Origin of the sequence: Acinetobacter halobius (assembly GCF_044130335.1) — a bacterium.
Classification (GTDB): Bacteria; Pseudomonadota; Gammaproteobacteria; order Pseudomonadales; family Moraxellaceae; genus Acinetobacter.
Window position 1 is genome coordinate 1 of sequence record NZ_JBIQOD010000006.1, and the last position, 115,343, is coordinate 115,343.

The 115,343-nt window shown below is 41.3% G+C and carries 106 protein-coding genes and 1 pseudogene (1 of these 107 running past the window's edge); 72 read left to right on the forward strand and 35 right to left on the reverse strand.

Annotated features, from left to right (window positions below):
• Nucleotides 1-670 precede the first annotated feature (670 nt).
• The 3 genes from ACE01U_RS07090 to ACE01U_RS07100 all read right to left on the reverse strand — a co-directional run bounded on the left by ACE01U_RS07090 (nucleotide 671) and on the right by ACE01U_RS07100 (nucleotide 4,607).
• Nucleotides 671-2,134 carry an amino acid permease gene (locus ACE01U_RS07090; protein WP_110973885.1) on the reverse strand — a complete coding sequence of 488 codons (1,464 nt, stop codon included), beginning with the start codon at nucleotides 2,132-2,134 and terminating at the stop codon, nucleotides 671-673.
• A gap of 9 nt (nucleotides 2,135-2,143) precedes the next feature.
• Entirely contained in the window at nucleotides 2,144-3,169 is a 1,026-nt protein-coding gene (locus ACE01U_RS07095) for a methyltransferase (RefSeq protein ID WP_395579051.1), read from the reverse strand.
• A gap of 67 nt (nucleotides 3,170-3,236) precedes the next feature.
• The gene (locus ACE01U_RS07100; protein WP_110973883.1) at nucleotides 3,237-4,607 is read right to left on the reverse strand and encodes a uracil-xanthine permease family protein; all 1,371 of its coding nucleotides are present in this window, start codon (nucleotides 4,605-4,607) and stop codon (nucleotides 3,237-3,239) included.
• A gap of 171 nt (nucleotides 4,608-4,778) precedes the next feature.
• On the opposite strand from ACE01U_RS07100, the gene typA reads away from it, so the two are divergent.
• From typA to ACE01U_RS07115, 3 genes are all read left to right on the forward strand, one after another.
• Nucleotides 4,779-6,617, forward strand: a complete 1,839-nt coding sequence (gene typA, locus ACE01U_RS07105) for a translational GTPase TypA (RefSeq protein ID WP_004695169.1) — start codon at nucleotides 4,779-4,781, stop codon at nucleotides 6,615-6,617.
• Nucleotides 6,618-6,819: 202 nt separating this feature from the next.
• Entirely contained in the window at nucleotides 6,820-7,254 is a 435-nt protein-coding gene (mscL, locus tag ACE01U_RS07110) for a large conductance mechanosensitive channel protein MscL (protein WP_086208827.1), read from the forward strand.
• Nucleotides 7,255-7,388: 134 nt separating this feature from the next.
• Nucleotides 7,389-7,718, forward strand: a complete 330-nt coding sequence (locus ACE01U_RS07115) for a gamma-glutamylcyclotransferase family protein (protein ID WP_086208826.1) — start codon at nucleotides 7,389-7,391, stop codon at nucleotides 7,716-7,718.
• Nucleotides 7,719-7,773: 55 nt separating this feature from the next.
• Here ACE01U_RS07115 and ACE01U_RS07120 read toward each other — a convergent pair whose 3' ends face one another.
• Together ACE01U_RS07120 and mutM are read right to left on the reverse strand one after the other, a co-directional pair.
• Nucleotides 7,774-8,058, reverse strand: coding sequence for a peptidylprolyl isomerase (locus ACE01U_RS07120; RefSeq protein ID WP_086208825.1), 285 nt, complete (start codon nucleotides 8,056-8,058; stop codon nucleotides 7,774-7,776).
• Nucleotides 8,055-8,915, reverse strand: a complete 861-nt coding sequence (gene mutM, locus ACE01U_RS07125) for a bifunctional DNA-formamidopyrimidine glycosylase/DNA-(apurinic or apyrimidinic site) lyase (RefSeq protein WP_086208824.1) — start codon at nucleotides 8,913-8,915, stop codon at nucleotides 8,055-8,057. The genes ACE01U_RS07120 and mutM overlap by 4 nt, the downstream gene beginning before the upstream one ends.
• A gap of 371 nt (nucleotides 8,916-9,286) precedes the next feature.
• On the opposite strand from mutM, the pseudogene ACE01U_RS07130 reads away from it, so the two are divergent.
• From ACE01U_RS07130 to ACE01U_RS07140, 3 genes and pseudogenes are all read left to right on the forward strand, one after another.
• Nucleotides 9,287-9,559: pseudogene (locus ACE01U_RS07130) on the forward strand (carbohydrate porin); the annotation flags it as partial.
• A gap of 145 nt (nucleotides 9,560-9,704) precedes the next feature.
• Nucleotides 9,705-10,820: an NADH:flavin oxidoreductase/NADH oxidase gene (locus ACE01U_RS07135; RefSeq protein ID WP_395579052.1), complete on the forward strand. Its 1,116-nt coding sequence runs from the start codon at nucleotides 9,705-9,707 to the stop codon at nucleotides 10,818-10,820.
• Between the two features lie 90 nt (nucleotides 10,821-10,910).
• Entirely contained in the window at nucleotides 10,911-11,834 is a 924-nt protein-coding gene (locus tag ACE01U_RS07140) for an AEC family transporter (RefSeq protein ID WP_110973877.1), read from the forward strand.
• A 39-nt stretch (nucleotides 11,835-11,873) separates the two neighbouring features.
• Here ACE01U_RS07140 and ACE01U_RS07145 read toward each other — a convergent pair whose 3' ends face one another.
• Nucleotides 11,874-12,680 carry a tetratricopeptide repeat protein gene (locus tag ACE01U_RS07145; RefSeq protein ID WP_291374861.1) on the reverse strand — a complete coding sequence of 269 codons (807 nt, stop codon included), beginning with the start codon at nucleotides 12,678-12,680 and terminating at the stop codon, nucleotides 11,874-11,876.
• A gap of 293 nt (nucleotides 12,681-12,973) precedes the next feature.
• Here ACE01U_RS07145 and ACE01U_RS07150 point away from each other — a divergent pair, with 293 nt between their 5' ends.
• Complete coding sequence (locus ACE01U_RS07150; RefSeq protein WP_004695190.1) at nucleotides 12,974-13,219, forward strand: hypothetical protein; 246 nt, start codon at nucleotides 12,974-12,976, stop codon at nucleotides 13,217-13,219.
• Nucleotides 13,220-13,549: 330 nt separating this feature from the next.
• Entirely contained in the window at nucleotides 13,550-14,728 is a 1,179-nt protein-coding gene (locus ACE01U_RS07155) for a PQQ-dependent sugar dehydrogenase (RefSeq protein WP_395579053.1), read from the forward strand.
• Between the two features lie 44 nt (nucleotides 14,729-14,772).
• Here the strand turns inward: ACE01U_RS07155 and ACE01U_RS07160 are convergent, their stop codons facing one another.
• Both ACE01U_RS07160 and ygfZ read right to left on the reverse strand, forming a co-directional pair.
• On the reverse strand, nucleotides 14,773-16,743 hold the full coding sequence (locus tag ACE01U_RS07160; protein WP_395579054.1) for an AAA family ATPase: 1,971 nt from the start codon (nucleotides 16,741-16,743) through the stop codon (nucleotides 14,773-14,775).
• Nucleotides 16,744-16,812: 69 nt separating this feature from the next.
• Nucleotides 16,813-17,535, reverse strand: coding sequence for a CAF17-like 4Fe-4S cluster assembly/insertion protein YgfZ (gene ygfZ / locus ACE01U_RS07165; RefSeq protein WP_395579055.1), 723 nt, complete (start codon nucleotides 17,533-17,535; stop codon nucleotides 16,813-16,815).
• A 261-nt stretch (nucleotides 17,536-17,796) separates the two neighbouring features.
• Here ygfZ and acnD point away from each other — a divergent pair, with 261 nt between their 5' ends.
• The 19 genes from acnD to ACE01U_RS07260 all read left to right on the forward strand — a co-directional run bounded on the left by acnD (nucleotide 17,797) and on the right by ACE01U_RS07260 (nucleotide 33,822).
• The gene (gene acnD, locus ACE01U_RS07170; protein WP_395579056.1) at nucleotides 17,797-20,403 is read left to right on the forward strand and encodes a Fe/S-dependent 2-methylisocitrate dehydratase AcnD; all 2,607 of its coding nucleotides are present in this window, start codon (nucleotides 17,797-17,799) and stop codon (nucleotides 20,401-20,403) included.
• Nucleotides 20,404-20,487: 84 nt separating this feature from the next.
• The gene (locus ACE01U_RS07175) at nucleotides 20,488-22,284 is read left to right on the forward strand and encodes a hypothetical protein (RefSeq protein ID WP_395579057.1); all 1,797 of its coding nucleotides are present in this window, start codon (nucleotides 20,488-20,490) and stop codon (nucleotides 22,282-22,284) included.
• A gap of 193 nt (nucleotides 22,285-22,477) precedes the next feature.
• Nucleotides 22,478-22,621: a zinc ribbon-containing protein gene (locus ACE01U_RS07180; protein WP_004695201.1), complete on the forward strand. Its 144-nt coding sequence runs from the start codon at nucleotides 22,478-22,480 to the stop codon at nucleotides 22,619-22,621.
• A gap of 119 nt (nucleotides 22,622-22,740) precedes the next feature.
• Nucleotides 22,741-23,316, forward strand: a complete 576-nt coding sequence (locus tag ACE01U_RS07185) for a DUF4126 domain-containing protein (RefSeq protein WP_395579058.1) — start codon at nucleotides 22,741-22,743, stop codon at nucleotides 23,314-23,316.
• Between the two features lie 233 nt (nucleotides 23,317-23,549).
• On the forward strand, nucleotides 23,550-23,756 hold the full coding sequence (locus ACE01U_RS07190; RefSeq protein ID WP_086208767.1) for a hypothetical protein: 207 nt from the start codon (nucleotides 23,550-23,552) through the stop codon (nucleotides 23,754-23,756).
• Between the two features lie 284 nt (nucleotides 23,757-24,040).
• Nucleotides 24,041-24,697 (forward strand): hypothetical protein, encoded by a 657-nt coding sequence (locus ACE01U_RS07195; RefSeq protein ID WP_395579120.1) that lies wholly within the window; start codon nucleotides 24,041-24,043, stop codon nucleotides 24,695-24,697.
• An 85-nt stretch (nucleotides 24,698-24,782) separates the two neighbouring features.
• On the forward strand, nucleotides 24,783-25,055 hold the full coding sequence (locus tag ACE01U_RS07200) for a hypothetical protein (RefSeq protein WP_395579059.1): 273 nt from the start codon (nucleotides 24,783-24,785) through the stop codon (nucleotides 25,053-25,055).
• 556 nt (nucleotides 25,056-25,611) lie between these two features.
• Nucleotides 25,612-26,010 (forward strand): VOC family protein, encoded by a 399-nt coding sequence (locus ACE01U_RS07205; protein ID WP_395579060.1) that lies wholly within the window; start codon nucleotides 25,612-25,614, stop codon nucleotides 26,008-26,010.
• Nucleotides 26,011-26,638: 628 nt separating this feature from the next.
• On the forward strand, nucleotides 26,639-27,304 hold the full coding sequence (locus ACE01U_RS07210; RefSeq protein WP_395579061.1) for a pseudouridine synthase: 666 nt from the start codon (nucleotides 26,639-26,641) through the stop codon (nucleotides 27,302-27,304).
• A gap of 285 nt (nucleotides 27,305-27,589) precedes the next feature.
• The gene (locus ACE01U_RS07215; RefSeq protein ID WP_119063721.1) at nucleotides 27,590-28,546 is read left to right on the forward strand and encodes an SNIPE associated domain-containing protein; all 957 of its coding nucleotides are present in this window, start codon (nucleotides 27,590-27,592) and stop codon (nucleotides 28,544-28,546) included.
• 150 nt (nucleotides 28,547-28,696) lie between these two features.
• Entirely contained in the window at nucleotides 28,697-29,089 is a 393-nt protein-coding gene (locus ACE01U_RS07220; RefSeq protein WP_086208762.1) for a ribonuclease E inhibitor RraB, read from the forward strand.
• A gap of 131 nt (nucleotides 29,090-29,220) precedes the next feature.
• Nucleotides 29,221-29,670, forward strand: a complete 450-nt coding sequence (locus tag ACE01U_RS07225) for an SRPBCC family protein (protein ID WP_171264420.1) — start codon at nucleotides 29,221-29,223, stop codon at nucleotides 29,668-29,670.
• 59 nt (nucleotides 29,671-29,729) lie between these two features.
• A complete protein-coding gene (locus ACE01U_RS07230; protein WP_110973865.1) occupies nucleotides 29,730-30,080 on the forward strand; it encodes a DUF488 domain-containing protein in 351 nt (116 codons plus the stop codon).
• Between the two features lie 176 nt (nucleotides 30,081-30,256).
• A complete protein-coding gene (locus tag ACE01U_RS07235; protein WP_086208760.1) occupies nucleotides 30,257-30,595 on the forward strand; it encodes a zinc ribbon domain-containing protein YjdM in 339 nt (112 codons plus the stop codon).
• Nucleotides 30,596-30,734: 139 nt separating this feature from the next.
• Nucleotides 30,735-31,100, forward strand: coding sequence for a 5-carboxymethyl-2-hydroxymuconate Delta-isomerase (locus ACE01U_RS07240; protein WP_395579062.1), 366 nt, complete (start codon nucleotides 30,735-30,737; stop codon nucleotides 31,098-31,100).
• A gap of 234 nt (nucleotides 31,101-31,334) precedes the next feature.
• Nucleotides 31,335-31,670 (forward strand): YegP family protein, encoded by a 336-nt coding sequence (locus tag ACE01U_RS07245; protein WP_110973862.1) that lies wholly within the window; start codon nucleotides 31,335-31,337, stop codon nucleotides 31,668-31,670.
• A gap of 77 nt (nucleotides 31,671-31,747) precedes the next feature.
• Nucleotides 31,748-32,227, forward strand: coding sequence for a YybH family protein (locus tag ACE01U_RS07250; protein WP_395579063.1), 480 nt, complete (start codon nucleotides 31,748-31,750; stop codon nucleotides 32,225-32,227).
• 95 nt (nucleotides 32,228-32,322) lie between these two features.
• Nucleotides 32,323-32,727 (forward strand): NUDIX hydrolase, encoded by a 405-nt coding sequence (locus ACE01U_RS07255; RefSeq protein WP_395579064.1) that lies wholly within the window; start codon nucleotides 32,323-32,325, stop codon nucleotides 32,725-32,727.
• A gap of 39 nt (nucleotides 32,728-32,766) precedes the next feature.
• Nucleotides 32,767-33,822, forward strand: coding sequence for a DUF1176 domain-containing protein (locus ACE01U_RS07260; RefSeq protein ID WP_395579065.1), 1,056 nt, complete (start codon nucleotides 32,767-32,769; stop codon nucleotides 33,820-33,822).
• On the opposite strand, the gene ACE01U_RS07265 is transcribed toward ACE01U_RS07260, so the two are convergent.
• Nucleotides 33,819-34,754, reverse strand: a complete 936-nt coding sequence (locus ACE01U_RS07265; RefSeq protein WP_086208755.1) for a tRNA dihydrouridine synthase — start codon at nucleotides 34,752-34,754, stop codon at nucleotides 33,819-33,821. The two genes, ACE01U_RS07260 and ACE01U_RS07265, sit on opposite strands and share 4 nt — an antisense overlap.
• A 62-nt stretch (nucleotides 34,755-34,816) precedes the next feature.
• Nucleotides 34,817-36,403 (reverse strand): ATP-binding cassette domain-containing protein, encoded by a 1,587-nt coding sequence (locus ACE01U_RS07270; protein WP_395579066.1) that lies wholly within the window; start codon nucleotides 36,401-36,403, stop codon nucleotides 34,817-34,819.
• Nucleotides 36,404-36,882: 479 nt separating this feature from the next.
• Here ACE01U_RS07270 and ACE01U_RS07275 point away from each other — a divergent pair, with 479 nt between their 5' ends.
• Entirely contained in the window at nucleotides 36,883-37,272 is a 390-nt protein-coding gene (locus tag ACE01U_RS07275; RefSeq protein ID WP_395579067.1) for a hypothetical protein, read from the forward strand.
• 230 nt (nucleotides 37,273-37,502) lie between these two features.
• On the opposite strand, the gene ACE01U_RS07280 is transcribed toward ACE01U_RS07275, so the two are convergent.
• A complete protein-coding gene (locus ACE01U_RS07280) occupies nucleotides 37,503-38,312 on the reverse strand; it encodes a cytochrome C assembly family protein (protein ID WP_086208752.1) in 810 nt (269 codons plus the stop codon).
• A 138-nt stretch (nucleotides 38,313-38,450) separates the two neighbouring features.
• On the opposite strand from ACE01U_RS07280, the gene ffh reads away from it, so the two are divergent.
• The gene (gene ffh / locus ACE01U_RS07285; RefSeq protein WP_395579068.1) at nucleotides 38,451-39,857 is read left to right on the forward strand and encodes a signal recognition particle protein; all 1,407 of its coding nucleotides are present in this window, start codon (nucleotides 38,451-38,453) and stop codon (nucleotides 39,855-39,857) included.
• 186 nt (nucleotides 39,858-40,043) lie between these two features.
• Nucleotides 40,044-40,649, forward strand: a complete 606-nt coding sequence (locus ACE01U_RS07290) for an RBBP9/YdeN family alpha/beta hydrolase (RefSeq protein ID WP_110973857.1) — start codon at nucleotides 40,044-40,046, stop codon at nucleotides 40,647-40,649.
• Here ACE01U_RS07290 and ACE01U_RS07295 read toward each other — a convergent pair.
• On the reverse strand, nucleotides 40,640-41,371 hold the full coding sequence (locus tag ACE01U_RS07295; protein ID WP_110973856.1) for a type III pantothenate kinase: 732 nt from the start codon (nucleotides 41,369-41,371) through the stop codon (nucleotides 40,640-40,642). The genes ACE01U_RS07290 and ACE01U_RS07295 overlap by 10 nt on opposite strands.
• Nucleotides 41,372-41,388: 17 nt before the next feature.
• Complete coding sequence (locus tag ACE01U_RS07300; protein ID WP_110973855.1) at nucleotides 41,389-42,144, reverse strand: biotin--[acetyl-CoA-carboxylase] ligase; 756 nt, start codon at nucleotides 42,142-42,144, stop codon at nucleotides 41,389-41,391.
• 27 nt (nucleotides 42,145-42,171) lie between these two features.
• On the opposite strand from ACE01U_RS07300, the gene ACE01U_RS07305 reads away from it, so the two are divergent.
• From ACE01U_RS07305 to ligA, 5 genes are all read left to right on the forward strand, one after another.
• Nucleotides 42,172-42,975 (forward strand): sulfite exporter TauE/SafE family protein, encoded by an 804-nt coding sequence (locus ACE01U_RS07305; RefSeq protein ID WP_291375248.1) that lies wholly within the window; start codon nucleotides 42,172-42,174, stop codon nucleotides 42,973-42,975.
• A 160-nt stretch (nucleotides 42,976-43,135) separates the two neighbouring features.
• A complete protein-coding gene (locus ACE01U_RS07310; RefSeq protein ID WP_086208747.1) occupies nucleotides 43,136-43,831 on the forward strand; it encodes a GntR family transcriptional regulator in 696 nt (231 codons plus the stop codon).
• A 10-nt stretch (nucleotides 43,832-43,841) separates the two neighbouring features.
• Nucleotides 43,842-47,294 carry a chromosome segregation protein SMC gene (gene smc, locus ACE01U_RS07315; protein ID WP_395579069.1) on the forward strand — a complete coding sequence of 1,151 codons (3,453 nt, stop codon included), beginning with the start codon at nucleotides 43,842-43,844 and terminating at the stop codon, nucleotides 47,292-47,294.
• 4 nt (nucleotides 47,295-47,298) lie between these two features.
• Complete coding sequence (locus tag ACE01U_RS07320; RefSeq protein ID WP_395579070.1) at nucleotides 47,299-48,285, forward strand: cell division protein ZipA C-terminal FtsZ-binding domain-containing protein; 987 nt, start codon at nucleotides 47,299-47,301, stop codon at nucleotides 48,283-48,285.
• A gap of 94 nt (nucleotides 48,286-48,379) precedes the next feature.
• The gene (ligA, locus tag ACE01U_RS07325) at nucleotides 48,380-50,419 is read left to right on the forward strand and encodes an NAD-dependent DNA ligase LigA (RefSeq protein WP_087528138.1); all 2,040 of its coding nucleotides are present in this window, start codon (nucleotides 48,380-48,382) and stop codon (nucleotides 50,417-50,419) included.
• Between the two features lie 355 nt (nucleotides 50,420-50,774).
• Here ligA and ACE01U_RS07330 read toward each other — a convergent pair whose 3' ends face one another.
• Nucleotides 50,775-51,842 carry an SDR family oxidoreductase gene (locus tag ACE01U_RS07330; RefSeq protein ID WP_110973850.1) on the reverse strand — a complete coding sequence of 356 codons (1,068 nt, stop codon included), beginning with the start codon at nucleotides 51,840-51,842 and terminating at the stop codon, nucleotides 50,775-50,777.
• A gap of 265 nt (nucleotides 51,843-52,107) precedes the next feature.
• Between ACE01U_RS07330 and ACE01U_RS07335 the strand changes: the two genes are divergently transcribed.
• From ACE01U_RS07335 to ftn, 5 genes are all read left to right on the forward strand, one after another.
• The gene (locus ACE01U_RS07335) at nucleotides 52,108-54,249 is read left to right on the forward strand and encodes a TonB-dependent receptor (protein ID WP_395579071.1); all 2,142 of its coding nucleotides are present in this window, start codon (nucleotides 52,108-52,110) and stop codon (nucleotides 54,247-54,249) included.
• 73 nt (nucleotides 54,250-54,322) lie between these two features.
• Entirely contained in the window at nucleotides 54,323-54,613 is a 291-nt protein-coding gene (locus ACE01U_RS07340) for a hypothetical protein (protein ID WP_162622312.1), read from the forward strand.
• Entirely contained in the window at nucleotides 54,579-54,872 is a 294-nt protein-coding gene (locus tag ACE01U_RS07345) for a hypothetical protein (protein WP_086208741.1), read from the forward strand. The genes ACE01U_RS07340 and ACE01U_RS07345 overlap by 35 nt, the downstream gene beginning before the upstream one ends.
• A 3-nt stretch (nucleotides 54,873-54,875) precedes the next feature.
• Nucleotides 54,876-56,507 carry a PepSY-associated TM helix domain-containing protein gene (locus tag ACE01U_RS07350; protein ID WP_395579072.1) on the forward strand — a complete coding sequence of 544 codons (1,632 nt, stop codon included), beginning with the start codon at nucleotides 54,876-54,878 and terminating at the stop codon, nucleotides 56,505-56,507.
• Nucleotides 56,508-56,777: 270 nt separating this feature from the next.
• Entirely contained in the window at nucleotides 56,778-57,242 is a 465-nt protein-coding gene (gene ftn / locus ACE01U_RS07355) for a heteropolymeric bacterioferritin subunit Ftn (RefSeq protein ID WP_004695301.1), read from the forward strand.
• Between the two features lie 97 nt (nucleotides 57,243-57,339).
• On the opposite strand, the gene ACE01U_RS07360 is transcribed toward ftn, so the two are convergent.
• Entirely contained in the window at nucleotides 57,340-57,909 is a 570-nt protein-coding gene (locus ACE01U_RS07360) for a peroxiredoxin (RefSeq protein ID WP_395579073.1), read from the reverse strand.
• A 155-nt stretch (nucleotides 57,910-58,064) separates the two neighbouring features.
• On the opposite strand from ACE01U_RS07360, the gene ACE01U_RS07365 reads away from it, so the two are divergent.
• The 5 genes from ACE01U_RS07365 to bioD all read left to right on the forward strand — a co-directional run bounded on the left by ACE01U_RS07365 (nucleotide 58,065) and on the right by bioD (nucleotide 62,827).
• Complete coding sequence (locus tag ACE01U_RS07365) at nucleotides 58,065-58,811, forward strand: YqiA/YcfP family alpha/beta fold hydrolase (protein ID WP_395579074.1); 747 nt, start codon at nucleotides 58,065-58,067, stop codon at nucleotides 58,809-58,811.
• Between the two features lie 105 nt (nucleotides 58,812-58,916).
• Nucleotides 58,917-60,236: an adenosylmethionine--8-amino-7-oxononanoate transaminase gene (bioA, locus tag ACE01U_RS07370; RefSeq protein ID WP_395579075.1), complete on the forward strand. Its 1,320-nt coding sequence runs from the start codon at nucleotides 58,917-58,919 to the stop codon at nucleotides 60,234-60,236.
• Nucleotides 60,233-61,390: an 8-amino-7-oxononanoate synthase gene (locus tag ACE01U_RS07375; RefSeq protein ID WP_395579076.1), complete on the forward strand. Its 1,158-nt coding sequence runs from the start codon at nucleotides 60,233-60,235 to the stop codon at nucleotides 61,388-61,390. The genes bioA and ACE01U_RS07375 overlap by 4 nt, the downstream gene beginning before the upstream one ends.
• Nucleotides 61,391-61,397: 7 nt before the next feature.
• Nucleotides 61,398-62,177, forward strand: coding sequence for a malonyl-ACP O-methyltransferase BioC (bioC, locus tag ACE01U_RS07380; protein WP_395579077.1), 780 nt, complete (start codon nucleotides 61,398-61,400; stop codon nucleotides 62,175-62,177).
• The gene (bioD, locus tag ACE01U_RS07385; protein ID WP_086208735.1) at nucleotides 62,174-62,827 is read left to right on the forward strand and encodes a dethiobiotin synthase; all 654 of its coding nucleotides are present in this window, start codon (nucleotides 62,174-62,176) and stop codon (nucleotides 62,825-62,827) included. The genes bioC and bioD overlap by 4 nt, the downstream gene beginning before the upstream one ends.
• A 62-nt stretch (nucleotides 62,828-62,889) precedes the next feature.
• Here bioD and ACE01U_RS07390 read toward each other — a convergent pair whose 3' ends face one another.
• From ACE01U_RS07390 to ACE01U_RS07410, 5 genes are all read right to left on the reverse strand, one after another.
• Nucleotides 62,890-63,306, reverse strand: coding sequence for an ExbD/TolR family protein (locus ACE01U_RS07390; protein ID WP_119063738.1), 417 nt, complete (start codon nucleotides 63,304-63,306; stop codon nucleotides 62,890-62,892).
• An 18-nt stretch (nucleotides 63,307-63,324) separates the two neighbouring features.
• A complete protein-coding gene (locus tag ACE01U_RS07395; protein ID WP_151707548.1) occupies nucleotides 63,325-63,750 on the reverse strand; it encodes an ExbD/TolR family protein in 426 nt (141 codons plus the stop codon).
• Between the two features lie 17 nt (nucleotides 63,751-63,767).
• Nucleotides 63,768-64,649 (reverse strand): MotA/TolQ/ExbB proton channel family protein, encoded by an 882-nt coding sequence (locus ACE01U_RS07400; protein WP_086208732.1) that lies wholly within the window; start codon nucleotides 64,647-64,649, stop codon nucleotides 63,768-63,770.
• A 36-nt stretch (nucleotides 64,650-64,685) separates the two neighbouring features.
• Complete coding sequence (locus ACE01U_RS07405; RefSeq protein WP_395579078.1) at nucleotides 64,686-65,384, reverse strand: energy transducer TonB; 699 nt, start codon at nucleotides 65,382-65,384, stop codon at nucleotides 64,686-64,688.
• 140 nt (nucleotides 65,385-65,524) lie between these two features.
• Complete coding sequence (locus tag ACE01U_RS07410) at nucleotides 65,525-68,209, reverse strand: TonB-dependent receptor (protein WP_086208730.1); 2,685 nt, start codon at nucleotides 68,207-68,209, stop codon at nucleotides 65,525-65,527.
• Between the two features lie 748 nt (nucleotides 68,210-68,957).
• Here ACE01U_RS07410 and ACE01U_RS07415 point away from each other — a divergent pair.
• The 6 genes from ACE01U_RS07415 to ACE01U_RS07440 are packed head-to-tail and all read left to right on the forward strand — an operon-like array spanning nucleotide 68,958 to nucleotide 78,460.
• A complete protein-coding gene (locus ACE01U_RS07415) occupies nucleotides 68,958-70,757 on the forward strand; it encodes an ABC transporter substrate-binding protein (protein ID WP_395579079.1) in 1,800 nt (599 codons plus the stop codon).
• A 13-nt stretch (nucleotides 70,758-70,770) separates the two neighbouring features.
• Nucleotides 70,771-72,579: an ABC transporter substrate-binding protein gene (locus ACE01U_RS07420; RefSeq protein ID WP_395579080.1), complete on the forward strand. Its 1,809-nt coding sequence runs from the start codon at nucleotides 70,771-70,773 to the stop codon at nucleotides 72,577-72,579.
• Between the two features lie 24 nt (nucleotides 72,580-72,603).
• Nucleotides 72,604-74,619 carry a M3 family metallopeptidase gene (locus ACE01U_RS07425; RefSeq protein WP_395579081.1) on the forward strand — a complete coding sequence of 672 codons (2,016 nt, stop codon included), beginning with the start codon at nucleotides 72,604-72,606 and terminating at the stop codon, nucleotides 74,617-74,619.
• Between the two features lie 11 nt (nucleotides 74,620-74,630).
• Nucleotides 74,631-75,569: an ABC transporter permease gene (locus tag ACE01U_RS07430; protein WP_086208726.1), complete on the forward strand. Its 939-nt coding sequence runs from the start codon at nucleotides 74,631-74,633 to the stop codon at nucleotides 75,567-75,569.
• Between the two features lie 7 nt (nucleotides 75,570-75,576).
• Nucleotides 75,577-76,722 carry an ABC transporter permease gene (locus ACE01U_RS07435; RefSeq protein ID WP_395579082.1) on the forward strand — a complete coding sequence of 382 codons (1,146 nt, stop codon included), beginning with the start codon at nucleotides 75,577-75,579 and terminating at the stop codon, nucleotides 76,720-76,722.
• 10 nt (nucleotides 76,723-76,732) lie between these two features.
• Nucleotides 76,733-78,460 (forward strand): ABC transporter ATP-binding protein, encoded by a 1,728-nt coding sequence (locus ACE01U_RS07440; RefSeq protein WP_395579083.1) that lies wholly within the window; start codon nucleotides 76,733-76,735, stop codon nucleotides 78,458-78,460.
• A gap of 156 nt (nucleotides 78,461-78,616) precedes the next feature.
• On the opposite strand, the gene rluB is transcribed toward ACE01U_RS07440, so the two are convergent.
• From rluB to ACE01U_RS07470, 6 genes are all read right to left on the reverse strand, one after another.
• Nucleotides 78,617-79,723: a 23S rRNA pseudouridine(2605) synthase RluB gene (gene rluB / locus ACE01U_RS07445; RefSeq protein WP_086208723.1), complete on the reverse strand. Its 1,107-nt coding sequence runs from the start codon at nucleotides 79,721-79,723 to the stop codon at nucleotides 78,617-78,619.
• Between the two features lie 41 nt (nucleotides 79,724-79,764).
• Nucleotides 79,765-80,352 carry an SMC-Scp complex subunit ScpB gene (scpB, locus tag ACE01U_RS07450; RefSeq protein ID WP_086208722.1) on the reverse strand — a complete coding sequence of 196 codons (588 nt, stop codon included), beginning with the start codon at nucleotides 80,350-80,352 and terminating at the stop codon, nucleotides 79,765-79,767.
• Nucleotides 80,352-81,146 (reverse strand): segregation and condensation protein A, encoded by a 795-nt coding sequence (locus ACE01U_RS07455; RefSeq protein WP_086208721.1) that lies wholly within the window; start codon nucleotides 81,144-81,146, stop codon nucleotides 80,352-80,354. Before ACE01U_RS07455 ends, scpB begins: the two co-directional genes overlap by 1 nt.
• A 276-nt stretch (nucleotides 81,147-81,422) precedes the next feature.
• A complete protein-coding gene (locus ACE01U_RS07460; protein WP_395579084.1) occupies nucleotides 81,423-81,725 on the reverse strand; it encodes a hypothetical protein in 303 nt (100 codons plus the stop codon).
• A 49-nt stretch (nucleotides 81,726-81,774) separates the two neighbouring features.
• Nucleotides 81,775-82,392 carry an L-threonylcarbamoyladenylate synthase gene (locus ACE01U_RS07465; RefSeq protein ID WP_119063746.1) on the reverse strand — a complete coding sequence of 206 codons (618 nt, stop codon included), beginning with the start codon at nucleotides 82,390-82,392 and terminating at the stop codon, nucleotides 81,775-81,777.
• A gap of 84 nt (nucleotides 82,393-82,476) precedes the next feature.
• Nucleotides 82,477-83,139 carry an elongation factor P hydroxylase gene (locus ACE01U_RS07470; protein ID WP_119063747.1) on the reverse strand — a complete coding sequence of 221 codons (663 nt, stop codon included), beginning with the start codon at nucleotides 83,137-83,139 and terminating at the stop codon, nucleotides 82,477-82,479.
• 97 nt (nucleotides 83,140-83,236) lie between these two features.
• On the opposite strand from ACE01U_RS07470, the gene ACE01U_RS07475 reads away from it, so the two are divergent.
• The 6 genes from ACE01U_RS07475 to lysM all read left to right on the forward strand — a co-directional run bounded on the left by ACE01U_RS07475 (nucleotide 83,237) and on the right by lysM (nucleotide 86,983).
• Nucleotides 83,237-83,794, forward strand: a complete 558-nt coding sequence (locus ACE01U_RS07475) for a YceD family protein (protein ID WP_086208717.1) — start codon at nucleotides 83,237-83,239, stop codon at nucleotides 83,792-83,794.
• Between the two features lie 76 nt (nucleotides 83,795-83,870).
• The gene (gene rpmF / locus ACE01U_RS07480) at nucleotides 83,871-84,053 is read left to right on the forward strand and encodes a 50S ribosomal protein L32 (protein ID WP_004279227.1); all 183 of its coding nucleotides are present in this window, start codon (nucleotides 83,871-83,873) and stop codon (nucleotides 84,051-84,053) included.
• Between the two features lie 176 nt (nucleotides 84,054-84,229).
• On the forward strand, nucleotides 84,230-85,216 hold the full coding sequence (gene fabD / locus ACE01U_RS07485; protein ID WP_086208716.1) for an ACP S-malonyltransferase: 987 nt from the start codon (nucleotides 84,230-84,232) through the stop codon (nucleotides 85,214-85,216).
• Nucleotides 85,213-85,947 (forward strand): 3-oxoacyl-ACP reductase FabG, encoded by a 735-nt coding sequence (gene fabG / locus ACE01U_RS07490; protein ID WP_151706466.1) that lies wholly within the window; start codon nucleotides 85,213-85,215, stop codon nucleotides 85,945-85,947. The genes fabD and fabG overlap by 4 nt, the downstream gene beginning before the upstream one ends.
• 86 nt (nucleotides 85,948-86,033) lie before the next feature.
• Nucleotides 86,034-86,270, forward strand: coding sequence for an acyl carrier protein (gene acpP, locus ACE01U_RS07495; RefSeq protein WP_004695351.1), 237 nt, complete (start codon nucleotides 86,034-86,036; stop codon nucleotides 86,268-86,270).
• Nucleotides 86,271-86,509: 239 nt separating this feature from the next.
• Nucleotides 86,510-86,983 carry a peptidoglycan-binding protein LysM gene (lysM, locus tag ACE01U_RS07500; protein WP_086208714.1) on the forward strand — a complete coding sequence of 158 codons (474 nt, stop codon included), beginning with the start codon at nucleotides 86,510-86,512 and terminating at the stop codon, nucleotides 86,981-86,983.
• Nucleotides 86,984-87,054: 71 nt separating this feature from the next.
• On the opposite strand, the gene ACE01U_RS07505 is transcribed toward lysM, so the two are convergent.
• The 7 genes from ACE01U_RS07505 to ACE01U_RS07535 form a co-directional block, all read right to left on the reverse strand.
• The gene (locus tag ACE01U_RS07505; protein ID WP_086208713.1) at nucleotides 87,055-87,759 is read right to left on the reverse strand and encodes a GntR family transcriptional regulator; all 705 of its coding nucleotides are present in this window, start codon (nucleotides 87,757-87,759) and stop codon (nucleotides 87,055-87,057) included.
• Nucleotides 87,760-87,762: 3 nt separating this feature from the next.
• Nucleotides 87,763-91,365 carry an urea carboxylase gene (gene uca, locus ACE01U_RS07510; RefSeq protein ID WP_395579085.1) on the reverse strand — a complete coding sequence of 1,201 codons (3,603 nt, stop codon included), beginning with the start codon at nucleotides 91,363-91,365 and terminating at the stop codon, nucleotides 87,763-87,765.
• Nucleotides 91,366-91,385: 20 nt separating this feature from the next.
• A complete protein-coding gene (gene atzF, locus ACE01U_RS07515; RefSeq protein WP_395579086.1) occupies nucleotides 91,386-93,215 on the reverse strand; it encodes an allophanate hydrolase in 1,830 nt (609 codons plus the stop codon).
• Nucleotides 93,216-93,847: 632 nt separating this feature from the next.
• Entirely contained in the window at nucleotides 93,848-95,515 is a 1,668-nt protein-coding gene (locus tag ACE01U_RS07520) for a long-chain-fatty-acid--CoA ligase (RefSeq protein ID WP_395579087.1), read from the reverse strand.
• A 72-nt stretch (nucleotides 95,516-95,587) separates the two neighbouring features.
• Complete coding sequence (locus ACE01U_RS07525; protein ID WP_110973822.1) at nucleotides 95,588-96,754, reverse strand: FAD-binding oxidoreductase; 1,167 nt, start codon at nucleotides 96,752-96,754, stop codon at nucleotides 95,588-95,590.
• Complete coding sequence (locus ACE01U_RS07530) at nucleotides 96,747-98,273, reverse strand: phytoene desaturase family protein (protein ID WP_151706471.1); 1,527 nt, start codon at nucleotides 98,271-98,273, stop codon at nucleotides 96,747-96,749. The genes ACE01U_RS07525 and ACE01U_RS07530 overlap by 8 nt, the downstream gene beginning before the upstream one ends.
• A gap of 72 nt (nucleotides 98,274-98,345) precedes the next feature.
• The gene (locus tag ACE01U_RS07535; protein ID WP_119063754.1) at nucleotides 98,346-99,188 is read right to left on the reverse strand and encodes an enoyl-CoA hydratase-related protein; all 843 of its coding nucleotides are present in this window, start codon (nucleotides 99,186-99,188) and stop codon (nucleotides 98,346-98,348) included.
• Nucleotides 99,189-99,320: 132 nt separating this feature from the next.
• Between ACE01U_RS07535 and ACE01U_RS07540 the strand changes: the two genes are divergently transcribed.
• The gene (locus ACE01U_RS07540) at nucleotides 99,321-99,941 is read left to right on the forward strand and encodes a TetR/AcrR family transcriptional regulator (RefSeq protein WP_086208707.1); all 621 of its coding nucleotides are present in this window, start codon (nucleotides 99,321-99,323) and stop codon (nucleotides 99,939-99,941) included.
• Between the two features lie 161 nt (nucleotides 99,942-100,102).
• On the opposite strand, the gene ACE01U_RS07545 is transcribed toward ACE01U_RS07540, so the two are convergent.
• The gene (locus ACE01U_RS07545; protein ID WP_395579088.1) at nucleotides 100,103-100,828 is read right to left on the reverse strand and encodes an alpha/beta fold hydrolase; all 726 of its coding nucleotides are present in this window, start codon (nucleotides 100,826-100,828) and stop codon (nucleotides 100,103-100,105) included.
• 122 nt (nucleotides 100,829-100,950) lie between these two features.
• On the opposite strand from ACE01U_RS07545, the gene ACE01U_RS07550 reads away from it, so the two are divergent.
• Both ACE01U_RS07550 and ACE01U_RS07555 read left to right on the forward strand, forming a co-directional pair.
• The gene (locus ACE01U_RS07550; RefSeq protein WP_395579089.1) at nucleotides 100,951-101,817 is read left to right on the forward strand and encodes a LysR family transcriptional regulator; all 867 of its coding nucleotides are present in this window, start codon (nucleotides 100,951-100,953) and stop codon (nucleotides 101,815-101,817) included.
• A gap of 396 nt (nucleotides 101,818-102,213) precedes the next feature.
• The gene (locus tag ACE01U_RS07555) at nucleotides 102,214-104,049 is read left to right on the forward strand and encodes a monovalent cation:proton antiporter-2 (CPA2) family protein (protein WP_395579090.1); all 1,836 of its coding nucleotides are present in this window, start codon (nucleotides 102,214-102,216) and stop codon (nucleotides 104,047-104,049) included.
• Nucleotides 104,050-104,150: 101 nt separating this feature from the next.
• Here ACE01U_RS07555 and ACE01U_RS07560 read toward each other — a convergent pair whose 3' ends face one another.
• Complete coding sequence (locus ACE01U_RS07560; protein WP_086208703.1) at nucleotides 104,151-104,819, reverse strand: GntR family transcriptional regulator; 669 nt, start codon at nucleotides 104,817-104,819, stop codon at nucleotides 104,151-104,153.
• Nucleotides 104,820-104,955: 136 nt separating this feature from the next.
• Here ACE01U_RS07560 and madL point away from each other — a divergent pair, with 136 nt between their 5' ends.
• From madL to ACE01U_RS07620, 12 genes are all read left to right on the forward strand, one after another.
• Nucleotides 104,956-105,357, forward strand: coding sequence for a malonate transporter subunit MadL (madL, locus tag ACE01U_RS07565; protein WP_110973816.1), 402 nt, complete (start codon nucleotides 104,956-104,958; stop codon nucleotides 105,355-105,357).
• Nucleotides 105,358-105,420: 63 nt separating this feature from the next.
• Entirely contained in the window at nucleotides 105,421-106,182 is a 762-nt protein-coding gene (gene madM / locus ACE01U_RS07570) for a malonate transporter subunit MadM (RefSeq protein ID WP_086208701.1), read from the forward strand.
• Between the two features lie 21 nt (nucleotides 106,183-106,203).
• The gene (mdcA, locus tag ACE01U_RS07575) at nucleotides 106,204-107,859 is read left to right on the forward strand and encodes a malonate decarboxylase subunit alpha (RefSeq protein WP_395579091.1); all 1,656 of its coding nucleotides are present in this window, start codon (nucleotides 106,204-106,206) and stop codon (nucleotides 107,857-107,859) included.
• Nucleotides 107,860-107,864: 5 nt separating this feature from the next.
• A complete protein-coding gene (mdcC, locus tag ACE01U_RS07580; RefSeq protein ID WP_016166424.1) occupies nucleotides 107,865-108,173 on the forward strand; it encodes a malonate decarboxylase acyl carrier protein in 309 nt (102 codons plus the stop codon).
• 3 nt (nucleotides 108,174-108,176) lie between these two features.
• Entirely contained in the window at nucleotides 108,177-109,064 is an 888-nt protein-coding gene (locus ACE01U_RS07585; protein WP_395579092.1) for a biotin-independent malonate decarboxylase subunit beta, read from the forward strand.
• Nucleotides 109,065-109,068: 4 nt separating this feature from the next.
• Nucleotides 109,069-109,785, forward strand: a complete 717-nt coding sequence (gene mdcE, locus ACE01U_RS07590; protein ID WP_395579093.1) for a biotin-independent malonate decarboxylase subunit gamma — start codon at nucleotides 109,069-109,071, stop codon at nucleotides 109,783-109,785.
• A 10-nt stretch (nucleotides 109,786-109,795) separates the two neighbouring features.
• On the forward strand, nucleotides 109,796-110,476 hold the full coding sequence (gene mdcG, locus ACE01U_RS07595) for a malonate decarboxylase holo-[acyl-carrier-protein] synthase (RefSeq protein WP_395579094.1): 681 nt from the start codon (nucleotides 109,796-109,798) through the stop codon (nucleotides 110,474-110,476).
• Entirely contained in the window at nucleotides 110,454-111,332 is an 879-nt protein-coding gene (gene mdcB / locus ACE01U_RS07600) for a triphosphoribosyl-dephospho-CoA synthase MdcB (protein WP_395579095.1), read from the forward strand. Before mdcG ends, mdcB begins: the two co-directional genes overlap by 23 nt.
• Nucleotides 111,310-112,233 carry an acyltransferase domain-containing protein gene (locus tag ACE01U_RS07605; protein WP_395579096.1) on the forward strand — a complete coding sequence of 308 codons (924 nt, stop codon included), beginning with the start codon at nucleotides 111,310-111,312 and terminating at the stop codon, nucleotides 112,231-112,233. The genes mdcB and ACE01U_RS07605 overlap by 23 nt, the downstream gene beginning before the upstream one ends.
• Nucleotides 112,234-112,813: 580 nt before the next feature.
• A complete protein-coding gene (locus ACE01U_RS07610) occupies nucleotides 112,814-113,290 on the forward strand; it encodes a Csu type fimbrial protein (RefSeq protein ID WP_110973807.1) in 477 nt (158 codons plus the stop codon).
• A 43-nt stretch (nucleotides 113,291-113,333) separates the two neighbouring features.
• A complete protein-coding gene (locus tag ACE01U_RS07615) occupies nucleotides 113,334-114,083 on the forward strand; it encodes a fimbrial biogenesis chaperone (protein WP_395579097.1) in 750 nt (249 codons plus the stop codon).
• Between the two features lie 6 nt (nucleotides 114,084-114,089).
• Nucleotides 114,090-115,343: the 5' portion of a fimbria/pilus outer membrane usher protein gene (locus ACE01U_RS07620; RefSeq protein WP_395579098.1), read on the forward strand. The gene runs 1,116 nt beyond the window's last position; 1,254 of the gene's 2,370 nt are visible here — the first part of the coding sequence; it begins with the start codon at nucleotides 114,090-114,092; the stop codon falls past the right edge of the window.

The following is a 115,343-nucleotide window of genomic DNA, read 5'->3' on the forward strand; positions in this document are numbered from 1 at the left end:
AAAAAAAAACACGACTCTTCGGAGTCGTTTTTTTATGCCTGAAAATAATGCAATTTATGTTAAGTCATGTTGATAACAATAAACCCATTACTTAATGCAAGAGCCGTTAAGACTTAGGGTCGTCATGGTTAGTTTCGTTATAGGATGATACTGTTAGAAGTTTCGAATTATAGGGATGAGTCTAAGAGGAATGATAAGGGTATTTACATTTATTCCTGCTTCATGACATTGATAATAGCTTTACCTTTAGAGTAAATGGATAATTCTAGTTATTTAGCTTTACAAGGATGTGTTTGCCAACGAAATAATATTTCCAACTTGGAGCCACTTGAAACTACTTTATTTTCTGTCTAAAAAATAGATAGAGATTTGTGCTCAACAAGCTGTCTTCTTGAGTTATGGTAGTGTGAATTTGGAGCTAAACCAAGTACGTTCTTTTTACTGCGTAAGTATGTCAATTGTTCATCTCACAAGTGAGTGGATACTAATTGCAGAATATTAACTAATTTTAGGCTAGATTCGAATTATAGCTATCGGTTTTATGTGACTTTAATAATTGAACTATCTTATTGAAAACTGAATTATTAATTGATGTGTTATGGTTTGAGTTAAACAATAAATGATGATAATAAAAAACAGCCCGAAGACTGTCTTTTATTATGAAAGGATTTTAATCACGATCGGGGTTCATTGGACTGACATCCATCTCTTGATAAGAAACCAGTTTGGTTTTGTATTTCCACTTATAGCCTAACCAAATGATCAAGAACAAGAAAATACCAATATAGGTCGATAAAACAGAGAGCCATTCACCATCAAGTACCGCTTGGTAGTTTTGACCTAAAACAACAATGGTACACAGAATAAAGGCAAACCATGGAGCAAAAGGGAAGAATTTGGCACGATAAGCCAGATCTTCAATTTTATGTCCTTGCGCAACATAACCTTTACGGAAACGATAGTGTGAAACAGCAATCCCTAACCAGACGATAAAACCACACATACCTGACATATTGAGCAGCCAGTTAAATACCTGCTTTTCACCAATAAAGGTAGTTAAGAAGCAAAGTGCGGCAATTGCTGTGGTCGCATAAAGGGCATTCATAGGTACGCCACGACGATCCAATTTTGAAAATGCTTTTGGTGCGCTACCATTTTGGGCCATGTCGAACAACATACGTGTTGACGAATACATTCCTGAGTTACCGGCTGAAAGAATGGCTGTTAAAATTACAGCATTCATTACACTGGCTGCAAAGGCAAAACCTGCTTTTTCATAGAGTAGAGTAAAGGGAGAGAGTGTAATATTCTCAGATGAAGCGGCTTGAAGGAGCAAGGGATCATCATAAGAAATCAGGGTGCCAATAATGAAAATACACACGACATAAAACAGAAGAATACGCCAAAAAATCTGTTTGATGGCGATTGGAATGGTTTTCTGCGGATCTTTTGATTCACCTGCAGCAACGCCAACCATCTCGGTACCTTGAAACGAGAACCCCGCAATCATCGCCACACCAATTAGTGCAGATAAACCACCAACAAATGGGGCTTCACCTTTGGTCCAGTTTGCAAATGTAGATACACCTGGTGTCATCATAATTTTAACAATCATGAAAATACCAATAATGATGAACACGATAATGGCAAGGACTTTGACTAAAGAAAAGAAAAATTCACTTTCACCAAAGCCTTTGACGGTGAGTGCGTTGATCCCAAAGACAACAGCTAGAAATAAGGCACTCCAGTAAAAACCGGGTAGGTCGGGGAACCAGAATTTCATAATGAATTGGACGGCAACCAATTCAAATGCCACCGTAATAGCCCAGTTATACCAATAGTTCCAGCCGAGGGCGAAACCAAAACCACCTTCAACATACTTGGTACCATAGGTGAAAAATGCACCCGATGTTGGGTTGTGTGTTGCCAACTCACCAAGACTGGTCATGAGAAAGTAAATCATCACACCAATTAAGCAGTAGGCCAATAACGCCCCGCCTGGACCAGCATTTGCAATGGTTGCACCTGAGGCAAGGAATAAACCTGTGCCAATTGAACCACCAATGGCGATCATATTCAGATGGCGAGCTCCAAGCTTTCGCTTGAGTTGAGCTGGTTGAGTCGTTTCGCTCATCATTGTTCCTTAAGATTTCTTTTGTGTGCTGGCAAACAGCACTTTAAAGCCTTGTTGATCGGCTTTGGTTGTACATTGGCCAAAACTTTGCTCAATGAGTAATGGATAATTCAGAAAGCGATTGGCAACAATCCACAACTCACCATCTGATTTGAGATGGCGGCGGGATGTTTTGCATAAATTTTCGCTGGCATTGTAATCTGTATGAATGCCCTGATGGAATGGGGGATTACTGACGATTGCGTGTAAAAATAGTGGAGCATCCTCAATCCCGCGAACTGCTTTGATCTCAAGTTGTTCTGGCAAAAGATTATTTTTTTCAAAAGTCATTTTTGTTGAAGCCAGTGCAAAGGCATCGACATCCAGTGCAAAGATACGATTTTTCGGATTTAACTTGGCTAAATAAGCACTAATCACACCAGCACCACAGCCAAAGTCTGCAATTTTGCCAGAGGTGACGTGGGAAAGGTGAGGCAATAACACGGCTGTTCCTACGTCTAGACGGCTTTGACTAAACACCCCCGGCAATGCGCAAATCTGTAATTCACCTTTTGGGGTAGGCACTGTGTAGTGCTGTGCCCAATCGACCAAAGGTTTTGCGGTTACGGTTTTTTCGGTGATCAATTGCCACATTTGGCAATGTCGGGCACTGTCTAATTTGAGTGTTTTACCAAATGGTTGTAGCTGTTTTGAAGCACGTTCTACACCGCCTTTCTTTTCACCGACTAAAAAGATTGATGCGCCTACGGCCAAACGACTGACCAGTTGGTGCAAGACGTAATTGAGAAGCTCTTTTGATTTTGGAACAAATACAATGGCTTGATCAAAAGCGACATCAGGTAAATCTGTACCAAAATGCACATCACTTTGTTGGTTTTGGAAATATTGTAATTCGTTAAAATTCCATGTCCAAAAATGTGGCTCTACAACCCCAGTTAGTTGCATATTTAATTCGTCACACGGTGCATTGACCAGTAAGACTGAACCAGAGAGAAATTCCTGCTGGCGAAGAACAACTTCACTTCGTGGATCCATTTTATATACTCCATAGTAAAAACGATGCCCAGACAGTGCTGGGCTACGTGCATACTGAAATGAAAACTTATTTCTTCGGCTCAGGAAGAATAATGTTTAATAACAATGCTGCAATACCGCCTGTCGCAACACCTGAACTAAAGATGTTACGGAATAATTCTGGCAAATGTTCCAAAATTTGTGGAACTTGTGCAACACCTAAACCGAGCGCCAGCGAAATGGCAATGATCAGTAGTGCTCGGCGGTCAAGGTGAACACCCGAAAGAATATTAATCCCTGATGCAGCAACAGCACCGAACATCACCATCACAGCACCACCTAGAACAGCTTGAGGCACTGCCTGAATCACACCTGCAACCGCAGGCAGTAAACCTAGAATCACCAATAGCGCAGCAATCCAGATGCCGACATAACGACTCGCCACCCCAGTAAGTTGAATCACGCCATTGTTTTGTGCAAAGACCGAGCTAGGGAATGTATTGAAAATACCTGCAAGCAAAGAATTTGCACCATTCACCAAGACACCACCTTTAATACGCTCCATCCATGTTGAACCATCGACAGGTTGGTTGGAGAGTTTAGAGGTCGCTGTAATATCGCCAATCGCCTCTAAAGAGGTCACAAGGTAAATAAACGCCATTGGAATAAACAAGCTCCAAGAGAAGTCTAAACCAAAGTGCATGGGGGTTGGAATTTGAATTAGGGGGGCGTCCTGAACACCCGAAAAGTCAAGATGACCCATAAAGCCAGCCAATATATAACCGACAATCAGTGCGATTAAAATAGCCGAGCTTTTCACCCAAGTAATACGAATACGGTTCAAGATGATGATCAATGCCAGCACTGTACACGACATGATGAGATTGTCTGCATTGGCAAAAGTGTTGTTTGACATGGCTTGATAGCCACCACCCATGCTGATGAGACCTTCTTTGATGAGGGTCAAACCTATCAATAACACCACAATGCCTGTTACCAATGGGGTAATGAGCATTTTCACCCAAGGTAGGATGCGTGACACGCCCATTTCAATAAATGAACCTGCGATTACTACACCAAAAATGGCAGCCATGACGGATTCTACAGGAGTACCAGCAGCAACCATGGCAGAGCCAATTCCAATAATTGGACCGATAAAGTTAAAACTGGTCCCTTGAACAATTAGTAAGCCTGCGCCCAAAGGTCCAACTTTTTTACATTGTAAGAAGGTTGCAACACCTGAGATGACCAATGACATGGATAAAATCATGTTGGTATCTTCTTTCGATACACCAAGCGCTAAACAAATCAGCAAACCTGGCGTAACGATTGGGACGATAATGGCAAGGAGGTGCTGAAAAGCAGCAAGAAAAGCAATAAGTGGACGAGGGCGGTCATTTAAACCATAGACCAAATCAAGCTGATCTGGCTGATTAGGGGGGAGATTCTGATCAGACATAAGTCAAAAGATATTAGCAATGTGGCGCCATTCTAATCGCTTTACACGGCTTTACAAAATTAATTGCACACCACTTATCAAAAAAAACGAGTCTGTCAATAAACTGTCACTACTAAATTCTATTATTTTTCTGTATAATTTGCCCTCAAACTTTAGGCGTATCGAATTTACATGTCAGATATTAAAACTCTCCGCAACATTGCCATCATTGCGCACGTTGACCACGGTAAAACCACTCTAGTAGACAAACTTTTACAGCAATCAGGTGCACTTGGCGATCGTGCAGGTGAGATTGAGCGTGTCATGGATTCAGGCGCGATTGAAAGTGAACGTGGTATTACCATTCTTGCAAAAAACACTGCAATCAAATGGTTAGATGCACGTACCAATACAGAATACCGTATTAACATCGTTGACACCCCAGGACACGCGGACTTCGGTGGTGAAGTTGAACGCGTAATGTCTATGGTTGACTGTGTACTTCTTCTTGTTGACTCTCAAGAAGGTCCAATGCCACAAACTCGTTTCGTAACGCAAAAAGCGTTCGCACGTGGTTTGAAGCCAATCGTAATTATCAACAAAGTCGACAAGCCAAGCGCGCGTCCTGATTGGGTAATTGACCAAGTATTTGATTTGTTTGATAACCTTGGTGGTTCTGACGAACAGTTAGACTTCCCAGTTGTTTACGCTTCAGGTCTTCGTGGTGTTGCTGGTCCATCTCCAGAAGAACTTGCTGAAGATATGACTCCATTGTTCCAAACCATCGTAGACATTGTTGAACCACCAGCAGTTGATGTTGATGGTCCATTCCAAATGCAGATTTCTTCACTTGACTATAACAGCTTCGTAGGTGTTATCGGTGTTGGTCGTATTCAACGTGGTTCAGTTGGTCTGAACACTCAAGTTACTGTAATTGATAAAGAAGGTAAGACTCGTAACGGTCGTATCTTAAAAATCATGGGTTACCACGGTTTAGAACGTGTTGATGTTGATTCTGCTCAAGCAGGCGATATCGTATGTATCACAGGTATTGATGAACTTCATATCTCTGACACTATTTGTGATCCGAAAAATGTTGAAGCTTTACCGCCATTGTCTGTAGATGAGCCTACAGTAACGATGACTTTCCAAGTAAACAACTCACCGTTTGCTGGTAAAGAAGGTAAATTCGTAACCTCACGTAACATCCGTGAGCGCTTAGACCGCGAATTAATTCATAACGTAGCGTTACGTGTTGAAGACACTGACAGTCCAGACCGTTTCAAAGTTTCTGGTCGTGGTGAACTTCACCTTTCAGTTCTTATTGAAAACATGCGTCGTGAAGGCTTCGAGATGGGCGTATCACGTCCACAAGTAATCTTGAAAGAAGTTGATGGCGAAAAGCAAGAGCCATACGAAAACGTAACATTTGACGTTGAAGAACAGCACCAAGGTTCTGTAATGGAACAAATGGGTCACCGTAAAGGCGAAATGACGAATATGGAAGTTGACGGTAAAGGCCGTATCCGTATTGAGGCAACTGTTCCTTCACGTGGCTTGATCGGTTTCCGTTCAGAATTCTTGACCATGACTTCTGGTACAGGAATCATGACTTCAAGCTTCTCGCACTACGGTCCAATGAAACAAGGTACTGTTGCGAAACGTCAAAACGGTGTGTTGATTTCTATGGTTCAAGGTACTTGCCTTGGCTATGCATTGTTCACATTGCAAGACCGTGGTCGTCTATTTGCTAAACCTCAGTTAGAAGTTTACGAAGGTATGATCATTGGTATTAACTCTCGTTCAGATGACATGACAGTTAACCCAACTAAAGCAAAACAGTTAACAAACGTACGTGCTTCTGGTACTGATGATGCGTTGACTCTTGTTCCAGCTGTTGAATATACGCTTGAACAAGCGCTTGAATTCATTGAAGATGATGAATTAGTTGAAGTAACTCCTAAGTCTATTCGTATCCGTAAGCGTTACTTGACTGAAAACGAACGTAAACGTAACCGTTCTGGTAAATAAGTTTTAAAAATGAGGTTGCCTCATGCGGGGCAGCGCCATTTAAAAATGTCATCAATCACTTGATGGCATTTTTTTTGTTTAAAATTAGCAAACCTATGTATAAAAACAGATGATTTCCGAGTAAATTACGTGGAAATGAAGCTATAAAATTAATGTATACTTCGTCACATAAATTAAAGTCAAAAAAAAACTGGAGATTTAAATGAGTATTATGCAAGAGTTCCGCGAATTTGCGGTAAAAGGTAATATGATCGACTTGGCTGTCGGTGTGATTATTGGTGGGGCATTTGGTAAGATTGTTGATTCATTAGTGAAAGATATCATTATGCCATTGATTACTGTGATCACCGGTGGCGGTGTGGATTTCACACAAAAGTTCTTTGTTTTAGGCGATAACCCAAACAATTTACAGTCTTTAGATGAGTTAACCAAAGCAGGTGTAAATGTCCTGACCTATGGTAACTTCCTTACGATTTTAATTAATTTCATCATTTTGGCATGGGTAGTGTTCTTAATGGTGAAAATGATCAATCGTATGCGCCGTAAACAAGAAGAAGCTGCGCCAGAACCAGCGGCAACACCAGAAGATATCGAATTGCTACGTGAGATTCGTGATGAGTTAAAAAAACGTCAATAATGAAAAGACGAAGATAACAAAAATAAAACGGCACATCACGTGCCGTTTTTCTCTTTATGCTTGATGAAAAGACTGGTTTTTGTACAGATTTAATTTTATGATGCGCGCAGTTTGAACCCGTATTGTGATGCTGCATGAATCAATTATTTGTCTATGGGACCTTACGTCCAAATCATGAAAATGCTCACCTTTTAGAGCGCATTGGTGGTATATGGCAAAAAGGCTATGTGCATGGCGTGGTCCATATTTTGGATTGGGGACCTGATAAAGGTTTATTTGCGATTGTGCTTGATTCTAAGGCACCTGCTGTTGAGGGCTATTTTTTCTGTAGCGAAAAGTTGGCTGAACATTGGGATGCGTTGGATGAGTTTGAAGGGATACAGTATCAACGGGTAAAGGTGCAGGGGGTGTTAGCGTCTGGTGAACCTGTTGATGCGTGGACTTATGAGATGAAGGAAGCTTAATCAAGACCATGCTTATGGTGTGTTTGGACTTAAACACACCATATCTCGCTATATTTTAAAAATCCATACGGAATTTAATTTCTAATAAATGAAAACCAAATTGGCTTTTCACTGGGCCATGAAGTACTTTTTCTGCTGCAGTAAAGACCAATTTATCAATCACTGGAACCAACTGACCTTTTTTCACTTCGCCGAGCTCACCACCACGCTTAGCCGAGTTACAGGTGGAATATTGTTTGGCAATTTTAGCGAAATCGGCGCCATCGTGGATTTTCTTTTTCAGTTGTTCAGCGAGGTCTTTGTCTTTGACCAAAATATGACGAACAATGGCAGTTTTCATTTGGTTTTTCCTCGAACTATAGCCGTTGCTTTGGGCTTGGATTGCACTTTTTTCAGCGGTTGGCATTCTGGGCAAAACACCGAAGCGCGTTGTCCGAGTTTGATGTTTTCCAGCGTGGTTTCGCAGTTAACACACATTTCACCTGCTCGGCCATAAGCCAACAAGGTTTGTTGGAAATAGCCATTTTCTCCCATGGCGTTTGAATAGTCTCTTAAGGTCGAGCCTCCCAAGTTAATGGCCTGCTGCAAAATGCGTTTGATTTCGATCACCAATTGTTCAATTTGGCTATGCGTTAAACTCGATGCCACTTGCGCAGGGTGTATGCCCAAATTAAACAAACTTTCTGTGGCATAGATATTTCCAACACCAACCACTACATGATTATCCATGATTGCAACTTTTATGCCGACCTGCTTATTTTTCAGCTTTTGACTCAAATATTCAGTATTAAAATCTGTGTTCAGTGGTTCAGGCCCAAGCGTATCAATTAACTTGGCTTGTGAGTTTTCATCTAACCATAAGATACATCCAAAACGGCGCGGGTCATGGTAGCGTAGCTCGACATCTTCAAAACGAATAATTAAATGATCATGTTTTCTTAGAGGTTCACCAATTTCACAAATCCGAAAACTACCCGACATGCCCAAATGCCAAAGCATGGTGTCCTGTTCAAAGCTTGCCAAAATGTATTTGGATCGCCGACTTAATTGAACTAAGCGCTGTCCGACCAGTTTGTTGAGATCTGCGGGAATTGGCCAACGTAGACTGGATTGACGAACTTCAACGCTGAGTACTTGCTGATCTAATAACGGTAATAAACTGGCTTTGGTGGTTTCAACTTCAGGTAATTCAGGCATGGCAACGTAAGATGATAAAACGTGAGCTTAATATTGCGGTGTACACGCAATATTGCAAGTAGTTTTGGCATCTGTCTTATTTTTCTAAGCATTTAAAACAAAATGAAAAGCAGAATGAGTACTTAGGTAGGAGTAGAGAGCAATTTTTATAGGGACAATCTTTGCACCATTTAAATCAAATCTTATATTTATAATTGTTGACTGCATTGATAACTTTTATGAATTAATAATAAAAAAATGCTGAGATCTTTCTTTGAAAATTATGTAATTTTCATTAAATTTTTTATCTAAATGAAGTGGATCTATATTCATTTTAAATCAGAGCTTAGGATTTCATACAACAGTTCACGCTTTCTTTATGTGCAACGGCAATGTCTGTTTTAGCAACAATGAGTCATGCTGAACAAGTTTTGGATGCTCATGGCCAGTACTTATTCGGTGACTGGCAGGGAAAACGAACTGAATTGGCGCAAAAAGGGATCAAGTTTGAAGCGAATGCGTTAACAGATACCAATTATTTAGCGGATGGTGGACGTAACACTGGTAGAAGTCTGACAACGGCTTCTCAGTTTTGGCTAGACACACAATTTGATTTAGAAAAGTTGGCAGGCTGGGAGGGATTCATCGTTCGCTTTGTTGCGACGTGGTGGATAATGCCTTGGAAGCTGCATTATTTTCTAAATGGATAGCCATAAAAGTGCAAAGGTTTGACAGCAGATTTGCACTTTTAGCGTTGAATGCAAGGCACTTTATTTGTTATAGATCATAGTGAGTACAGGGAGAGCTGTGATGTCATTATTATTTCAACCCATTCAATTTGGGGATTTAAAATTAACAAATAAAATTGTGATTGCGCCCATGTGCCAATACTCTGCCAATGATGCTGGTGAACTCAGCTATTGGCATGAGCAACAATGGGCCAATTATGCGTTGTCTGGTGCAGGCTTATGCATTGTCGAAGCGACAGCCGTACAAGCGATAGGCCGGATTAGTTTTGCAGACTTAGGACTGTGGAATGATTTGCAACGTGCGCAAATGAAGGCCTTACTTCAAAAAGTCAAAACACTCTCCCCAATGCCTTTTGCTATTCAACTGGCACATGCAGGGCGTAAAGCATCGACCGACCGTCCTTGGTCGGGAAAGGGGCAGATCAAACCGAATCAGACGTATGGTTGGCAAACGGTGTCTGCTAGTGATGTGCCTTTTAAGCCCGAAGAGCATGCTCCACATGCTTTGAGTGTGACAGAAATGCAAGACATCATAGATGACTTTGCCAGTGCCGCTGTGCGTGCAGTAGATGCAGGTTTTGAGCTGATCGAACTACATGCAGCCCATGGCTATTTGCTACATCAATTTATGTCGCCCCTGTCGAACCGACGTACTGATGAATATGGTGGAAGCTTTGAAAACCGCATTCGATTTACCTTAGAAGTGTTCCAAGCCATTAAACAAGCCGTTCCTGAAAACTATCCCGTGGGCGTGCGTTTATCTGCAACTGACTGGATGGAGTCGACCGCAACAGAAAGTTGGGACATTGATTCAACGGTAGGTCTATCCAAGGCATTGGAGCAACTCGGTGCAGCTTATATTCATGTCTCAAGTGGTGGCTTGCATGTGGAACAAAACATTCAGATCAAGGCCAAATATCAAGTACCTTTTGCTCATGCGGTGAAGCAAGCAGTGCAAATTCCTGTGATTGCGGTAGGACTGATTACAGAAGCCAAGCAGGCTGAACATATTTTGGAAGCGCAAGAAGCTGATGCAATTGGTCTGGCGCGGGCTATGCTGTATGACCCACGATGGCCGTGGCATGCCGCCGCAGAACTAGGTGGAAAAGTCTCTATCGCACCACAGTATTTACGGTGTCAGCCACATGGAATCAAAGATTTATTTTCTGCGTTCTAAGCCCATAAGTCTTTTTAAATATTTCAACTGAGTAAAGATGTGTTCTAGGATAGGTCTTTACTTACATCATCTGGAAAAGGAATAACTTGAATGATTTTCTCGGTAATTTTTCCAGTCTTTTTTTTGCTCTTTCTTGGCTTTATTTCGGTCAAAATTCAATTGCTTGTTAAAGAACAAATTATAGCAATCAGTGCCTTTGTTATTAAAATTGCATTACCTGCTTTATTGCTGCACGCCTTGGCATCAAAGGACCTGCATGAAATTTGGTATCCGTCCTATTTCTTTGTTTATGCCGTTGTGACTTTCGGTTTATTCATTTCGGCTTTTATTCTCGGTCAAAAGCTTTTTAATAATCACTTTACCCACGCTTCAGTCTTCTCACTGGGTGCATCTATGTCCAATACAGGCTTATTGGGAGCCGCTATTTTGACGTTGCTGATGGGGAGTGAAGCGATGATTTATATTTCATTGGTGGTGATCATTGAAAGTGTATTTTTGGTTCCATTGATGCTCACTTTGGCTGAAATAGGCCGACAAAGGCAAGCCAATGTTGCTTCCATTTTAAAGACTACATTTCTTACGTTATTTAAAAACCCATTGTTCTTGTCGGTGATGATTGGCATGAGCTGTGCGATGTTTGAAATTAAAATTCCGCATTTAATCGACCAAGTGTTTGCAATGTTAGGTCAGACTGCCTCGCCTTTAGCCTTGTTTATTATTGGTGGTGGAATGGTCGGTCTCACTATTCAGTCTTTTAACCTGCAAACGGTTTATCTGGTGGTGTCTAAAAATATTTGTATGCCAATATTGGTTTATTTAGGACTGACCTATTTGACTGCATTGGACCAAAAGATGATTTATGCAGGGACCTTGATTGCAGCCTTACCGATGCCATCTCTATTTGGTATTTTTGGGCAAGTGTATGGTTTGAATGAAAAAGCACTCACCCCATTGATGATCAGCACGTTATTGAGTTTTGTGGTGGTCAGTGTCTTGATTGGTCTTTGGTGGTAAAAAAATACTCTCCTTGGAGAGTATTTTTGAAGAAAATATTTATTTTTTAACCGCTGCTGTTGCAGGGGACTTGGCTTGATTCGCCATCATGGTTTCAACCTGCGCTAATGACTCTTTCGCTTGTGGCACATTTTCTTTGGCTAGAGCAGTAAAAATTTTCTTCGCCTCTGGTAAGTTCTGCGGAATGATATTGCCATTGGCAAACATATTGCCCACGGCCATTAGGGCAGGAATGTAACCTTTTTTGGCTAAGTCTTGAATGCTGTTGAGACCTTTTTGAATCGGCGCTTCTTGTTTGTTTTTAAAGCCTGTGCTGATGTCGTACAAGGCTTGTGCATGAATGGCTTGATAGTTGCCTTTTTTCACCAAAGGATCAAGTTTCTTCAGGGCTAACTTTTCAGACTCTGGTTTATTTTCAGAAAATAACAGCACGGCATATTCAACAGTTGCATCATCAAAGCCTAGTTTAGAGGCAGCTTCAAAGTGTTGTTTGGCTTTGTTGAGGTCTTGTGGCAAGCCTAAAGTGCCAGTGACATAGTTTTTCGCAAGCACATAATGCGCAACAGGGTAGCCTTTGTTTGCAGCATCTTGATAGAGCTGAATGGCTTTTTTCTCATTCTTCGCTGTGCCTTGACCTGTTTGCGTCAAATAAGCCAAGTTGTACATGGCTTGTGGGTTGCCAGACTTTGCCAGTTTTTCTAAAGACTGATATGCCCCCGTCATATTGTTGGCTTTGACCATTTCCTCAATCTTGGCAAATTCAGGGTTGATGGTATCTTGAGTGGTGGCTGCAAGTGCAAGCTGGCTAGTGAGTGCAATTAAGCTTGCAAGTACGAGTTTCTTCATGTTTTATAAACCTTTTTCTTACACATAAGTCCATCTATGTGTGTATTTGTTTTGAGTCATTTCACATCATAAGTTGAATTGTGTGAATGTAAATATCTGAATTGTGTCTTGGTCTTACAAATTTCCGTTGATTGTGTTGATCGGTATATATTTTTCCAATACAAACCTCGTGATGTACGGTGGAAAGGACCGAAACGTGTTATTGGTAGTTGTAGCTGATGAGCTTCGTGTTTTATTAGGATTCTGGCTTAGATTCTGTTTAAATAGCGCTGAAAATGAGAAGCGAGTTCAGCATGTTTATTAAGTCAATTAAGCGAAATTATTTAAAAGTTTTGGCCGATGAGTCGATTCCAGATGGCGAAAAAATTGATGCCTTATTGATGAAATTGGGTGGTGAGTTTTTAGTGAGCAAAGATGACCGCGTGTATATCTTTGAAAAAGACGGTGTGACCGCAAAATTTGATGCTAAACATGCACGAGACTTTTCATTTAAAGACTATCTCTGCAAAGACATGAATAAATTGTTTCATGATTTTTGATATTTAATGTTCATTGAAAATAAGTGAATTGTTAAATAAGGCTCTAAAAATGGTTTAAGTTCTTGGAGGAGCTTTTTATCCAAGTACCGATGCTTGTTATAGATTTCTAAAGCAATACTTTTGTATAGCCATATAACGACAATGAAGGCCTTAATCCACTGTAAAGACGTTTGCAGTGGTTGGGCTAAAAGATAATATAAAATAATAGTTTGTATATGAATAGCCTATACGATTTTCTAGCAAAAGCATTTGACGCTATGCTCATCATTCAAGTTATATCATATAAAAAAGAAGCTTACTTTTCATAAGATGAATCGAGACCGATCTAAAATGATAAAAATATTCTCAATCTTATTTCTATGTTTATGTTGCTCAATGGCAGTTTTAGCAGGGCAGCCCAATCTTGTTCCTCATCAAATCAATTTGAAAAATGGGAAGCGTTTTTCTCTAAATCTCCCCGCAAATTACGAAATCATTCCTGCGGCTGAAGGTTTAAAACGCGTTCGTTTTTTTAGCAAAGCACCTGACGGGAGAATGTTTGTAACGGATATGCACGATTTGACCGACAATAAAAAAGGCACCGTTTATATTTTGGATGAATGGAATACTGAAACAGGAAAATTCGGCAGAATTATTCCTTATATGACGGGGTTAAAAAATCCAAATTCAGTCCAGTTTTATACCGATTCTCAAGGACAGGATTGGTTATATTTGGCTGAAACGCATCAGCTCACCCGACGAAAATTTATCCAAGGCGAAATTAAACCCACGGCTAAAGCTGAAATCTTAGCGACGTTTCCTGATTATGGCTTAAGTTATAAATATGGGGGCTGGCATCTAACGCGAACCATTGCCGTAGGTGGGAACGGCAAAATTTATGTCTCGATCGGCTCAAGTTGCAATGTTTGTGTCGAAAAAGAAAAAGTTAGAGCGACCGTTTTAGAAATGAACTCCGATGGTTCGGAACAAAAGATTTATGCCACAGGCTTGCGTAATGCCGTCGGTTTGAAATGGGTGGGTAAATTTTTATTTGCCACCAATCAAGGTGCAGACCATTTGGGTAAAAATAAACCTGATGAAACTTTTTATGCACTCAAGCGTGATGCAGATTATGGTTGGGCTTCATGCTATTCGTCGAATGGTAAAATTATTGCAGATCCTAAATTCAAACGTCCGACAGGATGTAAAAATGTACCATCTCCTTACGCCTATTTCCCTGCGCACTCGTCGGCACTTGGTTTTGACTATTTTGATCATCCAAATACCGATGACACCATTAAAAATTCTTTTTTAGTGGCGTTGCATGGTTCTACGGATGCCACAATTGGTCATGGCTATAAAATTGTGATTATGCGCAAAGGGAAAAAACTACAGACTTTTATGGATGGTTTTTTAGTGGGTAAAACGGTAAATGGGCGACCCGCAGATATTTACCGTATAGATGCAAATTCATTTTATTTTTCAGATGATAAGGGTGGTGTGGTTTATTATGTGAGACGGAAAGAGTAGTTATAAAAAAGCCAAAGTATTTTTAAACTTTGGCTATGAGAGGATTACTGTTTTAAGTTATTACTTTCGTCAATATGCTGAAAAATACGTTCACAAAGTTTTTTTGCTTTAGGCGTTAATTGCCAATCAGGATTTTCGTCAAAATCTTTGATGATTTCACGGCAAAAGTCTAATTTTTTCTTAATCGTTCCTACTCCAGCGCCGTCAGCAAATGGATTTTTATAAGGATTTTGATCAGCTATCTTAATTGCTTCATCTAATAAACGTCCAATACCGTATTTCGTGTGATCAAAGTAATTTTGACTATTAATATTTGATATTAAATCAAAATTATAACCTTCTTTAGTGTCGTTATTCATTCGTTCAAAACGCTCTTGTGCAACACGAATGATTACTTCAAAAGGGAGGGTATTTTCTGTTTCTTTGCACGGTAGAAGGTAAAATTGTTCACCTAATGATTCAGTCAATTGTTCAACACGATTACCTTTTTCTTGAATATCGCCATCAGCAATAAGAAGCACACTACTTGTTGTGAGTAAAGCATTCATACCTTGATCATTTAAGTGATCAGTAAATTCATTACTAAAGTCCCAATGGACTAAATTACTTCCAGCATATTCAACAAATGTGTAGTGATAATTCGGCATAAAACGTCGATATTTCTTATATTGCTCGGCATCAGTTGTCTCTAATTCAGCTAAATATTTTTCCATATACTTGGTGATATACAGACGGTCAGTAATGCCTTCGACCCAAATGGTACAATTAGCTAAATAAACCGAAGATGGTTTTACACCAAGAGAGGCTAGTAGGTCACGATCTCGGTCACAGCGATAAATTTTAAAATCAAAGCCATCTTTAGGATTTTCTTTTTGTTGTTTTACAAACTTTTGGATGATGACTTGATCTGATTCATCTGCCATATCTAAAAGATGGTTTGAGTGAGTGGTAAAGAAATAATAATGATTGGTTTCATTCAAATAAAAGTTCATTAACTGACGAACCATACCTGCATGCATGTGAAGTTCTGGTTCTTCAATAAAGAAGGCATGAATATTTTTTTTATTTACAAATGCTTCATAAGTCAAGATAATGACTTGTTGTAAACCATCGCCAAGTTGCGAAATAGGAAATTGTGGTTCATTGCCAATTTTGATGTGTGGAATATTGTCATCGTGAATTGGAATAATGACAACTCGTTCATTATTAAAAAAATAACTTGATAAAGCATTTTGATAATCTTCTATGATTTGCCATTGATGTTCTTGCCCATTTCTAAATTTAGTCAAATTTTCATAAAAATTTTCACCAGTTATTAATCGCTCTTTGAATAGCTTTTCTTTTTGTTGTGAATCCATTCCTACCTTTATCACATTGTCAAAATAGTCGATGAATGTTCTGGTGACAAAAGGTGTAGGTATTGGTTGATTATTATGAGAAAGAAGTCTTAAGCCTCTTAATGTAGGTATATACCTGTTTTGAATTCCAGAAAATTTTGTTGATGACCTAAAATTATTAAAACTTTGTATTAATTTGTTGAGAAGATTGTTAAAAGTTTGATTTTCATCAAGTTCATAATTTGTAAGAAAATTTAATTTTTCAGCATGTTTTTTAAAATGTTCAGCTTCTAAATAATTATTTTTTTGAAAAAATGTTATAATTTCAATTAATTTTGAAAATTCATCATCTGGAATTGGTTTTGAATCCAGAATATATTTTCTAATGGAGTTATAGATATCACCTGTATATTTTTTTCTTTTCAATTGGCTCTTGCATTCTTTATCGATAAATGGAATTATTTCTTGAAACTCACTTAAATCCATTAAGTTTATATTATAAGTATAGAAAGTTTTCTTTGATAAAAATAAATTCCTCAAAAACCTACTTTTCCCTGCATTATTTTTACCAATAAAAAAGTTGAGTCGTTTTATTTCTATAATTTGATCATAATCTTTTTCATTATCAGAACGATAACCTTCTAAATTTTCAGCCCAATAGTATAATTTTTCAGTCATTAAAAAGCCCCAAAAACCAAGAATAAGTTTTAGAGGCTAATTTATCATAACATTCTAAAAAATATAAACTTACTGCGGTCTTGCCACATCACCATTTAAGTGTTCTGGTAAGTCTAAAACCGTCACATCCAGTTCGCTCAAAGACTCAGGACGTGCCACCACCAATGCGACATAACCGCCATCAATTGCAGCGCTGTTCACCACTTGAATACCTTTATTCAACTGTTCCGCTTGCGCAGGCGTACTGCTTGTACCCTGGATTAAATGCAACCACGCTTTTGGTTTGGCTTTAAACCATAAACGCGCAATGACTTCCTGACCCAAGTAACAGCCTTTGTCATAGTGCACGCCTTCACGTTGGTGTAAACGAAGCTCTTGAGGTTGAAACACATGCTCAATAGCTTGGTCGATAAACGCTTCACCATGAGTAATGGCTTGCACTTGCCATGCTGCAATATCGGTAGGCTCAGCAGAAAAGGTGGTACGGTCTTGTGTGAAGGTTGGAAAAACTGAACCCATAGGTTCAAGTTTCATTTTAGAGAAAGCACCAAACTTTTTAATGTGTTTGGCAAACTCTTCCGACTGGTCTTGCGTGGTCACAATTTCAAAGTGCTCAGGATTACGTTTTGTCAGCCACAAACCAAAGTGGATACGACCTTTCAAGTCACAAATGGCGGTGTATTGCGTTGTATTTTCAGCTAAAGCTTCAACGTTGACCGTTACTTGCCCTTGTAAAAATTTGAGTGCATCTACACCAATTAAAGTGAAAGAGGAGAAAGCTAGATCGCTCATGAATTGCTCGCCTACCTTAAAATCTAATACTAAAGAATTAGGGCTATTTTCCGCTATTTTTCAGAAAAAATCATATTTAGAGTAAATATTTAAAAGTTAATGTAACTAAATATTTCAAACCCCCCTATTTTTATACCTAAGCTTATGAAATATAAACGATTTGGGAAATGGGTTTTCGACAGTGTAGTATGCCTAGCAGACAAAGAAGAATTGTCTAGTAAAGACAGTGAAGAAAAATGAAACACCAAAGGCAGGAACGCTATGAACAATAATCACCGCAAACCACTGCAAGGCACCCAGCTAGAATACTTTGATGTGCGAGAAGCCGTTGAACAGATTCAGCCAGGCGCTTATGCAAAACTTCCATACACCTCAAAAGTATTGGCTGAACAGTTAGTGCGTCGTTGTGATCCTGCCATTTTGGAGCAGTCACTAAAAGAACTGATTTTCTCAAAACAAGATCACGATTTCCCTTGGTATCCTGCGCGTGTGGTGTGCCATGACATTCTTGGACAAACAGCACTTGTAGACCTTGCAGGTTTACGTGATGCCATTGCTGACCAAGGTGGTGACCCATCGAAAGTGAATCCTGTGGTACCAACTCAGCTCATTGTCGATCACTCTTTAGCTGTGGAATACGGTGGTTTTGACCCAGATGCCTTTGAGAAAAACCGCACCATTGAAGACCGTCGTAACGAAGACCGTTTCCATTTTATTGAGTGGACTAAGACCGCTTTTGAAAATGTCGATGTGATCCCAGCAGGGAACGGTATCATGCACCAAATCAACTTGGAGAAAATGTCTCCAGTGGTGCAAAACCGTGAAGGCGTGGCATTCCCAGATACTTGTGTTGGTACAGACTCACATACGCCACATACCGATGCACTTGGTGTGATTTCGATTGGTGTAGGTGGTTTAGAAGCTGAAAATGTAATGCTCGGTCGTGCTTCTTGGATGCGTCTTCCAGACATTATCGGGGTTGAATTTGTTGGACAACGTCAAGCGGGGATCACTGCAACCGATATCGTTTTAGCATTGACTGAATTCTTACGTAAAGAGCGTGTAGTCGGTGCGTACCTTGAGTTCTTTGGTGAAGGTGCAGATAGCATGTCAGTGGGGGATCGTGCCACGATTTCCAATATGACGCCTGAATATGGCGCAACTGCGGCAATGTTCTACATCGATCAAAACACGATTGATTATTTAACCCTGACAGGTCGAGAAGCTGAGCAAGTTGCGCTGGTTGAAACCTATGCCAAAGAAATTGGTCTTTGGGCATCGGATATGAAACAAGCAGAATATCCACGTGTACTTCGCTTCGATCTTTCAACGGTAACACGTAATATTGCAGGCCCATCAAACCCACATGCTCGTGTTTCTACGGCTGATTTAAAAGAAAAAGGTATTGCAGGTGTAGTTGAGCAACGTACCGATGGCTTAATGCCTGATGGTGCTGTGATTATTGCTGCAATTACGTCATGTACCAATACATCAAACCCACGTAATACGGTTGCTGCGGGTCTATTGGCACGTAAAGCCAATGAATTGGGCTTAACACGTAAACCGTGGGTGAAATCATCATTTGCACCAGGATCTAAAGCTGCTGCTTTATACCTTGAAGAAGCAGGTGTGTTGGACGACTTAGAAAAACTCGGTTTTGGGATCGTGGCTTATGCATGTACCACCTGTAATGGAATGTCGGGTGCTTTAGACCCTAAACTACAACAAGAAATCATTGACCGTGACTTGTATGCAACAGCGGTACTTTCGGGTAACCGTAACTTTGATGGTCGTATCCATCCTTATGCAAAACAAGCATTCTTGGCTTCTCCGCCTTTGGTTGTGGCTTATGCGATTGCAGGAACCATTCGTTTTGACATTGAAAAAGATGCACTAGGAAACGACAAAGACGGTCGTCCAATTTACCTGAAAGACATTTGGCCATCAGATGAAGAAATTGATGCGTTGGTCAAAGAAGCGGTGAAACCTGAACAGTTCCGTAAAGTGTACATTCCAATGTTTGACTTGGGTGTTACTGAAAAAGCAGAAAGTCCATTATATGATTGGCGTCCACAAAGTACTTATATCCGCCGTCCGCCGTACTGGGAAGGGGCTTTGGCTGCACCACGTACATTGGCAAATATGCGTCCGCTTGCCATCTTGCCTGACAACATCACCACAGATCACTTGTCACCATCGAATGCAATTATGATGGATTCGGCAGCGGGTGAATATCTACATAAAATGGGTGTGCCTGAGGAAGACTTTAACTCCTATGCAACGCATCGTGGTGACCATTTGACGGCACAACGTGCAACCTTTGCGAATCCAAAATTGTTTAATGAAATGGTGGTTCGTGCGGACGGTACGATCAAGCAAGGTTCGAAAGCACGTGTTGAGCCTGAAGGCGAAGTGATGCGTATGTGGGAAGCGATTGAAACTTATATGAATCGTAAGCAACCTCTTATCATCATCGCAGGGAAAGATTATGGTCAGGGTTCTAGCCGTGACTGGGCTGCTAAAGGCGTGCGTCTTGCAGGTGTTGAAGCAATTGTAGCGGAAGGTTTTGAGCGTATTCACCGCACTAACTTAGTGGGTATGGGCGTGTTACCACTTGAGTTTAAAGCGGGTGTTGACCGCAAAACGTTGAAGCTAGATGGTACGGAGCTGTATAGCGTGATTGGTAATATCGCGCCACGTTCGACTTTAACTTTAGTCATTGAGCGTGCCACGGATGAAGGTAAGAGTGAAATTGTTGAAGTGCCTGTAACCTGTCGCCTAGATACCGAAGAAGAAGTGTCTGTATATGAAGCGGGTGGGGTATTACAACGCTTTGCGCAGGATTTCTTGGAAGGGAATGTGGCTTGATATTTAGTCTATAATTGATTGAAATTTACTCTAAAAGGCCCTATCTTGGTGATAGGGTTTTTTATTATAAAAATAGGGGGGGATATGCCAGAAAGATTGGAACTAACAAAGAATGTGCAGTTTTATAAGACGAATAATTGCCTAGATGAAAATGTTCTTTCTGATGTTTTGAATGAAGCTACTTCAAACCAAGAGCAAGATTCAGATTTTATACTTAAGACCTTTCGAGATATAAGAACTACAACTGGAAATATTGAATATAAGCTAACAGCTAAGGTTTTTCCAACAACCAAACCAGTCTATTTTCTTAGTGATGATAATATTGAAGATAGAATATTTGCTTTTATCATTTTAGTTGAAATAGATGATTATTTAGTTGTGTTAAGTAAAAGTTGTGCAAACTTCTCACAAATACTAAAAGATAAGTTTGAATTAATTCAAACCCAAGATTTAAGTAAGTTGTTTGGGAGCAATGTTGAATTCCAGAGAATGTCTCTCAGAAATATGACGATATCGGATAAAGCTGTACGTAGCCGTTCATATGAAGCATCAAATCTTAGAGGAACCTTATCAACACACGCAGCAGGACGTTCAATTCCATCGCATATAAAAGTAAGAGATGGAAGCAGAGTAAAATCTATTTCAGGTACAGGACGTGTAGTTGAATCATCTGCTAGACAATCTATTGATGATATTGTTGATTGGGCTAATCTTCAAATACAATTGCTTACAACAGCTAATCAAAATGATTTTTTAAGTTTATTTGCTAAAAAAATTCAATTAAAAGAAGTGCTTGAAAACTCAAAACCTTCTGCATTACTAATTGATATATATCAAATTGTTGATAATATTTTAGATGGTACTTTAAAACTTAAGTACGAGTTAAAAAAAATGGAGGTGATAGGGAGTAAGAAAAAGCGATCAAAAAAATATATAAAAGTATCAGATAGATTTCAGGCTAATTTATTTAGTAACCTTGAAAAGGTTTATGAGATTAATTCTGATTTAGAAGTTGTTGATTTTGAAAATAATTCAGAACTAAGAATTAATAAAAATACATTATCTATTTTAAGTAAAAGTTTATTAAAAAATATTAAAATTGAGGAGAATGGTAAATTAGAAAATTTTCTGACCTATATTAATCGAAAAGGACTATTTAGTGTGACGTTTGAAGATCCTAAATATATGTATTTTATGGATAATTGTTTTGAGGATAGATCTGGTATTTCAGAAGTAGATAGTATTCTTGAAATGCTTCAACCACAGAAAGATATTGAAAAAGTTGTATCAGAAAAAGGAACATTTACGGATACTCACAAAGTTTTTGATGCTAACTCTATGTTTGGTTTTGTAGAAAATATTTGTGTTGATGAGGACTATATTTTTTGCGATGACTTAGGTGATGAATGGGCAGACCACATAACATTAAATTTAACTGACTTAAGTATCAGCTTTATTCACTCTAAACATGGAGATGAATCAACATCCGCAAGCAACTTACATGATGTAGTAGGTCAAGGTATAAAAAATTTAGGAAACATGTTCTTTTCAAAAGATCAAATTGATCAAAAAGTTACAACGTCTTTGCTTAAACAATACAAGAGCGGGAAAGGTACTCAAACTCAAATAGATAGAATTAGAAAAACTACACCGAATTTTAGTACGGATATTGATTCTTTGTTAAAAAATCATAGGTTATATAGGAAATGTATTTTAAGTTGTAGCTTTATCTCAAAACAAGCAATACAGGTAGAGTTTAATAAATTAAAAAACAAACAGCCTGTCCGAGGACACATTGTTCAATTATTATGGATTTTATCGTCTTTTTCACATGCGACGAAAGAAGCTAATGTTATTCCTATAATTTATTGTGCAGCGTAAATGCTAATCAATTTATATAGCCTACGGCTAGCAAGTTAAAATGGAGTACCTGACATCTTGTAAGACGTTTAGATTTTCCATGGAAATCATTTCTTGCCCAAATGCCATCATCATTTGTCGAAATGATCAATAGACATTCATCATAAAAGGCATATACTAGTAAGACCATTTTCTAAACATATGGAGAACAAAAATGGTTACTGCTGGCGAAAAACCTGGAACAGGCTTCTATTTTTGTGTTCAATGCGGACACCGCGTCTACTTAGAAATTGGTACAGATCGTTTACCCCCGTGTACCAAATGCCAAGGCAATCAATTTAACAATAAGAATGCCTAAGCCAAAGATTTAACAGTTACCCACTGTTTTAAAGAAAAGCCCTATCACCCGATAGGGCTTTTTGCTAAGTTATAAAAAAAGATAAAAACATCCCAACTTAGGCCACACAGGAAAAGCACATGGAAACCATATTAGGACTTTGTATCGGCATTGGCTTAAGTGCTGCCTGTGGCTTTCGTGTCTTTGTCCCACTCTTGGTTATGAGCCTTGCTTCAATCATAGGGTGGTTTGAACCCATGCAAGGTTTTGAATGGTTAAACATGCCATCGGTATGCATCGCCTTAGCCATTGCAACCGTCTGTGAAATCGCAGCCTATTACATACCATGGGTCGACAATGCTTTAGACACCATTGCAACGCCAGCCGCGATGGTCGCAGGAACACTCACCACGATGGCAGTCAGCAGTGGGGAAATGTCACAGTTTGCCAGTTGGGCAGCGGCAATCATTGTCGGTGGCGGTACAGCAGGCGCCGTGCAAATGAGTACGGTTGCCGTTCGAGGGGTTTCAACCGCGACGACAGGCGGGGTTGCCAATCCACTGGTGTCTACCGTGGAATGGGTAGGTGCCGTTTTACTGTCCGTGCTGTCACTACTGGTTCCTGTCTTGGTGGTGATTGTGGGTATTATTTTGGCGATCTGGGCCGTACGTTGGTTTAAACGCAAAAAACAACAAAGTATCAGCACACCCTTATAGTCTCGGGCATTTTCTTATAGCGTTGCTGGGTCTCTAAATTTTAAAAATAGAGTGGCTAATTTTTCGGTTATGTGGACGTTAGTCCTTTTAGCTTGATATGACTTAGGGCTCAGTTTCATCTTTAAAATAATGATTGATTTTCATACGCTATCCGTTTAATTTTATAAATACATACTTTTTGTATGGTTTTGTTTGTAGTTGAACTTTATAAAAATTATTTGGGGGAGCTGTAAATGATAAAATTTATTGTAAATGAACAGCCTAGTGAAAAAGGTATCCATCATATTCATAATGCATCCTTAGGCTGCGAAGACTTACCTAGCTCGGAGGATCAAATTCTGATTGGTTATTTTGCCAATTATGAGCTGGCTTATAAACGGGCAAGAATGAATTGGCCCAGAGAAAAAGTCGAAGGTTGTGACAAGTGCTGTTTCGGGTGAGAACCATCACAAAGCTTTGCAAGTTGCAAAGCTTTTTTTGTTTTAGGCGGGATTTGAAATTCAGATAAACCTTATATCCCAGCTTTAGCTTTAAGCCGAAAATTAATGAAAATACATCTCTGAAATGGTTTGTTCATGCTGATCATAGAATATCAACAGTCTGCACGTTCTATTCAAGCTTATAATGCTGATGGATAAAAAGTAAGGTCTGATGTTTGCTCATAATTTTAAGGATATTTATGCCTAAGTCTTTCAAGATGGTTTTGCTTGGTGTGATTGCATTGATGATTTCATCTTCATTGGTTTATGCAGATACCACTTTGAGTACAGCAGAAAAACAGCTAAAAAAAGACAGCCTTCGTTATAAGGCCTATATTCCTGCGAGCTATATTTTATTTGACGCTATTCAAGGAGACTTAAACAAGGATGGCTTGAAAGATGTGGTTTTAATCGTTAAAGCTACGGATCCGAAACAGTGGGTCACCGATGAATATCGTGGAAAACTAGATCGTAACCGCCGTGGTGTGGTTGTGCTGTTGAATGTGAAAGGGCGCTACCAAAAAGTCGTTCAGAACTTGACTCTATTTTCTTCAGAAAATGAAGATGGCGGTGTGTACTTTGCCCCTGAGTTGGTGCCCTCTATCGAAAAAGGCTTGTTAAAACTGCATTATGCACATGGTCGTTATGGATATTGGGCCTACCAATTCCGTATAGAGGGGCGTGATATGCGCCTGATTGGTTATGACAGTTCAGATAATTTCGGCCCCTATGTGAACAGTGAAACCAGTGTTAATTTTCTTACCGCGAAGAAGCTCGTCAGAGAAAACCTCAATAAAGACCCTGATAGCGACCCCAAATTTAAAGAAATATGGAGCAAGGTGAATATTGCTCCGATGTATTTGAACAAAATTCAGGACATCGACGATCTTAGTTTTGAGTAGTATTGGCGTGGTTTTTGCTAAGTTAATTTTAATGAATATGCTTTGAGATATTGTGCGAGCATGATGAAAAGATATAGGGGGGATGATGGAAAATAAAGAACTGACGTTGATTGAAAATGAGAAACCGAAACTGAGTACAGTTGCGCATCTCATGGCAGGTTGGCCTTTATTTTTAGTGATCATTGGGGGTGCAATCGGCGGAGCCTTAGCTGTGGTTGCGTATGTAATTAACCGAAAAATCTATCTGTCTCAGCTTAGTAATTTGCAGAAAGTTTTAGCGAACTTACTCTGTGGTATGTCCGCGATCAGTTTGTGGTGGTTTATTGCAACGTGGCTGCAAGGCTATATGGGGACTTAATGTTTTGAGCAGTTTAATGCCAAGAAACCGAATAAGACTGAACGTATGCAATGAAATAGAATAAAAAACTGCTGATGTGTGTAAATTTCCTTTGTTTTTTTGAATTTTTGGAAATTTTTTTTCATCCTATGACGAAATAAGCAAATCTTAGGAATTTTATTTCGTATCATTTTGCCTAATATAACGTTCAAGGGCACAGGAATCGAAAAGAGTAGTTTGCGACTCGTTATCTATCAGATCAGCGTCGTACTTACCCACAAGGTCTCGATTCAGCTTAGGACGCTATAGATTATCCATTTATAGGCAAAAGTTTAGAACTTACCCAGTTTTAATCGTTGAAGTTATCTCCTGATCCCAAAAAATCATAAAGTTTTATTTCTTAAATATTTTTATCCCCTTTTTTTCAAATTATCTCAAAATATTACACTGAATCAGTAGCGTGTGAGCATTGTAATGTTTCACAAATGCCTATCTAAAAACGTCTAATTCATAACACAGAAAAGCATAAGCTTCTGCTATAACTATTTATGAAAAGTCGGATACGCATGGAATAACAATGAAAATATATGTCACCAGCATCATGGTCGATAGCCAAGAAAAAGCCTGTCAGTTTTATACAGAAAAACTCGGTTTTAAAGTGAAACATGATGTACCTGTGGGGGATTATCGTTGGCTAACCTTGGTTTCACCCGAAAGTCAAGAGGGCGTTGAACTGCTACTGGAACCTGATGCACATCCCGCAGCACAGCCGTTTAAGGCTGCGATCAAAGCAGATCTAATTCCCTATACTTCTTTTCAAGTGGATGACCTTGATATGGAATATGAGCGCCTGAAAAAATTAGGGGTACATTTTACCGTAGCTCCCACGCGAGCAGGCACAGTCAAGGTAGCGGTGTTTGATGATACTTGTGGCAATCTTATTCAATTGATGCAAATGTTCAAAAGTAATGAATGAGTAAGATATCTGCCTTTGAAGAAATAAAATCCTAAGAAAAGTGCTTTTATGTGCGAAAAAAATCATAAATTTGGTTCATTTGGGAAAATATTTTTTATATGAATAATAATCTAGGATTTTTTTCCAAAAACAGCCAAAAAGACTTTATCTTCGGGAAACAATCCCGTCCTTGGATTGTTAAATTATATCTCAAGGGTGTGACGGGATCGAAAAGAGTAGCATGCTACCAGTGGCGCAAAACGCGTGAGTAGTACTTACCCAAAAGGTCTTGATTCGGCTTAGGACGCTATAAATCAAAAGTTTATAGGCTATAAGATCATCACTTACAAAGTTATGATAGTTGAAGTAAACAACATGTTTTCCCAGACACCCTAAAAAATTTCTCCAATGAATAAACAGCAAAACAAAAATAAAATTCTAGATTTCTAACAAAGTTTAAGAAATCCTGTTGTTTCAGTTCCTCATGGATCATTTCATTCTTAAGCCTCTTATTCAGTACTGACCGATCAACTATGATTTACAGGGCGAAAAACCAATAGCCGAGAGAGTTTTCTATATTGGTGAGATGATTGACAGTAGAAACACAGCTTGTTATTTTTCGCGCTCGCTTTTCTATGCTGTTATTTTCATGGCTTTAAATGACAACTTTATTTATGCACCTCCCCAAGAAGACTTGGTGATCGTTTATGAAGACGATGATTTGGTGGTGATTGAAAAGCCTGCGGGTTTGTTGTCGGTGCCGGGGCGTTTACCAGAACACCAAGACAGTGCCTATTTAAGGGTTTTAGCTCAGTACCCACATGCCAAAATTACCCATCGTTTAGATATGGCGACTTCGGGGATTTTAATGTTTGCCAAGCACCGCGATGCCGAAGTTGCCGTCAGTAAAATGTTCCAAGCTCGCACGGTAAATAAACACTATATTGCTTTAGTTCAAGGCCAGTTGGATGCCGAAGGCAGTGTTGACGTACCGTTGATTACCGACTGGGAAAATCGCCCACGGCAGATCGTGCACTTTGAGTTGGGCAAACCTGCAAAAACACTTTATCAAGCTCTTAGCTATGACATTGAGACCGATATTACGCGAGTTTTACTGACCCCGATTACGGGGCGTTCACATCAGCTCCGTGTACATATGCAATATATTGGGCATCCAATTACAGGGGATAAGTTGTATCACCCTGAGCCGACACGAAGTCCATTAAAACGTATGGCTTTACATGCCAGTTTTCTCGCCTTTCAGCAGCCTTTAAGTGGAAAATCGGTTGCGATTCATGGAAATGTGCCATTTTAACTGTGTCACACTTTATCTATGTTTTGAGAAATACTTAAAATTTGGGATATAAAATTGCCCAAAACACAGCTAAGTTAGAGTGTAAAAGAGCCTCCTTAATGTATAGCGAATATGTCTATTTAAAGTGTCAGGTTATGTGCTTCTTCTTTGGATAAGGTATTGCTGAGTAATTTGAGATGGGCTGAGAGTACGTTTGTCTGTTATAAGGCTCGCCGTTCAATTTACAAGCTATTTAATAGATGAGCCTCAAAAAATAAAAATGACTTTCCCTTTGGGAGATAGGCTATGTTTTATCTACTTGCTGTCATGATTGCATTACTCAGTACGATTATTTTTTGGCAATTAAGGCGGAGTCTCGGCCACAAAAAGCAGATTGAAATTTTAGAATGTAATTTAGAGCGCAGTCGAAATACCTTAGAGGCTTACGAACAACAACAGCATGAATTACAACATCGACTGACGAGTTTAAGAATTGAAGTGGGAACACTCAGACAACGTGAACAAGCACTAAGTCATTATCAAGAAATCATTGATGTCGAACATTATGTGATTGAACGGCTGAGCCAAGTGGAGTTGTTTGCAGAAACGGTTAAATTTGACGCCGAACAGATGCTCAATCAATGTCGACAACGGATTGAAAAAGTAAATCACTTCTTATCGGAATACGAGCTCAAAGCCAAAGAAACCATCATGCAACGGGCAAAGGAAAAGTTAGGCGCATTTTTTCACATGGCAGAAGAACGAGAGCAGTTGGCTGAAATTTCTAAAGCATTAAACAATAAAATTGAAACACACAGCCACATTTACCAACTGCCTTCAGAGCAGTTATTAGATGAACTCATCGAAGGCTATGGGAAAACGGATGCGGCCAATCATTTACTCAAAGTCCGTCAGCAGGTGATTCGTGCTGTAGAACATAATCAAGTGGTCACTTGTGCATTTTTGGATGAGCATCGGCATTTATCCGCCATCGCACTGCTTTCTCAGTTATTTAACAGTAAAGCAGACTTTTATTTACAACGCGTTGCTCAAGACAATCTCGGTTTGCTACTTCAAGCATTGCGCGATGACTTTACTTTAATTAATCACTATGGTGCTGTCTTTGGTCATGCTCGTATTATGGACCATTATCTTGCGCTACGGTTAGAAGAGTTGAAATTTACAGCTTTATTGAACAGTTTAAAAACGGGGGATGTGCAAGGACAAAGCCACATTGTGCTTGAACATCGAGTTGTACAATAAAGTTGCAAATAGATAGAAAAAGAAAGTGTAAAAATTGGCAGAAAAAATCAGATCCACCTGCTAAAAAATGAGCAAATTATGCTATGTTGAAGTCACTATTTTGTCACTTGCCAACGTTATATTGGCTCAAAAGATAACAAGGACATTCGCATGACACGTGATTTTGAATTATATCCAGATGATGACAACGGAAATGTACTTTGGCAAATGGCTGAGGATGGTGATGATCTGTCAGAGCCCCATGAAATAGAATATTCGATCGCCTTTCAAGATCAGTCACAAGCTGAAAAATGTGCACTGTATTTATTACAAGAAGAACAAAAAATTACCTTATTTGTCGATGAGGACAATGATGTTTCCGAATGGATCATTACCATTTATGTCTATATGGAACCTGAGTATTCTGACATTGTCGACTTAGAACAGTGGTTTACCAAAATTGCAGAGCAGTTTGGTGGTGAATACGATGGTTGGGGCTGTATGGCGTATGTCTATGATGATGAAGAAGATGACGACGAAAACTATGAGCAAGGCCAAGCTTAGGTCAGCACTAAATTAAAAGCATGTTGAAAAACATGCTTTTTTATTTGCTCTATATTTACGCACAATAACGCTACAGTTTCTAATTTCTAGCGTTTTAAACTAAACATGAATATTTGAAAAGAACGAGAAAAATGATGTCAAATAGTGTTCAGTTACACCGCGTATTTAGTGCACCTGTCGAGCGTGTCTATCGTGCTTTTACCCATGCAGATGCTTTAGTAAAATGGATGGCACCGCATGGTTTCACGGCTCATGTGGAGCAGTTTGATGTACGTGAGGGTGGTCAATATCGCATGTTTTTTACCAACTTTAGTACAGGCATGCAGCATTCATTTCATGGTACCTATCATGAAATCATTGAAAATAGCTTATTACGCTATACCGATGAATTTGATGTACCTGAACTGGCAGGTAAAATTGAAGTCCGTGTAGAGTTTAAAGAGGTCTCTGTAGGAACAGAAGTTCATATCACACAGTCTGGTTTACCAGAAGTGATTCCTGTCGATGGCTGTTATCTGGGGTGGCAAGAGTCATTGCAACTCTTGGCTTTTTTAGTGAATCCAGACATTCCCGATGAATAATACTTCGTCATCGTTGAACAATTGAATAAGTTGCACAAAAGAATAAAAAGGAGTTTTGCATGCCAATACGCATGAAGCGGATTTATGCACCTGTTGAAGCCGAAGATGGTAAGCGTGTTTTGGTTGATCGGCTATGGCCACGAGGAGTCTCAAAGCTTGAAGCCCAAATAGATCTGTGGTCAAAAAACTTAACCCCGTCCAATGAGCTGCGGAAATGGTATCACCAAGACATGGTGGCACACTGGGATGAGTTTAAGGTCCGTTATATGAAAGAACTGGAAGCACATCCCAGCGAGTTGAATGACTTACGGCAACTGGCATTGCAAGAGCAGATCACGTTACTTACCGCAGCTAAAGAAGAACAGCATAACCATGTGGTGATTTTGAAGCAGTGCTTGGAGCAAAAATAAGCTTAGGATGAGTGTTCTACGGGTAAAATTTACTTTAATCATGCATCAACGTTGTTTCTACAGAAGCAAAACCAAAGCCATAAAATAAATACGTGATTCACATTGTTTCGCCTGAATAATGCTATATTGGCGCTTTGAGCAATGCGAATTGCTTATTTTTTATTTTTGAGGTTTTTATGTCTTTACCCAACTGCCCAAAGTGCCAGTCCGAATATACGTATGAAGATGGTGACTTGCTGATCTGCCCTGAATGTTCAAACGAATGGAAAGAGGGGGAATCTACCGAAGACGTGGTGGCAATTAAAGATGCCAATGGCAACTTACTCGCTGATGGTGATACAGTAACGGTAATTAAAGATTTAAAAATTAAAGGTTCGTCGTCTGTGGTAAAAGTCGGAACTAAAGTGAAAAATATTCGTTTGCTACCTGATGCTGCAGATGGTCATGACATTGATTGTAAGATTGACGGTGTTGGCGCGATGAAACTCAAGTCTGAGTATGTGAAAAAAGCCTAATGCGCTGAGTTTACAGTTAGCAATTAAAATGGAGTCAATAGGACTCCATTTTTTGTTTTAAACGATTTTGAAAGTAGATGAATTGTTTAAACAAGTGCACAGCATGCTATAAAGATAAAAAACTGTTGAAGAATACGTTATGCCTCATATCCACCTTGAGTACTCAGATAATATAGACACTCTCGAAGTTAAACCGATGTTGTTGGCTTTAAACCAAGCTTTGCTTGATGGTGAGTTTGTACAATCGGGCAATGAAGTGAAAAGTCGTGCCATCAAACAATCCGATTTTGTGATTGGGGTAGATGGAGATGCAGAAGCTTATTTACATGCCAAAGTCTCTTTACTTAGCGGTCGAGATGAAGTCACGCAATCTGCTATTTCCAAGCTCTTACTCAAAACATTGCAGCAAAATTTTAAAGTCCCGACCGATTTAGCTGTACAAATATGCGTAGAAATTATTGAAATGCCAAGAAATAGCTATAGTAAATTGGTGCTAAAAGCCTAAAGTAGTTTAAGGATAATCAACCGTTTCAGCAGAATTGAGAAAATGCAGTGTTGGCATTTTGATGTTGTCATGCATTATTCATATAGCGCTGTTATTTTAAAAAAAATAAAGATGGGTAAGGCAATAAATGGCTTTTTTTTATAAAAGAAGTCATTTATATTTTATAAAATTGGATGGTTTTTTATTCAAATCTGATTTATTTATTATTGCTTTAAAATAACAAGAGGTGAGCTTATGTCAGGATGGTACGAACTCAGTCAGGCAAATGACGGTCAATATCGCTTTGTTTTGAAAGCGGGAAATGGAGAAGTCATTTTAACCAGTGAACTGTATAAAGCAAAAGCGTCAGCCCATAATGGAATTGAGTCAGTTCAGAAAAATAGTCCAGATGATGCGCGTTATGATCGCTTAGAAGCCAAAAATGGTAAGCCTTATTTTAACTTAAAGGCTGCCAACCATCAGATTATTGGAACCAGTCAGTTTTATGCTACGGAGCAGTCACGCGATAAAGGCATTGAGTCTGTGAAAAACAATGGTGCAAGCGCCACAATTAAAGATTTAACAGCTTAATTTGCTATTAAATTATTGATGGGTTTAAGAATTTAAAAAACTCGCGTGTTAGCTAAGGAAGGCACACGCGTTTTTTTATGGGTATTTTATACGCATTGTTGGAGCACTATGTGGATGTACGATTAATTGGGGATGAGCATGCGGGGCATGAGATTATCTTCAAACTCAAGCAGTGGGATGATGCCATTTGTAAAATGGATGTACAAAATATTATTCGTCTTTGCCAGAGTGATGTCAGTTTGTTTGATATTGGATTTGAGTTACAAGGCGTACAAGCCTATCAGGAACTATGGCGACGCTATGCACCATTTTTTCAGGGTGAAGTGAAGGTTTTTAGGCGTAGCCTGAATATTTTTAGTCGTGATGGTTTGGCCTTTGTTCATTGTTATTCCAAACTTGATCATGCCAGTGGTGTGGCTACACCTGAGATCCCTTGGTGCCGAACGACACTGTGTTTTCAAAAAACGGCTGGAGAGTGGTTGGTTGCCCATCAACATATTTCAGTGCCTGTCGATTTTGAGACACAAATGTCGAAGCCGATCTACTTTCCTGATTGATGAAAAACTGAAAGGCAGAGGCTTTACAGGGGGAATCAATTCATGTTCAGACTGTGTTTTAATGAATGAATGTAGCTTTGACCAAAGGAAAGTGTATGGCATTCCAAGACTTTTACCGACTAAGCTCTCATGCGGTCATCATCAATGCTGTAGGGCAGGTTTTATTACTGAAAGCCAATTATGCTGATCAGGCTTGGGGTTTACCAGGTGGTGCATTAGACATGGGTGAAACCATTCATCAAGCGTTACTGCGAGAGTGCCAAGAAGAGCTCAGTTGTGAGGTCCAAATTGATTATTTATCGGGTGTGTATTTTCATGCGGCAGTGACTTCACATGCGTTTATTTTTAGATGTCATTTGGCTGCATCGACCGAGATTAAGCTGAGCGATGAACATACGGCCTATGCATGGTTTGATTTAGATCAACTGTCTAAAGTGCAACGGATTCGTGTTGAAGACTGTTTAAATTATACAGGTACGGTACAGAGCCGAAGTTTTTAAGCACAGGGTTAATATTCCACGCAAGCGGAGTGAAGTCATATGTTGAATAAAACGTTAGGAACGCTAAGCCATTCACTCTTGGGCGCTGTTTTGATCAGCACCTTATGTCAACTGGCTTATGCAGATACGGGGAGTTACTTTATACATAAGGACTGGGAACTTGCCTGTGATAATACGGGTATGTGCCGTGCGGCAGGCTATCAGAGTGATGCTCAGTTTGGTCAACCAGTATCTTTACTGATTTCTCGTCCCGCAGGTGCAGGCGGTGCAGTGCTTACCCAACTTCAGATAGAAGAAGACTTAATGCAAAATATGGAGGCAAATCTGAGTGTTGGCGCTACTTCGTTGGGGAGAGTCACCTTTGATGCCCACAAAAGTACCGCAAAACTGTCCAGTGCTCAAAGTACGCAGTTGCTAAAGGCCTTGGTGGGTGCAGAAGATATTCGTCTCACGACCCAAGCACAGCAATGGAAAATTTCAACCGCAGGGGCAAATGCTGTTTTGCTCAAAATGGATGATATACAAAAGCGGGTAAATACACCGAATGCCATCTATCAAAAAGGCAATCAGTCTGAGCAAAATGTTTTACAACCCAAAGCCATCCCTAAAATTGGCATTACAGGATACCGACCTGCGGTTGCCAGCCACTTTGCCGTGGACAGTAAAAATGCCCATCAACTCTTTAAAAAGTTAAAAGCAAAAACAGATGAACAAGACTGTCCAAATCTCTATGAGGCGCGGTTTTTTGAGGATGATCGGGTTTCAGTCTATCCGCTGAATGCGGAACAAGTGGTGGTTCAAGTACCATGTTGGCGTGGAGCATACAATGAAGGTCTAGGCTACTGGGTCATGGACAAAGCCTTACAAAAAATTCAGCAGCAAGTTACCACATCAGGCTCAAGTTTTAGTGAGGCGCAAATTTTCTCAGAGCAAAAAGGGCGGGGCATTGCTGACTGTGGTATTCGTTCTGAGTGGGCTTGGAATGGAAAGGCTTTTGTTCTCAGCTATCAGGCACAATCGCAGCAATGTAAAGGCTTTGCGGGTGGGGCATGGAACTTACCGACTTATGTCGCGATCGTTGCGCGAACGGATTAGGTCGCGCTTGTATTTAGTTTGAGAATAATGTCATCCAGCGGCTTGATACGTTTGACTTCATCCCAGAGGGCTTTGGCTTCAGGATAATGTTTAGACATCATGCCCAACCATTGCTTATAACGTCCGACCATATTCATTTCTTTTTTATACCCGCCGTTTAAGAAACGGATTTGTAAGCTCAGTAGCTCATTCCATGTCAGTAGAGGTGTATCAGTATTTTGACGAATACACTGGGTTAAATCGGGAGTGGTCACGGCACCACGTCCAATCATCAAATCTTCACAGCCAGACTCTAAGCGACACTGTTTCGCGTCTGCATTATTCCAAATTTCACCATTGGCAATCACATTGATCTTTAAGGCTTCACGAATCGGGCGGAGTTGATCCCAAAAAGCGGGTGGGGTATAACCATCGGCTTTGGTCCGTGCATGCACGGTAACCCAAGCCGCACCTGCGTCTTCAATGGCATGAGCATTATCCAACATAAAATGTCGGTCCATATAGCCTAAGCGCATTTTCGCAGAAACAGGAATGTGCGCAGGAACTGCATCTCGTACTGCTTTGACCAGTTCATGCACCACTTCTGGCTCATCTAAAAGCACCGAGCCACCACGGTGACGGTTCACGGTTTTGGCTGGACAACCAAAGTTCATATCAATGGCGGGTGCACCGAGTTTCACAGCACGGATGGCATTGGCAGCCAGCATTTCAGGGTCATTACCTAAAAATTGAACATGCACGGGTGTTCCCGCTGCCGTTTTTCCGTCATGCAGTAATTCAGGGCAATACTGATGAAAAATATGATCAGGTAAAACCGAATTGGTCACACGGATAAACTCGGTCACACACCAGTCGAAGCTACCTACAGACGTGAGCACATCACGCATGATTGGGTCGGTTAAGCCTTCCATCGGTGCAAGGATGAGTTTCACAGCGGTGTCACCAGTCAAATAGAAAAACGGTGTTATACGCAAATCCGATCACGCTGTCCAGTCTAATGCGTTTGGGTTAAATCGAAATAGTTTTGAATCTGTGTCTCCTCGACAAAGGCATCATCATGTGAAACTAAAATAACCGCCCCTGTAAAATCGCGAATAGCCTGTGCCAACAGTTGTCTTGAGTCGATGTCGAGATGATTTTCGGGTTCATCCAGTAAAAGTAAGTCCACAGGCTGTGCTGCGAGACTGATACACAGTAAGGCAACTTTGAGTTGTTCACCGCCACTAAGTAGTGAGATGGGGAGCAGAGCCTTATCTCGTCGAATTCGAAGTTGCCCCAATTCATTCCGACACGCCTCATCAGACAAAGACGGATTTAATAATTGTAAATTGTGTACCGCATTCAGTTTTGGATTCAGCAGACTAAAGTTTTGATCTAAATATAACGATGCTCCTCGCTTGAAAATCTCTCCCGATTGAACATGACTATGATTTTGGATGGCACGAAGTAAGGTCGACTTACCTGAACCATTTTGGCCCCGCAGTTGGATTTTTTCTCCACTATATAAGGCAAAAGAAATAGGCGAGATAGAGGGTGTGGTTAAAACCACCTCTTTTAAACGAAGAATTTCACCAGTTTGTTGAGGTTGAAAATGGAAATCAAACTTTTGTGACTTCATCTGTTCTAGCTGTTGCTGTTTGTTTTTGAGTTCGTCTTGCGCTTGTTCCTTTTGGCGCAGTTGTTGCTGCGCGACTCCCGATAAGGTTTGACTCGCACGTTCTTTTTTAAAGTCGAGTAGGATTTTGGCTTGAGAACCAGAGCTTCGTAATTTCTGCCCAGACTTTTGCCTTTTCTGGGCTTTCATGCGTTGTTCATGCTGTTGGACTTGTAATTGTTTAAGTTCGCGTTTCTCTTGCGAGATGTTGTGTAGTAACGCCTGCTGTTGTTGCTCTGCTTGTGACTGATACTCGGCATAGTTGCAACGGAAATGTTGCAAGCCAAAATCATTTAAAACATAGGTATTGGAGATTTGATTTAACAATGTGCGGTCGTGGCTAATGACTAAACAGCCCGCAGGATGCTGAAGGATTTTTTGACTTAACCACGCACGACTTTCATGATCTAAGTGATTACTGGGCTCATCAAGAAGTAAATAATGCTCAGTTTGTAAAAAAAGGCGACACAGTGCCAGTTTAGTTTTCTGACCTTCACTTAGTTGAGAAACCGAGCTGGATAGATCTGTAGGTAAGTTTGCACTTTTCAGTAATTTTAACCATTCAGAGGGTTGATGCCATGCATGTTCGACGCGGTCATAGTCTTCAAAGCTTGCGGTAGATTGTTCAATACGTTGAAAACTTGCATGCAGGTCAACAATATTAAGGGCTTCGGCAAGCGTACAGTTGCTTAAACGTTCGAGCTGGCTTAAGTGGGAAAATGGCATATGCCAAATCACTTCGCCACTCGCATAATTGGGTCTGTGCGCTTGAGCGAGTAGGGACATTAATATTGATTTGCCTTGACCATTACGTCCGATCAGGGTTGAACATTGGGCAGCGGGCAATTCAAAGTTTAAATGCTGAAAAAGTGCTTCATGAGTAAATTGAATGCTTAGGTTTTTTACGGTACAGGCCTGTTGGGTCATTAAAGACTCCTTTATACAGGACATACAAAATAAATTTTTATATAGAAATATAGAGTAGTAAATAAGTTTATTTTGCACGTCAGAAAACAAATAAATTAGATTTGACGGAAAATAAGACTTACTTCATTGGCATTACTCTAAGTAGAAGGTAGAAGAAGGGAGGCGTAATAGTTTTGTCAGTATAACAGGTGGATGAAAAATAATCTATTTGCATTATTCTAATTATAAATTTAAGGATGATTTATCAATACTATTGGCTACAGGAGCTTCGTCATAGACGTATAAATCTTTCACAGACCGTGATTGATTGGGGGGGAATTAGTCAATTATGGAGGGGATGAGTTTATCTACATTGTCATTGTTCAAAAGCATTGTGTTCTGTTTTAGTGTTATTTCGTATAGGCTCTATAATGTTAAATGGAATAAAATTTTGATCAAGTTTCTTTTATAATAAATGAAAATTTAGGATATTAAAAATAATGAAATTACTAAGCTTTATACTGTTATTTATTAGTAGCAGTTGTTTTGCTTTATCTGGTGACGAATTCGATCAACAGTATCGACATTTGAATGGTGAACTCAATAAAGCTGTAATTAATAATATGATCTATTCTAGAGATTATGATGATAAAGAGGTTCCACTTTCAGAAAAATTGGAATCTAAAAGTAAGTGGTGTGATTTAACCAAAGCTAGAGTAAATTTATTGGATTTTGTGATTCAGAATTTCTCTGCTTATAAAGCATGGGTGAAGCAAAACAATCTTGATGATGATTCTAATTTGGATGATTTTAATAAGTTTCATAACAATCAGCAGAAATCATATATTGGCTGTCAGCTAAATCTGGAAGAATACCGATTAAAAATGTAATTAAATTATAAATACTAAGATGAGAGCTAGATGTTAATTTTAGAAAAACTAGAATTAACATCATCACTGCATACAGAATTTATTGCATAGGTTTTTATAAATCAATTAATTAGATTTTGATGTAAGCTCAGTTTGCCTAAGCTGGGCTTTTCTGCTGGGCCATTATGTTATACATCTACTTTTTGAGTAAAGTACTGTATCTTTAATAAAGCGAACTCAACAAAAAGACGTTATCGACCTAAAATCATTTCCAATACAAACTTAGATCCGATAAAACCGACAGCCAATAAAAAGAATCCAATTAAGGTAAAGCGAATCGCTTTTTGACCTCGCCAACCGAAACGGTAATGTCCGATGAGCAAAGCCCCATACACAAACCAAGAAATAATACTAAAAGCGGTCTTATGTGCCAGATGTTGGGCAAAAAAGTTGTCAATGGTAAAGAAACCAAACACCAACGCCACAGTCAGTAAAATAAAACCCGTTTTAATCAAGTCAAACAATAAAGATTCCATCGCTTGAAAAGAGGGCAGTAAGTTGACCCAAAAGCGTTTCTTTTGTTTGTTTTTTAACTCACGATCTTGGAACCATAAAATCACGGCTTGTATGGTCGCCATGAGGAGTACTGCATAGGCCGACAGCGATAAAATAATATGAATATCTAGGCCCAATGAGCGCTGTTCAATAAATTGAGTGGACTGACTAAAAGCAAAACCTAAAATGAGTCCTGTCGCGGCCACAGGGATGCCAATCAGGTTCAAAGCTAAAATTGGACGATAAGTACTATAAAGTAGACTGAGTAACAGCATGAGCCCCGATGTAAATGACATTAAGACGAAAACGTCATAATTCACTCCCATTGGCGTGAGCATGTCATGGTACAAAACGGTTGCATGTAACAATAGGCCTAAGCCTAAAATAATACCAATAAACCAATGGTTTGGATCACGTTTAGCCATTAATTTGATAAACAAATACCAAAAAGAGGTGGTATAGGCAACTAATGCTAAGATGGTATAAACCAAGGGCAGGCTAATCATGTCAAACCTTTTTCAGGATGATGAATATTCATTTATATAAATTCGGTGCGAACTACAGTATCCTATAGCATTCTATGCATAAATTTTCTATTTTAAGAAAGATTTTTTTGCAACTAGCAATTTTAAGCGGATTTTGCAATGTTTGATACCTTAACGGAACGACTCACGCAGAGTTTAAGAAATGTTACTGGCTCTGGGCAGCTAACCGAAGACAATATTAAAGATACCCTACGTGAAGTACGTATGGCACTTCTTGAAGCCGATGTTGCACTTCCTGTAACTCGTGAATTTATCGCGAAAGTTAAGGAAGAGGCGTTGGGTCAGGAAGTGATGACTCAATTATCGCCGGGCCAAGCATTTGTTAAAATCGTGCATGACGAATTAACAAAAATGATGGGCGAGGCCAATGAAAGCCTTGATCTTGCAGCAAAACCTCCTGTTGTGGTCCTACTTGCGGGCTTACAAGGTGCAGGTAAAACAACAACGGCTGCAAAACTAGCTCGCTTCTTACAAGAACGCCAAAAGAAAAAAGTAGCGATGGTGTCTGCCGACGTTTACCGTCCAGCAGCAATTAAACAGCTACAAACCGTTGCAGGTGAGGTCGGTGCGATTTTCTTTGAATCGAGCGCTGACGAAAAACCGATTACTATTGCAACGCGTGCAATTGAACAGGCCAAAATTCAGTTTGCGGATGTCTTGATTGTCGATACCGCAGGTCGTCTACACGTAGATGACGAAATGATGGACGAGATCAAAGAACTTCACGCGGCGATTAAGCCAACTGAAACTTTGTTCGTGGTCGATGCAATGACCGGTCAGGATGCGGCAAATACAGCCAAAGCCTTTAATGATGCACTGCCATTAACGGGCGTGATTCTGACCAAAACTGATGGTGATGCACGTGGTGGTGCAGCGCTTTCAGTACGTGCCATCACAGGTAAGCCAATCAAATTCTTAGGTATGGGTGAAAAGCTGGATGCCTTAGAGCCATTCCATCCTGAACGTGTTGCACAGCGTATCTTAGGTATGGGTGACGTCCTTTCTTTGGTCGAAGAGCTTGAACGTAAAGTCGACAAAGAAAAAGCCGAAAAAATGGCGAAAAAACTGCAAAAAGGTGGCAGCTTCAACTTTGAAGATATGCTAATGCAGTTTGAGCAAATGAATAAAATGGGCGGCATGATGGGCTTCTTGGATAAGCTACCTGGCATGAGTAATGCAGGGATCCAAGATGCGTTGGCACAAGCGAACCCTGAAAAGCAAGTGAAAAAGATGGAAGCGATTATCCAGTCGATGACCATCAAAGAACGTCGTAACCCAGACCTGATGAACCCAAGCCGTAAAAAGCGCATTGCATCGGGCTGCGGTATGGATGTCGTTGAAGTCAATAAGTTGATTAAACAACATGCGCAAATGGCGAAAATGATGAAGAAATTTGCCAATCCATCAGGCATGGCAAAAATGATGAAATCATTAGGTGGCTTGCAAAAGCAATTTGGTGGCGGTGGTGCGGGACCATTGTTCGGTGGAAATGACAAGAAAAAATAAGTCAGCTTTCACAATGAGATGAGTAAAAAAGGCGCGTATGCGCCTTTTTTACGTCTGTAATCTATGCAACAAGAGGATAGAGCTAGTTTCTTCAGTAACAAGGGGAATAACAAAAACGCACTGTTTATGGACTGAAAGTTGCGTAAAATTTATTCGTTTAAAACATTATAATAAGAAGCTAGAAAAATGAGTAAATCTAAACAACATATTTACATCGTGCATGGTTATCAGGGATCTCCCAATGATCATTGGTTTCCATGGCTAAGCCAAAAACTTACCCAGATAGATGCTCACTTGGCCGTTAAGCGTTTGGTATTGCCACATAGTAATACACCGAATTTTGAAGAGTGGCAGCAGGCTTTAGCTTTGCAAATGTCAACTTTGGATGAAAACACCATTATTGTTGCGCATAGTTTGGGGTGTTTGGCAACTTTACATTACTTGAGTATTCAACTGCGGGAACGTCGAATTAAAGCCATTTACTGTATTGCAGGATTTAAAGCCCCTTTGAAGGCTGTTCCTGAGCTAGATAGCTTTATTGCTCAAGCGAAGTTAGACAGTGGGGTGTTACATTCACATATTGCTTCGCGTGTGGTGATGTTTTCAAATAACGATCCTTTTGTTCCACCCCCTTTCGTTTTGACTTTTGGACACTTTTTAAGTGCTGAAGTTCAGGAGGTAAAACGTGCAGGACATTTTATGGGAGAGGATGGTTATATTGAGTTTGAGTTGTTACTTAATAATTTAAAGCCTTTATTACTGTCTCAGACTGCGATTTCGACTCAAAATTGATACTGAATATAATATTGCAAGCCTTTGAGTAATAAATCATTTTCAATGCAAGGTGCATAATGTTCCAAATAACGTGCAAATATAGGAGCATCGCCACCAGTTAAAATCAGTTGACGTGGGGACTGCTGTAAAACCTTTTCAATGGTACTGACGAGACCAAGTAAAATTCCATGATGCACGGCGTCGATGGTATTACGACCAGGCCCAAGTTGATCAAAAGCTGCATCTGGAATTTTAATACCTTTGGTGTTTTGAATGAGTGAATCACGTTGTAGGTAAAGATTTGGTAAAATATATCCACCTAAGTGTTGTAACCCATCAGCCAAGTCAATGGTCAGCGCTGTACCACAGCTAATGACACAATAGTTCTGCCTAGCATCGCGTGCTACAGCCAGTACTTGTAGCCAACGGTCAATTCCGAGCTGTTCAGGTTTTTCATAGCCACACTGTAGACCCGCATAGCTCGCCTGTACTTGGGCAAAGGTGATGGGTACATTTAAGCTTTTTAGAAGCTTGTTGATTCGGTCGTTATTTTTTTTGTCCTGAACCGAAGATACCCCAATCTGCTGAATATTTAAGTTTTTAAAATGTTGAATCAGTCCTAAAAGTAAGTCAGCAGGGGATTGTAAATGTAACTCAGCACCTTGTTCTATGATGCGATCTTCCTGCGTAATCCAATATTTCAGCCGCGTATTGCCAATATCTAACCATAGATTTTTCATGATAATCCTCGGTCTATTTAAATGACGGATGTTGGGCGCAAGCGGCCTTGGTAAAAGCATTCAACACCATTCGCGGTCTGAATTTGTACTGCACCATCATCTTGAATGCCTAAGAATATACCTTGAGATAGACCTTTCATATGCTCAAATTCAACCTGTTGCTGCATGAAGGCTGCATAATGGTTAAAACGTGAAGCTAAATTGGCACTATTATGAGAAAACCATAAGCCTGCTTGTTGAATGGCCAGATACAGTTCTGCCATTAAGTGAATTCGATTTGGTTGGGCTAAACCAAGCTGTTCAAGTGAACTGGTGGCTTGATCGAGCTGGGTATCTTCGACTTGATTGATATTGATGCCCACCCCAATGATCGCTTGGTGGCTCGATAGCGGTTCAACTAAAATTCCGCCCCATTTGCCTTGTGCACTATATAGGTCATTTGGCCATTTCACTTGCAAAGCTAAACCTTGTAAGCTCGGCATTTGTAAAATATTGAGCGCAACTTCTAAAGCCAAGCGCCCATCTATAGGTGCTTTGCTTTGTAACAATGTGCTTAAATAGATGTTTCCTTCTGGGGACACCCATTGTCGTTGGCGTTGTCCACGGCCGTGTGTTTGCCGTGTGCTACACACTAAAACACTCTGAATCCCTTTTTGTGCAATCTCTCGCACATCGTCATTGGTGGATGTGGTAACTGGTTTTAGCAATAAAACTTCAGGGAGTTGCTGTGCTTCAGCGAGAAGTTGTTGTAATTGGCGTGTCTCTAAATCCATATGAATCTGAGAAAAGTGGAAATGATCATGGAGTTAATCATATATTTGCTGATTGGTGCAATCGCTGGTTTTACTGCGGGGCTGTTTGGCGTTGGTGGCGGGCTGATTATTGTACCAATTTTATATGTGGTGTTTACTCATCTGAACTATGATCCCAGTGTCATTATGCATATGGCAGTGGGAACTTCGTTGGCCACAATTATTGTCACTTCAATGAGCTCCGTGAGTGCGCACCATAAACGGGGAGCAGTGTTGTGGTCGGTATTTCGTAATTTAGCTCCTGGGTTGGTTGTGGGGGCATTTTTAGGTGCAGGCATTGCTGACTATATGTCGGGACATGGCTTACAACTGCTGATTGGTTTCTTTGCTGTTTGGGTGGCCTACAAAATGTTTAGTGGCGCACATGTCGAGGTCGATCCATCGCGTCAGTTACCTTCAACAGGACGACAGTTATTTGCTGGAGCAGGTATTGGTGTGGCTTCCGCGATTTTTGGTATTGGTGGTGGAAGTTTGACAGTGCCGTACTTAAACCGGCACGGGGTCGTTATGCAAAAAGCAGTCGCGACATCTGCAGCTTGTGGCTTACCTATTGCAGTAGCTGGTGCTTTGGGTTTTATGTGGTTTGGTCATCGAGCTGAGGTCAATGTACCGAATACCATTGGTTATATTCATGTCTACGCCTTTTTCGGGATTGCGATGATGAGCTTCATTACTGCCAAGTTTGGGGCAAAAGTAGCGCACCATTTGTCGCCAGCGATGTTGAAAAAGTGTTTTGCGGGGTTATTAATTGTTGTTGGGCTATATTTTATTTATCAAGGTTTTAGCTCTTAAATAAGCGCGAAAATCTTGTCTAGCTTGATTTTCATTGGCATTATAGACGGTAAAATTGTCTGACAATGACATGGTGTTTACCGTTTAATCTCAGGTAAAACTTAAAAATAGGTCACTAAAGACCATGGATTGCATCTTATAAAAACAAGTTAGGAACAGTATGCAAGCACATGATACAGAGAGTTTGTCCGAACAAATTGCCAAGCACATCAGTGAACAAATTATTCGCGGTGAGTTGGTTGAAGGTGAGCGAATACAAGAATTACGTATTGCCGCAGAACTTGATGTGAGTCGCGGTTCTGTGCGTGAAGCTTTGTTATTGCTTGAACGTACCCATCTGATTGAAATTTATCCGCGCCGTGGCGCGATTGTCTCAGAAATGTCAGCCCAACAAGTGCGCGCATTGTTTGATACCAGTAGCCTGCTTTTGGGGCAAATTGTGCAACGTATTGCGGAGACATGGCGTAGCTATGAAGCGGAACGTTTGCAATTGTTATTGGATGAATTGAGCAATCAGTTGAAACAAGGCAGTATCGAAAAATTTTATGATTTAATTTTTGAAGGATTGGCACGTCAGCATGAAATGGTGGGCAATCCTTATCTGATGAAGTTCTATCAAGAGCTATTACCCTCGATACGTCGAAGCTATTTTTTAACCTTAAATACTTCACGTAGAGAGTTACAAGAATCTTATGATTTATTTAAACTAGTGACTGATGCGGTTTTAATCAGAAAATCACAACAAGCTACTTTATTTATGGAAGATTTTTGTCGACACTTACGTAACTTGGTGTTGGAATCTCTGACCCGAATGAAACAAATTGAACTTGCGTGGGCGAGACGCTCACGACGTTAGTCAGGACATTATGCGTTTAAGCAGTTTAAAACTTTCCGGCTTCAAATCTTTTGCCGACAGTACTACATTACACTTTAAAGATAGCCGTACCGCTGTGGTTGGGCCGAATGGTTGTGGTAAATCCAATGTAATCGACGCGATCCGTTGGGTCATGGGCGAATCCAGTGCTCGCCAACTGCGTGGCGGTAGTATGCAGGATGTCATTTTTACAGGCACGGCAAAGCGCAAGCCGGTTAGTGTCGCAAGTGTAGAACTGCGTTTTGACAACACCTATGGCAAGTTAGGTGGCAGTTATAATGCCTATACTGAACTGGCAGTTAAGCGTCAGGTCAACCGAGATGGTAAGTCTGAATACTTTTTAAATGGCACCAAATGTCGTCGTCGGGATATTACCGATATATTCTTAGGCACAGGTTTAGGGCCACGTTCTTATTCGATTATTGAACAGGGCATGATCAACCGTTTGGTTGATGCAAAACCTGAAGAAATGCGGGTTTTTATTGAGGAAGCCGCAGGAGTTTCACGTTATCAAGCACGTCGCCGTGAAACTTTATTGCATTTGGATCACACCACGCAAAACTTATCGCGTTTAGAAGATATTGCCTCTGAGTTAAGATCACAGTTAAAAACTTTAAAACGGCAGGCCGAAACCGCGATTCAGTACAAAACACTGGAAAGTCAAATTCGCACCATTAAAGTCGAAGTTTTATCTTTTCAATGCGAACAAAGCAGTCGTTTACAGCAAGAATATACGCTACACATGAATGATTTGGGCGATCAGTTCAAGTTAGTCCGTTCAGAGTTAACCACTTTAGAGCATGATTTGACTTCAACCAGTGAGCTATTTCAACGCCTGATTCAGCAGTCCACGCCCCTACAGAGTGAGTGGCAACAGGCAGAGAAAAAGCTGGCTGAGTTGAAAATGACTTTGGAACAAAAGCAGAGCCTGTTCCAGCAAAATACGACGACTTTGGCACAGCTTGAACAGCAGAAGACGCAAACCAAAGAACGTATGCAGTTGATCGAGTTGCAACTGGAAAGTTTGCACGAACAAAATGAGCTTCATACCGAACAGTTACAACAGCAAGAAAGTCAAAACCAACAGCAAAGCCAAGGCTTAACGGATTTAAAAACACAGCAGCAACAATTGCTTCAACAGTTTGAACAAGTCAAAAGTTTGGTTGAAAAACAACAGCAACAAAAAACGCAAATGTTGGCGCAAAGTGAACAGTTGGCCAAAAACATTTTACGTTTTGAACAACAAAAGCAAATTTTAGAGCAACAAGTGGCGCAAATTCAAAACCAAAGCCAGTTGGATGCGATAGACCAATTGTTGCATGCCAAGCAAGACGCCGAGGCACAGCAGTTACAACGTGAGCAAAGTATCATTGAGGTGCAGTTACAGCTGGATGATTTGCGTATTCAGCACCAAGCTGCTCAAACTGAGTTGAATCAGCACAAAGCAGATATACAGGTCTTAAGTGCAGAACAGAAACATCTAAAGCAACTATTGGTCAAAGTCAGCGCCTTAAAAAATAGTGATCATCCACAGTTGATGCACGTGCTGAAGCTTAAAGATGCTGCTAAAACCCATGCCGCGCTGGTCGAGAAATTCTTAGCCAAATGGCTTTCAGCGCATTGTTTGGAAAACAGCGATGCATTCACCGATGCGGTTGCACGTCAGTTAACGCCTCAGCCACATGTTGAACTAATCGAAATTGCAGGTTGCGATAGCCTAGCCAGTTGGATTGAATCACCGCAGTCCTCTTTGTGGCAACAGGTGGGAGTGACCACGAACTTAAAACAAGCCCTCGCTTTGCAAAAGCAATTGAAAGATGGTCAGTCTCTTCTAAGTTTAGACGGTTATCATGTTGGCGTGGACTGGGTGATTGGTCTGGATTATGACGAAGCGAGCCAAGCTGGACAGGGGGCACTCAGTCATCGAATTCGTTTAGATGAAATTGAACAGAGTCTTGCTGAAAAAACAGGACTTCTGACTCAGCTTGAAACGAAAACCACAGAACTTCGTACTCAAGTTCAAGCAGTAGATGAGCAGTTAAAAGCGGATCAACAGCTATTGAAAAAAGAAGTTCAGGCAACCCAGCAGATTGACTTGAATATCGCCAAAGTACAAAGTACCAACCAAGCCTTTGAAGTGCAAAAACAACAATTGGCCAATCAACTGGCACAGTTAGACAGTCAACTCGAAGAAGATGCCATGCAAAAAGATGATTTGGAGATTGATCTGCATGCATTGAATATTAAGCTTGAGCAAAACTTGCCTAACTACAAAACCATGCAGTTCCAAGTGGAGTCTTTGACTGAGCAACTGGATGACAGCCAGCAGCAGGCACAGCAGGTTTGGCAAGCACTTGAAATGGTACGTCGTCAGGCAGTGCAAACCACACAGCAGATTGAACTGTTAGAAAAAGACCGTACTTTTTTAAAAGCACAGTATCAGCAAATTTTGTCGCAGATGGAACAGGCCAAAAAGTTTATTGACCCTGTACAACTGGAGCTACCTGCCTTAGAAAGCCAGTTTAGTGAACAAGCACAGATCACTGAAAAGTTACAAAAAACATGGTCTGAATGGCAAGTTGAGCTGAATGCGGTGCAAGAGCGTCAGCAGAGTTTGACCGAACAACGTCATCAGCATCAGCAACAAGATGAAAAGCTGAGAACTCAGTTAGAAGAAAAACGTTTGGCGTGGCAAGCTGCAAAGTCAGACTTACAACATTATTCTGAACAGCTGAAAGAGATGAATGTTGAAGCTATTGAGGGTTTGAACATTGAGATCAGTAGCCATCAACAAGTTCTAGAAAAAGCACAGCAGCAGTTTGAGAAATTGGGTGCAGTGAATTTGGCAGCTTCAGAAGAATATGAAGAAGTGTCTAAACGTTTTGAAGAATTGAGTCATCAAATTCAAGATTTGGAAAATACCGTTGAACAGTTGCGTGCTGCAATGAAAAGTATTGACCAAGAAACCCGCAAACTGTTTATGACTACTTTTGATCGGGTCAATGCTGAACTACAAGATTTGTTCCCGAAAGTGTTTAATGGTGGGGAGGCGAGTCTAACTTTAGAAGATGACTGGCAGTCTGGGGTAAAACTGATGGCCCGTCCACCGGGCAAACGCAACAGCTCATTGGCACTACTTTCAGGCGGAGAAAAAGCCCTGACAGCATTGGCCTTGGTGTTTGCGATTTTCCGTCTTAATCCATCGCCATTTTGTGTTTTGGATGAAGTTGATGCGCCTCTGGATGATGCAAACGTGGGAAGATTTTGTAATCTTGTAAAAGAGCTTTCTGAACAGGTGCAATTCATTTACATTACCCATAATAAACTCGCAATGACGATGGCGACCGACTTGTTAGGTGTTACGATGCCTGAACCGGGAACATCAAAATTAGTGACTGTAAATTTAGAACAGGCAAAAGAATACGGTTTAGTCGCGGAGGCCTAATAAGATGGAATACACAACAATTATTGGTATCGTCATAGCAGTGATTATTATGCTGCTTGGCATCAGAATGATTTTCCGAAAGCCGACAGATGCCGCACCATCGCTAGATTCGACTTTGCATATTGATGAAGATAGTCAAAAACCGATTATTCCACGTCATGTCCGTGACCAACTGCAAACGGTGGTCGTGGAACCTGCAGAGCGTAAAGAGCCGATTTTAAGTGATGCTCCAGTCGATGCAACAATAGCGGGAAAAGCTGAACCAAAGGCTTTAGATGCAGATAGTGTAGTAGAGAATACTGATGCTGAACCAAGTTTAGTGGCATCAGCTGACATAGAAAATAAAGCAGTAGACTCAGCCACTCCTGAAAACACTGCAACAGAATCAACGACTGAAAGTACAAACTCAGCGCTTGTCGATGACCAAGCGAAGGCCGATAAAGCTGAATTTAGTTTAAATGCCAACGTCGAAAAAGCCGAAATTTCAGAGTTTGACGATGAAAGTAGCATTTTAGATGCACATTTGTATGAGCAAAAAATTGTCGATGATGAAAGTGCCTTAGCCACAGCAGAGTCGTTTATTGCCCTGAATGTTTATCCTGAACGTCGTGCGTTGTCTGGTGAGAAAACCTTAAAAGTTTTAATGAAGTATGGCTTGCGTTTTGGCGAAATGTCTTGTTTCCATCGTTATAACGAAGATGGAACCAAGTTGCTGTTCTCTGTTTTGCAAATTACCGATACAGGTATGGATGGTTTTGACTTGGAAAATCTGTCAACCGATCCAATTAAAGGCTTGGCCTTTTTCTTGGCCTTACCACACCGTGATGTCCAAAATGCCTTTGACACCATGGACAGTATTTCACGTTTGATTGCCCGTGAAATAGATGGAACGGTTTATGACCAAAATAATCAAGAGTTCACGCCTCAACTGCGTGAGCATTGGCGCCACTTGGCGATTGATTACCGTGCTGGACAGGCAATCGACGCTTAATCTGATTGAAAGCAACGGTAACGATTTCTATAATACACAGCAGAAATACAATTTTTAGGGCGGAACAAAGACCGCCCTTTTTTATGGTGAAATTATGACTCAAACTTCAACTGTCGTTGCGCAAATGCGTCAACTGATCCAAATTTTGGCACAGCATAATCATGCTTATTATGTGATGGATCAGCCGACCATTTTAGACAGTGAATATGATCAGCTTTTTCATCAATTGAAAGCTTTAGAAGAACAATACCCCGAGTGTATTCAGCCAGATAGCCCGATCAATAAAGTCGGTGCTAAACCTTTGGCGAAGTTTACGAGCGTGACGCATGTGGTACCGATGCTGTCTTTAGGCAATGTGTTTAATCAAGAAGAACTGTTTGCCTTTGCACGCCGTGCAGAAGAACGTTTGCCGAATCAAACGATTCAATACGATGTCGAACTGAAGTTTGATGGTCTTGCCATTTCACTGTGGTATGAACAGGGTGTGTTGGTGCGTGGGGTGACGCGTGGTGATGGTGAGACAGGGGAAGACATTACCCAAAACGTCAAAACCATTCGTAACTTGCCCAAGGTGTTGAGCACAGATCAGGGTGAAGTGCCTACGCTACTGGAAGTTCGTGGCGAAGTTTTGATGCCTAAAGCTGGCTTTGAAAAGCTCAATGCAGAAAATGAAGCCAAAGGTGAAAAGACTTTTGCCAATCCACGGAATGCCGCAGCGGGAAGTCTACGTCAGTTAGACCCGAACATTGCGGCTGCACGTCCACTTGCATTTTATGCTTATGGTATTGCGCAGTGTGAACCCAATCATGGTCAAAGCACCATGTCGGAAAGTCTAGAGTGGTTGCAACAGTTTGGTTTTGCAGTCGGTGAGCGTCATTTTGTCTGCGATAGCATTCAAGAAGTTCAAGCTGTTTATGAGCAAATCAATGCGGAACGACCACAATTGAGTGTGGAAATTGATGGCATGGTGATTAAGGTCAACAGCCTTAAACAACAGCAACAGCTAGGCTTTTTAAGTCGAGAACCGCGTTGGGCAACGGCATATAAATTCCCTGCGGTGGCTGCGCTTACCACGGTTGAACATATTGACTGGCAAGTAGGCCGTACAGGTACATTGACCCCTGTGGCGCGGTTGAATCCTGTTGCTGTGGGTGGTGTGACCGTTTCAAATGTCACCTTGCATAATATTGGGGAAATTCACCGCCTAGATGTGCGAATTGGCGATACTGTCAGTGTTTACCGTAGTGGTGATGTGATTCCCAAAGTGGAAAAAGTGTGGCCTGAGTTCCGCCCTGTTGATGCCACTGAAGTTGAACTCCCGAGCCAATGTCCCGTGTGTGAATCGCCTGTGGTAATGCCCGAAGGTGAAGCTTTAGCACGTTGCTCTGGTGGTTTGTATTGTGCTGCACAGCGTATCGAGGCAATTCGCCACTTCGTATCCCGTAAAGCGCTTGATATTGAAGGTTTGGGAGATCGTTGGGTCGAATCACTGTTACATCTTGATTTGCTTAAAGATGTGGCCGATATTTATCACCTACATGAGCACCGAGAAAAGCTATTAACCATTGAAAAAATGGGTGAGAAGTCCGTTCAGAACTTGATTGATTCGATTGAAAATAGCAAGAAAACGACTTTGGCTGCATTTATTTATGCGCTGGGGATTCGTGGGGTAGGTGAAACCACAGCGCGTATGTTGGCTAATACTTTCCAAACTTTAGATGCGTTACGTGTCGCAGACATTGAAGCTTTAAAGAAAACTCCAGATGTGGGGGATATCACGGCGGAGTGGATTGTCGACTTTTTTCAAGCACCGCATAACCTTGAAGTTTTGGACCGATTATTGGCGGCAGGTATTCACTGGGACGCGCCTGTGGCACCAAGTCGCCAACCTTTAAATGGTGAAAGTTGGGTCGTGACAGGGACACTCAGTACGATGGGGCGTGATGAAGCAACACAGCTCTTGCAAGCACTAGGTGCACGTGTCAGTGGTAGTGTGTCGAGTAAAACCAAGTGTGTCGTTGCAGGTGAAAAAGCTGGTTCAAAGCTGGATAAAGCGGAGAAGCTTGGGATTGCTGTGATTAATGAAGCTGAGTTTATTCAACTAATGAAAGATTATGGTCAGTTAGAGGCTTAGATTTTTGATTTGGATCAAAAATATACTGTCTAGATAACTCCGTTCAGTTAAAGCATGACTAAAATGACTTTTAATGATGAGGGATTCATGGCGGAGTCTTACATATTCGCATCAAATGCTTGAAGTTCGTATGTTACTTTGGATTAGCCCAAAGTAACCAAAGGCATGAGTCATCAGCAAAACTCGTTCATTGCTATCAATGAGTAAAATTGTCGCAGAAACATTTTTTTCTCATGTAGTGTTGTCTCGAACAGTTGCTGATGACATTTCGTGTATCCCATACCTTCATTAATTTAGAAAAAGCATAGTGCTTGTCAGCTATGACGTTGACGAGCACTATGCTTTTTATTTATTTTCAAGGAATATATTGCTTGATTACACCGTCATCGAGCAATTGTTGAAAGTGCTCAACGAGACTCTCTTTGACATCTCGGTACTTTAAGCCCAATTCTTTTTGGCTCTTGTTCGCATCAAAATAAATTGGATAACCCATATTCAACTCAACAAACTCGCGGCTAAAGCCAATGAATGGACCAATCACCTTAAAGGCTGCTTTGGGCAGTTCATTTCGTGGAAATGGAAATTTCCAACCAAAATGAGCTTTAAGCAATTGACCGATTTCAAGCAGACTTAAAGTTCCACCACTGACGATGTAACGACCTGTTGCTTCTGGGTTGAATGCTGCTTGTAAGTGCGCTTCAGCAACATCTTGAACATCGACCACACCATTCCACATGGGTGGGACACCTGCTAAAGTCAAGCCATTGGTAAACTGTTGTAAGACCTCAATCGAACCGGACTGTGTATTTGGTGTCAATGAACGACCAAAGACCAACGCAGGGTTAATGCAGACCAACTGCCAACGATCTTGTGCCTCAGCCATTGCCCAAGCTTTACGCTCAGCCATCACTTTAGAATATGGATAAGGCTGATGGGTCTCAGAACTACTGGTGTTCCAGTGACTTTCATCAAAAGTATTATGGTCCGTTTTTAAAATATCAATCGCATCACCATAGGTCGATGCAATACTCGAAGTAACAATGACACGTTTAACGGACTCGGTTTCATTGACGGTGTTTAAGACATTTTCTGTACCCAAAACAGCAGGTTCAATGATGTCTTTCACTGCATCTTTATAGTTGGTGACGACGAAAGGAGAGGCCATATGAAAGACAATTTCACAACCTTGCATCGCTTCTTTAAAGGAATTGGGTTCGAGTAAATTGGCTTTAAATAGTTTCAGTGTTCCTGCACTGCTTTCTGCAATTTGAGATAAATGTGCGAAGCTTTGGGTTTTGTTCAGGTCACGTACAGTGGCATGAACGGTATAACCTTGGGCTAATAATTTTTGAATCACCCAACTGGCAATATAACCCGATGCACCTGTGACCAGTACAGGCGCTTGTGTTGCTAAATTTGTCATAGATCAACCGTTGTTGTTTTAAGTATAGGCTTAGTGTAAACGTGAATGCAGGGAAAGTCTTTGCTTCAGTACCGAACTGATGACTGACTTATTCGTTATTTTACGATAGTTCATTCAATTTAATTCAATATATATAGGGTTTATTGAAAAAGTCCTAAATTTATATTTTAGATCAAATAAATAAGTCAAACGAGAAAATTCAATTAATAATTATTTACATTGTGTATATAATAATCATTATCATTTAGTTTAAGCGTTATTTCAAATGAAAACCTTTTCAAAAAAAATTCTTGCAAGTTCTGTTGGTATTTTAATGATGGGAGGTGGCTGTTTTCAGCTTGCCTTTGCTGAGGAAGAGGTTTCGATTTTACCTGCCTTAAAATCAGAAGCGCAGGTACAACAACAAAACTATGCAGATGGTAAGTTAGCCAAAGAAGCTAAATTAGGCGCCTTGGGTAATAAGTCTGTCATTGATACCCCTTTTAGTGTCACGACATATACTGCAAAAACAATTTCTGATAATCAAGCTGCGACGGTTTCTGAAGTTCTTAAAAATGATCCAAGTATTCGTGAAACGACCAATTCAGGTCATTTAAATGAAAACATTCAGATCCGTGGTTTTTCTGTAGGTTTTGAAGACTACAACATTAATGGTCTATATGGCATGGCGCCAACTGGACGTATTCCAACAGATATTATTGATTCAGTCACTGTACTTAAAGGTCCTAATGCTTTAGTGGCGGGCATGGCACCAGCTGGGAGTGTTGGTGGTGTGGTCATGGCGCAAACAAAGCGCGCTAATCAAGATCTGACACGTGTAAGTGCAAGCTATGAAGACGATGGTTACTATAAATCAGGCTTTGATGTTGCAAGACGTTTAGGTAATAACAAGGAATTTGGTGTACGTGTTGGTGGCTCTTATGGGCAAGGTGAACATATCATTGATGGGATGGATGATACAAATTCAACAGGGGTCGTGGCACTTGACTATACAACGGATAAGTTAAAACTAAACTTTGACGCTTATGCGGTACGAGATAAGCGTGATAATGGTTCACCTGTTATGGTAAGTATGGGTACAATCAAACAGGTTATTGCGGCTCCGAGTGGGGATAGTAATTTCTTCCCAAACATTCACGGTGAGCAAAGTAGTCAATACTTAGGAGTATCAGGCGAATATAAATTTAGCCCTGATTTAAAAGTATTTGCGGGTGTAGGTTATAACGAAAAAGAATATTCAGGACATATCTTTGGTACACGTTTAATCGTTAATAACACAAATACAGGTGCTGCCAGTTCACAATATTATCGGGTGGGTTATCAAGAACATGCTGTCGCGGCTAATCTTGGGCTAGAAGGTAAGTTTGATACTGGTGCCATCCAACATACACTTGGCTTACGCGCCGATTATCTGACACGCAATTATTGGCAGCATTCGGCAGCAACATCAAATGCGTTTGATACTAACCTATATAACCCAATTGTAGATGCATCTGAACAAATGCCTACGTCATATCCAACTATCGTACCTTATGTCGATAACCGCTATGTCAGCTATACATTAACTGATCAAATGTCGATGTTAGACGATAAATTACAAGTCATTTTAGGTGCTCGGTACCAAGATATTGACACGAAAAATTTATATAAAAAGACGAAATATTCATCAGATAAACTTTCCCCAAGCTTAGGTCTCGTCGTTAAACCATTTGGTGAGGACCTATCTTTCTATGCAAGTTATGTCGAAGGGCTATCTGAAGGGGTAACAGTTTCAGATATTACCTATCCAACTGCAACAAATAAGGGGGAGACATTAGCCCCTTATCAAACCAAGCAATATGAACTAGGGACTAAATACCAAGTGGGTTCTTGGCTCAATACTTTGGCGCTTTACCAAATTGAAAAGCCTGAGGTTTATCAGGACACAGTAACTAAGGCTGTTAAAGATGATGCTGAGACACGGTCTCGTGGTATCGAGTTTTCAACAGCGGGACAGCTAACAGAAGATTTAAGTTTGATGGCGAACTTAGCTTATATTGATGCTGAATATGTTAAATCGGGGACAGCATCTCAAGTAGGTAATACTGTAATTGGTACACCTGATTTTACTGCTGGTTTGGGTATGGACTATAAAATTCCTGTCGTTGACGGTTTGAGTGTAAATGCTCGTGCATCTTATGTGAGTGAACAATACTTAAATACGGATAATAGTTTAGAGTTGCCTGATTACACGATTTTGGATTTGGGGGCTAAATATGCGACAAAAATTGGTGGTGTAAATACAACATTTAGAGCCAATGTAAATAACTTAACCGATGAAAAATATTGGTCCGGAGTCTTTGGTAGTAACTATGCCATTTTAGGTGCTGGTCGTACCTATAAACTTGGTGTCACTTTCGATTTCTAATTTTTGAGATTAGCCCATTGCGATGCAGTGGGCTTTTTTATGTCTGAATGCTGCCTCATTTAAGTTGAAAGCAATGATTAAATTTCTCGGTTTACTCCTGTGCTGTAGTGGTTGTGTCCTGCTGTATTTGACCCATGCTAATCAAACTGTACTCAAGCAGGCTGTGGCGAAAAAGTACCGCTGGGTCGGGCTTACAGGTCTTGTTTTGGCATTGGTTCTTTTACTGTCGGTATTACCAAAACTGGTAGCAGTGTTGATGTGGTTACTGATTCCATTGGTGTTGTGGTCAGCACTACCATTTCTTCCTTTATTACATGGGGCTTTGACGCATGACGTTGCTACGCGATCAAAAGATACAACCTGACTGGTGGACGAAAAGCTTTGCGGGTGCAGTTCTTGGACTTAGTCTAGCTTTCGCTTTAGCTGCATTAATCACGATGTGGGGACTTCAATCTGAGCATCGTGGCCTTGCGCCGCAGTTAGGGATGTGGTCGATTCCGTGGATTTGGTTACCACTCTTTTTCGTGGCCTATTTTATTCCACGTGGTTGGCAGTCTATTGTAATTTATATGTTTTTCAATGTCGTGGCTTACGCACTCGTGTTTTGGCTTAGAGGAGAATAGGGTATGAAGGTACGTACAGATATTCTCCGACTTGCCAAAGAGTTACATACATGGGTCGGGATTTGCGCGGGTATTCTCTTGTTCATCTGCTTTTTTGCAGGTGGGCTAAGTATGTTCCAGCATGATTTGAGTAAGTGGGCAACACCACCACAACAAAGTTTACATACGGTTGAATTGCATCAGTATAATGACTTGGTATTCCAGGTGCAGCAGCGCTATCCTGAAGCGCAAAAAAGCTTTCAGATCAATTTAAACTCTAAAGAGTTTCATCATGCCCCGATCCAGTGGCAACCTGCGCAAAGTCAAGTGCATGATGATCATGACTTTGATACCGATCAAAGTGCAATGTTGGCGACACTGAAACCAGATGGCAGTTTACAGGTTGAACAGGAAAACCTATCCAAACTGGGTTGGTTGATTGAACAACTACATGAAACAGCAGGCATTCCGGGCATGCTTGGGCACCATACGCTCGGTGTTTATGTCATGGGTGTGGTATCTGTCTTATATTTTTTAGCGCTGATGACTGGCCTGATCGTCCTCTTGCCAACGTTGGTCAAAGACTATTTTGCGATACGGCAAGGCAAGAACAAAAAACGCTTTTGGCTTGATGCACACAATGTGATTGGCATTACCAGTTTACCATTTCATATTTTGATTAGTGTAACGGTGATTGTTTTTGCATTTCATGATCTCTTTTATGATGGTTTAGGGCAACTGGTCGCAAAAGGCAAACCATTGTTTGAGCGTCCTGCTGCGGTGCAGATTGTAGAACCAGTCCCTCCATTGGATGTTGAAAAAATACTCTTGCAGGTACAGCAACAAGCACAGGGCTATGAGGTTTCGTCTGTAAGTTTTAATAATCTCGACCAGCCCGCGAAGGCATCCGCCCGTGTGAGTTTATACAGCCCTGACCAGATGTTACGCGGTGACAACTTCGATGTGATGTTTTTCAATCCTTATCAGCCCGCACCTTATAGTACGGTCAATTTAAATACCCAGAGTTCAGCTCTAGATCAACTGATTCGATCTATGTTCAGTTTGCACTTTGGCAACTATGGCGGAGATTTTACTCGGTGGTTGTATTTGGCCTTGGGGATGGGCGGGGCATTTTTATTTTATTCAGGCAATATTCTATGGATTGAATCGCGTGTAAAGCGACAAAAAAATCCGAATTTAGCACCACCTGCACAGCGCAAGGATGTGCAATTCATTGCAAACTTAACCATAGGGTCATGTTTAGGAACAGTCCTTGGCATTTTTATGAGTATGTTGATTGGGCGTTGGGCTTATGTCCTCAGTCCTGAACTACACAGCATCAATGCATGGTTTATGTATATCTATTATGCAATTTTTATCTTTAGCCTCATTCTTAGTTTTGTACTTGGTGCTGCAAGGGCTTTGCCTACATTGTTACTCTTTATTGCAGTGACTTTATTGCTGTTGCCTTTAACCTCAATGCTTGCTTTGCTGTTGCCCGAGATTGGTTTATGGTCATCTTTTTCCTATTTATGGTGGATTGATGTATTTTCCATTCTTTTTGCGGGGCTATTTTTACGGTTTTATCGTCAAGCACAAGCGCGTGTACAGTCCGCAGAAGTAGGTTCAATTTGGTCTGTTGCTTCATCCAAGTGAGTCTTTTTCAATGTGTTTGGTGGTTGAAATAAGAAGCATTTTTAATGGTTACAAAATAAAGCAGAGGGCTATTTAAGCTGAAAAAGCCTTTGCAAAAGGGATGAAGTTTTGCAAAGGCTTATTTTATAACTATTATTTTGATAATTCATACTGCAAATGCGTATGTTTCTCATTTTAATTTTATAAAAATCATAAACTTACATAATTTAGGTTTTGCAAAGTGAATTAAATGTGTCCATAATGGTTGCATTAAAGATTGGAGATTTTGAAATGCGTGGCAATCCTGAAGTCGTAGACTACTTAAATATGTTGATCGGTGGAGAATTGGCTGCACGCGATCAATATCTGATTCATTCACGTATGTATGAAGATTGGGGCTTAAGCAAAATCTTTGAACGTATTGATCATGAAATGCAAGAAGAAGCACAACATGCGGATGCGATTATTCGCCGGGTTTTGTTTTTGGAAGGCACACCGAATATGCAACGCGATGACGTTGAAATTGGTGAAGATGTGGTTTCATGCTTAAAAGCCGATTTAAAGCTCGAATATCATGTACGTGAAAAATTAGCGCAAGGCGTAAAATTGTGTGAAGAAAAGGGTGATTACATTACCCGTGACATGTTACGTCAACAAATGTCAGATACCGAAGAAGACCATACTTATTGGTTAGAAAAACAATTACGTTTAATTGAATTGATTGGTCTGCAAAATTATATTCAGTCGCAAATGTAAGAGATGCTAGCTACTTTATGTAAAGGTGGCTTTTGCATTTACATATTGAGTAATAAAAAAGCCTTTGAATCAATGTTCGAGGGCTTTTTTATAGGGGTTATTTTTTAGAGAACTTTTGAATATCTGCCAATACTTGTCCCGCATGGGTTTGGGTGTTCACACTGCTGTAGTGATAGACCACCGTACCTTGTGGGTCGATCAGAAAGGTTTCACGTTTCGCAATTTTAGCGATACCTAAGTTCCGTACAATGCCGAGCTGATTGGCCAGTTGATGATTGTTATCAGCCAAAATAGGGAAATTCAGCCCTAACTTTTTCGAAAATTTTTGATGTGACTGTACATCATCCAGACTTACGCCTAAAACCACGGCATTATTTTTGCTAAATTGTGGGTAGAGTGCTTTGAACTGATTGGTTTCTTGTGTACAACCTGGTGAGTCATCCTTCGGATAAAAATAGAGAACGACCCACTTGCCTTGATATTGTTTGAGCTCATGCCATTTGGCATTTTGATCTTGTAACTTAAAACTCGGAGCTGGCTTACCCACCCACTGCTTTTGCTCTGATGAAGCGCTTGAAAAAGCCGGTGCTGCATAAGTGGCACTACTGATGGCACAGAAACTACCCAGCGAAATTAAGCTAATCGTTGCCATTTGCATTATTTTCATGATGTAGGCTGTCCTGAAAAGTATTGACTTGATCTTAGCAAATTTTAAGGCGCTAAAGTGCTGATATTCTCAGATCCAACTCTGAACTTCTTCAGCTCGATTTAGTGCTTATTCAAAAGGCTTGCTTTGCAATGGAGTCTGAGGTTTCATACTGTTTGAAATTTACAGTTTTAGAGTCTGCATTGAATCAACGTATTTTACTCATCACGGGCTGGGGTGGTGGAACCAAATTATTGCAGTCTTTGGCTCATGCTTTGCAGCACAAAGGCCATTTGGTTGAGCTGATCAATATTTTTAATGGATTGGATGCACAGGTGTTGCAGCAATATGCGGAACAAGCCAAAGACTTTGATGTCATTATCGGCTGGTCCTTGGGGGGGCAACTGGCGACTTTATTGGTTGACGCGGTTGAACAACAGTATCAACAGCAAAAAGTGTTAATTACTTTGGCTTCAAATCCGTGCTTTGTAGCGCATGAAAATTGGCAAACTGCAATGAGTCCAGTGACATTTCAAAGCTTTAAACAATCATTCGAAGCAGATGCGATTGCAACATTAAAGAAATTTGGATTTATGGTGTGCCAAGGGACGTCAACCACCAAGCAAGATTTTTTGCAGTTGCAAAGTTTGATTCAGCCTCAGTCTTTAGATCTGTTAAAACAGGGACTCAATTGTTTAGAGTATTTAAATACGGTTGAGATCTTACAAAATTATACGGGAAATCAACTCCATCTATTAGCCAAGCAAGATTTTTTAGTTAGCTACAAAGTCTTGGATAATTTAAAAGCTTTAGGTGCAAATTTTTTAGATGTGATGCTTTTAAGTGGTTCACATGGGCTTCCAGTTTTTCATGCAGATGAGGTAACTGACCAAATCTGCCAATATTTACAAAAAATGGATTAAACAATTCGCTGAGTGGCGAATATCGCAATTTCTTTTTGATGCGTGCAGGTTTAAGATCAGTCAAACTGAAATTTTGCTGTAACTGTCGTAGATATGGAGTTAAGGATGACTGAGATCAATGCCAAATTGGATGCTGAGTTGGATGACTTAGCATTTGATCGAGAACATATTTGGCATCCTTATACTTCGATGACCAATCCGCTTCCCACCTTTAAAGTCAAAAAAGCCTTTGGTTCAACCATTGAACTCGAAGATGGTCGTCAGTTGATTGATGGGATGTCTTCGTGGTGGTGCACCATACATGGCTATAATCATCCTGAACTGAATCAGGCTGTGACGGATCAACTGCAAAACATGTCGCATATTATGTTTGGTGGTTTTAGTCATGATCCCGCCATTCAACTGGGCAAATTACTGTTGCAAATCACCCCGCCAAGTTTAGATAAAATTTTCTATGCAGACTCGGGTTCTGTTGCAGTTGAAGTGGCGTTAAAGATGGCAGTTCAGTATTGGACTTCGCTTGGGAAACAAAACAAAACCAATTTTGTCACCCCGCGTTCGGGCTATCACGGTGATACATGGAATGCGATGTCGGTCTGTGACCCTGTCACAGGGATGCATCAAATTTTTGGCTCAAGCTTACCCAACCGTATTTTTGTTCCTGCACCGCAAATTGCCTTTGATGCAGCGTGGGATCAAGAGGACATTCGGGAACTTGAAAATACCTTAGCTACACAGCATGAAAGTATCGCCGCGCTGATTATTGAGCCGATTGTTCAGGGTGCAGGCGGGATGCGTTTTTATCATCCTGAGTATTTACGACAGGCCAAATTACTCTGCGAAAAATACGGCGTTTTACTGATTTTTGATGAAATTGCGACGGGCTTTGGACGAACGGGGAAACTCTTTGCTTGGGAGCATGCACAGGTCGAACCTGACATTATGTGTATGGGTAAAGGTTTGACAGGAGGCTATATGACTTTGTCTGCAACCTTAACCACAAAGCATATTGCTGAGACTATCAGTCGAGGCGAAGCGGGTGTGTTTATGCACGGCCCAACGTTTATGGCCAATCCCTTGGCGTGTGCGGTAGCGGCGAAAAGTACAGAACTCCTCATCTCACAAGATTGGCAAAGCAATATTCAACGCATCGAAACACAACTTCGTATCGCTTTGACACCTTTGCAGTCACTTGAATATGTCCATGACGTTCGTGTACTGGGGGCCATCGGTGTAGTTGAGCTGACGTTTATTGTGGATATGAAGACCTTACAACAGGAGTTTGTCCGCCGGGGTATTTGGGTACGGCCGTTTGGAAAACTGGTTTACGTGATGCCCCCTTATGTAATTACCCCACAGGAACTCAAGACTTTGCTTGAGCAACTGGTTGAAGTGGTCACGCAGATGCAGGAGTCTTTTGTATGAAGCATATAGAGCATTTTGCAGCACAACTGGATGTGCTTAAACAGCAAGGTAATTTGCGTCAGTTTACATCCAATGTGCAGCAGGGGCGGATGATTCGAATCCATGATCATGAGATGTTAAATTTGGCATCGAATGATTATCTAGGATTGGCTGCAAATATCGAATTACGAGAGCAGTTTTTCGATGAAACACCGAATGCTCAGCGCTGGATGAGTTCTGCTTCTTCACGTTTATTGACGGGTAATTTTCCTGAATATGAACAGTTCGAGGCTAGCCTAAGTCAGGCTTTTCATGGTCGAGCGGCTTTGGTATTCAACAGCGGCTATCACATGAATATTGGTATTTTACCTGCATTAGCAGATAGTAAAACCCTAATTCTGGCTGATAAATTAATCCATGCCAGCATGATTGATGGCATTCGTTTATCGACAGCGAAGTTGGTACGTTATCGTCATAATGACTTGGCGCATTTAACCCAACTTTTGCAGAAGTATCATGCCGATGATGCTTTTGAGCGAATCATTGTGGTGACCGAGTCCATTTTTAGTATGGATGGTGATGAAACCGATTTGGCTGAACTGGTCCGCATCAAAAAACAGTTTGAAAAAGTCATGCTCTATGTCGACGAAGCACATGGTATTGGTGTGCGTGGTGAGCAAGGTTTGGGTTGTGCCGAGCAATACCAAGTGATTGATGAGATCGACTTTTTGGTTGGTGCTTTGGGTAAGGCTATGGCTTCAATTGGTGGTTATCTGATTTGTCACCCTGTGATTCGAGACTATCTCATCAATACTATGCGCCCACTGATTTTTAGTACGGCACAACCGCCGATCTGCATGGCGTGGAGTAACTTTATCTTGCAACAAGTCTTGCAGTTAAATAATCCACGTCAGCATTTACACAGTATCAGTCAGCGTTTACAGCAAGCAGTTCAGACCAAAGGTTTTGCTTGTCCTTCAACGTCTCAAATTGTCCCTGTGATCATCGGTGATTCGAGCAAAACAGTGGAGAAGGCGAAAGCTTTGCAACAAGCAGGCTTTTATATTATGCCCGTACGACCACCGACAGTGCCGCAGCATAGTTCTAGGCTGCGTATATCCTTGACCGCTCAAGTTCGCCATACTGATTTAGATCAGTTGATTCAGTTGTTGTGAGTGAGTCGTGAAAAATTCAGAGATTGATAAATCCCAAGTCGCATTGCGCTTTGCTCAGGCAGGGCAAAGTTACACTGAGCATGCGATTGTGCAAAAGCAAATTGCACGACGGCTTTTTGATTTAATTCAACATTATGCTGCTAAAACGCAATTTGAGCGGGTGTTTGAAATTGGTTGTGGTTCAGGTAATTTAAGCCATTTATTGCTGAAAGATTTCCAAATTTCACACTATCTACTGAATGATTTATATCCAGAGGTACAACAACACTTTCAGGGCTATTCAAATATAGACTGGTTGTTGGGTGACATTGAACGGCTTAATTTTCCTGATGCTTTAGAGTTGATTGTATCGACTTCAGCGCTACAGTGGATGACGGATCTTGATGCTGTTTTCCAGAAAGCGAATGACAGTCTGCTTGCACAAGGTCTATTTTGTTTTTCCACCTTTGGTGAACGGAATTTACAAGAAATTAAGATTTTAACGGGACAAGGCTTAGCTTATTTAAAGCTCGATCAACTACGAGAAAAATTGCAAAACCAAGGCTTTGACGTTCTACATTTGTCTGAACAAATTGAATACTTAGACTTTGCGACACCGAAACAGGTATTGCAACATTTAAAAGCCACAGGTGTCACGGCAACGGCATCTAACTTTCGTTGGACCAAGCACTCGCTCGAACGTTTTTATCAAGATTATCAACAATTTTCACAACAGGATGCATCAGGGCTGATTCATTATCGCCTGAGCTATCATCCTATTTATTGTATAGCACGGAGAATGCCATGACTGGATCAGTTTACTTCATCAGTGGAATAGATACAGGCATTGGGAAAACCTATACCACAGGCTATTTAGCCAAACTTTGGAATGAACAAGGCAAGAAAACCATTACTCAAAAGTTAGTACAAACGGGCAATGTCGATGTTTCTGAAGACATTGAACAGCACCGTGAAATTATGGGAATGGGTTGGTTTCCAGAGGATGAAAGCAAGCTGACCATGCCTGAAATTTTCACTTATCCAGCATCGCCACACTTGGCCACGAAGCTAGATGGGCGCGAAATTGATTTTGAAAAAATTGAGCGCGCTACACAGCAACTGGCTGAAAAATATGAAGCGGTGTTATTAGAAGGTGCGGGTGGCTTGATGGTGCCCTTAACCACAGATTTACTCAGTATCGACTATATTGTAGCCCAGCAACTGCCTGTGATTTTGGTAAGTTCGGGGCGTTTGGGCAGTATTAATCATACTCTTTTAAGTTTAGAAGCATTGAAAAACCGTGGTTTAGAGCTCTATGCTTTGGCCTATAACCTAAATGATGAATCTCAGGATGAACTCATTTCTAAAGATACGGCATCTTATTTAAAGGGCTATTTGGCGAAGCATTTTCCACAGGCGTTGTGGATGGATATCCCTGTGTTAAAGTCATCTATATAGTCATAAAAAATAAAAAACCGCTGACCTTAAACGCGGTCAGCGGTTTTTTATGATGCTTTTATTTATTGATTACTTACAACTCCAATTTTTTTCACATCAAGGCGTTGAGCTGCCGCCATAACCATCGCAATGTATTTGTATTCCGTTGCGCGATCAGCTTTTAGCTTAATTTGGTCTTGATCTGTTTTTTGTGCGACCGTTTGTAGTAGTGTTTCTAAGGCTTGCTTCGAATCAACAGGTTGTTCATTCCAAAACATTTTGCCTTGAGCATCTAGACGTAATTCTACAATCTCAGGCGGTTTTTCCTGAGTCGGTGGTGGCGTACCATTGGGTAGATTGATATTAATGGCATTGTTCGGTAGTGGGATTGTGATAATGAACATAATCAACAACACCAACATGACATCAATCAGGGGGGTCATGTTGACATCGAGCATCACATCTTCATCATCTTGATTGGAACCAACATTCATACCCATAGCTGAATCCTTCTTTGATTAAGGTGAAGAGGGCGGTGTGGTGACAAAGGCGATTTTGCCAATACCCGCTTGTTGTGTGGTTGTAATGACTTGGTCAATCGCATCGTATGGCGTCAGTTGATCACCACGAATGTGAACATCAGGTTGCGGTCTTTTTTGTGCCTCCGCCTGTAACCGAGAGAGTAGAGTTGCTTTATCTGCTATGTAGTTTTCATTCCAAAAAATATCCCCATTTTTGTTTACAGCAAGTTGAATATTTTCAGGTTTGGTTTCATAGGGTACATTCTTTTCTTCAGGCAAATTGACTGGTACGGTATGAATCGAAACAGGCACTGTGATGAGGAAAATAATCAGTAAAACCAACATAATATCAACCAATGGTGTGGTATTAATGGTTCCGATTACATCATCATCGCTGTCATTTGAATTAACCGTCATTCCCATGGTTGATTCCTCATTTTTTATTTCATATCACGGTTAATCGGGTTATTAGTACTGATTTCACCACTTAATAGCACCGCATGTAAGTCTGAACCAAAGGTACGAACTTCTTCCATTACAGCTTTATTACGACGGGTTAACCAGTTGTAACCAAGCACAGCGGGAACCGCTACAGCTAAACCAATTGCAGTCATAATTAAAGCTTCACCTACAGGACCTGCAACTTTATCAATAGAGGCTTGACCCGATACTCCAATTGCCGTTAACGCATGATAAATGCCCCAAACCGTACCAAATAAACCTACGAAAGGTGCGGTTGAGCCTACGGTTGCAAGAAATGCCAGTCCGCCACTTAAATGGCTTTGAATTTTGTCGATAGCGCGTTGAATTGAGATGGTGACCCATGTATTAAAGTCGATCCGTTCTAATAACGTGCCTCCGTGGTTTTTTGTCGACTTAATACCTTTCTCTGCAATAAAGCGATACACGCTTGCATCGTCTAAACCTTCAGTTGCACTGTCTAAAGACGTGGCTTCCCAGAAGTTTTTTTCAGCATGCTGGCCTTGTTTACGAATTTTTCCTTGTTGTAAGCATTTGGTGATGATGATGTACCATGTACCAATCGACATAATCACCAAAATAAAAAGGGTCACTTTTGCAACGAGATCCCCTTCTTTCCACATGGCCTCTAAGCCATAAGGGTTATGTGTTTTTTCTACAGTTGAAGATGCTTGTTCAGGTAGTGGTGGGGGAACATGAACAGCAGCTTTATCAATGTTGGCAATTTCTGTTGTAACTGCTGTTGCTTGTGCTTTAGTTTCTTCGGCAAATGTTGTTTGTAACGGAAGTAATGCACTCATTCCAAGCAAGCTTGCTGCGGTAAAATTCTTTAAATTTTTCATTGTGTAACTCCTTATTTCATCTAGATTTTCTTTCAATTATTCGAGGACAAACTCGTATGGAATGTCGAACCAAGCATTTTGTGGTACGCCATCTTTCATTGCAGGTTTAAATGTGCACAAGCTATACGCTTTCGTTGCCGCACGGTCTAAAGTACGGTCACCTGTTGAACGCTTCACTTTGACTTCTTGCACCTTACCATTGGTATCGACAAAGACCGAAATCAGCACGGTGCCAGAAATGCCACTCATCTCTGCTTCGCGTGGATAGCTTGGAGCTTTGCATCCAGCTTCTCCTTCCGATACTCCACGTGTAACTCCTGCAGGTTTCGGTGTTGGAGTAGGTGCAACGGCTACTGGTGCGGGTGCGGATTCTGGGCTAGGAGACGGGGATACAGCAGTTGGAGTGGGTGTGCTTACAGTCGGTTTAGACACTGGTGTAGAAACTGTTTTTTGTACAGGCACGACTTTTTCAACTGGTTTTGGATCAGGCTGCTGCGCTACTTTTTCCACCATTTTAGGGGGCTCTGGTGGAATTTCTTTAGGTGGCTCTGGCTCAGGTGGCTTGATGTCTTGCAGAATGACTAATTCAACAGGTTCGGTTGAGGGTTTGATGATGTCTTTTGCTAAGCCTGCCATTAGCACTAAGCCAACAAGGATATGTAAGAAAATTACGACGCCAATACCAGTCAGTTTCTTGGCGGAGTTTTTTTCTAAATCTTCAAACTTTGTGCCCATAGTTACTCCTGAAATTCGAGCTAAATTTGCTGTTTAAATCGTGAACATCACGTTGAAAAGAGCAGTCTGTGTTTAGCCAAAATTGAGAATGAGAAAACATCACCACAGATTGAGTGTTTCAACCTGTGGTGTATGTCTGATTAGAACTTGTACGTACCTCTTAAGTAGAAAGTACGTCCTGTCGGATCGCTGTAACGAGGGTCATAGCCGTATTGGAAGTTATCTAGAACGTTAGATGCTGCAGGCTCTTCATCAAATAAGTTTTTAATTCCACCTGTAAGCTCTAAGTTTTTGAAACCTTTATAGGTGCCTGCAATGTTGTAGAGGGTATAGTCTGAAACTTTGTGGTTATCATAGCCTTCTTCGCCTGTTGCATTCTGGTCGTGGTAACCGCGGAAGAATTGTTGTTCAAAGACCAGTTTCCAGTCTTCATAGCTCCAGTTAATGTTTGCTGTGTGTTTCCAACGCAGTACAGCAGGGTCATCATATGTTCCGACTTTGCCTTCCCATGCACCACCTTTTTCTTCTTGTTTGTCGTATTTGATGATATATGTACCATCAATCCCGAAACCAAACCGTCCTGTAGCTGTCATAGGTGCAAGGTAGTTTAAGGAAAGATCGACACCTTCTGTTTTGATCCCCCCCATATTTACCAGTGTTGTATTAACATATTGGATACGACCTTCTGAATCACGAACAAAACGATCTGCGTACTTTGTTGGATTTTGGAAAATCATGGCATCACTAATGGTGTCAATTAAGCCATCAATTTCGATATTGTAATAGTCAGCTGTAAAGACAAGGTTTTTGATTGGTTCAAAAACGAAACCTGCTGTTATTGTGGTTGATTCTTCGGGTTGTAAGTCTGCTGATCCGCCTTGCATGCGCTTAAATTGAGTATTACATTCTGTTTTGTATTGCGTTGGCGTTGAGTCGATACCATTTGGGCAAAGTACAGGGTCATTGTATTTAGCACCTGTGTAGGTTTGGCTTTGTGGTGCATTAATTTCATATAAGCTTGGCGCGCGGAAGCCTGTACTGTAGGTGCTTCGGAACATTAATTGTTTTAATGGTTCCCAACGTAAACCTACTTTTGGATTGAAGGTGTCGCCAAAGTCGCTGTAGTCATCGTAACGGGCAGCAAGTTGCGCTTCTAAGGTGGAAGTAATGGGAATTTGTAGTTCAGAGAAAACAGCTGTAATGTCACGATCACCTTTACTGACGGGTTTATCTGGGTCAATACCACTGCCTGGGACTAGTCGTACAAGATCTGAGTTTACAGTCGCTTCCCAATCTTGAGTGGTAAAGCTCCCTCCAAAGGCAAAGCCGACATCACCTGCTGGAAGGGTGAAAATAGGACGGCTGATCGTAAAGTCAAATGTAGTTGAATCTAAAGTTGCCTCATTGGTCGTACCGCTGACTTCTAATGAACTCCAAGCATTTGCATCTGCCGAAGCACCAAAGGGATTAATGGTGCCGTTGTCCAAACCCTCTTGAAGTTTGTTTCTATTTAAGTAGCCACTTACAAAACTATCACTTGCTTTACCGTGAGCATAGGTCACACCGCTGTCGATGTTCCAGCCATAAGCTTCGCCTTCAATACCCGCAAAAATACGATGCGATTCATTGGTTGACTTAGAAACACGATTACCTGCTTGTGAGCGGAGGTAGAGTTGTAACGGGTCACCACTTAAGCCATTAACTGCAGGAGTAATACCTTCTCCTGGGTAGTATTGGCTACTTTTCGGAATAGTTACAGATCGGCTATACACATCGGGTGCAATCGAAGTTGTGACTTCATTTTTTGCATATACATATTCTGCAATCGCGTTGAATTGATCACTTAACTTAAATGTCGCTCGTCCAAGCGCAGATAGGTCTTCTGTTTCTGGTTGAATTGCAATCAGGGCTTGGGTGTTTAAAAAGCATAAGCCACCATCTGCAACGACATTGGGTGTGTTATTACAGTTGGCATTGCCATAAGGATTGGCTTGTATGCTACTGGTTGGGTCATAAAAGTTGGCTGGAAAGCCGTTAGCAGAGCTCCCATCAATCCCTAGTTCTGGTAAAAGTCCTCCACGGCGACTGACTTTTCGGTCTTTGGCCATAATTTCTTTAGACTTCTGGTAACTGACAGCGCCATAAACGTTAAAGCCTTGTTCATCTAAATCGCCATAGCCACCAAAGATAGAGACATCGTATTCTTCTCCGCCTTTTTCTTCTGGCTTAAGTGCGCCACCACTGATACCAAAGCCTTCATATTGTTTTTTGGTGATGAAGTTAATCACCCCTGCAATTGCATCTGCACCATAGACCGCAGAGGCACCATCGCGAAGGACTTCAATTCGCTCTACCATTGCCAGTGGAATGGTATTTAAGTTGGTTTCGGATGTACTAAATGGGCTATAGGCTAAGCGACGACCATTTAACAAGACTAAAGTTTTGTCTGAGCCTAGACCACGTAAATTTGCAGTTGAGCCAGAAGTATTACTTGCACCTACGTTTTGAGCCGTACTGTAACCGGCTTGGTTTGCACTAATTTTGGTTAATGCTTCTTCAGCTGTTGTAACACCTTGCTGAGCAAGTTCTTCAACTTTAATGACCGTAATGGGTGAAGAACTTTGAGCTGCGACCCCTTTGATAGAGGAACCTGTGACAGTCACTTTGGCAACTTTTTTAGTTGGTTCTGCTGAGACTGAGCTTTCTGTTTCTTCTGCATGAGCTAAAGACAAACACATCATACTTAAAGTCAGGGTACTTAGTTTAAGTATTGATTTGCTGATGGTTGGGGTCCCCATAGATCGAACAAGTTTGTTTTTTTGCATCGTAAATTCAACCCTTCTTTTTCTATATTTAGCGGTATTGCTGTGCAGGGGGATTGCAAGGCAAATGCCAACTTTTGGTGATATGCAAAAGACTGTGAATTAAGTTATTGGAATATATTGTTTTATTTTATGTTTTGTTATCTTTTATGTAATTTTCCTCCATATTTTGATTAATTGTGGATTTTAAATGGCAAAAAATTACTTATAAATAGATCAAAAAATAGTCATAAAATGATTATTCATATAATAAATGATCTAAAATGAGTCGTCTTTTTTTGAATTTTCAATAAAAAATTCAAAAAATAATCCTATCGCTTATTTTATTTTAATTAAATTAAAACAGTATCTTATGTATAACATTAGGCTTTTTATTCTAACTTGTAATGTTCATATTTGAATCATTGGTGTATTAAATCTGTGCAACAGTTTATGTAAAGTGAATATTTAAAAATGGCTACTAATTGGCAAAATGTATCTTGGTGTTTTTAGCGCAATTTTTATAACTAATTAATAAGCATGTATTTTTCCTGCAAAATGTTAAATTAGAATCATAAAAAAATAAGCGTGGCATGATATTCGCTTTATCGCTGTGGTGAATAGATGCCCATGGTTGTTTTTTATTTTTAAAAACTAAAATTTAATTTATAAAACATGGGCTTGTGTTTATTTTTTTTGTCGGTGTGATGTTGGGAGAAAGAACACTGACAAATTGACCATGCTTTGCATGAGATAACATGGCTTAAAAAATATGTGTATAGGTACGGACTTGAATTCAAAAAATTTTAAGGTTGCTGCTTTATCCCTTGTGATAGGTTTCGGTGTTTCCGCTTATGCAAAGTCACCTGCGGATCCAAATAAAATATTAAATATTGCCTATGAAGCCCCCGATGATGGTTTTGATACGGTTAAAACTTATAATTTCTATAGTGGTAGTATTGCCCAAGCCATTTTTGAGCCGCTTTTAAAATACGATTATTTGGCCCGTCCCGCTCAATTGGTTCCAAATACCGCAGTGTCGATGCCAAAAATTGAGCAAGAGGGCAAAGTCTATACCTTTAAAATTCAGCCCAAGATTTATTTCAGTGATGACGCGGCATTCAAAGCAAAGCCCCGGGAATTGGTTGCGCAGGATTATATTTATTCCATGATGCGGATTATGGACCCGAAAAATCGCTCGCCGACTTATTCATTTATTGAAGGCAAGATTGTCGGTGGAGATGCTGCTGTTGCCCAAGCCAAGAAAACAGGTCAGTTTAATTATGATGCTACAATTTCTGGCCTAAAGGCGATTGATAAATACACATTGCAGATTACATTAACCCGTCCAGACTATAACTTTCCCTATATTTTGGCTTATGCCACATTTGGCGGAACAGCACGGGAAGTAGTGGAGTTTTATGGGGATCGAATTGCGCAGCATCCAGTGGGGACAGGACCTTATCAGTTGAGTAAATATGTACCGCGGAGTCGTATTGAGCTGGTGGCTAACCCGAAATACCGTGGTTTTATTTGGAACTTTAAACCTACAGGTTCGAGTTGGGACAAGCGTCTGGCCAAAGAGATGCAAGGCAAAAAAATGCCGCAAATTGGTAAAGTCAATGTCAGTATTATTGAAGAAGAGCAGTCACGTTGGCTTGCATTTAAATCGGGACAACTCGACTTTGATAAACTCACGTCCAATGCGGTGCCACAAGCCTTGAATGGTAAGCAACTCAAACCTGAACTGGTCAAGCAGGGCATTCAGCATTTCCCCAATAAAGACGCTGAAATCACCTACACCATGTTTAATATGCAAGATCCTACAGTTGGTGGTTTTGGGCTTGAAAAAGTTGCATTAAGACGCGCGATTAGTTTGGCCTATAACCAAGCAGAAGCCATTAAACAACTGTATAAAGGGCAGGCAGTGAAGTCTGAAATGTTGGTGCCTGAGGGGGTACAAGGTTTTAATCCCAACTATCGTAGCAGCGTGGCTTATAACCCGCTCTTGGCGAATAAATTACTGGATCGTTTCGGTTATAAAAAAGCGGAAGATGGCTATCGCAGCCTACCCAATGGTCAACCTCTAACGCTCAAGTTTATGACCGAAAATAGTTCCAGTTCCGTGATTCAGTCTGAACTATGGAAGAAAAATTTAGATGCCATTGGTATCCGTGCTGACTTTATCGTGAGTAACTTTGCCGATAACTTAAAAGCTGCGATGCAATGTAAATATATGGTTTGGGGTGGGGCTTGGATTGCGGATTATCCTGAAGGGGAAAACTTTGCCCAACTGCTGTATGGACCCAATTCGGCGCAGGGCAATCTCAGTTGCTACCAATCCAAAGCCTATGATGCACTTTATACACAGGCGATGACCTTGCCACCATCTCAGCGACAATCCTTTTATGAAAAACTCAGTCGCCAAATTGAAGCGGATAATCCATGGATTATTCATAACAGTCGCATTCGAAATTGGTTGTTACATCCACAAGTTCAGGGCTTTAAAGCCCATCCGATGATGAATACTAACTGGCAATATCTTGATATTCAGCCCATAAAAAATAATTGAGATATCGAACACAATGAAAAATCTAAATCAGAAATTTAAACGATGGGGGCTGAGCATTCTGGCAGGCAGCATTCTGCTGAGTAGTTCAGTTTCCAGTTTTGCACAAAGTCCTGCCGACCCGAAAAAAGTTTTACGTTATGTTTTTCCTGTAGCTGAAACAGGCTTTGACCCTGCGGGCGTGCATGACTTGTACTCGGCCCATGTCAACGGTTCGATTTTTGAAACTTTATTTACTTACGATTATTTGGCCTCACCTGCGAAATTGGTACCACGAACAGCTGTGGCTTTACCTGAGGTGAGTGCAGATGGATTGACCTATACCATTCGTTTGCAAAAGGGGATTTATTTTGCTGCTGACCCCGTGTTTAAAGGTAAAAAGCGTGAGCTGACTTCGGCCGATTATGTATATACCTTTAAGCGTTTACTGGATCCGAGCTTGCGTTCACCCAACAGTTGGTTGCTTGATGGGCGAATCTTAGGGATGGAGGCTTTGCTGAAACAAGCACAGAAAACAGGGAAATTCAATTACGACCAACCTATCGCAGGCTTACAAACACCAGACCGTTATACCTTGGTCATTCGTCTGACTAGCCCCGATCAGAACTTTCCGATGCTGCTTGCGCATCAGCCTGCAGGTGCAGTTGCACGGGAAGTCATCGAAAAATATCGTGACAAAGCGGGTTTTGTGATGGGGCATCCAATAGGCACAGGGCCATATATGCTCAGCCGTTGGACGCCAGGTTCGCGGATTATTTTAAAGGCCAATCCTGATTTCCGAAGTTTTGTTTGGAACTTTAAGGCCAGTACGCCTGAAGATCAAAAAATCGTCAAAGCCATGCAAGGCAAAAAGATGCCACAAATAGGGGTGATTGATATTCAAGTGATGGAAGAGGGCCAGTCGCGATGGTTGTCATTTATTAAAGATGAAGTAGATTTGTTTGCCCTTGATGGTGAGCTGACAGTTCAGGCCTTACAAGATGGGAAACTAAAACCTGAGTTGGTTAAGAAAGGTGTACAGTTGTCAAGAATCACGGACCCTTCGATTGACTATCATTATTGGAATATGCAAAACCCAGTGGTTGGCGGTTTAAGTAAAGATAAAATTGCCCTGCGCCGTGCTATGGCGATGGCTTTTTCAGCTGATAACTATATCAATATTTTACAAAAAGGCGATGCGCAAAAACTGCAAGCACCGATTCCAAGTGGTGTCATTGGTTACGATCCCAATTATCGAAGTAGCATTCCTTATTCAGTCAAAGCAGCAAATTTATTGTTAGATCGTTATCACTATAAAGTCGCTGCTGATGGTTGGCGTACTCAGCCGAATGGCAAACCTTTGGTGATTGAGATGACACTTTCGGGTAATAATTTACGCAGTCAACAACAGGCCGAGTTTTGGAAAAAAACTTTAGATAGCATCAAAATCAAAATGACCACCAAGTCTCTGCCTTTTGCTGAAGCTTTGAAATTAGAAAAACAATGTAAAACCATGTTTAAGGCATCAGCATGGATAGCAGACTACCCAGATGCAGATAACTTTATGCAGTTGTTTTATGGCAAGAACATCAAAATCACCAACAATGGCTGTGCCAAAATTCCTGAATATGACCGCTTATATGAACAAGCTCAGAAGATGACACCGAGTCCAGAACGCGATGCAATCTACGCCAAAATGTCACGCCTGCTGGAAGTGTATATGCCTGTGCAGGTGATTGGCGCGCGTTATCGAAATATCTTGGCACAACCGCGTGTGATTGGATTTAAAAAGCATCCCATACTGCCCGCAGAGTGGATGTATATAGATATTGATTTGAAGAAATAGAAATTAAATAAAACTGGAGTCATGATGAAAAAGCAACATTTTAAATTCACCGCATTGTGCATGTTGGGCCTAGGGATGAGTCAGATCGTTTTGGCTGAAACAGCACAGCGTCAAACCTTGCCGAGCTTTCAAGCCAAAGATATCCCTGCGCTGTGTAATGCCAAAATTGCGGATGTGAAAAAGCAACTCAAAGCGTTTGAAAATAAGCCCCTTAAAAACGAAACGGCAGCAGCGCCTGTATTGGCTGAATGGGATCGTATTTTTGCATCATTTGAAGACTTTTACGGCCCGATTGGTCTGTATAGCAATGTTGACCCTGATGAGGCACTGCGTAAAGCGGCTGAAGACTGTGAAATTAAAATTAGCCAATTCCAAACCGATGTTTATCAAAATTCAAAGCTATATCAACAAATTAAAAAAGTTAAAATTGCTGATCCAATTGAAGCCAAGTTCCGTGAAGATATTTTGGAAGGTTTTGAAAAAACAGGGATACAGCTTTCAGCAGATAAACAAGCACGCTTAAAAGCGATTTTTGATGAACTGGCAAAAATTGAACAAGAGTATGCACGTAATGTACGTGATAATCCTGAAAAACTCGAATTTAGCCCAGATGAGCTAAAAGGCCTGCCACAAAGTTATATCGACGGCTTAAAGAAAAATGACAAGGGTAATTATTTACTCGGGTTTGAGTATCCAGATTATCGTCCTTTTATGGAGTTGGCAGATAACGATGACGCACGTAAGCGTTATCAAATTGCATTTACCCGACGTGGCGGTGAGAAAAATCTAGCGCTGCTGAAGCAAGCCATGGACTTACGTTATGAGCTAGCACAACTGTTTGGTAAGTCCAGTTATGCCGAGTGGGTACTACAAAGTCGGATGGCGAAAAACCCTGAAACCGTGAATAAATTCTTGGCAGAGGTGCATGCTACCGTGGCGCCCCTAGAGAAAAAGGAAGTTCAGACTTTACGTGAGTTTAAAGCACAAAGTCTAAATATCCCTGTTGAGCAAGCCAGTATTGAGCGTTGGAGCGAAGCATATTGGAGTGAAAAATTACGCAAAGCCAAGTATCAGGTCGACCAAGAGCAGCTACGTCAGTATTTCCCAACTCAAGCTTCACAAGATTGGCTGTTTGCGATTTCTGAAAACTTGTATGGCATCAAGTTTAAGCCTGCCAAAGTTGAGGTTTGGCAAGATGAAGTGGAATATTACGATGTGACCGATGCCAAGACTGGGCAACTGCTCGGTGGCTTATATATGGATAAATTTCCACGTAAAGGTAAATATGGACATGCTGCTGTGTGGGGCGTTTATGGCGGCAGTAGCCTAACTGGACGCAAACCGATTTCAGCACTGGTCACTAATTTTAACCGCAATGGTTTAAATAGCGATGAGTTAGAAACTTTTGTACATGAGTTTGGTCATGCGTTGCATGGCATTTTATCCAACACACGGTTTTCATCTCAGTCAGGAACTTCGGTTGAGCGAGACTTTGTCGAAGCACCTTCACAAATGTATGAAGAATGGGCGCGACGTAAAGAGACATTGTCCAAGGTGGCAGATTACTGTAAACCTGACTGCCCACGCGTGGATGATGCATTGATTACTAAGCTCAATGCCGTGCATAGCTATGGACGCGGTTTACATTATGCACGTCAGACTTTGTATGCACAGTATGATATGGCATTACATGGTCGTGATGCGCTAGACGTTCAGCCCTTAAAGGTTTGGGAAAAAATGGAAGGTGCAACGGCTTTGGGTTATGTTCCGACCACTGAGTTTCCGGGGCAGTTTGGTCACATCATGGGCGGTTATCAAGTGGGGTACTACGGCTATATGTGGTCAGAGGTGATGGCGTTGGACATGCTTTCAGCCTTTGGTGATAACTTAAATAACCCTGAAGTGGGGCAGCACTATCGTCAAACGATTTTGTCACAAGGTGGTCAAAAACCTGCCAAAGCATTGGTCAAAGACTTTTTGGGTCGTGAGCCTGATAACAAAGCCTTTTTCGATGAAATTACCGGTCAACGGGTGAAATAAGGGGCATTTTTATGCTGGCATATATTATTCGCCGAATTTGGCAAATGATCCCGACCATGCTTGGGGTGGTGTTGCTGATTTTCTTCTTGTTTAACTGGGTCGGTGGTGACCCTGCCTATATTTTGGCAGGGAAAATGTCGAACCCTGAACAGATTGAAAATATCCGACAGCAGCTTGGGGTCGATCAGCCCTATTATGTGCAACTGTGGATTTTCATTAAGCAGATTTTGACTTTTGATTATGGGCTGAGTTGGAGTACAGGGGAGTCAGTATCGCAAATCATTACGACACGACTCGGGCCTTCGCTGACTTTGCTCATTCCACTGACGATTTTACAGACCATCATTTCTATTGTGTTGGCTTTGGCGGTAGCAGCGGTGCGCGGCAGTTTAACAGATCGTATGGTGATGATGCTGTGTACGATTGGCATGTCGATCAGTATCTTGGTGTATATCATTGTTTTCCAGTATGTCTTTGCCTATCAGTTGAGCTGGTTTCCAGTCCAAGGCTGGAGTGATAGCTTTGGCGAAAACCTGTTTAAATATGCTTTATTGCCTATTCTGATCATGTTGGTGGTCAGCATTGCCCCGACTTTAAGGTTGTATCGTAGTTTTGTTTTGGATGAGGTTAATCAAGACTATGTTCGTACTGCACGTGCCAAAGGGATTGGTGAACGCCGTATTTTAGGTGTGCATGTGCTACGTAATGCCTCAATTCCAATTATTACAGACGTGATGGCAAGTTTGCCTGCTTTGCTGATTGGTGCATTTTTGATTGAGCGTTTCTTTGGTATTCCGGGCATTGGTCGTGAAGTCATTATTGCGGTAGAGCGTAGTGATTTTCCTGTGATTAAAGCCATTACTGTGTACGTTGCCCTCGCAACGATGTTTTTCAACTTGATTGCCGATTTGATTTATAAATGGGTCGATCCTCGCGTACAGTTGAAGTAGGTGAATTATGCTCAGTGTTCTCACTAAAAGAAAACTAGATACTGCTGAACCTGCAACAGCGTCTACAGGGCTATGGCAACTCGCTATGCGCCGATTAAAACGCGATCGCATCGCCATGTTTTCACTTCTGATCGTGTTGTTTTATTTGGTGCTTTTAATTTTGTCATCGACTGGCTTAATTGCAAAAGACTGGAATAAAGAAGTCGCTGTGAGTTATGCACCGCCTACGTTTATCGGGGCGGCTGTAGTGCCACTTCCGCAAAGCGAAGCGCAAAAGGTCGAAGCGGCTGTGCCTGAAAACCCTGTTGATCCTTTGAAAGATGTGATTCGTGAGCTCAATGCAGAAATTGCTGCTGAACAGGGTGTAGGTGGTGCTATTGATTACTATGGGGTTGTTGATCCTTTAGCCGAAGACATGAAAGCGATTGACCAAGCCTTGGATGGGCATTTGTTGGATCAGCAAGCGGAACTCAAGCCAAGCTTGGTTTTAGGTGCCGACAAATGGGGACAGAGTGTTTTATTGAAAACCATTAAAGGTGCAGAAACATCAATTATTGTTGGCTTGGTCGCCGCTTTTCTTGCTGTCGTGATTGGTACCGTTCTAGGTGCCATTTCTGGCTATTTTGGTGGCTGGGTCGATGATGTCTTGAACTGGTTTTATAACATTTTTACCTCGATTCCTTATTTGCTCTTGGTGCTAGCGATTGCCGCAGTACTACAACAAAAAGGCATTTTATCCATTGTTTTGATTTTGGGTTTAACGGGGTGGACGGGGGTATATCGTTTAATTCGTGCTGAATATATGAAGCATACTTCGCGGGAATATGTGCTGGCGGCAAAGGCAATTGGGGTGAGTCATAGCCGACGTATCTTTGTGCATATATTTCCCAATGTCAGTCATATTGCACTGGTTCAAATGTCAATTTTAGTGGTGGCCTTTATTAAGTCAGAAGTGATTTTGAGCTTCCTTGGTTTTGGTGTCCCAGTTGGTGTGGTGTCATGGGGCAGTATGTTGAATGAAGCGCAAAGTGAGTTGATTTTAGGCAAGTGGTGGCAGTTAGCGGCTGCTTCTGTAGCAATGGCGGTTCTGGTCACTGCATTTTCAATGTTTACCGATGCATTGCGTGATGCATTAGACCCAAAACTGAAATAGGAGCATGAGAATGTCTGAACTCAATGATATGACAGCGCCAGCCTTACTTCAGGTGGAAAACTTGCGTGTCAGCTTTAAAAATGAAGAAAAGCAGTACATTGAAACGGTCAAAGGCATCAGTTTTAGTATTCCAGTGAATACTACTGTGGCCTTGGTTGGAGAGTCAGGGAGTGGGAAGTCGGTCACATCGCTAGCTACCATGGGGCTGTTACCTACAGAAAGCAGTCAAATTGCTTTGGACAGTAAAATTCTGTTTGAGGGGCAAAACCTACTCGATTTACCACGCCGTGAAATGCGGAAAAAGTGTGGTAAAGATATTGCCATGATTTTTCAGGAACCGATGTCATCCTTAAATCCAGTGTTTAGGGTGGGTTCACAAATAGCCGAAATTTTGCAGTTACATTTGGGCATGAGTCGTAAGCAAGCACGTGCACGTGCTTTAGAACTCTTGATAGAAGTTGGAATTCCATCTCCTGAAACCAAGATTGATGCTTATCCGGGACAGTTGTCAGGTGGACAGCAGCAGCGCGTCATGATTGCCATGGCGATTGCCTGTAAACCCAAACTCTTGATTGCCGATGAACCGACGACAGCGTTGGATGTCACTATTCAAAAGCAAATTTTGGAGTTGCTGGAGTCTTTGCGGAAGAAGCACCACATGTCAATGCTGTTTATTACCCATGATTTGGCTTTGGTTGGGGAAATTGCAGATCAGGTAATCGTGATGCGGCATGGTCAAATTCGTGAACAAGGCTGGGTGAAAGATGTGCTTGAACACCCTCAAGATGTCTATACCAAAGCGTTGTTGCACTGTCGCCCACAGCTATCTAAACGACCAATGCGTTTACCGATGATCAGTGACTTTATGCAGCAAAAGGGTGATGACTATATTGAAACGCATACTTTAGATGTTGATCAGTTACAACAAAGAACACGAGGTTTAACAGGCCAAGAAGAGATTATTTTAGATGTACGTGATCTTAAAAAGTCATTCTTTAGTCGAAAAGGATTGTTCGGTAAGGATGAATTTCAAGCGGTCAAAGGTGTTACTTTTCAGTTAGCAAAAGGCAAGACTTTAGGCTTAGTGGGGGAGTCTGGTTCGGGGAAAACCACGATTGGGCTGTTACTCATGCGGTTACAGGAGGCAACGGGTGGTAAAGCTTTGTTTCAAGGACGCGATTTGCTGTCGATGACAGAAAAAGAGTTTGCTCAGTATCAACGCAAGATTCAAATTATTTTCCAAAATCCCTATGCATCACTCAATCCACGCTTTACTGTTGGGCAGATTTTGATGGAACCAATGCAGGTACATGGGATCGGGGCGGATGATATTGAACGCAAACAGATGGCGTTGGATCTGTTGGAGCGCGTGAGCTTACCTGCACAGGCTTTTTATCGTTATCCGCATGAGTTTTCTGGTGGGCAACGTCAGCGTATTGCAATCGCGCGTTGCCTAACTTTAAAACCTGAAATTCTGATTTGTGATGAGTCAGTTTCTGCGTTGGATGTCTCGGTACAAGCCCAAGTATTGAATTTGCTGCAAGACTTACAGGATGAGTTTGGTCTAAGTTATATCTTTATTTCACATGACTTGTCTGTAGTGAAATATATTTCAGATCAAATCATGGTTTTGAATCATGGTGATTTGGTGGAAATAGCCAATTCGGATGATTTGTACCAGTCACCACAGCATGACTATACCAAGCGCTTGCTTAGTGCTATCCCGCAGGGAGTGTAGTGAAGAGGGAGTGGGATAATGAAACGCTCAATAAATTGGGCGTTTTTATGAGGGTTTACATCTTCTTCGCACTTCGGAACACAAAGTGATCTTATTGCACCGTAAACACATATAAAAAGAGCCACTCGAAAGTGGCTCAAATTTTGACTTTAGAAATTAAAATTTCTTAAAGCTTTTATTTCCAAAAGGTTTACGAGGTGCATTTTCGTCACGTGTATCACGCTGACCATAGGTGCCTTTGTTGCCAAAGTTGTCTGGACGACTGTCGCGCTGTGCATAGCCTGAGTTTTGACGTGGTTCACGTTGACCATAAGCCGCTTGCGTATTGTCTTGACGGCGCTGGCTGTGACCATTTGGATTTTCACGGCGATCACGGTTGAAGGCAGGCTTCGCTTGTTGTTGGCCTTCATCTTCATTGTCACGGCGTTGCTGACGTAAGAAACCACCACGACGTGCAGCCATTGGTTTTTCTTGCATACGTTCAGTACGACGTTTTGCCATGCCGTATAAGCCAGTGCCTTGACGTGGTTTCAACTCAACCGCTTTGGTTAAGTTGTCGATGTCGTTTTTGTCCAACTCCATCCAACGACCCGTACGTAATTCACGCGGTAAAATAACCGTGCCATAACGTGTACGGAGTAGACGGCTGACTTTTAAACCTTGCGATTCAAAAATACGACGTACTTCGCGGTTACGACCTTCTTTTACCACCACTTGATACCAACGGTTAATCCCTTCACCGCCAATTTCAGAAAATGACTCAAACTTCGCTGGGCCATCATCTAACACCACGCCTTTGAGCATATTGTTCTTAATTTGCGGAGTCACTTCACCCATAACACGTACAGCATACTCACGTTCAACTTCGTTTGATGGGTGCATCAAGCGGTTTGCCAGCTCACCATCATTCGTGAACAATAGTAGACCTGTTGAGTTGATATCCAGACGACCTACCATCACCCAGCGATCATTCGCGATTGCAGGTAATTGATCAAATACTGTTGGACGTGACTCAGGGTCATTGCGTGAACAAATTTCGCCCTCTGGTTTATAGTAAATCAGAACACGACGACGAATCTCGTCTTCAATTTGGAACGATACTTTACGACCATCGATGCGAAGCTCATCACCTGGTTCAATACGTTCGCCTACTTGGGCAACTTGGCCGTTGACACTCACACGACCTGCGGCAATGACTTCTTCCATATAACGGCGAGAACCCAAACCGACTCGTGCGAGTACCTTTTGCAACTTTTCACTCATGACAGCATAACCTTAGAAATTATCATCAACAGTTCACCTATTTACGACTTCGGTGCATTCGCATCGAGCGCCATAAAAGCTTCCTTGGCATCCTGCAGGGGAGGCAACTGGCCTAAAGAACTTAAGCCAAATGCATTTAAAAATTGAGGCGTCGTAACTAACAACGCAGGTCTTCCTGGGAGTTCACGAAAACCAGATTCTTTAATCCAGTTCCAATCAAATAACGTTCGTAACAGTTGACTGTTATTTGAGACTCCTCGAATTTGTTCTATATCCGCTCGAGTGACGGGTTGATGATAAGCAACCACGGCCAACATTTCGAGTAGCGATGGCGAGAGACGAGTTGGTCGCTCGGGCCACGTCTGTGCAACGATTTGACGGTATTTTGCTCGAACTTGAAAACGAAAACCTTGAGCAGTTTCAATTAGTTCGATTGACCGACCATGTTGTAGCATGGCAAGTTGTTGTAAAAACTGGCGTAAATCTTGTTTACTATATTGATTTTGGAACGATTCTTTTAAACGTGCAAGTGATACAGGTGCATCACTTGCAAAAATAATCGCTTCCAGTTGCATTACTACTTCATGTAAGTTGTCTTCATTGGATACAGGAGTCGTTGTGTCTTGCATTATTTTTTCACTCCTTGTATTGAAAGCGGGGCTTCAACGCCAGAACTTACAATTTGAATCCGCTGTTGACGAGTTAATTCTAAAATGGCCATAAACGTCACAACCATACCCATACGACCTTGAATGGGACGCAGTAAAGACTCAAAAACTAAAACTTCACCTGAAGCGACTTTACTTTCAATAAACGCCATGCGCTCTTCAAGTAAAACTGGTTCTTGTGCAATTTGATGGGTGATGGGCTCAGGTCGGTTAAACACGCAGAATAAGGCATCACGCAGCTGTTGCACATCATGACCATCATTATGATCCAGAGTTTGGCCTAAGCTGACATTGGTTGAGAAGGTATCTCGTTCTAAAATAGGCATTTGCCCCAAGCGCTCAGCCGCCTGTTTAATCCGTAAATACGTTTCTAAGCGATCAATCAGTTCTTGTTTCGGATCTTTTTCGATTTGAATCGCATTTGGAGCTTTGGGTAAAAGCAGGCGTGACTTTAAATCTGCCAATAGTGCAGCCATCACCATATAGTCAGCAGTCAGCTCAATGTTCAGCGACTTCATGGCATCCATATAAGACAGGTATTGCGCGGCAATGGGGGCAATATCTAACTGTAATAAATCAAAGCCGTTTTTTTGAATCAGGTAAATTAAAAAGTCGAGTGGTCCTTCAAAATGCTCAAGGAGAATTTCAAATGCAGCAGGAGGAATATATAAATCCTCAGGAATGGAGTCATGCCACTCATCCATCACACGGATTTGCGGAAGATCTTCCATAGCATTATGGACGGATTGATTCATTACAGTTATTGGCCACGCGAATTTTCAAAAGCATGTATAGGCTTATTTAACGATCTCGCATCGAATAAAAAGCATGGAAATTGATTCACATTAGTTTAAATGAAAATGACTATTAAATAAATTGCTCGGACGCCCGAAAACAGAAAAAACCATGAAAAATACTAGGGAATAAGTGTCTAAAGTAAAATAAAACGAATGTATTCAATACAATGTATAGATACTGATGGGTCAATTATTCCAACACATTTTGCATTTTATATCACTGCAACAGGCAAACTAAAGCTTATCTTGCCGGACAGCAGTTATATTTTGATCGAGTTGTTCGTATTGTTGTTGCGCAAATTCAATGGTTTTTTCAATACAGATCCGATGGCACAAGTTCTGATACTGAAACAGCTGCGCCAACCGCAATACGACTTTCATGTCCAGAAAAAGACGATAAGCGCTGTTAAATTGATTGGAGTTCTTGCTAGATAGTTGAATCAGAGCCTCAGACTCAGGTGTCCAAGGCCAGATAGCATAAATGAAAGCATTTGGGGCAATTGAGTGAGGATTTAGCACAACATCTGATAACGTCATTATAATTGCCCTCATTTTATAGCGTTCTACCAAGCTAGAAGATCAGACATTACTCAAAAGCACTCACATCGCCTACACCATGGCGAATCACTTCAGGGTGATCCCCTGATAAGTCGACAATACTGGTCGTGCTGAGTGTACCTAGTCCACTGTCTATGAACACATCAATACGCTTTGATAACTGCATTTCGATGTCATAAGGATCATCCATCGGCTCGTGCTGGTTGGGTAAAATCAAGGTGCTGGTGAGTAGCGGTTCGCCTAGTTCTTTGAGGAGCATTTGGCATACAGGATTACTTGGAATACGCAAACCAATGGTCTTCTTTTTGGGGTGCATCAAACGTTTAGGGACTTCACTGGTCGCAGGCAAAATAAAAGTAGTCACCGCAGGCGTATTGTTTTTTAGTAAACGATACATGGCATTATCCACTTTGGCATAGGTTGCAATATCTGAAAGATCTGCGCAAATAATGGCATATTGGTGCTTTGACCCGAGCCCGCGAATTTGGGCGATACGCTCCATGGCATGTTTATTGCCGATTTGGCAGCCAATGGCATAAGCTGCATCGGTCGGGTAGACGACTACATCGCCTGCACGAATACGCTCAACCGCTTGGCTAATTAAGCGTGGCTGCGGGTTATCAGGATGGACTCTTAAATGCAGCATGTTTTTATCTCCTGATGGTTTTTCCCACATTATGGCGCTTTATTTAAACCATGTTCAATGACCTAAATGTGAAACATCTCAAATTTAGTCGAGCATTTCTCTTTCAAATTCATTGCTCTGTAACGTTTTTCCAGCGCGTGTACACAAGCAAATACAGTCTATGAAGTATTTCGCATCACGCGGTAGTTGCGCATCCCCTGAAAAATAGGCCTGTACTTGCGCAAAAACATGATCTTTAAAATGACGTCCATCACCGCCGTCACCTGTGAGGTTATCTAAAGACACTCGAAATCTACGACCAAATGCGACAGCAAATAACCACTCAATCGCTTGTGGTTTAATTTCCACTTGTTCAAACAATGCTTGCTGCTCTTGAGTGCGACCATCGGGCGCATACCAATAACCTAAATCGGGTAATAGACGACGTTTGTCACCTGCAATGCTCCAGTGGCTAATTTCATGTAATGCACTATTAAAGAAACCATGGGCAAATTGAATACGAGCAGGGGAGCCTTGCTCTGCTGGAAAGTATTCAGGTTCAAAGTCACCTTTGACCAAGTTGACATTCAGGTGGGAAAACCAATGATTAAAGTGTAAAATGAGCCAATCAACTTGTTGTGCTTCTGTCGAAAAATTCTCCCACGTTGAGAGTTGCACTTGGCGGTCTGAAATGTCAGAATTGGCAGTTGAAATTGTGCTCATAAGTGATGAAATACTCACTTCTGTTTGCGGCTGCAACAGATGCATGACTTAAGTTACCCAAATGGTCTGTCTAAATAAGTACAAAATTGTATCTTAATCTTTGACAGAGTACTGATGAATTTGTAGAATTGCCGCCTTAATTATGTCAGCAAATACCTTTCCGGCACAGATTGAGCCGTTTAAATGGGCTGAACAAGGCTTTACATGGTCAGGTACCCTGCCATTGTCTCGCTTTGTTCGTATTGCTCGTGAAGCTGTTGGATCAATTGATGATCAATTGATTAACATAGACTGTAAGCTATCAATGGATGCGTATCATCGCATTGTATGGCTAGATGGTCACGTTGAAACACAAGTCCCAATGGAATGCCAGCGTTGTTTAGACGTGGTTAACATTGAACTGGTTTCAGATTTTCATCTAGCTCTAGTAGATGATGAGTCACTGATAGAGCGCTTGGATGAGGATGCTGATTTCATCGTCTTAGGTGAAAGTGAAGCGACAACCAAAGGCAGCTATGATGCGCCTGCGACTGCTGATTTACTTTCTCTCATAGAAGATGAATTGTTATTGTTGATGCCATTGTCTCCTAAGCATGATGCTTGTGAACATAAGCACCAACCTGCCATTGAAGAGCTTGTTGAAGAAAAGCGGGATAACCCGTTTGATGTTTTGGCAAGTTTGAAGGGTAAACTTAACTAATTTTTGTGTTATACTCTTCCGTATAAGACAACTGAATTTGTTCTGATCCATATTTTTCGATTTGTAAGGAGCCATCATGGCCGTTCAGCAAAACCGTAAAAGTCGCTCTCGCCGTGACATGCGCCGTTCACATGACGCTTTAACCGAGAATGCATTAACTGTAGACCAAGCTACTGGCGAGACTCACCGTCGTCACCACGTATCTAAAGATGGTATCTACCGTGGTCGTCAATTATTCGCTAAAGCATCTGCTGAATAATTGTTGAAGCATTAAGCTTAAAGCTTAGTCGAAAAAAGGGGAGCGTAAAGCTCCCTTTTTTTGTGGGTGAATGTTTACCAACTCTGTTTTTGTTGTATTTGGCAATTACATCGACCTAAATTAAGTGTTAAATTTTCGCTCCATAAACGAGAGCAAAGACAAGAAAGGACTTTTTTATGTCTGCGAAACAACTTGATCAAGTCGCTCAGGCAACAAAAACAGCTTTTGTATTTCCTGGTCAGGGTTCACAAAAGGTAGGTATGTTGGCTGAATTGGCAGAACAATTTGCCAGTGTTGAAGCAACATTTGCAGAAGCCTCTAAAGCAGTTGGATTCGATTTGTGGCACATTGCACAATCTGGTGAAGGTTTAGATCAAACTGAATTTACTCAGCCTGTGTTGTTAACCGCGAGCATTGCATTATGGCGTGTATGGTTAGAACTTGGCGGTGTTGTACCTAAGTATCTAGCAGGTCACTCATTGGGTGAATATAGCGCTTTGGTTGCTGCAGGCAGTTTAAGCCTAGGTGATGCTGTGAAGCTGGTAAACTTACGCGGTAAGCTCATGCAAAGTGCAGTACCTCAAGGTAAGGGTGCAATGGCGGCTATTTTAGGTTTAGACGACGCACAAGTTGTTGCTTTATGCCAACAGGTCTCAGACCAAGCTGAAGGTTCAGTTGAAGCTGCGAATTATAATGCACAAGGTCAAGTGGTCATTGCGGGTGAAAAAGCCGCAGTTGAAGCAGTCATGGCTTTAGCCAAAGAAAATAGTGGCAAAGCGATTGCATTGCCTGTTTCAGTGCCATCTCACTGTTCGTTGATGAAACCTGCTGCGGAACAGTTCGCACAAGCTTTGGAACAAACTGCCATTGAGCTGCCTAGCATACCTGTAATACAAAATGTGAGCGCGGAAATTGCGATAGATGTCGCTCAAGTACGCCAAGCACTTACAGCTCAGTTATATGAGTCTGTACAGTGGACCAAAACCATGCAGTTTATTCAGGATCAAGGGATCCAATATGTTGCTGAGTGTGGTCCAGGTAATGTCTTGGCAAACTTGGCGAAACGTTTACCAAATATCGAAAAAGCTTTTCCACTTGATAGCAAATCACGTATGGAAGATGCACTCAATGCCATTTTAGTGGCTGAAGGAAAAATTGCATGACACAGGAACGCAAAGTTGCACTCGTGACAGGTGCAAGTCGAGGGATTGGCGCAGCCATCGCTCAGCAACTGATTCAAGACGGTTATTTTGTTGTGGGCACAGCGACATCTGAGGCTGGCGCAGAAAAATTATCTGCAAGCTTTGGTGAGCAGGGTGCGGGTAAAGTACTTGATGTTCGTGACGGTGCTGCGATAGATGCGCTGGTGACAGACATTGAACAAAATTATGGTCCAGTTCTTGCACTTGTCAATAATGCAGGGATTACCAAAGATAATTTGTTACTTCGTATGTCAGAAGATGACTGGGATGATATTTTAAATATTCATTTAAAAGCTGTTTATCGTTTATCTAAACGTGTGCTAAAAGGCATGACCAAAGCACGTTTTGGACGAATTATTAATATTAGTTCTGTGGTTGCGCATTTTGCCAACCCAGGTCAGGCCAACTATTCAGCAGCGAAAGCTGGTATTGAAGCATTTAGCCGTAGCCTTGCAAAAGAAATGGGTAGCCGTCAAATCACTGTAAACTCGGTGGCGCCTGGCTTTATTGCAACAGAAATGACTGATCAATTAAGTGAAGACATCCGTAAAAAAATGAGCGATCAAGTGGCCCTGAACCGTTTAGGTGATCCACAAGATATTGCCAATGCGGTGAGCTTTTTGGCATCAGACAAAGCAAGTTACATTACTGGTACGGTAATGCATGTAAATGGTGGTCTATACATGAGCTAATTGGCTGATGGATAAACTTTCAAAATTTTAAAGATTCAATTAAACTAACGGCATTAAAAACGCCACAAGCAATGAGGAGAATTCCTGTGAGCGATATCGAACAACGCATCAAGCAAGCAGTTGCAGAACAACTTGGTCTTAAGGCTGAAGAAATCAAAAACGAAGCATCTTTCATGGATGACTTAGGTGCTGACTCTTTAGACCTTGTTGAGCTTGTTATGTCTTTCGAAAACGACTTTGACATCACAATCCCAGATGAAGATTCTAACGAAATCACAACTGTACAATCTGCGATTGACTACGTTTCTAAGAAACTAGGTTAATCCATATTGTTTCAGCTTTGCTGAATGGAAAAGCCACCCTTATCGGGTGGCTTTTTTTATGCTATTTAAAAGGTGAAGCATTGTATGCAAATAGTTTTGTTTATTTTGGAACTTACAAAGTTTTACTTTAAATGGACTATTCTCTACCAAAGTTGCTGTCTTTTTTCGGTATAAAAAAGAGTGTCTCATTTTTGAGCATTCAATATAACAACACTGATATAACAAGATGGAGCATACACATGGGTCTTTTTGATTTCGTTAAAGGCATTGGTAAAAAAAACACAGCAGCAGCCGAGCCTCAAGCCGCACCAACTACGCCAACAGAGCCATCCGCTCAAGAAATTGCCAACAAGTTATTGGGTCATATCAAAGCATTGGGCTTACCTGTGACGGGACTTTCAGTCAGCTATAACTCCACCACGGATTTGGCAACCATAAAAGGGCAGGTTCAGACCCAAGCCGATAAAGAAAAGATTGTTTTAGCTGTCGGTAATATTGACCATGTGGCTCAAGTGGATGATCAACTGACTGTGGCTAGCCCTGAACCTGAAAGTAAGTTTTACACAGTTAAATCAGGTGATAATCTATCGAAAATTTCCAAAGCATTTTATGGCGATGCCAACCAGTACAATAAAATTTTTGAAGCCAATCGTCCGTTATTGAAAGATGCTGATGATATTTTTCCTGGACAGGTACTACGTATTCCAGCTTAAATTTATTTTTAGCGAAAGAAGGCGCATTAAGCGCCTTTTTTTGTTTAAGAAGAGATGAGGGATTAAATGATTTAGGTTGCCTTTTTCAGCACAGCATGTTGACTCAGCATACCGAGGGTAATTTTTTTTACTTCGTCACGGCTTTGCTGAATATGCGCACTAATTTTTTCAATTGCCAAATCTGTTTGTTGCTGTGAAATATAATTCAGGATGGCTTGATGCTCTGCATAGGTGGCTTTAATTCGATCACTTTTTGAAAAATCGAGGCGACGAATGATACGGATTTTTTCACTAATTTCTTGGTGGATTTTACTCATTTCCGTATTGCCAATGGCACGAACCAATGCACAATGAAAATCTTCATCAATTTGAGCCATCGCTTTTAAACTCGAAAGATACTGTTCAGGTGCAACCATCCAAGTCTTGTGCAACTGTTTCATTTCTTTGAGTTGCTGAGATTCAATACTACATAATTTACGAATTGCATATTGTTCAATCATAATACGCAGCTCGTATAGTTCGTCATAGTATTGCAGGTTCAATGGACGTACAGTCCAGCCACTACGAAATGCAACTTCCACGTAGCCTTCTTGTTGTAGTCGGTACAATGCCTGTCGTGCAGGTGTACGGCTGACCTGATAGTTCATGGCGATTTCGGATTCGGTAAAACGTTCACCTGGCATCAATTTAAAGTCAAAAATATCATTTTTAATTTGCTGGTAAACAAGTTCAGACAAATTGTCTGAACCTGAACCCGCACGTGTCATATTGGACATGTGTTATTCCATATAAACTAAAGGTTCGCCGCTATGAACGGTTTGTCCAGCCCGACAAATAATGGCTTTGACAATACCGTCATCTGCTGCATATACAGGTAATTCCATTTTCATAGCTTCAATAATAGCAATGGTTTCACCTTTTTTCACAATCTGACCTTGTTCCACTAATATTTTCCAAATATTGCCAGTCATAGATGCATTGAGAGCTGAATAGGCACTATAGTCTGTTTCATCAGGTGCTTCTGTGATTAGGTGGTCTTGTTGATCAAAGCTTTCCTTCCATAGGCTGACCTCAGTACTAAAGGCCTGTTGTTGCTGTGCTTTAAACGCCGTAATACTGTCCTTTTCATCTTCCAGTAGTTTTAAATAAGCGGCATAGTCAAATTCAGTGTCTTCAATTTGGATCTGTGCTTGACCATTTTCAAAGTCAGCACGCCATTGATCTAGCTCTAACTCTGAAACAGGGAAGTATTTAATTTGGTCGAAGAAATTTAAGAACCATTCTTTGTCGCCAAACTGTTTGTTCTTTTTAAATTTATTCCAAATGGGTAGAGTGCGTCCCACCAATTGGTAACCTCCGGGTGAATCCATACCGTAGATACACATATACATCCCGCCAATACCCACGGTGCCTTCGGCAGTAAATGTCCGTGCTGGATTGTATTTTGAACTTAAGAGGCGATGACGTGGGTCAATCGGCACAGCACATGGGGCGGTAAGGTACACATCACCGAGGCCTAAAATCAAATAATTGGCATTGAAAATAATCTCTTTGACTTGTTCACGACTATCTAAACCATTAATACGCTGAATAAAATCGACATTGTTCGGTAACCACGGTGCTTTAGCGCAAACACTTTCTTGATAGCGCTCAACAGCACCCAAAGTTGCACTGTCTTCAAATGCCATGGGTAGATGAATAATCCGTGAAGGAATCTTGAGTTGGCTTAAATCGCCCATTTGCTGTTCGAGTTGCAGTAAGAAAGCAATCAACTCATGCTGTGGAAGGGTGAGACCATCATATTTAATTTGTAGTGAGCGCACACCAGGAGACAGCTCCAATATTCCAGTCACATTCGCTGTTCGGATCAGTTGCATCAATTGGTGGACACGTAAACGCAGTGCCAAGTCTAAAACGTTATCACCATATTCTAATAAAATATAACTGTCACCCGCTTGGCGGTACACCGTGCGTGGAGACACATCAGTTGCATCTAGATGGGCGAGAATTGCAGATTGTGGAATATTATTGCTTGTTAGTTCAGTTGCTAGGACAGCATGAGTGAAATTTCGCACACGTTCAATTTGCTGTTGCTCTAGGGCATTGGCCTGCTCAACTGTTAGCGGATAGAAGCTGATTTTATCGTCAGCTTTAAGTTGACCGACTTTCCAAAGTTCAGCTTTAGCAATGGTTACAGGGCAAACGAAACCGCCGAGACTTGGGCCATCTTTGGCCAAAATGACAGGGAAGTCCCCTGTAAAGTTAATCGCACCAATGGCATATTCGCAGTCATGGACATTGGATGGGTGGAGTCCTGCTTCCCCCCCATTTTCACGTGCCCACGTTGGTGTTGGTCCTGATAGACGGACACCCAGTCGATTGGAGTTAAAGTGTACAGTCCATTCGGAAGCAAAAAATTCTTCTATATATTCGGGTTTAAAAAAATCAGGTGCTCCGTGTGGTCCATATAGCACGCCAATTTTCCATTCAGTGCCATAGTTTGGAATCAGTGCAGGAGATAATGCTTGAGGTTCTTGTGTTGCTAACGGGGCATCTTGATTAGGATGGACTGTATTAATGAGTTTGATCATGTCACCTGCACGAAGCACCCGTCCTGCATGCCCGCCAAAGTTACCTAAAGCAAAAGTAGAGCGACTACCCAAGTATAGGGGGACATCGAGTCCATGGCGAACTGCTAAATAGCTACGGCAACCAGACTCGACCTGTCCTAAGCTGAGAACCTGACCCGCCTGTACATGAATGGGTTGCCAAAAGGCAACAGTTTCATCATCTAATTGGGCAGGACAAGGTGCACCAGTGAGCGCAATCACACTATCTTGATGGAACTTCAGACTTGGCCCTTGTAAGGTAAATTCGAAACCAGCCGCACTAGCATCATTTCCTACAATTTGATTGGCCAATTGGAACGCATAGTCATCCATTGGACCTGAAGGTGGCACACCGATATCCCAGTAGCCGATACGTCCTGGAAAGTCTTGAATTGAGCTTTGCGTACCAGCCTGTAAAACTTCAATCACATTCGGCACGTAGTCAAAGTCATCCAACAGACGTGTCCAAATTTGCATTTGTGCGAAGCGTTCATCAGAGATCACGCTATGCGCATAGTCCAAGTTGGTGCTGATGCCATTTAAGCGTGTTTGGGTTAACACAGTTTTTAGTTGGTCAATGGCTTGTTCACGCGTATCCGCATGTACGATAATCTTGGCAATCATCGGGTCAAAATATTGCGAAATTTCTGTTCCTGTGGAGACCCAAGTATCGACGCGACAGTGTTCTGGAAATGAAACCTCGGTCAGGACGCCAGGGCTGGGTTGGAAGTTCTTAACAGGATCTTCTGCATAAATCCGTACTTCAATTGCCGCACCTTGCGGTTGGATGTTGCTGAGCGCTGTCCAATCCAAGACATCACCTGCCGCCACTTTAAGCATGCATTCAATCAGGTCTAAGCCCGTCACCATTTCAGTAACAGGGTGCTCTACTTGTAGACGGGTATTGACTTCAAGGAAGTAAAACTCATCTCGTGCAGCATCATAAATAAACTCAACTGTACCTGCACTGCGGTAATTGACCGATTTGCCGAGTTCAACTGCCGCTTGGTGAAGTTTTTGGCGTGTAGTTTCGGGAAGGTGAGCCGCAGGGGTTTCCTCCACCACTTTTTGGTTACGACGTTGCAGTGAGCAATCTCGTTCACCCAGTGCAACCACTTGACCTTGACCATCACCAAAGATCTGAACTTCGACATGGCGCGCGCGGTCAACAAAACGCTCTAAAAACACGCCTGAATCTTTGAAAAATTGTGCGCCTAAGCGTTTGACACTTTCATAAGCTTCAACCAATGTCTGTTCATCATCACAGCGTGTGAGGCCAATCCCTCCGCCACCTGCGGTACTTTTTAACATGATGGGATAACCAATTTCTGTAGCTGCAGAAATTGCTTCATCTAAGCTTTCAAGTAAGCCTGTACCCGGTGTCATGGGAACCTGAGCTGCAGCGGCAAGTTCACGTGCACGGTGTTTCAGGCCAAACTCTAAAATTTGTGTCGCTGTGGGACCCATAAAAGCAATATTATTTTTTTCACAAGCCTCTGCAAATTCAGCACTTTCTGATAAGAAGCCATAACCAGGGAAAATAGCTTCGGCGCCTGTTTTTTGTGCTGCTTGAATCAGCTTTTCAATACTCAAATAAGTATCTGCTGGTTTTAATCCTTCTAAGGCAATCGCAATATCTGCATCTTTGACATGTTGTGCATAACGGTCACTGTCTGAATATACAGCAACACTGATCATCCCCAGTTTTTTTAAAGTGCGAATTGCGCGTACGGCAATTTCGCCACGGTTTGCAATCAATACAGTTTTAAACATTTTAAAATTCCTAAATTTGACTAAGCTTGTTCTACTTTTGAATTGTTACGGTGCTGGATATAGGCGCGCCAACCACCAAAATGGCTGATATTTTCAGCATCGTTCAAACCATAAGGCTCACAAATAAAACCTTTAACCCAACGACCATCGACCAGTTCGACATTGCCCATGCCTAGCGGGGTTGGAATCTCAGCGACAAACTCTCCAAAACGCGCTGTTGGCACATCCCAAACCTCTACAATGATTTGTTGCCCGTGTTCTGAAACTCTTGCTAGACCTGGCTTTGGGGGAATTGTTCCGTTCAATGCAAATAGGGCATAGTGCTCAGCGGTCAGTGTGGTTTCAACAAGTACTGCATCACGTGTAAGCAGTTGGAAATTCAGAGGCATTCCAGTCAGGTGTGCTCCAACGACTGCAACTCGAATGTGATGTGCAGAAGGACTGTGGCGCAACGTTGGAATTGCGGAGAATCGGTCGAGTGCACCTAGTTTTAAGTTCAAATGTGCCTGCCAAATTTGTCCAAACTCAATCAGGGCTTGGTCATACCATGCAGGTGCAATGAAGCTAATTCCGAAGGGTAAGCCGTCGGCGCGGAATCCAGCAGGCAATGCGAGTGCACTTAAGTCAGCGAGGTTGGTAAAGTTAGTATAAGTTCCAAACTGAGAATTAAAACCAATCGGGGATTGCGCCATTTCTGCAAGAGTGTGAATGGTTGGAGAAGTTGGAACGATCAATGCATCAAATTGAGCTAAAGTGTCTTGAATTTTTCGGCTTAAGCCTTGTTTTAAATACTCTGCGTTGTAGGCATCGACTGCACTAAAATCATAACCTTTTTGAATAATTTCACGGACTGTGGGGTCGAAAACCTCGGGTTGCTGTGCCAATAACTCAGCAACAGCCGCTGTGCGTTCTGCTACCCATGAGCCTTGATAAAGTTGGGCTGCCAATTGTTCAAATGTTGAAAAATCAATTTCAGTAATTTCAGCACCGAGAACTTTTAACTGTTCTAAAGCCAATTGAAAGGCATATTTAGCTTGATCATCTCCAAAGAACTCAAGTTTATTGGGAATAGCAAAATGTGGTTTTCCAGAAAGTTTAGCTGGTGCGGTTTTTGGATGCTGGCGGGAGTAGCTATCTAGTGCATCGTACTGTTCTAGGGTTTGAGCAATGATGTTTGCATCGGTTACTGTTAATGCGAAAATTGAAATACAGTCCAAGCTTTTACAAGCGGGTAATAAACCACGATTTGAAAAACGGCCTTTGGTGGGTTTTAAACCGACAATGTTATTAAATGCCGCAGGGACACGACCAGAGCCTGCGGTGTCGGTTCCCAGTGCAAAGGGGACTAAGCCTCGAGCAACCACACTTGCTGAACCAGAGCTAGAACCTCCACTGACATAGTCTGCGTTAAAGGTATTGCAAACTGCGCCAAATGGGGAGCGTGTACCGACAAGCCCCGTTGCGAATTGATCTAAATTGGTTTTTCCTATGACGACCGCCCCTGCATTTTTAAGCAGGCGAATTGTTTCAGCATCTTGGCTAGCAATTGCGGTCAAAACCTTACATGCCGCCGTGGTTGCAAAACCAGCAACATCAATGTTGTCTTTGACCGCAAAAGGAATACCATATAACGGTAGTTCTTTACTCAAATCTGAGGCATGTTGTGCTTTTTGTGCTAAGGTTTCGATTTGCTGAATAAGTAGTTCTTTGCTAGCAATAGAGATCCATGCATGATCAGGTTGTGGTAATTGCGCTACATAGTCGATTAAGTCTTCAAGATGAATGTCATGGTTCAGATAAGCTGTCTGCCATTCTTGAAGTGTCCAACCAATGCATTTGTTATGACTCATTTTTTTGCATTCCAACTTGTATACATGATGGAATACAAAAATGCAGAAACTATGCCAATTTGATAAATCTAATTTTTATTTAATTATAGTTGTTTAATATCAATACCTTATTGTTTATTTCTGAATTCTGATGCGAATGTTTATTGGTGTTCGATTCTGCACCAAAACAAGATCAAACGGGATGTAATGGTGCTTTTATACTATGTTGCGATCTTAGATACTCACAGAACATGAGCAAAAAAAGCTCACAATTTGAATCAGCCTGATCAGTTAAGCATTTTCATATTTAGCATCTTAGCCTTCTCACTATTCACATTATATCTCAGCGCAAAACCTGTTCACTTTTGCCCCTAGAGTAGCTTTTTTAAAAAGTAGCCTATTTTAAAGAAGTCTTTTGTCTTGCATCGTAAAAATGCCATGCTTGTATTCTTATTTAGGCTAGGGATGACGTTGTCATGTATTAAATAAAGCCTAGAAGTAAAAAGTAATACCCGTCCATTTCTTAACGGACTGGTATTACTCAATCTGGGTTTTTGACACAAACAAGGGATTAATTTTTAGTTAAAGGTATAATATTTTCCAAGGTGCTTCAGTTAGTTTGATTCTTTGAAGGGGATGGAGCTGAACGGTGGTTAACTCCTGAGTTGGGCCCGTAAGATTTTACCAATTGGAGATTTAGGCAATTCTGTACGAAACTCAATATGTTTAGGAATTTTATAGTTGGTCAGACTTTGTTTGCAAAAGCCTATGATTTCCGCGGTTGAAATGTCGTGATTATTGACAACGATGAATGCTTTAACGGCTTCGCCTGTGGTTTCGTCTGCTATGCCAATGACGGCTGCTTCAATAATTTCAGGATGTTGTGTTAACACATCTTCAATTTCGTTTGGATAAACATTAAAACCAGAAACAATAATCAAATCTTTCTTACGATCTACAATTTTTAAAAATCCATCTTCATCCATCGTGACGATATCTCCCGTTTTAAACCAACCATTTTCTATACTATTTGCTGTTTCTATCGGGTTGTTGAGGTAGTGCTCAATCATATTTTCGCCTTTTACCCAAAGTTCGCCCGCTTGCCCAATGTCTATCGCTTGTCCTTGATCATTCACGATTTTTAGCTCTAAGCTGGGCAGTGGAAGACCGATAGATCCTAATTTTTTGTTGATACTTGGTGGATTGATAGAGACCATGCAACAACTTTCTGTCATACCATAACCTTCTACAATCGGTGAGACAACTTTTTCCCATTCAATGGCTGTAGAGGGGCGCAAACTGGTTCCACCTGAAATGGCGACTTTGAGTGGTGGCGGATTATTACGGAACCATGTTTGTTGTAATAAACCTGCATACAGGGTATCGACACCAGTTAGCCAAGAAATGCGAAATTGTTGGAAGGCTTTTTTAAGATTGTCCAAGGGGCGAGGGTTTGGGATGAGGATATTATGCCCACCTTTATGAAACATAAGTAAAAAATTGAAATTAAAAGCAAAAATATGGTACATCGGTAGTGCAGTGAGTATGTTGTCACCTTGTTGAATTTCCATTTTGCTTGAAAATGCTTGGATAAAATCTTCCGCCATTTTCATCACCGCTAATAGGTTACGATGACTAATGACAGCACCTTTACTTCTGCCAGTGGTTCCCCCTGTATATTGATATAGGGCAATTGGGTGATCTTGGTAAATGAGCGGATCGACTGTTTTTTCACCCAGTTTTAAGGCCTGTTTAAAACTCTGGTAGGGGATATCTGGTGTGGTGATGTCTCTGGATATTTTCATTTTAATCATCAGACCAATAGGAAAATTAAAAAAGTCGCTTAAGCTCGCTACGACCAAATCAATTTTCAGTGTATTGAGGACAGGTTGTGCGGTTTTAAGAAATAAATCACAGGCTATCAGCAGTTTGGCGCCACTGTCTTGAAGCTGATGCTTGAGCTCAGTTGCGGTGTAGAGTGGGTTGATATTGGTGAGAATGAGCCCTGCTTTCCAGATGCCAAAGACTGCAATTGGATAGTGCAAGCTATTGGGCATTTGGATGGCAACAACATCACCTGTGTTCAACTTGAGAACATGTTTTAAATAGTTGGCAAAATGGTCTGAATAGTAGTGTATTTCTTTAAAACTTAGACTTTGGCTAAAACCATTGGGTAGAACCACGCTAAATGCTGGTTGGTCTTGATAATGTTGCGCGGCATAAAGGCAGAATTCACTGACCGAGCCTGACAGGAGTGATTCATTGAGCTGATAATTTTTTAATTGTTTTGGATAACTTTTTTCCCATAACTTATTGTTCATGCTTTATTCCTTTGTTTTGCATGTATTGAAAAATAAAAAGCTGAACTTTCTTAAAAAGTTCAGCGGAATGATTTAAAGCATTACTTCAATATCGCTGAGTGGAAATGCAACACAGCTATAAATCCAGCCAAATTGGCGGTCTGAGCGGCGTAAGTGCGCCTCGTCGGGATTAAAGACTTCACCTGAAATCAGTTTGATGCGACACAGACTGCATTCGCCTGAGCGACAGGCATTTTCGACAAAGAAACCATGTCGTTCTAGACTGTTCAGTAAAGGCTCACCAACCGTGGTAGTAAACTGTCCTTTGCCTCTTACTGTGACTGTTACCTCTTGATTTAATGCAATGTCCGACGTCCAAGTTGACTGTGTGTTTGGGGCTTTGGGGGCACCATTGGCTTCAACTCGAATACGTCGAGCAGGAACTTCTAACTCAGCCAAAAGTTGTTGGCAACTTTGGTTAAATGGCGTTGGGCCACAGATGTAGAACATCTTTTGTTTCGGCTCTGTACCTAATAATTCGCTCAAGCGCTCTGCACTTAATCGTCCTGTTTGACCTTGATAGTCTGCTGTCGGACGAGTGATATATTCGGTTAAAGTGAAATGAGCATACTGTTTGGCCAGTGCTCTGAGCTCTTCGGCATAAATCACATCATCTTCAAAGCTATTGACATAAATCAGGTGGAATCGCTGTTGAAGATTTTGTTCAAGTAGATTTAAAAGCATACTGCGCGCTGGCACACTACCAGAGCCACCTGCCAAAAACACCAGATCATCACCATGAAACAGCGGATTGTGGTGAAAGTTCCCCATTGGACCACTACTTTGCAAGGTTTGTCCTACCGATAGTTGATCGACCAAATAGTGTGAAACAAAGCCCGCATCTGCTTTTTTGATGGTGAGATCATAGTAGTCTGCTTGGGTTGGCGAAGATGCAATTGCATAGGGACGAGCTGTGTAAGTACCTGCCACAGTGACAAATAGATTGATGTATTGACCTGCTTGAAATGCTGGCAAGGTTTCACCATGCTGAGAGGCTAGGCGGATGGTTTTAGTCGTTGGCGTTTCTTCAATAATCGCCTGAACAATCAAATCAATACGCTTGGGATGCAGCGAGTGCATTATCCGTTGCACTTGGCCTTTATATTCAGAAAAGTCTGTACCATTTTGTTCTAGTTCAGATTTGGCTTGAATAATTTCCTGATAGCCAGTGACTGCATTTAAAATATGTAGATCAGACATTGCTTAGCTCCTGTTGTGCCATTTTGTCGAGTTGACGCACCACGGCTTTGGCTGTAGATATTCCCGCAGCATAAGTCGGTTGGAATCCGCCCATCGTGGTCCACGCACTGGCAAAATAAAGCCCTTGTAAATGGTTCAATCGGTCTCGGATAAAACTGGTGTCTTCGCGTGTTTGCTTATAGCCGTAAATTGCACCGCCTGGAGTATTCAAATAGCGCATCATGGTGAGTGGTGTCGCGACTTCAACTTCCTGAATGTGTTGACGTAGGTTCGGATAGACCTGTTCAATCAGATCAATTAATTCATCCGCAAAACGATATTTGGTTTTGGCATAGTCTTCGGCTTTCACATTTTTCCAGACATCAGCATATTGCAAGCACACCAACACCACTTGACTTTTGCCTTCTGGAGCCGCTTGTGGATCATCGTAGTTGTAGCAGGTCAACATTCCTGAAATAGGGCTATCAAAACTTTCCATATTGTCATGGGTTTTTTCCCAGTCCATGGTCGAGGAAATAAAGGTTGATGCTGCATTGATCTTTAAGTGTGCTGGGGTGCAATCTAGACCCAAATAAATGACAAAGGCAGATGTTCCCATACGTCGAGATTTGAAGTCTTGCTGAATTTTTGTAGGGAGGGGATCGTCTAATAATTCATTAAATGTGAGTAAAGGACTAGCATTGGAAATCACAGCTTTACAGTTGATCAAGCGCCCATCTTCAAGCCTAACCCCAGTGACGGCATGATCCTGAGTGATGATCTTTTCCACACCACAGTTGAATTGTGCTTCACCGCCTGACTCTAAGAACGATTCCAACAGCGCATTGGACATGGCTTGTGATCCTCCTTTGATATGCCATGGCTTAAACACCGCATAGGCATATAACATATTGGCGAGATCACTAAATAAGAGATTTTTGGGTGGAATACCTGAATAAAACCAATAGGTCGCCAAAATACTGATTAAGGTTTCATCGGTGAAAAACTCATGCAATACATCGTGGGCAGAACGTAGACCATAGCGTTTAAAGTATGGACAGAGTTGATCAACGAGCAGTGGATCATTGCTTTTTTGTGCTTTAGGTAGGGTTGTAAAACCTTCTAAAGTGACTTTTTCACAGGCCAACATAAATTTTTCAAGTTGATCGGCCTCAGCAGGATACTGTGCTTGTAGCAACTTACGAATCCCTGACCAGCTTGCGGGTAAGGTGATATCGACCTGATTGGGAACAGCGAGTCGATAAAGTTCATGCTCTTGTACAAATTCGACTTTATCCATCACACCGAGTTGATCGAATAACTGTCGCATGATAAATGGGCGCTCTTCTGTGCCTAAACCACTTAGTTGATGCAATGCCACTTCAAATTCAAAATCACCACGGACAAAAGAGGTGGCACAGCCACCGGGTATGTTATGACGTTCAACCAGTAAGGTTTTTTTGCCTGCCTTTTGTGCTGTGACGGCTGCAGTTAAGCCTGCGTTGCCAGAGCCAATGACTACGACATCATAGTTTTGCATTTTAAACTCCAATCTTAACACTGGTAAGATTTGATTAAAAAAAATTAGAACGGGTTGATTTTTTCTAGCGCTTTATTGAGTTTCAGCGAATTGAATCGGGTGTAAGTTTTCAAATTGCGGTGATGCTTCAGACATACGGCTTTGCACCATGGTTAAAATATCTTGTCCATTTAAAATAGCTGATTGCAACATCACAGTATGGTCTAGGGCTTGAGCCACATTATGATCTCGACTATAGAGTAGACTGCGTTTAATGCCTTGCATGGCTACAGGTGGCTTTACAGCAATACTTTTTGCAATGCTAAAAGAATGTTCCAATAGTGCTTCTGGTGTTTCTAAAATTTTAACCGCTAGTCCGAGACGGTACGCATCTTCAGCGAGCAATGTGTCTCCCGTGAAAGCAAGATAGCGGGCAAGATTGAAGGGAATTTGATGGGGTATGCGTTGTAATACGCCAATATCCGCCATCATCCCAATATTGGTTTCTTCAATACGAAACTTAGCCTGTGGAGTCACAAAACAAAAATCACATGCTGCAATCAAATCAAAACCTGCTCCGACACAACTACCATGTACTGCTGCAATTACAGGGAATCTAACTTTTTCAAGGCAAGTCAATGCGTCTTGCATCAGAGCTAAGCTTTGCATGATGCTTTCACGTGCTACAGCATTTTGTGCATGAAATTCGGCCTGATTACTAAACATGCTCAGATCAAGACCTCCACAAAATACTTTACCTTGAGCCGAGATAATCAACGCTCGGATCTGTCCAGATTTATGCAATTGTTGAATCACTTGAGGAAATTCACGCCAGAAAGACAAATTTAAGCTATTTGCTTTTTCAGGGCGGGAAAGTTGTATATGCGCAATCTGAGCCTGAATACTCAGTTGAAAGCACTCATAATTTTGATTCATCACTCTGTCCTTAAGATGTTTAAAAAATACTCTAAACCTTAATCTTTACAGTGTAAAGATTAATTTAAATGGTGCATTTAAATTTATGCTAGGATAAATGGCAGAAGAATATTGATTTTTACTCAGCACTTTATGAACAAATCCGTCAAAAGAAAAAATTACCATGTTGGTAATCTTGAACCTCAACTCATTGATCAAGCAAAGAAAATGCTTGAAGAAGTCGGACCAGATAAGTTGTCTATTCGGGCTATTTCTGAACAAGTGGGTGTGAGTGCAACGGCTGTTTATCATCACTTTGCCAATAAGGATGAACTATTGAGTCATCTTGCCGCACAAGGCTTTGCTCAGTTAGAAAGTGTTTTGGGACAATGTCAGCAAGGGATAGACAAGAAAAATAAAATGCAGGTGATTAGTCGGCAGTACATGTTATTTGCTTTTGAACATCCTGCCATGTATCAGTTAATGTTTGGTTCTCAATTGGCACATAGTGAAATGAATCCTACTCTTTCTACGGCACGAAAAAATGCTTATGCTGTGGTGGAGCAGTGTGTAGCGGATGTGCTTGAAAAAGATATTCAGTCCAAAGAAGTTCGTTCTGCCGCACTGGCCGCATGGTCTTTTGCACACGGACTCGCGTCATTGATGATTCATAATGTTTTTGAGTTACCAGAACATATTTCTAAAGATGCTGTAATTGAAAAAGCACTTTTAGGGTTTAATCAATTGGTGAAGGCGCATTTAGATTTTGAGTAAAGGGATGTATGGCATTTCTCTTGTGATTGAATAACGTAAATCTTCATGTTTGTGATTTAATTTTATGGCTAGATCGTGGAAACGCTTTTAGAGGCTTAAAATGCAGCATTCTGCTGAATGCATGAAACATTTTAAGCTCTAATCATCCGTTTATATAACTGTTAAACTTTTGATGCTGCCTCAATAATTACTTTTGCAACTTCAGCTGCTTGTGACAAATGTGGAACATGACTTGCCTTCAATGTGGTGATATTGGCTGACATTCTTTCAGCCATTTTCTTTTGTAGCTCAGGTTGCAACATATAGTCATCTTCACTAATGATATAAGTGGATGGTTTCACTTTCCACGCGGCAGCATTTACTTTTTCTTCAAAGTTTCTTGCCCGAATTGGGGTTTGTGTTGCATACATCAATTGGGTTTGAACAGAGTCATTAAGATCTTGTGCAAGATGTTGTTCAATACCTTCAAGGCTCAAAGTTAAAAAGCCGTCTTGGTCACTGACTAAATGAGCAAAGCCCGATGGTGCAGGAAGGCCTTGTCCTAAGTCGACGATCGACTCACCAACGGCGGGTGCAAAAGCGGCGACATAAACCAAAGATTTTACTGACTCATGTTGTCCTGCTTCAGTTATCACCATGCCTCCCCAAGAATGCCCCACAAGGACGACCGAACCTTCAACTCTATTTAATACACGTTGAGCTGCGATTACATCGTCATCTAAGGAGCTTAAAGGGTTTTGTACCGCGATGGTATTGAAGCCTTCAGCGTGTAAAAGTTTGAGAACTTGATTCCATGTTGAACCGTCTGCAAATGCACCGTGTACAAGTACAATTGTTGGTTTATGGTTAGAGGCTGCTTGAGTATCTGTGTGTTGATGGTTTTGCATGATGTATCTCTTGATTTGAATATTGTTGATGTGCTCACTATACATAGGAAATAATTTGAGATAAATTATCTAAAAATATCAAAATTAGGTATAAAAAGATTCAAATGGATAGATTCTCTTGTATGCAAGTGTTTGTTAAGGCTGTGGAGCTAGGCTCTATTTCTGCCGCAGCAATTGAGTTGGATCTGTCTTCACAAGTGGCTGGAAAGCACATAAGATTTCTTGAACAAAGCTTAGAAACTAAGTTGTTGAATCGGACAACTCGCCAGCAAAGTCTGACTGATGCAGGACGGATTTATTATGAAAAAGCCAAGCATATTTTGGCTGAGATGCAAGAAGCAGAGGCTTTTTTAGCGGAGACACGTTCAACGCCTAGAGGCAAGTTACGTATCAGTGCACCCGTCACTTTTGGGAATCATGCCTTGGCACCCGCCATTACCGAATTTTTAAAGACCTACCCTGAAGTCTCTGTTGAATTGAATCTTAGCAATCGTAAAATCGACTTAGTTGAGGAAGGTTACGATATTATTTTTCGTTCGGGTGAATTGCAGGATAGTGGGCTATTGGTGCGGGGGTTGGCTCCTTATCAACTCGTATTATGTGCTTCTCCAGCATATATTCAGTCTAGTGCTCCACTGTCGATACCAGAAGATTTAAAAAACCATGAATGTTTGGTCTTTACACATTCTATTTTGCGCACAGAATGGTCATTTAAAGGGCCTAATGGGATAAGTTCGGTTTTAATTACAGGCAGATTTTGGACAAATAGTGGTGAAGCCTTACGTGCAGCTGCGATTGCGGGACATGGGTTACTTTTACAACCTTATGAGCTGGTGGCGGATGATTTGGAAAGAGGGCAATTAATACGGGTATTACCTGAGTATGAGCCAGTAATTGGTTCATTACATATTTTGTATTCACGTGATCGTAGAATGACGCCTAAATTAAAGAGTTTTATTGATTTTATTTTACTTAAATTTGGAATTTAAAAGGAGCAGTAGCCATAGCATTGAATATATTTTTAGCTCAATTTTACGCTTGCTATGACACTCAACTATTTAGTTTTTCTAAATTATTTTTGGCATTAGATTGATAATTTGAACGAGTCTTCAATGGAAGTATGTTGCGACTGAAGCAAAAATGCTGTTCTTTTTGATGAAACAAAGCCTTGATGTAAAACGACAATGCTGTATATAGTTCTCAGTATAGCGTCATTTATGAGCATAATTCGTTTAGTCCGCTAGTTGCCAAGTTGTGAAAATTAAGTTGTGATTCGAGCAAAAGTCATCAACTACAGGTCAGTCCATTTTAAATAGATTTTATTGAGTAAAATTAAAAAATAGTAAAGTTAGTATGGATTAGCAAAAAATAAAGATGAGAAAACCATGAGTGCAGAAGTTGATTCATTAGGATTGGTGGGTCCTGTCGTACTGTTAAGTGCTGCGGTGATTGCCGTTCCCCTTTTTAAACGTATTGGTCTAGGATCTATTTTAGGTTATTTAATTGCAGGGCTGATTATTGGGCCATTTGGTTTTGCTTTTTTTAATAATCCTACAGCCATTTTACATATCGCTGAGCTGGGCATCGTGATGTACCTCTTTATCATTGGATTGGAGATGCAGCCTTCACATCTGTGGAGTTTGAGGAAAGAAATTTTTGGATTGGGCAGTTTGCAAATCTTGATCGCGGTGGCTGCGTTGACAGGCATGGGCATGCTGTTTGGTTTTAGTTGGAAAATAGCTTTCATTGCTGCTGCGGGTTTTGTTTTGACCTCGACTGCCATCGTGATGCAATTGCTCAATGATCGAGGCGAATTACATCAACGGCGGGGGCAAAAGATCGTTGCAATACTGCTGTTTGAAGATCTATTGATTGTTCCATTATTAGCCTTGGTCGCATTTATGTCCCCCAATCATGCGACTGAAAGTTCATCAATTGATTTACAAGGGATTGGCATAGGGCTACTGGCAATTGCTGGCTTAATTGTTGCTGGGCATTGGCTACTCAATCCTTTATTTAGAGTTTTAGCCGCAGCGAAAGCACGTGAAGTCATGACTGCCGCTGCACTTTTGGTGGTTTTAGGTGCCGCGTTGCTGATGCAACTCAGTGGTTTATCCATGGCGCTAGGAGCATTTTTAGCAGGCGTTTTGCTCTCCGAATCAACTTTCCGCCATCAAATTGAAGCGGATATTGAACCGTTCCGAAGTCTACTTTTGGGGCTATTCTTTTTAGGGGTAGGCATGTCTTTAGACTTGTCTGTGGTCAAAGCAAATTGGCAACTCATCCTCAGTGGTGTGATTGCGCTGATGTTGACTAAAGCACTCATGATCTATGTGGTGGCACGTTTAACCAAGAGTAATCATATTGAAGCCTTGGATAGAGCTTTACTCATGGCACAGGGTGGTGAGTTTGCATTTGTGCTCTTTAGTGCCGCAACGACCGCTCAAATTATTGATAATACTATTAAGTCAAATTTAACTGCAATTGTCGTGCTATCCATGGTGTTGACTCCAATTATTGGGGTGATATTTAAACGCTTTACCATTGCAACGGATGAGCATTCATTAGATCAGGTGCGAGTTGCTGACGGCTTAACAGGCAAAGTACTAATGATTGGTTTCGGTCGTTTCGGTCAGGTGGCCAGTCAGTTGTTATTGGCTCGTAGCGTGGATGTGACCATTATTGATAACGATGTCAACATGATCCAAAACGCAGAAAAATTTGGTTTTGATGTCTACTATGGGGATGGATGTCGTTTAGACATTTTACATGCATCTGGTGCAGATACAGCCGAAGCCATTTTGGTTTGTGTTGATCACAAAGAAACCATTAATAAAATTGTAGAACTAGTCAATGCTGAGTTTCCTTTAGCCAAACTGATTGTACGTTGTTATGACCGTGAACATGCGTTGTATCTGTCGAAGAAAAATGTCAGTTTGATGGTACGGGAAACCTTTGAATCCGCATTGGTTCTAGGTCAAACTGCCTTGCAGCAACTGGGTGTTAGTCCAGAAGAAATACAGCAAGTGAGTGATGATATTCGTGCTTTAGATAGTCAGCGTTTTGAAACGGAGGTAGCGGCTGATGATGTTAATGCAGGTATTGGGATACAGTACACTCAGCGTAACCCTCGTCCTACTGCACCGTTGATTAAGCCACAGCATACAGGGCAAGTTTTAAATGATAGCGAATTCATAAAGCCTCGTGATACGGATAGTTGAGTTTTCGTTTAACGCTTAAACGTGGAGATAAAAGAGGTCTGTTTCAGGCCTCTTTTTCTATATGAAGTAATTCCATGTGGCTTAAGGGTATGGTTGCTTAATTAAGTATTTAAATGTTCTAAGGTTGAAATAAAATCCGTAAATTTCTCACCTTGAATTACCACATGTGCTTTCAGCAAAGCCTCGGCTTCTTGTTCATGACCTGCAAAAATGGCCTCTAAAATTGCGCTATGCTCTGAAAATGAATGATTCATTCGATGGTTAACGCGGAGTTGTAGGCGGCGGTATGGGTGCAAACGTTTGTGCAAGGTACAGGCTTGTTCAATTAAAAAGGCATTATGACTGGCTTGGTAAATAGCAAAGTGAAATAAACGGTTGGCCTCATAATAATTTTCTGAGTCGTTCTGATTTAAATAGTCCTGACATAACTGATGCAGGCGTTGTAATTCTTGCTTTTCTTCAGGTTGAATGCGCCGTGCTGCCAGTCGTCCACACATGGCTTCTAATTCAGCCATCACCTCGAACATTTCACAGAGAGTGAGTGAATTAATGGCTGGAATAATTGCGCCACGACGTGGGCGAATTTCAACCAAGCCTTCAGCGGCCAATAGCTTTAATGCCTCACGAATCGGGGTACGTGAAGCACCATAGCGTTCGCACAGTTCTTGTTCATCTAGCTTCGTCCCAGGCAGGAAAAAGCCATAAATAATATCATCCTCTAACTTTTTACTAATTTGAATAGAAAGAGGAAGTTCCGCAATTGAAGTCATACATCACCAAAAATTGTATACAATTTATGTTTATTTGAGTACAAAACATTGTACACTGGATACAGATAAGCTATAACTATAGCAAATTATAAGTCAGATTATTAGAAGCGCTGCATGATCCAGGGAGGATTCAGCAATGATTATTTACGGAACAGCCATATTGGCAGTCTGCCATTTACTTGGTGTTTATCTAGGCAATGCCCTTGGGATTGCACTTGGTGTACAAGCCAATGTAGGTGGTGTGGCCATCGCCATGATTTTATTAATTCTATCGAAGGAGCTATTAGCCAAACGTGGGCACTTACCTCAAGTGACTCAATTTGGTGTGTTGTACTGGTCAGGTATGTATATCCCGATTGTGGTTGCCATGTCGGCAGGCCAAAACGTAGTTGCGGCTATGTCGGGTGGGATGTTGGGTTTGATTGTTTCGGTTGCGTCTTTGATTGGTACCGTCTTGGTGATTCGTTGGTTGAATAAATCCAGTGGCGACTATGACAGCTATGAATGGGCTGTAGAGCCAACTGAAAAAGCCGCTTAAGGACAAGGGTGTTGTCATAACACGAAATAACAATCAGTTGTACGGTTACAAGGAAGAAACGCAATGGAAGAAATAATTACGGTTTTTACCAAAAATGCCCTCGTCGCGGCGCTCGCAGTGACTGGTTTAATGATGTATGTGTCGCATCTTTTGTCGAAATATCTCACCAAAGGCAAGTTACAAAGCTCAGCCATCGCGATCACTCTGGGGCTGGTCTTGGCTTATTTTGCAGGGATTTATACTCAAGGTGAAAAGGGCATTTCAGATATCGCTATTTTCTCAGGTTTCGCTTTACTCGGTGGTGCCATGATTCGTGACTTGGCCATTGCATCAACGGCGTTTGAAGTCGACGTTAAAGAAGTGAAAAAAGCAGGAAAGGTGGGTCTGATCGCGCTTGCACTTGGTTGCGTGATTCCATTTTTGATCGGTGCAATGGTGGCGTGGTTGATGGGCTATAAAGATCCCGTTTCGATGACCACGATTGGCGCAGGTGCGATGACCTATATCGTTGGCCCAGTAACAGGTTCAGCCATCGGTGCAAGCTCAGAAGTGATTGCATTATCAATTGCAATTGGTCTGATTAAAGCGGTGTTTTTCATGGTGGGTACACCGTTATTCGCAAAATTTATGTATCTCAAAAGTCCACGTTCTGCCATGGTTTTTGGTGGAATGGCGGGGACGACCAGTGGCACAGCAGCAGGTTTAGCAGGAACTGATGTACGTTTAGTACCCTATGGTGCATTGGTCGCAACCTTTTATACCGGTCTTGGTTGTTTACTTGGACCCTCTGTATTTTTTCTCACAATCAATGCCATCTTCGGCTAAGCACAGCATAAAGGTGACCCCATGAACCAAATGGTTAAGACGCGCTTATGGGATAAGCAGCGTACCCGCAGACTAGAAAAACTGAATCTTGCCAAAGAAAAAGGCTTTGCAAAACAAGTTGAGCATGCTCGGGTGATTGAACTTTTGGAAACGGTGATTTCCAGTGGTGATCGCGTTTGTTTGGAAGGTAATAACCAAAAGCAGGCCGATTTTCTGTCAAAGAGTTTAAGCCAGTGTAATCCAGAGGTGGTTCATGACTTACATATCGTACAGTCGGTATTGGCTTTACCCAGTCATATTGATGTCTTTGAAAAAGGTATTGCTTCTAATGTCGATTTTTCCTTTGCAGGCCCACAAAGTTTACGTCTAGCACAATTGGTTCAGCAGCAAAAAATCAGTATTGGTTCGATCCATACCTACCTAGAGCTGTATGGGCGTTACTTTATTGATTTGACGCCAAATGTCTGCCTGATTACGGCACATGCGGCCGACCGAGAGGGCAATCTTTATACAGGTGCGAATACCGAAGATACGCCTGCAATTATTGAAGCGACTGCATTTAAAAGCGGGATTGTGATTGTGCAGGTCAATGAAATTGTCGATAAGTTACCGCGTGTGGATGTACCTGCGGATTGGGTCGATTTTTATATCGAAAGTCCCAAGCACAACTATATAGAACCATTGTTTACCCGTGATCCTGCACAAATTACCGAAGTACAAATTTTAATGGCGATGATGGTCATTAAAGGCATCTATGCACCGTATCAAATTCAACGTTTAAACCATGGTATTGGTTTTGATACTGCGGCAATTGAATTATTGCTGCCTACGTATGGGGCATCCTTAGGACTAAAGGGGCAGATTTGTACCAATTGGGCTTTGAATCCGCATCCAACTTTAATTCCTGCGATTGAAAGTGGATTTGTCGATTCGATCCATAGCTTCGGTTCTGAAGTCGGGATGGAAGACTATATTAAAGAACGTCCTGATGTGTTCTTTACAGGCAGTGACGGCAGCATGCGTTCCAATCGTGCCTTTAGTCAAACTGCGGGTTTATATGCCTGTGATCTCTTTATTGGTTCAACCTTGCAAATTGACTTACAGGGCAACAGTTCAACTGCAACCGTAGACCGGATTTCTGGTTTTGGTGGCGCGCCGAATATGGGCTCTGATCCGCATGGACGCCGTCATGCCAGTTATGCCTATACCAAAGCAGGCCGTGAGGCGGTCGACGGTAAACTGATTAAAGGGCGTAAGTTGGTGGTGCAATTGGTCGAAACATACCGTGAACATATGCATCCTGTCTTTGTTGAAGAGTTAGATGCGTGGCAGTTGCAGGACAAAATGGAGAGTGAACTCCCGCCCATCATGATTTATGGTGAAGACGTAACCCATATTGTGACGGAAGAAGGTATTGCCAACTTGCTGTTATGTCGTACTCCAGAAGAACGTGAACAAGCCATCCGTGGCGTGGCAGGTTATACCCCAGTGGGGATGCAGCGTGATGAGGCTAAAGTAGATGAGTTACGCCAGCGCGGTATTATTCAACGCCCAGAAGATTTAGGCATTGATCCAACACAGGTCAGTCGTGATTTGTTGGCGGCAAAATCGGTGAAAGATTTAGTTAAATGGTCGGGTGGTTTATATAGTCCCCCAAGTCGCTTTAGAAACTGGTGATCGACATGGAAAAGTTAAAATTTGAATTGCAATCAGCGCCACTGAGCGCTGAACAAGCAGCTGTCATTTGTGGTGTGGTCGGTTCTGGAAATTTAGAAGTCTTGGTTTCACAGCATGATCAGGCGGATATTTGTCAGATTGAAGTCACGACATCGGCCGTCGGTTTTCAACATGTTTGGCAGTCTGTACTGAATGAATTTGCACAACGTCATGCGGTAGCAGGGCTTAAATTTCAGTTAAATGATATGGGCGCGACCCCAGCTGTGGTGAACCTGCGATTAAGCCAAGCAATATCTATGTTTAAGGGAGTATAGAACATGGATCAAGTGATGCTCAAAAACAGTTTTTATGAAAAAACTGCACGTGCGCGGATTCAAGCGGTCGTCGATGCTCAGAGTTTTAATGAAATATTAAAGCCTGCTGAAATTGAAGTTAGCCCACACCTGTCTGCTTTGGATATTCCGGGTAGTTTTGATGATGGCGTGATTATTGGTACGGCACGTGTAAACGGAACACCTGTACATATCATGGCTCAAGAAGGGCAATTCATGGGTGGAGCTGTGGGTGAAATCCACGGGGCGAAAATTGTCGGTCTTTTGCATAAAGCCATTCAAGATCAAGCGCAAGCGGTACTGTTTTTTGTCGACTCAGGTGGTGTGCGTCTGCATGAAGCCAATGCAGGTCTGATTGCCATTTCGGAAATTATGCGTGCGATGTTACAGGTACGAAATGCAGGCATTCCCATTATTACGGTGATTGGCGGAACCTGTGGTGCATTTGGTGGTATGGGCATCAGTTCGTGTTTGAGCAGTGCCATCATCATGACGGAAGAAGGACGTTTGGCACTGTCTGGGCCAGAAGTGATTGAAACAGTTAAAGGCGTAGAAGAGTTTGACTCGAAAGACCGTGCTTTGGTTTGGCGTGTCACAGGCGGTAAACATCGTTATTTATTGAGCCATGTGCAGGCTTTGGTTGAGGATGATATTACCGATATTCGTGATGCGATTTTAACGCAGCTAGACGCTAAGGTCGCTTCTTTAGACTTAGAACAATTATTGCAACAGCAGCAACAGCTTGAGCAACAGTACCAACGCTGGTTTGGTAAAAATGATGGTTTACAGATTTGGCATGACATGGGCATTACACAGCCAGAAAAAATTCCGATGTTGTCTGCCCATGAAGTTGTGTTGTTAAAGCAAGGATGAGCTCATGAATACAGAATTACTTTTACAACAGTTGTTTCCGCGTCAACTGGATTATCAGATCGAAGGTTATGTGATTAAGGGCAATGCACAAACGGATGCAGGTCCAGTGCGGATTCTTGGCACAGTCAATGCAGCACCTATTAATCAAGACATAGCCATTCAATTATCCTCAGAAATTTTGAAATTGGTACAACAAGGCAATAAAACTCCCGTGGTCTTTATTGTGGATACGCAAGGTCAAGCGCTTTCCCGTGCCGATGAGTTACTGTGCTTAAACCGTACCTTCGCGCATTTGGCATCTTGTGTTGACCTACTGCGCAGAAGTGGACATGCCAACCTTGCGATTATTTTTGGTCAAGCCGTCAGTGGTGGGTTTTTGTCCTACGGGCTTATGGCAAACGAAGTTTATGCACTCAGTGATTCGCAAGTGAAAGTCATGGACTTAAATGCGATGGCACGGGTCACTAAAATTCCAGTCGAAAAGTTAAAAGAGTTGTCACAAAACTCAGCTATTTTTGCTCCAGGGGCAGAAAATTTTTACAAAATGGGCGCAATCAATGCCATTTGGCCAGATTTGGAGGCCGATTGGGTTAGCCAAGCGCTGTTAAATCAACAACAACATCTTGAAACTTATCTGACAGATCAACGCCGTGTGGTGGGGCAGCAGCGTCAAGGGCGTGTGTTGTGTAATACCATTATTGAGAAAGTTGTCCACAGTTAAGGAAGCAGATATGGATCGTCATGACTTAGCTTATCTTTGTGATTCAGCAAACCTACATTTTTTAGATGTTTCTTTACCAGAAACAGTGAAACAAAAGGTGTATCAGCTGTTGAGCCAACATATTCCAATGACCGTTTGTCGGCAGGACGATATGGATGCGGGACAAGTGAAGCTGGCGATCAATTGCTTGGTTGAAGGCTATAAATATCGGGTGGCGTGCTTAGTCGAGAAACACGATATCGAGCAGATCACTCGACCGCTTTCTTTACAGGCTTTGTTAAAAGCTGATTCGCAGCTCCTACAACCTAAAGTGCTGAGTGATTTTGCAGGCAACTTAGAACAATTGGGCTGCAAAGTATATGTCTATGGCTCCTATGCCTATGAATATCTCACTAAAGAAGCTTATGTACGTTCAACATCAGACTTAGATCTGTTGTTGTATCCGCAGCACCAACATGATGTACCAGAGATTTTACAGTTCATTCAACAAGTCCAAGCCCAGAGTTTTATTCGCTTGGATGGAGAGATTCAAACCCATCCAGACTGGCATGTGTCATTTAATGAGTTAATTGCGGTTTTTCCTGAAATGAAACAGCAAGTGATCGTCAAAGGAATTCAGCGTGTCGAGATGCTGAGATTAGAACAATTATTCGAAGGGAAGCTTGAATATGCAAATGCTACAACCACATGAAGTTTTATGCCCAAGCATTATCAGGACTGCTGAAAGATTAGACCGTTTGGCATGTATGGCGCTATTGGATGAAGCCAGTTTAGAACATAAGCCCGGTTTGGTTTGTCCAAGTTCGCAGGGCAGTCATCGTGATATGGACTTTAGCTTGTTCCAATGCAGTGTGGATGCGTTACAGGGCTATTTTCAGGCGCAATGCTTGAATGGCTATCACAATGTCGATTTTGACGAGATTCGACAATGTGGCATTTTAGCTGAACAAAAAATGATGACCGCAACTCAGCAGATCAATACCCATAAAGGGGCGATTTTTAATTTAGGCTTTGCCAGCGCTGCAGTAGGGCAATGTCTAGCAGCTGATAGTTCGTTGAGTGCAGGCTTAATCAGTCACAAAATTCAAAGTACTTGGCAGGATGAACTGTTACATCATTTAGAGCGTAATCCCAACAGCCACGGGCAACGTATGCGTAGTCAATATGGCATCACAGGGGCGATTGAAGAGGTGGCTTCAGGTTTTAAAACGGTGATGGATGTTGCCTTGCCGACGTATATTGAGATTTATAGCAAAACGGGCAATGCACAGCAGGCTGCAATTCAGACTTTATTCAGTCTGATGGCCTATGTACAAGATACCAATATTGTTTGGCGCGGTGGTTTATCAGCCTTATATATTGTGCAGGATCTAGCCAAGCAGTTTTTGAGTCGTGGCGGTGTGTTACAACATAACTGGATGCAAGACGTGGCCAAAGTGGAAGATTATTTCGTTCAGCATCGTTTAAGTCCAGGGGGGAGTGCCGATCTATTGGGGGTGACTTTATTCATGCTGAAGGTGGAACATGAATTTCGCAATCATATTTAGTGGGCAAGGACTCCAAAGCTTAGGGCATGTTCAAGAGCTACTCACTTTGGCGGATGAGCTTCATGTATCAGAGAGTTTAAAGAAACATTTGCCGCGACTATTTTGTTCCGATTTAACCGAAGCAGATTTGTATGCGAATGAGTTCGCGCAGCCTTTTATTGTTGCTTTGCAATGGTGTCGTTGGCAAAAGTTAAAGCCTGAGATTGAGGACCTTATGAGTTTCTCAGGCTATTCTCTCGGCGAGTTAAGTGCACTCATTTGTGCAACGCAGATAGGTTTGGAGCAAGGACTATATTTGGCCCAACAGCGTGCCTCGTTAATGTCTTTAGCCTCTCAGCATGCAAGTGGCTTAATGGCTGTTCAGGGCATCAATCTCAATACACTTGAAGCGTTGTTGACTGAAACGTCAACCGAACTTTCCATTAAGCTCAGTGATAGTAATTTTGTCGTGGGTGGGACTGATGCCAATTTACAGCAGTTGACCCGGCAACTCGAATTGCGAGGAACACGTTTTGTTAAACGCTTGAATGTCACCGTTGCATCGCATACGGCATGCATGGATGCTGCGGTTCAGCCGTATCGGCAGGTTTTACAGCAGCAAGACTTTGCTCGTTTATGCACGGCCATGATTAGCGGTTCGGGTGGGCATAAGTTTTTTAAGACCACAGATGCCGTGAGTGCGCTAATTCAGCAAATGAATCACGCGATTGATTGGGATGCTTGTTTAAGTGCAATACAAGAAAATCAGCCTGATGTAGTCTTAGAAATTGGGCCAGGCAACGCCTTAAGTAAAATGCTCTTGGAGCGTAATCCATATTGTATTGTACGTGCGGTGGATGATTTTAAAAGTTGGTCTGGATTGCAGGTATGGTTAGAAAAGCAAAGTATTGGATCATCTTGAAACGAAGATGATATGAAATGTATTCGGTGCTTTTTCGTTTTAAATCATATTCAGTCGTACTGAATATTGTTCAATGTCCACATTACTTCTTGAGTGTGTAGATGAACTGAATGACACATGAAGAGCAGTGTTCCCTTATCCGCTTTTTGTCCTGATTAAATTAGCTTGAATCTACGACGAATGGTTGGTTTAAAAGGGCAATGGATTATTGATAGCAATCATGTTTATCGAGTTTTAAAACGCAGTATGATGCTGACTTTTCTATTTTACATATCATCATTTATTTTTAATTTTTAAGCGATTACCTCACTCGTTTATGGGATTTTAGAACAAAATTGTGCTCCAAAATCTATAATCTTCTACTATGCGTATGGTCTCACTATTAGATAAATAAAAATGATGAAAATAACAAAAAATGCCAAAAAATAAAAAAAATTATTGAAAATTTTAAAAAATGTGATAGATTTCACGCTTACTTTTTATATGTGTGAACCTCTATATAAAAAAGTATCTATAAAAAGCAATGTTATTCATGGCGATTGCTTTTTGATTATCTAATTTAATAGTTTTAGGTCGTTATATGAAAAATTTTCTTACTACTGCATTATTGGCTTCTGCTGGTTTAGTTTTAGCTGGACAGGCAAATGCGGCTACCACTTCAAAAACAGCAACTGCTGACTTTAAAGTGAAAATTGAAGTGCTTTCTACTTGTGCAATCAATGCCACTGATATTGATTTTGGTAGTGTAAACAGTGCTGTGGCTGCAAATGATAAAACAGGAACATTAAATGTTACTTGTACAAGCCAAACACCATATAAAGTGGGTTTAGCAGGCAGTGGGAAAATGACACATGAGACAGATACTTCATCTAGCATCGCATATCAGTTATTCCAAAATGCGAGTGACAAAAGCCAGTGGGATAATAATAGTAATCTATACTCAGGTGTAGGTTCAGGTAGCGTACAGGCTATTCCTGTTGTTGCAAAAGTATCTGGTTCAACTAATGTTCGAGCAGGTAAATATATCGACACGGTTACCGCTACAGTAACGTATTAATTTTTGCTATCGTAAGGATATTCTTCACGAAAAGGGTATCGGCATGAAAAATACGTCGCGTTGGTCAAATGTACTGCGTAAGTGTAGCTTAGGTATATTGGCAACGAGTATTTTTATGATACAGGTGCATGCTGCAAGTTTGCAGGTTGCGCCTATTTTATTGGAATTTTCGCCTCAAGAAAAAGTCAAAGAACTTTGGTTAACCAATACTGGGGATGAAGCCATCCAAGGTCAAGTTCGAGTAAATGCTTGGACGCAAACCAATAATCAAGATATTTTAACCCCGTCTAAAGATCTGATCGCAAGCCCAATGGTATTGACGATTCCCGCAGGCCAAAGACAGTTGGTTCGCCTTATTCGTAGTACTGCAAGCAATAACTCATCTGAGCAAGCTTATCGTTTGATTGTTGATGAGCTACCGAACCCTCAAGCAGAAAAGCAAAGTGGTCTTCAGTTGTTGCTGAAATATTCAATTCCTGTATTTTTTAAGGCCTCAAGCACTGATGTCATTCAACAAGGTGTAACCTCGCTCAATGGCATGACATTTAAATACAATGCGAACAAATTAACGGTTACTAACCTGTCTCCGCACTATAAACGTTTTAGCCAGTTTGCCTATGTTGATGCGCAGGGGCAAAAAACACCCATCCAAAAAGGACTCATGGGTTATGTGCTGAGTGGTCAAAGTATGCAATGGTCTATTCCTACTACGATAAATGTCAAGCCTAATGGAAAATTTGTAGCAGTTGTAAATATGGATGTTCGGGAACAAGAACTTCCTATATCTCCTTGATATCTTATGTCTTTGGGAGTTTCTTCATTGAACGTTCGAGTCGGTCGTTTACTCTGTGCAGGGCTAATTATTGTTATTGCTCCTCACGTTTTTGCAGAGTCGGACTCCCCAGAGCAAGCAAGTGAAATCCAGCAAGACTTATACTTGGATGTCGAACTTAATCAGTCTGTTCAGCCACAAATTGGTCATTTCCTGCAACGAGGCCAACAGCTTTATATAGACCGTGCATCTTTAGATAGTTTTGCCATTCATGCGGATGCTCCGCAAATGCTCATTGATCAAGCTACTTATATTGCGCTTGATCAAATTAATGGATTGAGCTATCAGTATGATAATTTGAATCAGAAAATATCAATACAAGTACCTGTCGAGTTGTTAAGCGGACAAAACCAATATGGTTATCAAGCTTTACCTGCCGCCAGTATCAACCCATTACAAGAAAAAAAGGGGCTGTTACTTAACTACACGGCATTTGCCCAACAAAATGATGATGTTTTTTCATTTAATGGTTGGAATGAGCTACGCTATTTTGGCTTATTTAATGGCGTTTTAAGTCTGTCAGGAAATTATCAGTATCGAGATCATGTCGCGACTGATGGTCAAATACTTGATACGTATTGGGAAAAAGATTTTCCAAATCAATTGCTGCGATTGCGTTTAGGTGATGCTCAAAGTGATGCGCTTACATGGACACGTTCAACGCGTTTGAGCGGTTTGAGCATATCTAAAAACTTTGCATTACAGCCTTATACGGTAACCACGCCCTTAATGAGTTTTAAGGGTCAGGTGACTTTGCCCTCTCAAATTGATCTGATTATTAATGGGATCAAGCAATCTTCACAAAATGTGGTACCGGGGCAATTTGATATCCAAACCATCCCGAGTATTACGGGGGCTGGAAATGCCCAGATGGTCATTACCGACATCAATGGTCAGCAGCAAGTTCAAAGTTTTTCTTTGTATCGTGCCAATCATTTATTGGCACAGGGACTAAATGATTGGTCTTTGAACTTGGGTTATCCTAAGCTTAATTATGGTCTATCTTCTTTTGATTATGCGAATGATCCCGCTTTTAGTGGAAATTATCGTTATGGACTAAGTAATACTTTCACAGTAGAAACGCATGCCGAGCTTACGGAACAATTGCAACAAGCAGGTTTAGGAACAGTTTATCAATTAGGCAAGCGCGCAGGGCAAATCAATGTTTCCTATGCTTATAGCCATACATCCGAGCAACAAGGTCAATTGTTGGGTTTTGGC

Excerpts from the sequence above, each read along its gene's own strand:
- ACE01U_RS07360 (WP_395579073.1), bottom strand. The coding sequence starts at position 57,909 with ATGAAAATAATGCAAATGGCAACGATTAGCTTAATTTCGCTGGGTAGT.
- rpmF (WP_004279227.1), top strand. The coding sequence starts at position 83,871 with ATGGCCGTTCAGCAAAACCGTAAAAGTCGCTCTCGCCGTGACATGCGC.
- bioD (WP_086208735.1), top strand. The coding sequence starts at position 62,174 with ATGACTGGATCAGTTTACTTCATCAGTGGAATAGATACAGGCATTGGG.
- ACE01U_RS07255 (WP_395579064.1), top strand. The coding sequence starts at position 32,323 with ATGGCATTCCAAGACTTTTACCGACTAAGCTCTCATGCGGTCATCATC.
- ACE01U_RS07395 (WP_151707548.1), bottom strand. The coding sequence starts at position 63,750 with ATGGGAATGACGGTTAATTCAAATGACAGCGATGATGATGTAATCGGA.
- mdcC (WP_016166424.1), top strand. The coding sequence starts at position 107,865 with ATGGAAAAGTTAAAATTTGAATTGCAATCAGCGCCACTGAGCGCTGAA.
- typA (WP_004695169.1), top strand. The coding sequence starts at position 4,779 with ATGTCAGATATTAAAACTCTCCGCAACATTGCCATCATTGCGCACGTT.
- ACE01U_RS07185 (WP_395579058.1), top strand. The coding sequence starts at position 22,741 with ATGGAAACCATATTAGGACTTTGTATCGGCATTGGCTTAAGTGCTGCC.
- lysM (WP_086208714.1), top strand. The coding sequence starts at position 86,510 with ATGGGTCTTTTTGATTTCGTTAAAGGCATTGGTAAAAAAAACACAGCA.
- ACE01U_RS07475 (WP_086208717.1), top strand. The coding sequence starts at position 83,237 with ATGTCAGCAAATACCTTTCCGGCACAGATTGAGCCGTTTAAATGGGCT.
- ACE01U_RS07200 (WP_395579059.1), top strand. The coding sequence starts at position 24,783 with ATGGAAAATAAAGAACTGACGTTGATTGAAAATGAGAAACCGAAACTG.
- ACE01U_RS07290 (WP_110973857.1), top strand. The coding sequence starts at position 40,044 with ATGAGTAAATCTAAACAACATATTTACATCGTGCATGGTTATCAGGGA.
- ACE01U_RS07540 (WP_086208707.1), top strand. The coding sequence starts at position 99,321 with ATGAACAAATCCGTCAAAAGAAAAAATTACCATGTTGGTAATCTTGAA.
- ACE01U_RS07545 (WP_395579088.1), bottom strand. The coding sequence starts at position 100,828 with ATGCAAAACCATCAACACACAGATACTCAAGCAGCCTCTAACCATAAA.
- ACE01U_RS07405 (WP_395579078.1), bottom strand. The coding sequence starts at position 65,384 with ATGGGCACAAAGTTTGAAGATTTAGAAAAAAACTCCGCCAAGAAACTG.
- acnD (WP_395579056.1), top strand. The coding sequence starts at position 17,797 with ATGAACAATAATCACCGCAAACCACTGCAAGGCACCCAGCTAGAATAC.
- ACE01U_RS07205 (WP_395579060.1), top strand. The coding sequence starts at position 25,612 with ATGAAAATATATGTCACCAGCATCATGGTCGATAGCCAAGAAAAAGCC.
- ACE01U_RS07195 (WP_395579120.1), top strand. The coding sequence starts at position 24,041 with ATGATTTCATCTTCATTGGTTTATGCAGATACCACTTTGAGTACAGCA.
- ACE01U_RS07605 (WP_395579096.1), top strand. The coding sequence starts at position 111,310 with ATGAATTTCGCAATCATATTTAGTGGGCAAGGACTCCAAAGCTTAGGG.
- ACE01U_RS07615 (WP_395579097.1), top strand. The coding sequence starts at position 113,334 with ATGAAAAATACGTCGCGTTGGTCAAATGTACTGCGTAAGTGTAGCTTA.
- ACE01U_RS07245 (WP_110973862.1), top strand. The coding sequence starts at position 31,335 with ATGTCAGGATGGTACGAACTCAGTCAGGCAAATGACGGTCAATATCGC.
- ACE01U_RS07225 (WP_171264420.1), top strand. The coding sequence starts at position 29,221 with ATGATGTCAAATAGTGTTCAGTTACACCGCGTATTTAGTGCACCTGTC.
- ACE01U_RS07430 (WP_086208726.1), top strand. The coding sequence starts at position 74,631 with ATGCTGGCATATATTATTCGCCGAATTTGGCAAATGATCCCGACCATG.
- ACE01U_RS07295 (WP_110973856.1), bottom strand. The coding sequence starts at position 41,371 with ATGAAAAATCTATGGTTAGATATTGGCAATACGCGGCTGAAATATTGG.
- ligA (WP_087528138.1), top strand. The coding sequence starts at position 48,380 with ATGACTCAAACTTCAACTGTCGTTGCGCAAATGCGTCAACTGATCCAA.
- ACE01U_RS07120 (WP_086208825.1), bottom strand. The coding sequence starts at position 8,058 with ATGAAAACTGCCATTGTTCGTCATATTTTGGTCAAAGACAAAGACCTC.
- ACE01U_RS07345 (WP_086208741.1), top strand. The coding sequence starts at position 54,579 with ATGACGTTGCTACGCGATCAAAAGATACAACCTGACTGGTGGACGAAA.
- bioA (WP_395579075.1), top strand. The coding sequence starts at position 58,917 with ATGACTGAGATCAATGCCAAATTGGATGCTGAGTTGGATGACTTAGCA.
- mdcE (WP_395579093.1), top strand. The coding sequence starts at position 109,069 with ATGAATACAGAATTACTTTTACAACAGTTGTTTCCGCGTCAACTGGAT.
- ACE01U_RS07140 (WP_110973877.1), top strand. The coding sequence starts at position 10,911 with ATGATTTTCTCGGTAATTTTTCCAGTCTTTTTTTTGCTCTTTCTTGGC.
- ACE01U_RS07455 (WP_086208721.1), bottom strand. The coding sequence starts at position 81,146 with ATGAATCAATCCGTCCATAATGCTATGGAAGATCTTCCGCAAATCCGT.
- ACE01U_RS07190 (WP_086208767.1), top strand. The coding sequence starts at position 23,550 with ATGATAAAATTTATTGTAAATGAACAGCCTAGTGAAAAAGGTATCCAT.
- ACE01U_RS07335 (WP_395579071.1), top strand. The coding sequence starts at position 52,108 with ATGAAAACCTTTTCAAAAAAAATTCTTGCAAGTTCTGTTGGTATTTTA.
- ACE01U_RS07465 (WP_119063746.1), bottom strand. The coding sequence starts at position 82,392 with ATGCTGCATTTAAGAGTCCATCCTGATAACCCGCAGCCACGCTTAATT.
- ACE01U_RS07090 (WP_110973885.1), bottom strand. The coding sequence starts at position 2,134 with ATGAGCGAAACGACTCAACCAGCTCAACTCAAGCGAAAGCTTGGAGCT.
- ACE01U_RS07220 (WP_086208762.1), top strand. The coding sequence starts at position 28,697 with ATGACACGTGATTTTGAATTATATCCAGATGATGACAACGGAAATGTA.
- ACE01U_RS07415 (WP_395579079.1), top strand. The coding sequence starts at position 68,958 with ATGTGTATAGGTACGGACTTGAATTCAAAAAATTTTAAGGTTGCTGCT.
- ACE01U_RS07100 (WP_110973883.1), bottom strand. The coding sequence starts at position 4,607 with ATGTCTGATCAGAATCTCCCCCCTAATCAGCCAGATCAGCTTGATTTG.
- ACE01U_RS07270 (WP_395579066.1), bottom strand. The coding sequence starts at position 36,403 with ATGACCCAACAGGCCTGTACCGTAAAAAACCTAAGCATTCAATTTACT.
- ACE01U_RS07175 (WP_395579057.1), top strand. The coding sequence starts at position 20,488 with ATGCCAGAAAGATTGGAACTAACAAAGAATGTGCAGTTTTATAAGACG.
- ACE01U_RS07280 (WP_086208752.1), bottom strand. The coding sequence starts at position 38,312 with ATGATTAGCCTGCCCTTGGTTTATACCATCTTAGCATTAGTTGCCTAT.
- smc (WP_395579069.1), top strand. The coding sequence starts at position 43,842 with ATGCGTTTAAGCAGTTTAAAACTTTCCGGCTTCAAATCTTTTGCCGAC.
- ACE01U_RS07560 (WP_086208703.1), bottom strand. The coding sequence starts at position 104,819 with ATGACTTCAATTGCGGAACTTCCTCTTTCTATTCAAATTAGTAAAAAG.
- fabD (WP_086208716.1), top strand. The coding sequence starts at position 84,230 with ATGTCTGCGAAACAACTTGATCAAGTCGCTCAGGCAACAAAAACAGCT.
- uca (WP_395579085.1), bottom strand. The coding sequence starts at position 91,365 with ATGTTTAAAACTGTATTGATTGCAAACCGTGGCGAAATTGCCGTACGC.
- ACE01U_RS07115 (WP_086208826.1), top strand. The coding sequence starts at position 7,389 with ATGAATCAATTATTTGTCTATGGGACCTTACGTCCAAATCATGAAAAT.
- mutM (WP_086208824.1), bottom strand. The coding sequence starts at position 8,915 with ATGCCTGAATTACCTGAAGTTGAAACCACCAAAGCCAGTTTATTACCG.
- ACE01U_RS07505 (WP_086208713.1), bottom strand. The coding sequence starts at position 87,759 with ATGTCCAATATGACACGTGCGGGTTCAGGTTCAGACAATTTGTCTGAA.
- mdcG (WP_395579094.1), top strand. The coding sequence starts at position 109,796 with ATGGATCGTCATGACTTAGCTTATCTTTGTGATTCAGCAAACCTACAT.
- ACE01U_RS07300 (WP_110973855.1), bottom strand. The coding sequence starts at position 42,144 with ATGGATTTAGAGACACGCCAATTACAACAACTTCTCGCTGAAGCACAG.
- madL (WP_110973816.1), top strand. The coding sequence starts at position 104,956 with ATGATTATTTACGGAACAGCCATATTGGCAGTCTGCCATTTACTTGGT.
- ACE01U_RS07425 (WP_395579081.1), top strand. The coding sequence starts at position 72,604 with ATGAAAAAGCAACATTTTAAATTCACCGCATTGTGCATGTTGGGCCTA.
- ACE01U_RS07160 (WP_395579054.1), bottom strand. The coding sequence starts at position 16,743 with ATGACTGAAAAATTATACTATTGGGCTGAAAATTTAGAAGGTTATCGT.
- ACE01U_RS07420 (WP_395579080.1), top strand. The coding sequence starts at position 70,771 with ATGAAAAATCTAAATCAGAAATTTAAACGATGGGGGCTGAGCATTCTG.
- ACE01U_RS07375 (WP_395579076.1), top strand. The coding sequence starts at position 60,233 with ATGAAGCATATAGAGCATTTTGCAGCACAACTGGATGTGCTTAAACAG.
- ACE01U_RS07440 (WP_395579083.1), top strand. The coding sequence starts at position 76,733 with ATGTCTGAACTCAATGATATGACAGCGCCAGCCTTACTTCAGGTGGAA.
- ACE01U_RS07410 (WP_086208730.1), bottom strand. The coding sequence starts at position 68,209 with ATGCAAAAAAACAAACTTGTTCGATCTATGGGGACCCCAACCATCAGC.
- ACE01U_RS07520 (WP_395579087.1), bottom strand. The coding sequence starts at position 95,515 with ATGAACAATAAGTTATGGGAAAAAAGTTATCCAAAACAATTAAAAAAT.
- ACE01U_RS07305 (WP_291375248.1), top strand. The coding sequence starts at position 42,172 with ATGGAGTTAATCATATATTTGCTGATTGGTGCAATCGCTGGTTTTACT.
- ACE01U_RS07555 (WP_395579090.1), top strand. The coding sequence starts at position 102,214 with ATGAGTGCAGAAGTTGATTCATTAGGATTGGTGGGTCCTGTCGTACTG.
- ACE01U_RS07150 (WP_004695190.1), top strand. The coding sequence starts at position 12,974 with ATGTTTATTAAGTCAATTAAGCGAAATTATTTAAAAGTTTTGGCCGAT.
- ACE01U_RS07095 (WP_395579051.1), bottom strand. The coding sequence starts at position 3,169 with ATGGATCCACGAAGTGAAGTTGTTCTTCGCCAGCAGGAATTTCTCTCT.
- ygfZ (WP_395579055.1), bottom strand. The coding sequence starts at position 17,535 with ATGAGCGATCTAGCTTTCTCCTCTTTCACTTTAATTGGTGTAGATGCA.
- atzF (WP_395579086.1), bottom strand. The coding sequence starts at position 93,215 with ATGAGTCATAACAAATGCATTGGTTGGACACTTCAAGAATGGCAGACA.
- ACE01U_RS07460 (WP_395579084.1), bottom strand. The coding sequence starts at position 81,725 with ATGACGTTATCAGATGTTGTGCTAAATCCTCACTCAATTGCCCCAAAT.
- ACE01U_RS07330 (WP_110973850.1), bottom strand. The coding sequence starts at position 51,842 with ATGACAAATTTAGCAACACAAGCGCCTGTACTGGTCACAGGTGCATCG.
- ACE01U_RS07240 (WP_395579062.1), top strand. The coding sequence starts at position 30,735 with ATGCCTCATATCCACCTTGAGTACTCAGATAATATAGACACTCTCGAA.
- madM (WP_086208701.1), top strand. The coding sequence starts at position 105,421 with ATGGAAGAAATAATTACGGTTTTTACCAAAAATGCCCTCGTCGCGGCG.
- ftn (WP_004695301.1), top strand. The coding sequence starts at position 56,778 with ATGCGTGGCAATCCTGAAGTCGTAGACTACTTAAATATGTTGATCGGT.
- fabG (WP_151706466.1), top strand. The coding sequence starts at position 85,213 with ATGACACAGGAACGCAAAGTTGCACTCGTGACAGGTGCAAGTCGAGGG.
- ACE01U_RS07310 (WP_086208747.1), top strand. The coding sequence starts at position 43,136 with ATGCAAGCACATGATACAGAGAGTTTGTCCGAACAAATTGCCAAGCAC.
- ACE01U_RS07275 (WP_395579067.1), top strand. The coding sequence starts at position 36,883 with ATGAAATTACTAAGCTTTATACTGTTATTTATTAGTAGCAGTTGTTTT.
- ACE01U_RS07530 (WP_151706471.1), bottom strand. The coding sequence starts at position 98,273 with ATGCAAAACTATGATGTCGTAGTCATTGGCTCTGGCAACGCAGGCTTA.
- ACE01U_RS07350 (WP_395579072.1), top strand. The coding sequence starts at position 54,876 with ATGAAGGTACGTACAGATATTCTCCGACTTGCCAAAGAGTTACATACA.
- ACE01U_RS07400 (WP_086208732.1), bottom strand. The coding sequence starts at position 64,649 with ATGAAAAATTTAAAGAATTTTACCGCAGCAAGCTTGCTTGGAATGAGT.
- ACE01U_RS07230 (WP_110973865.1), top strand. The coding sequence starts at position 29,730 with ATGCCAATACGCATGAAGCGGATTTATGCACCTGTTGAAGCCGAAGAT.
- ACE01U_RS07610 (WP_110973807.1), top strand. The coding sequence starts at position 112,814 with ATGAAAAATTTTCTTACTACTGCATTATTGGCTTCTGCTGGTTTAGTT.
- ACE01U_RS07320 (WP_395579070.1), top strand. The coding sequence starts at position 47,299 with ATGGAATACACAACAATTATTGGTATCGTCATAGCAGTGATTATTATG.
- ffh (WP_395579068.1), top strand. The coding sequence starts at position 38,451 with ATGTTTGATACCTTAACGGAACGACTCACGCAGAGTTTAAGAAATGTT.
- ACE01U_RS07155 (WP_395579053.1), top strand. The coding sequence starts at position 13,550 with ATGATAAAAATATTCTCAATCTTATTTCTATGTTTATGTTGCTCAATG.
- mscL (WP_086208827.1), top strand. The coding sequence starts at position 6,820 with ATGAGTATTATGCAAGAGTTCCGCGAATTTGCGGTAAAAGGTAATATG.
- ACE01U_RS07390 (WP_119063738.1), bottom strand. The coding sequence starts at position 63,306 with ATGGGTATGAATGTTGGTTCCAATCAAGATGATGAAGATGTGATGCTC.
- ACE01U_RS07470 (WP_119063747.1), bottom strand. The coding sequence starts at position 83,139 with ATGCATCTGTTGCAGCCGCAAACAGAAGTGAGTATTTCATCACTTATG.
- ACE01U_RS07435 (WP_395579082.1), top strand. The coding sequence starts at position 75,577 with ATGCTCAGTGTTCTCACTAAAAGAAAACTAGATACTGCTGAACCTGCA.
- rluB (WP_086208723.1), bottom strand. The coding sequence starts at position 79,723 with ATGAGTGAAAAGTTGCAAAAGGTACTCGCACGAGTCGGTTTGGGTTCT.
- mdcA (WP_395579091.1), top strand. The coding sequence starts at position 106,204 with ATGAACCAAATGGTTAAGACGCGCTTATGGGATAAGCAGCGTACCCGC.
- ACE01U_RS07235 (WP_086208760.1), top strand. The coding sequence starts at position 30,257 with ATGTCTTTACCCAACTGCCCAAAGTGCCAGTCCGAATATACGTATGAA.
- ACE01U_RS07135 (WP_395579052.1), top strand. The coding sequence starts at position 9,705 with ATGTCATTATTATTTCAACCCATTCAATTTGGGGATTTAAAATTAACA.
- ACE01U_RS07180 (WP_004695201.1), top strand. The coding sequence starts at position 22,478 with ATGGTTACTGCTGGCGAAAAACCTGGAACAGGCTTCTATTTTTGTGTT.
- ACE01U_RS07550 (WP_395579089.1), top strand. The coding sequence starts at position 100,951 with ATGCAAGTGTTTGTTAAGGCTGTGGAGCTAGGCTCTATTTCTGCCGCA.
- mdcB (WP_395579095.1), top strand. The coding sequence starts at position 110,454 with ATGCAAATGCTACAACCACATGAAGTTTTATGCCCAAGCATTATCAGG.
- ACE01U_RS07210 (WP_395579061.1), top strand. The coding sequence starts at position 26,639 with ATGGCTTTAAATGACAACTTTATTTATGCACCTCCCCAAGAAGACTTG.
- ACE01U_RS07260 (WP_395579065.1), top strand. The coding sequence starts at position 32,767 with ATGTTGAATAAAACGTTAGGAACGCTAAGCCATTCACTCTTGGGCGCT.
- ACE01U_RS07215 (WP_119063721.1), top strand. The coding sequence starts at position 27,590 with ATGTTTTATCTACTTGCTGTCATGATTGCATTACTCAGTACGATTATT.
- ACE01U_RS07145 (WP_291374861.1), bottom strand. The coding sequence starts at position 12,680 with ATGAAGAAACTCGTACTTGCAAGCTTAATTGCACTCACTAGCCAGCTT.
- ACE01U_RS07535 (WP_119063754.1), bottom strand. The coding sequence starts at position 99,188 with ATGAATCAAAATTATGAGTGCTTTCAACTGAGTATTCAGGCTCAGATT.
- ACE01U_RS07250 (WP_395579063.1), top strand. The coding sequence starts at position 31,748 with ATGGGTATTTTATACGCATTGTTGGAGCACTATGTGGATGTACGATTA.
- ACE01U_RS07340 (WP_162622312.1), top strand. The coding sequence starts at position 54,323 with ATGATTAAATTTCTCGGTTTACTCCTGTGCTGTAGTGGTTGTGTCCTG.
- ACE01U_RS07525 (WP_110973822.1), bottom strand. The coding sequence starts at position 96,754 with ATGTCTGATCTACATATTTTAAATGCAGTCACTGGCTATCAGGAAATT.
- ACE01U_RS07585 (WP_395579092.1), top strand. The coding sequence starts at position 108,177 with ATGGATCAAGTGATGCTCAAAAACAGTTTTTATGAAAAAACTGCACGT.
- scpB (WP_086208722.1), bottom strand. The coding sequence starts at position 80,352 with ATGCAAGACACAACGACTCCTGTATCCAATGAAGACAACTTACATGAA.